The organism is Vibrio tubiashii, from assembly GCF_028551255.1.
Classification (GTDB): Bacteria; Pseudomonadota; Gammaproteobacteria; order Enterobacterales; family Vibrionaceae; genus Vibrio; species Vibrio tubiashii_B.
In genome coordinates, this window is the sequence record NZ_CP117030.1 from 226,971 (window position 1) to 342,313 (window position 115,343).

General features: G+C 45.1%; 105 protein-coding genes and 1 riboswitch (1 of these 106 only partly in view). Of the genes, 48 read left to right on the forward strand and 57 right to left on the reverse strand.

What is annotated here, in order from left to right:
- The first annotated feature begins 74 nt into the window (after positions 1 to 74).
- Positions 75 to 626 carry an AAA family ATPase gene (locus tag LYZ37_RS16370; protein ID WP_272787947.1) on the forward strand — a complete coding sequence of 184 codons (552 nt, stop codon included), beginning with the start codon at positions 75 to 77 and terminating at the stop codon, positions 624 to 626.
- A gap of 4 nt (positions 627 to 630) precedes the next feature.
- On the opposite strand, the gene LYZ37_RS16375 is transcribed toward LYZ37_RS16370, so the two are convergent.
- Together LYZ37_RS16375 and LYZ37_RS16380 are read right to left on the reverse strand one after the other, a co-directional pair.
- Entirely contained in the window at positions 631 to 1,536 is a 906-nt protein-coding gene (locus tag LYZ37_RS16375; RefSeq protein WP_272787948.1) for a sterol desaturase family protein, read from the reverse strand.
- 22 nt (positions 1,537 to 1,558) lie between these two features.
- Positions 1,559 to 2,572 (reverse strand): DUF2804 domain-containing protein, encoded by a 1,014-nt coding sequence (locus LYZ37_RS16380; protein ID WP_272787949.1) that lies wholly within the window; start codon positions 2,570 to 2,572, stop codon positions 1,559 to 1,561.
- Positions 2,573 to 2,744: 172 nt separating this feature from the next.
- On the opposite strand from LYZ37_RS16380, the gene LYZ37_RS16385 reads away from it, so the two are divergent.
- Positions 2,745 to 3,776, forward strand: coding sequence for an AraC family transcriptional regulator (locus LYZ37_RS16385; protein ID WP_272787950.1), 1,032 nt, complete (start codon positions 2,745 to 2,747; stop codon positions 3,774 to 3,776).
- 56 nt (positions 3,777 to 3,832) lie between these two features.
- Here the strand turns inward: LYZ37_RS16385 and speB are convergent, their stop codons facing one another.
- Positions 3,833 to 4,759 carry an agmatinase gene (speB, locus tag LYZ37_RS16390; RefSeq protein WP_272787951.1) on the reverse strand — a complete coding sequence of 309 codons (927 nt, stop codon included), beginning with the start codon at positions 4,757 to 4,759 and terminating at the stop codon, positions 3,833 to 3,835.
- Positions 4,760 to 6,670, reverse strand: coding sequence for an arginine decarboxylase (gene speA / locus LYZ37_RS16395; protein ID WP_272787952.1), 1,911 nt, complete (start codon positions 6,668 to 6,670; stop codon positions 4,760 to 4,762). It abuts the gene before it with no gap.
- Between the two features lie 292 nt (positions 6,671 to 6,962).
- Here speA and LYZ37_RS16400 point away from each other — a divergent pair, with 292 nt between their 5' ends.
- Positions 6,963 to 7,484 carry a DUF2058 domain-containing protein gene (locus LYZ37_RS16400; RefSeq protein ID WP_272787953.1) on the forward strand — a complete coding sequence of 174 codons (522 nt, stop codon included), beginning with the start codon at positions 6,963 to 6,965 and terminating at the stop codon, positions 7,482 to 7,484.
- 125 nt (positions 7,485 to 7,609) lie between these two features.
- Here LYZ37_RS16400 and cspE read toward each other — a convergent pair whose 3' ends face one another.
- The 20 genes from cspE to LYZ37_RS16500 all read right to left on the reverse strand — a co-directional run bounded on the left by cspE (position 7,610) and on the right by LYZ37_RS16500 (position 26,991).
- Positions 7,610 to 7,822 (reverse strand): transcription antiterminator/RNA stability regulator CspE, encoded by a 213-nt coding sequence (gene cspE, locus LYZ37_RS16405; protein WP_004744614.1) that lies wholly within the window; start codon positions 7,820 to 7,822, stop codon positions 7,610 to 7,612.
- Between the two features lie 285 nt (positions 7,823 to 8,107).
- Entirely contained in the window at positions 8,108 to 8,575 is a 468-nt protein-coding gene (locus LYZ37_RS16410; protein ID WP_171320549.1) for an Sbal_3080 family lipoprotein, read from the reverse strand.
- A gap of 235 nt (positions 8,576 to 8,810) precedes the next feature.
- On the reverse strand, positions 8,811 to 11,441 hold the full coding sequence (locus tag LYZ37_RS16415; protein WP_272787954.1) for a cellulose-binding domain-containing protein: 2,631 nt from the start codon (positions 11,439 to 11,441) through the stop codon (positions 8,811 to 8,813).
- Between the two features lie 365 nt (positions 11,442 to 11,806).
- Entirely contained in the window at positions 11,807 to 13,030 is a 1,224-nt protein-coding gene (locus tag LYZ37_RS16420; RefSeq protein ID WP_272787955.1) for a beta-ketoacyl-ACP synthase, read from the reverse strand.
- Positions 13,027 to 13,752 (reverse strand): 3-ketoacyl-ACP reductase FabG2, encoded by a 726-nt coding sequence (locus tag LYZ37_RS16425; RefSeq protein ID WP_272787956.1) that lies wholly within the window; start codon positions 13,750 to 13,752, stop codon positions 13,027 to 13,029. Before LYZ37_RS16425 ends, LYZ37_RS16420 begins: the two co-directional genes overlap by 4 nt.
- Positions 13,749 to 14,213: a hotdog family protein gene (locus LYZ37_RS16430; RefSeq protein WP_272787957.1), complete on the reverse strand. Its 465-nt coding sequence runs from the start codon at positions 14,211 to 14,213 to the stop codon at positions 13,749 to 13,751. The genes LYZ37_RS16425 and LYZ37_RS16430 overlap by 4 nt, the downstream gene beginning before the upstream one ends.
- Positions 14,206 to 15,393, reverse strand: coding sequence for a beta-ketoacyl-[acyl-carrier-protein] synthase family protein (locus LYZ37_RS16435; RefSeq protein WP_272787958.1), 1,188 nt, complete (start codon positions 15,391 to 15,393; stop codon positions 14,206 to 14,208). Before LYZ37_RS16435 ends, LYZ37_RS16430 begins: the two co-directional genes overlap by 8 nt.
- Positions 15,394 to 15,398: 5 nt before the next feature.
- Positions 15,399 to 16,019, reverse strand: coding sequence for a DUF3261 domain-containing protein (locus LYZ37_RS16440; protein ID WP_272787959.1), 621 nt, complete (start codon positions 16,017 to 16,019; stop codon positions 15,399 to 15,401).
- A complete protein-coding gene (locus tag LYZ37_RS16445) occupies positions 16,016 to 18,367 on the reverse strand; it encodes an MMPL family transporter (RefSeq protein ID WP_272787960.1) in 2,352 nt (783 codons plus the stop codon). The genes LYZ37_RS16440 and LYZ37_RS16445 overlap by 4 nt, the downstream gene beginning before the upstream one ends.
- Positions 18,339 to 18,947 carry a LolA family protein gene (locus LYZ37_RS16450; RefSeq protein ID WP_272787961.1) on the reverse strand — a complete coding sequence of 203 codons (609 nt, stop codon included), beginning with the start codon at positions 18,945 to 18,947 and terminating at the stop codon, positions 18,339 to 18,341. Before LYZ37_RS16450 ends, LYZ37_RS16445 begins: the two co-directional genes overlap by 29 nt.
- Positions 18,944 to 19,393 carry an acyl-CoA thioesterase gene (locus LYZ37_RS16455; protein WP_004744624.1) on the reverse strand — a complete coding sequence of 150 codons (450 nt, stop codon included), beginning with the start codon at positions 19,391 to 19,393 and terminating at the stop codon, positions 18,944 to 18,946. Before LYZ37_RS16455 ends, LYZ37_RS16450 begins: the two co-directional genes overlap by 4 nt.
- Positions 19,393 to 20,946 (reverse strand): HAL/PAL/TAL family ammonia-lyase, encoded by a 1,554-nt coding sequence (locus tag LYZ37_RS16460; RefSeq protein WP_272787962.1) that lies wholly within the window; start codon positions 20,944 to 20,946, stop codon positions 19,393 to 19,395. Before LYZ37_RS16460 ends, LYZ37_RS16455 begins: the two co-directional genes overlap by 1 nt.
- The gene (locus LYZ37_RS16465) at positions 20,927 to 22,639 is read right to left on the reverse strand and encodes a glycosyltransferase family 2 protein (protein ID WP_272787963.1); all 1,713 of its coding nucleotides are present in this window, start codon (positions 22,637 to 22,639) and stop codon (positions 20,927 to 20,929) included. The genes LYZ37_RS16460 and LYZ37_RS16465 overlap by 20 nt, the downstream gene beginning before the upstream one ends.
- A gap of 1 nt (position 22,640) precedes the next feature.
- Positions 22,641 to 23,000 carry an ApeI family dehydratase gene (locus tag LYZ37_RS16470; RefSeq protein WP_272787964.1) on the reverse strand — a complete coding sequence of 120 codons (360 nt, stop codon included), beginning with the start codon at positions 22,998 to 23,000 and terminating at the stop codon, positions 22,641 to 22,643.
- Positions 23,001 to 23,006: 6 nt separating this feature from the next.
- Positions 23,007 to 24,383: an AMP-binding protein gene (locus tag LYZ37_RS16475; RefSeq protein WP_272787965.1), complete on the reverse strand. Its 1,377-nt coding sequence runs from the start codon at positions 24,381 to 24,383 to the stop codon at positions 23,007 to 23,009.
- Positions 24,380 to 24,949: a hypothetical protein gene (locus LYZ37_RS16480; RefSeq protein WP_272787966.1), complete on the reverse strand. Its 570-nt coding sequence runs from the start codon at positions 24,947 to 24,949 to the stop codon at positions 24,380 to 24,382. The genes LYZ37_RS16475 and LYZ37_RS16480 overlap by 4 nt, the downstream gene beginning before the upstream one ends.
- The gene (locus LYZ37_RS16485; protein ID WP_171320567.1) at positions 24,949 to 25,206 is read right to left on the reverse strand and encodes an acyl carrier protein; all 258 of its coding nucleotides are present in this window, start codon (positions 25,204 to 25,206) and stop codon (positions 24,949 to 24,951) included. The genes LYZ37_RS16480 and LYZ37_RS16485 overlap by 1 nt, the downstream gene beginning before the upstream one ends.
- A 15-nt stretch (positions 25,207 to 25,221) precedes the next feature.
- Positions 25,222 to 25,482 carry a phosphopantetheine-binding protein gene (locus tag LYZ37_RS16490; protein WP_004744631.1) on the reverse strand — a complete coding sequence of 87 codons (261 nt, stop codon included), beginning with the start codon at positions 25,480 to 25,482 and terminating at the stop codon, positions 25,222 to 25,224.
- A gap of 16 nt (positions 25,483 to 25,498) precedes the next feature.
- Positions 25,499 to 26,263 (reverse strand): lysophospholipid acyltransferase family protein, encoded by a 765-nt coding sequence (locus LYZ37_RS16495; RefSeq protein ID WP_272787967.1) that lies wholly within the window; start codon positions 26,261 to 26,263, stop codon positions 25,499 to 25,501.
- Complete coding sequence (locus tag LYZ37_RS16500; protein WP_272787968.1) at positions 26,263 to 26,991, reverse strand: beta-ketoacyl synthase chain length factor; 729 nt, start codon at positions 26,989 to 26,991, stop codon at positions 26,263 to 26,265. The genes LYZ37_RS16495 and LYZ37_RS16500 overlap by 1 nt, the downstream gene beginning before the upstream one ends.
- A 70-nt stretch (positions 26,992 to 27,061) precedes the next feature.
- Between LYZ37_RS16500 and LYZ37_RS16505 the strand changes: the two genes are divergently transcribed.
- From LYZ37_RS16505 to LYZ37_RS16520, 4 genes are all read left to right on the forward strand, one after another.
- Complete coding sequence (locus LYZ37_RS16505) at positions 27,062 to 27,454, forward strand: hypothetical protein (RefSeq protein ID WP_171320570.1); 393 nt, start codon at positions 27,062 to 27,064, stop codon at positions 27,452 to 27,454.
- A gap of 30 nt (positions 27,455 to 27,484) precedes the next feature.
- The gene (locus tag LYZ37_RS16510; RefSeq protein ID WP_272787969.1) at positions 27,485 to 28,552 is read left to right on the forward strand and encodes a class I SAM-dependent methyltransferase; all 1,068 of its coding nucleotides are present in this window, start codon (positions 27,485 to 27,487) and stop codon (positions 28,550 to 28,552) included.
- Positions 28,553 to 28,557: 5 nt separating this feature from the next.
- A complete protein-coding gene (locus LYZ37_RS16515; RefSeq protein ID WP_272787970.1) occupies positions 28,558 to 29,805 on the forward strand; it encodes an NAD(P)/FAD-dependent oxidoreductase in 1,248 nt (415 codons plus the stop codon).
- Between the two features lie 115 nt (positions 29,806 to 29,920).
- Complete coding sequence (locus LYZ37_RS16520) at positions 29,921 to 30,172, forward strand: DUF3081 domain-containing protein (RefSeq protein ID WP_272787971.1); 252 nt, start codon at positions 29,921 to 29,923, stop codon at positions 30,170 to 30,172.
- Between the two features lie 361 nt (positions 30,173 to 30,533).
- Here LYZ37_RS16520 and LYZ37_RS16525 read toward each other — a convergent pair whose 3' ends face one another.
- The 3 genes from LYZ37_RS16525 to LYZ37_RS16535 form a co-directional block, all read right to left on the reverse strand.
- A complete protein-coding gene (locus tag LYZ37_RS16525; protein ID WP_272787972.1) occupies positions 30,534 to 31,865 on the reverse strand; it encodes a hypothetical protein in 1,332 nt (443 codons plus the stop codon).
- 183 nt (positions 31,866 to 32,048) lie between these two features.
- A complete protein-coding gene (locus tag LYZ37_RS16530) occupies positions 32,049 to 33,353 on the reverse strand; it encodes a dicarboxylate/amino acid:cation symporter (RefSeq protein WP_239851530.1) in 1,305 nt (434 codons plus the stop codon).
- A 329-nt stretch (positions 33,354 to 33,682) separates the two neighbouring features.
- A complete protein-coding gene (locus tag LYZ37_RS16535; protein ID WP_272788413.1) occupies positions 33,683 to 35,179 on the reverse strand; it encodes a phospholipase D family protein in 1,497 nt (498 codons plus the stop codon).
- A 177-nt stretch (positions 35,180 to 35,356) separates the two neighbouring features.
- Here LYZ37_RS16535 and LYZ37_RS16540 point away from each other — a divergent pair, with 177 nt between their 5' ends.
- Both LYZ37_RS16540 and LYZ37_RS16545 read left to right on the forward strand, forming a co-directional pair.
- Complete coding sequence (locus tag LYZ37_RS16540) at positions 35,357 to 35,977, forward strand: LysE family translocator (protein WP_004749102.1); 621 nt, start codon at positions 35,357 to 35,359, stop codon at positions 35,975 to 35,977.
- Between the two features lie 2 nt (positions 35,978 to 35,979).
- Positions 35,980 to 36,243, forward strand: a complete 264-nt coding sequence (locus LYZ37_RS16545; RefSeq protein ID WP_272787973.1) for a hypothetical protein — start codon at positions 35,980 to 35,982, stop codon at positions 36,241 to 36,243.
- A 38-nt stretch (positions 36,244 to 36,281) separates the two neighbouring features.
- Here LYZ37_RS16545 and LYZ37_RS16550 read toward each other — a convergent pair whose 3' ends face one another.
- Positions 36,282 to 37,460: an MFS transporter gene (locus LYZ37_RS16550; RefSeq protein WP_272787974.1), complete on the reverse strand. Its 1,179-nt coding sequence runs from the start codon at positions 37,458 to 37,460 to the stop codon at positions 36,282 to 36,284.
- Positions 37,461 to 37,586: 126 nt separating this feature from the next.
- Here LYZ37_RS16550 and LYZ37_RS16555 point away from each other — a divergent pair, with 126 nt between their 5' ends.
- The 5 genes from LYZ37_RS16555 to LYZ37_RS16575 all read left to right on the forward strand — a co-directional run bounded on the left by LYZ37_RS16555 (position 37,587) and on the right by LYZ37_RS16575 (position 41,494).
- Entirely contained in the window at positions 37,587 to 38,468 is an 882-nt protein-coding gene (locus tag LYZ37_RS16555) for a LysR family transcriptional regulator (RefSeq protein WP_272787975.1), read from the forward strand.
- Between the two features lie 35 nt (positions 38,469 to 38,503).
- Positions 38,504 to 38,824: a heavy metal-binding domain-containing protein gene (locus tag LYZ37_RS16560; protein WP_004744645.1), complete on the forward strand. Its 321-nt coding sequence runs from the start codon at positions 38,504 to 38,506 to the stop codon at positions 38,822 to 38,824.
- Between the two features lie 66 nt (positions 38,825 to 38,890).
- Positions 38,891 to 39,349, forward strand: coding sequence for a YaiI/YqxD family protein (locus LYZ37_RS16565; RefSeq protein ID WP_049844698.1), 459 nt, complete (start codon positions 38,891 to 38,893; stop codon positions 39,347 to 39,349).
- Between the two features lie 9 nt (positions 39,350 to 39,358).
- Entirely contained in the window at positions 39,359 to 40,315 is a 957-nt protein-coding gene (locus LYZ37_RS16570) for a LysR family transcriptional regulator (RefSeq protein ID WP_239851524.1), read from the forward strand.
- A 270-nt stretch (positions 40,316 to 40,585) separates the two neighbouring features.
- On the forward strand, positions 40,586 to 41,494 hold the full coding sequence (locus LYZ37_RS16575; RefSeq protein ID WP_272787976.1) for a DMT family transporter: 909 nt from the start codon (positions 40,586 to 40,588) through the stop codon (positions 41,492 to 41,494).
- A gap of 180 nt (positions 41,495 to 41,674) precedes the next feature.
- On the opposite strand, the gene LYZ37_RS16580 is transcribed toward LYZ37_RS16575, so the two are convergent.
- Positions 41,675 to 42,460: an SDR family NAD(P)-dependent oxidoreductase gene (locus LYZ37_RS16580; RefSeq protein ID WP_272787977.1), complete on the reverse strand. Its 786-nt coding sequence runs from the start codon at positions 42,458 to 42,460 to the stop codon at positions 41,675 to 41,677.
- Between the two features lie 220 nt (positions 42,461 to 42,680).
- Between LYZ37_RS16580 and LYZ37_RS16585 the strand changes: the two genes are divergently transcribed.
- The 6 genes from LYZ37_RS16585 (at position 42,681) to LYZ37_RS16610 (ending at position 52,308) form a co-directional block, all read left to right on the forward strand.
- The gene (locus LYZ37_RS16585) at positions 42,681 to 42,920 is read left to right on the forward strand and encodes a YdcH family protein (RefSeq protein WP_004744651.1); all 240 of its coding nucleotides are present in this window, start codon (positions 42,681 to 42,683) and stop codon (positions 42,918 to 42,920) included.
- Between the two features lie 365 nt (positions 42,921 to 43,285).
- Positions 43,286 to 45,745, forward strand: a complete 2,460-nt coding sequence (locus LYZ37_RS16590; protein WP_272787978.1) for a collagenase — start codon at positions 43,286 to 43,288, stop codon at positions 45,743 to 45,745.
- A gap of 249 nt (positions 45,746 to 45,994) precedes the next feature.
- Positions 45,995 to 47,320, forward strand: a complete 1,326-nt coding sequence (locus LYZ37_RS16595; RefSeq protein ID WP_272787979.1) for a sphingomyelin phosphodiesterase — start codon at positions 45,995 to 45,997, stop codon at positions 47,318 to 47,320.
- Positions 47,320 to 48,288 carry a chromosome partitioning protein ParA gene (locus LYZ37_RS16600; RefSeq protein ID WP_272787980.1) on the forward strand — a complete coding sequence of 323 codons (969 nt, stop codon included), beginning with the start codon at positions 47,320 to 47,322 and terminating at the stop codon, positions 48,286 to 48,288. The genes LYZ37_RS16595 and LYZ37_RS16600 overlap by 1 nt, the downstream gene beginning before the upstream one ends.
- A 155-nt stretch (positions 48,289 to 48,443) precedes the next feature.
- Positions 48,444 to 50,861: a M9 family metallopeptidase gene (locus tag LYZ37_RS16605; protein ID WP_272787981.1), complete on the forward strand. Its 2,418-nt coding sequence runs from the start codon at positions 48,444 to 48,446 to the stop codon at positions 50,859 to 50,861.
- A 253-nt stretch (positions 50,862 to 51,114) separates the two neighbouring features.
- Complete coding sequence (locus LYZ37_RS16610; RefSeq protein WP_272787982.1) at positions 51,115 to 52,308, forward strand: DUF3103 domain-containing protein; 1,194 nt, start codon at positions 51,115 to 51,117, stop codon at positions 52,306 to 52,308.
- An 82-nt stretch (positions 52,309 to 52,390) separates the two neighbouring features.
- Here LYZ37_RS16610 and LYZ37_RS16615 read toward each other — a convergent pair whose 3' ends face one another.
- The 3 genes from LYZ37_RS16615 to LYZ37_RS16625 all read right to left on the reverse strand — a co-directional run bounded on the left by LYZ37_RS16615 (position 52,391) and on the right by LYZ37_RS16625 (position 53,766).
- Positions 52,391 to 52,687, reverse strand: coding sequence for a hypothetical protein (locus LYZ37_RS16615; RefSeq protein WP_272787983.1), 297 nt, complete (start codon positions 52,685 to 52,687; stop codon positions 52,391 to 52,393).
- A gap of 131 nt (positions 52,688 to 52,818) precedes the next feature.
- Positions 52,819 to 53,331, reverse strand: a complete 513-nt coding sequence (locus LYZ37_RS16620; RefSeq protein ID WP_272787984.1) for a DUF6653 family protein — start codon at positions 53,329 to 53,331, stop codon at positions 52,819 to 52,821.
- Positions 53,332 to 53,340: 9 nt separating this feature from the next.
- Entirely contained in the window at positions 53,341 to 53,766 is a 426-nt protein-coding gene (locus LYZ37_RS16625; RefSeq protein WP_272787985.1) for a gamma-glutamylcyclotransferase family protein, read from the reverse strand.
- Positions 53,767 to 54,054: 288 nt separating this feature from the next.
- Here LYZ37_RS16625 and LYZ37_RS16630 point away from each other — a divergent pair, with 288 nt between their 5' ends.
- Together LYZ37_RS16630 and LYZ37_RS16635 are read left to right on the forward strand one after the other, a co-directional pair.
- Positions 54,055 to 55,362 carry a hypothetical protein gene (locus LYZ37_RS16630; RefSeq protein WP_272787986.1) on the forward strand — a complete coding sequence of 436 codons (1,308 nt, stop codon included), beginning with the start codon at positions 54,055 to 54,057 and terminating at the stop codon, positions 55,360 to 55,362.
- A gap of 30 nt (positions 55,363 to 55,392) precedes the next feature.
- The gene (locus LYZ37_RS16635) at positions 55,393 to 56,448 is read left to right on the forward strand and encodes a hypothetical protein (RefSeq protein ID WP_272787987.1); all 1,056 of its coding nucleotides are present in this window, start codon (positions 55,393 to 55,395) and stop codon (positions 56,446 to 56,448) included.
- 158 nt (positions 56,449 to 56,606) lie between these two features.
- Here the strand turns inward: LYZ37_RS16635 and trpS are convergent, their stop codons facing one another.
- Positions 56,607 to 57,629, reverse strand: a complete 1,023-nt coding sequence (gene trpS / locus LYZ37_RS16640) for a tryptophan--tRNA ligase (protein WP_272787988.1) — start codon at positions 57,627 to 57,629, stop codon at positions 56,607 to 56,609.
- Positions 57,630 to 57,949: 320 nt separating this feature from the next.
- On the opposite strand from trpS, the gene LYZ37_RS16645 reads away from it, so the two are divergent.
- From LYZ37_RS16645 to LYZ37_RS16655, 3 genes are all read left to right on the forward strand, one after another.
- Positions 57,950 to 58,177 carry a ParD-like family protein gene (locus LYZ37_RS16645; RefSeq protein ID WP_004743666.1) on the forward strand — a complete coding sequence of 76 codons (228 nt, stop codon included), beginning with the start codon at positions 57,950 to 57,952 and terminating at the stop codon, positions 58,175 to 58,177.
- Positions 58,167 to 58,949 carry a type I methionyl aminopeptidase gene (map, locus tag LYZ37_RS16650; protein ID WP_272787989.1) on the forward strand — a complete coding sequence of 261 codons (783 nt, stop codon included), beginning with the start codon at positions 58,167 to 58,169 and terminating at the stop codon, positions 58,947 to 58,949. Before LYZ37_RS16645 ends, map begins: the two co-directional genes overlap by 11 nt.
- 148 nt (positions 58,950 to 59,097) lie before the next feature.
- Positions 59,098 to 59,511 (forward strand): VF530 family DNA-binding protein, encoded by a 414-nt coding sequence (locus tag LYZ37_RS16655; protein WP_004743668.1) that lies wholly within the window; start codon positions 59,098 to 59,100, stop codon positions 59,509 to 59,511.
- Between the two features lie 68 nt (positions 59,512 to 59,579).
- Here the strand turns inward: LYZ37_RS16655 and LYZ37_RS16660 are convergent, their stop codons facing one another.
- The 8 genes from LYZ37_RS16660 to LYZ37_RS16695 form a co-directional block, all read right to left on the reverse strand.
- Positions 59,580 to 61,367 (reverse strand): aminopeptidase P family protein, encoded by a 1,788-nt coding sequence (locus tag LYZ37_RS16660; protein WP_272787990.1) that lies wholly within the window; start codon positions 61,365 to 61,367, stop codon positions 59,580 to 59,582.
- A complete protein-coding gene (locus tag LYZ37_RS16665; protein ID WP_272787991.1) occupies positions 61,364 to 62,362 on the reverse strand; it encodes an ABC transporter ATP-binding protein in 999 nt (332 codons plus the stop codon). Before LYZ37_RS16665 ends, LYZ37_RS16660 begins: the two co-directional genes overlap by 4 nt.
- 8 nt (positions 62,363 to 62,370) lie before the next feature.
- Complete coding sequence (locus LYZ37_RS16670) at positions 62,371 to 63,360, reverse strand: ABC transporter ATP-binding protein (protein ID WP_272787992.1); 990 nt, start codon at positions 63,358 to 63,360, stop codon at positions 62,371 to 62,373.
- A gap of 9 nt (positions 63,361 to 63,369) precedes the next feature.
- A complete protein-coding gene (locus tag LYZ37_RS16675; RefSeq protein ID WP_272787993.1) occupies positions 63,370 to 64,299 on the reverse strand; it encodes an ABC transporter permease subunit in 930 nt (309 codons plus the stop codon).
- A gap of 10 nt (positions 64,300 to 64,309) precedes the next feature.
- Positions 64,310 to 65,230, reverse strand: a complete 921-nt coding sequence (gene oppB / locus LYZ37_RS16680; RefSeq protein ID WP_272787994.1) for an oligopeptide ABC transporter permease OppB — start codon at positions 65,228 to 65,230, stop codon at positions 64,310 to 64,312.
- 59 nt (positions 65,231 to 65,289) lie between these two features.
- Entirely contained in the window at positions 65,290 to 66,900 is a 1,611-nt protein-coding gene (locus LYZ37_RS16685) for a peptide ABC transporter substrate-binding protein (protein WP_272787995.1), read from the reverse strand.
- 271 nt (positions 66,901 to 67,171) lie between these two features.
- Positions 67,172 to 67,936, reverse strand: a complete 765-nt coding sequence (locus LYZ37_RS16690; RefSeq protein ID WP_272787996.1) for a transcriptional regulator — start codon at positions 67,934 to 67,936, stop codon at positions 67,172 to 67,174.
- Positions 67,937 to 67,950: 14 nt separating this feature from the next.
- Positions 67,951 to 68,622 (reverse strand): GntR family transcriptional regulator, encoded by a 672-nt coding sequence (locus tag LYZ37_RS16695; RefSeq protein WP_004746148.1) that lies wholly within the window; start codon positions 68,620 to 68,622, stop codon positions 67,951 to 67,953.
- A gap of 354 nt (positions 68,623 to 68,976) precedes the next feature.
- On the opposite strand from LYZ37_RS16695, the gene LYZ37_RS16700 reads away from it, so the two are divergent.
- The 3 genes from LYZ37_RS16700 (at position 68,977) to LYZ37_RS16710 (ending at position 72,538) form a co-directional block, all read left to right on the forward strand.
- Positions 68,977 to 69,510, forward strand: a complete 534-nt coding sequence (locus LYZ37_RS16700; protein ID WP_272787997.1) for a hypothetical protein — start codon at positions 68,977 to 68,979, stop codon at positions 69,508 to 69,510.
- Between the two features lie 5 nt (positions 69,511 to 69,515).
- Positions 69,516 to 70,988 carry a diguanylate cyclase domain-containing protein gene (locus LYZ37_RS16705; protein ID WP_272787998.1) on the forward strand — a complete coding sequence of 491 codons (1,473 nt, stop codon included), beginning with the start codon at positions 69,516 to 69,518 and terminating at the stop codon, positions 70,986 to 70,988.
- A 62-nt stretch (positions 70,989 to 71,050) separates the two neighbouring features.
- Positions 71,051 to 72,538 carry a nucleoside hydrolase gene (locus LYZ37_RS16710; RefSeq protein WP_272787999.1) on the forward strand — a complete coding sequence of 496 codons (1,488 nt, stop codon included), beginning with the start codon at positions 71,051 to 71,053 and terminating at the stop codon, positions 72,536 to 72,538.
- A 54-nt stretch (positions 72,539 to 72,592) separates the two neighbouring features.
- Here LYZ37_RS16710 and LYZ37_RS16715 read toward each other — a convergent pair whose 3' ends face one another.
- The 3 genes from LYZ37_RS16715 to LYZ37_RS16725 are packed head-to-tail and all read right to left on the reverse strand — an operon-like array spanning position 72,593 to position 75,955.
- A complete protein-coding gene (locus LYZ37_RS16715; protein WP_272788000.1) occupies positions 72,593 to 73,825 on the reverse strand; it encodes an ABC transporter substrate-binding protein in 1,233 nt (410 codons plus the stop codon).
- A complete protein-coding gene (locus LYZ37_RS16720; protein WP_272788001.1) occupies positions 73,822 to 75,258 on the reverse strand; it encodes an ATP-binding protein in 1,437 nt (478 codons plus the stop codon). Before LYZ37_RS16720 ends, LYZ37_RS16715 begins: the two co-directional genes overlap by 4 nt.
- On the reverse strand, positions 75,248 to 75,955 hold the full coding sequence (locus LYZ37_RS16725) for a response regulator transcription factor (RefSeq protein ID WP_239824086.1): 708 nt from the start codon (positions 75,953 to 75,955) through the stop codon (positions 75,248 to 75,250). The genes LYZ37_RS16720 and LYZ37_RS16725 overlap by 11 nt, the downstream gene beginning before the upstream one ends.
- 241 nt (positions 75,956 to 76,196) lie before the next feature.
- Here LYZ37_RS16725 and ptsG point away from each other — a divergent pair, with 241 nt between their 5' ends.
- Positions 76,197 to 77,639, forward strand: coding sequence for a glucose-specific PTS transporter subunit IIBC (gene ptsG, locus LYZ37_RS16730; RefSeq protein WP_272788002.1), 1,443 nt, complete (start codon positions 76,197 to 76,199; stop codon positions 77,637 to 77,639).
- Between the two features lie 86 nt (positions 77,640 to 77,725).
- Here ptsG and LYZ37_RS16735 read toward each other — a convergent pair whose 3' ends face one another.
- Entirely contained in the window at positions 77,726 to 79,240 is a 1,515-nt protein-coding gene (locus LYZ37_RS16735; protein ID WP_272788003.1) for an aldehyde dehydrogenase (NADP(+)), read from the reverse strand.
- Positions 79,241 to 79,273: 33 nt separating this feature from the next.
- The gene (locus LYZ37_RS16740) at positions 79,274 to 80,275 is read right to left on the reverse strand and encodes a 4-hydroxyproline epimerase (protein WP_272788004.1); all 1,002 of its coding nucleotides are present in this window, start codon (positions 80,273 to 80,275) and stop codon (positions 79,274 to 79,276) included.
- A 111-nt stretch (positions 80,276 to 80,386) separates the two neighbouring features.
- Between LYZ37_RS16740 and LYZ37_RS16745 the strand changes: the two genes are divergently transcribed.
- From LYZ37_RS16745 to LYZ37_RS16755, 3 genes are all read left to right on the forward strand, one after another.
- Positions 80,387 to 81,652 carry an NAD(P)/FAD-dependent oxidoreductase gene (locus LYZ37_RS16745; protein WP_272788005.1) on the forward strand — a complete coding sequence of 422 codons (1,266 nt, stop codon included), beginning with the start codon at positions 80,387 to 80,389 and terminating at the stop codon, positions 81,650 to 81,652.
- Positions 81,653 to 81,739: 87 nt separating this feature from the next.
- On the forward strand, positions 81,740 to 82,705 hold the full coding sequence (locus LYZ37_RS16750; protein WP_272788006.1) for an ornithine cyclodeaminase family protein: 966 nt from the start codon (positions 81,740 to 81,742) through the stop codon (positions 82,703 to 82,705).
- A gap of 76 nt (positions 82,706 to 82,781) precedes the next feature.
- Positions 82,782 to 83,696: a dihydrodipicolinate synthase family protein gene (locus LYZ37_RS16755; protein WP_272788007.1), complete on the forward strand. Its 915-nt coding sequence runs from the start codon at positions 82,782 to 82,784 to the stop codon at positions 83,694 to 83,696.
- A gap of 67 nt (positions 83,697 to 83,763) precedes the next feature.
- Here the strand turns inward: LYZ37_RS16755 and LYZ37_RS16760 are convergent, their stop codons facing one another.
- From LYZ37_RS16760 to LYZ37_RS16770, 3 genes are read right to left on the reverse strand one after another with little or no spacing between them, the layout of a single operon-like run.
- On the reverse strand, positions 83,764 to 84,234 hold the full coding sequence (locus LYZ37_RS16760) for a hypothetical protein (RefSeq protein ID WP_272788008.1): 471 nt from the start codon (positions 84,232 to 84,234) through the stop codon (positions 83,764 to 83,766).
- Entirely contained in the window at positions 84,224 to 84,898 is a 675-nt protein-coding gene (locus LYZ37_RS16765; RefSeq protein ID WP_272788009.1) for a winged helix-turn-helix domain-containing protein, read from the reverse strand. Before LYZ37_RS16765 ends, LYZ37_RS16760 begins: the two co-directional genes overlap by 11 nt.
- 33 nt (positions 84,899 to 84,931) lie before the next feature.
- On the reverse strand, positions 84,932 to 85,960 hold the full coding sequence (locus LYZ37_RS16770) for an Lcl domain-containing protein (protein ID WP_272788010.1): 1,029 nt from the start codon (positions 85,958 to 85,960) through the stop codon (positions 84,932 to 84,934).
- A 438-nt stretch (positions 85,961 to 86,398) separates the two neighbouring features.
- Here LYZ37_RS16770 and LYZ37_RS16775 point away from each other — a divergent pair, with 438 nt between their 5' ends.
- From LYZ37_RS16775 to LYZ37_RS16785, 3 genes are read left to right on the forward strand one after another with little or no spacing between them, the layout of a single operon-like run.
- Positions 86,399 to 88,207: an FG-GAP repeat protein gene (locus tag LYZ37_RS16775; RefSeq protein ID WP_272788011.1), complete on the forward strand. Its 1,809-nt coding sequence runs from the start codon at positions 86,399 to 86,401 to the stop codon at positions 88,205 to 88,207.
- A gap of 19 nt (positions 88,208 to 88,226) precedes the next feature.
- Positions 88,227 to 89,282: a response regulator gene (locus LYZ37_RS16780; protein WP_272788414.1), complete on the forward strand. Its 1,056-nt coding sequence runs from the start codon at positions 88,227 to 88,229 to the stop codon at positions 89,280 to 89,282.
- On the forward strand, positions 89,279 to 92,848 hold the full coding sequence (locus LYZ37_RS16785; protein ID WP_272788012.1) for a hybrid sensor histidine kinase/response regulator: 3,570 nt from the start codon (positions 89,279 to 89,281) through the stop codon (positions 92,846 to 92,848). Before LYZ37_RS16780 ends, LYZ37_RS16785 begins: the two co-directional genes overlap by 4 nt.
- On the opposite strand, the gene LYZ37_RS16790 is transcribed toward LYZ37_RS16785, so the two are convergent.
- On the reverse strand, positions 92,845 to 93,729 hold the full coding sequence (locus LYZ37_RS16790; protein ID WP_272788013.1) for an AraC family transcriptional regulator: 885 nt from the start codon (positions 93,727 to 93,729) through the stop codon (positions 92,845 to 92,847). The genes LYZ37_RS16785 and LYZ37_RS16790 overlap by 4 nt on opposite strands.
- A 174-nt stretch (positions 93,730 to 93,903) precedes the next feature.
- On the opposite strand from LYZ37_RS16790, the gene LYZ37_RS16795 reads away from it, so the two are divergent.
- Complete coding sequence (locus LYZ37_RS16795) at positions 93,904 to 95,103, forward strand: sugar efflux transporter (RefSeq protein WP_272788014.1); 1,200 nt, start codon at positions 93,904 to 93,906, stop codon at positions 95,101 to 95,103.
- A gap of 207 nt (positions 95,104 to 95,310) precedes the next feature.
- Positions 95,311 to 97,797, forward strand: coding sequence for a bifunctional diguanylate cyclase/phosphodiesterase (locus LYZ37_RS16800; protein ID WP_272788015.1), 2,487 nt, complete (start codon positions 95,311 to 95,313; stop codon positions 97,795 to 97,797).
- A 34-nt stretch (positions 97,798 to 97,831) separates the two neighbouring features.
- Here the strand turns inward: LYZ37_RS16800 and ribB are convergent, their stop codons facing one another.
- Together ribB and LYZ37_RS16810 are read right to left on the reverse strand one after the other, a co-directional pair.
- Complete coding sequence (ribB, locus tag LYZ37_RS16805) at positions 97,832 to 98,488, reverse strand: 3,4-dihydroxy-2-butanone-4-phosphate synthase (protein ID WP_272788016.1); 657 nt, start codon at positions 98,486 to 98,488, stop codon at positions 97,832 to 97,834.
- A 119-nt stretch (positions 98,489 to 98,607) separates the two neighbouring features.
- Positions 98,608 to 98,755: riboswitch (FMN riboswitch) on the reverse strand.
- 75 nt (positions 98,756 to 98,830) lie between these two features.
- Positions 98,831 to 101,326, reverse strand: a complete 2,496-nt coding sequence (locus LYZ37_RS16810; protein ID WP_272788017.1) for a response regulator — start codon at positions 101,324 to 101,326, stop codon at positions 98,831 to 98,833.
- A gap of 191 nt (positions 101,327 to 101,517) precedes the next feature.
- Here LYZ37_RS16810 and LYZ37_RS16815 point away from each other — a divergent pair, with 191 nt between their 5' ends.
- Positions 101,518 to 101,907, forward strand: a complete 390-nt coding sequence (locus LYZ37_RS16815; protein WP_272788018.1) for a VOC family protein — start codon at positions 101,518 to 101,520, stop codon at positions 101,905 to 101,907.
- A 2-nt stretch (positions 101,908 to 101,909) separates the two neighbouring features.
- Positions 101,910 to 102,338: a hypothetical protein gene (locus LYZ37_RS16820; RefSeq protein ID WP_272788019.1), complete on the forward strand. Its 429-nt coding sequence runs from the start codon at positions 101,910 to 101,912 to the stop codon at positions 102,336 to 102,338.
- A gap of 110 nt (positions 102,339 to 102,448) precedes the next feature.
- Here LYZ37_RS16820 and LYZ37_RS16825 read toward each other — a convergent pair whose 3' ends face one another.
- From LYZ37_RS16825 to LYZ37_RS16835, 3 genes are all read right to left on the reverse strand, one after another.
- A complete protein-coding gene (locus LYZ37_RS16825) occupies positions 102,449 to 103,834 on the reverse strand; it encodes a TRAP transporter large permease (protein ID WP_272788020.1) in 1,386 nt (461 codons plus the stop codon).
- A complete protein-coding gene (locus LYZ37_RS16830; RefSeq protein ID WP_054961033.1) occupies positions 103,821 to 104,378 on the reverse strand; it encodes a TRAP transporter small permease subunit in 558 nt (185 codons plus the stop codon). The genes LYZ37_RS16825 and LYZ37_RS16830 overlap by 14 nt, the downstream gene beginning before the upstream one ends.
- Before the next feature lie 64 nt (positions 104,379 to 104,442).
- On the reverse strand, positions 104,443 to 105,516 hold the full coding sequence (locus tag LYZ37_RS16835; protein ID WP_272788021.1) for a TRAP transporter substrate-binding protein: 1,074 nt from the start codon (positions 105,514 to 105,516) through the stop codon (positions 104,443 to 104,445).
- A gap of 214 nt (positions 105,517 to 105,730) precedes the next feature.
- Between LYZ37_RS16835 and LYZ37_RS16840 the strand changes: the two genes are divergently transcribed.
- From LYZ37_RS16840 to LYZ37_RS16865, 6 genes are all read left to right on the forward strand, one after another.
- Positions 105,731 to 107,116, forward strand: a complete 1,386-nt coding sequence (locus tag LYZ37_RS16840; RefSeq protein ID WP_171320643.1) for a cache domain-containing protein — start codon at positions 105,731 to 105,733, stop codon at positions 107,114 to 107,116.
- Positions 107,113 to 107,745: a response regulator gene (locus LYZ37_RS16845; protein WP_171320644.1), complete on the forward strand. Its 633-nt coding sequence runs from the start codon at positions 107,113 to 107,115 to the stop codon at positions 107,743 to 107,745. The genes LYZ37_RS16840 and LYZ37_RS16845 overlap by 4 nt, the downstream gene beginning before the upstream one ends.
- Positions 107,742 to 108,689, forward strand: coding sequence for a LysR family transcriptional regulator (locus tag LYZ37_RS16850; protein WP_272788022.1), 948 nt, complete (start codon positions 107,742 to 107,744; stop codon positions 108,687 to 108,689). Before LYZ37_RS16845 ends, LYZ37_RS16850 begins: the two co-directional genes overlap by 4 nt.
- A 117-nt stretch (positions 108,690 to 108,806) precedes the next feature.
- Positions 108,807 to 110,381: an acyl CoA:acetate/3-ketoacid CoA transferase gene (locus tag LYZ37_RS16855; RefSeq protein ID WP_272788023.1), complete on the forward strand. Its 1,575-nt coding sequence runs from the start codon at positions 108,807 to 108,809 to the stop codon at positions 110,379 to 110,381.
- Between the two features lie 119 nt (positions 110,382 to 110,500).
- Entirely contained in the window at positions 110,501 to 111,235 is a 735-nt protein-coding gene (locus LYZ37_RS16860; RefSeq protein ID WP_272788024.1) for a beta-ketoacyl-ACP reductase, read from the forward strand.
- A 1-nt stretch (position 111,236) separates the two neighbouring features.
- Complete coding sequence (locus LYZ37_RS16865) at positions 111,237 to 112,454, forward strand: acetyl-CoA C-acetyltransferase (protein WP_272788025.1); 1,218 nt, start codon at positions 111,237 to 111,239, stop codon at positions 112,452 to 112,454.
- A 5-nt stretch (positions 112,455 to 112,459) separates the two neighbouring features.
- Here the strand turns inward: LYZ37_RS16865 and LYZ37_RS16870 are convergent, their stop codons facing one another.
- The gene (locus tag LYZ37_RS16870; protein WP_272788026.1) at positions 112,460 to 112,942 is read right to left on the reverse strand and encodes a DUF2938 domain-containing protein; all 483 of its coding nucleotides are present in this window, start codon (positions 112,940 to 112,942) and stop codon (positions 112,460 to 112,462) included.
- Positions 112,943 to 113,015: 73 nt separating this feature from the next.
- Here LYZ37_RS16870 and LYZ37_RS16875 point away from each other — a divergent pair, with 73 nt between their 5' ends.
- The 3 genes from LYZ37_RS16875 (at position 113,016) to LYZ37_RS16885 (ending at position 114,674) form a co-directional block, all read left to right on the forward strand.
- Positions 113,016 to 113,405 (forward strand): helix-turn-helix domain-containing protein, encoded by a 390-nt coding sequence (locus LYZ37_RS16875; RefSeq protein ID WP_272788027.1) that lies wholly within the window; start codon positions 113,016 to 113,018, stop codon positions 113,403 to 113,405.
- A gap of 232 nt (positions 113,406 to 113,637) precedes the next feature.
- A complete protein-coding gene (locus LYZ37_RS16880) occupies positions 113,638 to 114,138 on the forward strand; it encodes a hypothetical protein (RefSeq protein WP_272788028.1) in 501 nt (166 codons plus the stop codon).
- Complete coding sequence (locus tag LYZ37_RS16885; protein WP_272788029.1) at positions 114,135 to 114,674, forward strand: hypothetical protein; 540 nt, start codon at positions 114,135 to 114,137, stop codon at positions 114,672 to 114,674. The genes LYZ37_RS16880 and LYZ37_RS16885 overlap by 4 nt, the downstream gene beginning before the upstream one ends.
- Positions 114,675 to 114,780: 106 nt before the next feature.
- Here LYZ37_RS16885 and fdhF read toward each other — a convergent pair whose 3' ends face one another.
- Positions 114,781 to 115,343: the 3' portion of a formate dehydrogenase subunit alpha gene (gene fdhF, locus LYZ37_RS16890; protein ID WP_272788030.1), read on the reverse strand. It continues 3,649 nt past the right edge of the window; only the last 563 of its 4,212 coding nucleotides appear in the window; its start codon lies beyond the right edge, outside the window; its stop codon occupies positions 114,781 to 114,783.

The following is a 115,343-nucleotide window of genomic DNA, read 5'->3' on the forward strand; positions in this document are numbered from 1 at the left end:
ATATTTCTCTTGATTGACTGTGCAACTTGTGGTCTACTCTCGCCCCTTTTTTGACTTGCATACAAGGAGTTACGATGCATAAGGTGAATGTTGTAGGGACAAGTGGAAGTGGAAAATCGACTTTTAGTGCTCAGCTAGCAAGTGCTCTTGATTGCGAGCATATCGAGATGGATCGCTTGTTCTGGAAACCAGATTGGCAGGAGTCACCAGACCCAGAGTTTTTCGCCAAGATCCGCAATGCATTGCAAGGCTCCAGTTGGGTGCTCGATGGCAATTACAACCGTACACGCAAAGTGAAATGGGAGAACGTCGATACTGTTATTTGGGTAGATTACTCTCTCCCACGAACTTTGTATCAGGCGGTAAGTCGAGCGATACAGCGATGTATCACAGGCAAAGAGCTTTGGCCGGGAACAGGCAATCGCGAAACTTTTGCCAAGTCTTTCTTTAGCCGTGATTCAATAATCCTCTGGACAGTGAAAACCTATCACAAGAACCAGCAGCGTTATCTAGCAGATATGAATCACCCAGATTACCAGCATATTCGGTTTGTTCGCTTGCGTAGCCCTAAGCAAGCACAGCAGTTACTTAAAGGCTTGCGTAAAGAGCACAGTGTCGACCGTTAGTCTGTTATTGATTGGCTTCTTCTATAGGCTGTTTTGAATCCTTTGTTTCAATAGCCACGGGTTTATCACTGGGAGGTGCAATCAAGATCCTCAGCCTCTGTCTTAGTGACATATGCTTACTCTGCACATCATGGAGCATATCTCGCCATTCGGAGAAGGTGACCGTCAGCGGATTATAACTGTCGATAGGCTTGGTAATCCCATAGCGAACGGTTTCCACTTCAGGTTCAAACGTACCGAACAGTTTGTCCCAAATAATCAAAACCCCCGCGTAGTTCTTATCTATGTATTGTGGATTACGTCCATGATGGACTCGATGATGCGATGGCGTGTTAAAAATGAGCTCGAACTTACCCAGTGAGCGAATCCACTGAGTGTGGACGAAAAACTGCAAGCCTAAGTTGAGCAGCACGGCAAAGATGACCCATTTAGGTTCAAAACCTATGATGACCAAGGGAACCCAAAACAGCCACATTCCGGCTATCGGGTACATTAAGCTTTGACGAAATGCGGTGCTAAAATTCATTCTTTCCGAGCTATGATGCGCGACATGGGCTGCCCACATCCAACGTATCCTATGGCTCGCACGGTGAAACCAGTAATAGCAAAAATCCTGCAAAACAAGTAAAACAATGAAAGAGGTCGCGTTCATTTCAATGTCGAGCAACTTCCAACCAAACAGCCAAAAATAGAGTTTTACGATGACGAGACCTGTCAGCAGATCCGCTAGTTGATGCATGCCTGCTAACGAAAAATTGCACAGCACCTCTGGCAGTTTATAGCCGGAGTTTTCTGGCAGCTTTCCTCGTTTCTGACCGATGAAATACTCTGCGGCCATCAAGCCAATAAACAGTGGAGCGAGCAACATCAGCAGCCACTCTGGGTGATCAATAATCGTTTGAAATTCCATTTCTGCTCTCCGTTAAACAGGATTACCACTTGGCATAGTGATCTTCAGTGAGCCCAAGAACACTTCTTAGCTGATGCTTTTGCCCATCATTGTCGATGACAAAGCCGTCAAAGAGACCGATGAACTGGCGAAAGTTACTTTTGAGTAGCAGTAAGTTGAGCTTTTCACTGCGTTTATTGAGCGGCTTGAACCTAAGCGAAACTCGTCCATCGTCGGAATATATGTGCCAATCTTGCTCAACATAGTCGCGATCAAACGTAAAATGGACTGGGTTGATCAGGTCTCGTTGGCCGTTGACCCAAAGTGCATTCTCGCAGCTGCCAGTTTCATTAACCCCTGCGGCTAGGTTCAACCCAAGCAAGGTGCTTTCATCGCGGGTATTGATGCTCGCCCAGCGCCAACTCGTTTCACGGCGCATATACCCTGCTGAAAAGTCATAACTGGCGAGTGCACTGTTTAGATCTACGCTATTGCCATCGATTTCTAACTTGCCAGTCACGGTAAGTGCGTTGTGCTTTTGAGTGTAAGTCCAGCCAGAATAGGCCGTAGGCGTGCATACGGAAAGCGGTAAACTATTGGCTGGAGCATGTAAAATAATATCGAGCTTCAGATCGTTGCTTATCGCTTTAGCACGCCACTGACCTTTGGTTATTTCAAACTGCAGTTTTGCCCCAGCAATATGTGTCAAACCAGCGTAAGGCGACTCGGTCATTTGTTTATCAAACGACAGTGGTCTTAACCAGCTTTGTTCGCTTAGCGAGTCGCTTTCGGTGTCGTAGATATAGCAAAAAGACGAACCAAGGTAGCGTATATCTGCGATGGCGAATCCTATGATGTATCTTGCCGTTTTCAGACTGACAAACTGAAACTGCTTATAGTGGAAATGCTTGGCAAGCTTGCTTGCAGGTTTGTCCATACTATTTCGATAGTCAAAACAGGTCGCATTGAGCTGCTTAGGCGTACCATCAAAATGACCATAGGTGGGTTTGCCTTCTGACGACACAAGATTCTGAGGGGCAGATTGAGTAGAGATCATAGCTTTGATTTACAAATGATTAACACTTGACTTAGCTTGAGCCATTTTGAAGCGATTCATCAGGTCACTTTCGGACATAAAGTAATCTAGGATCACGAAAGTAAACTCATAATGTCAGTATGCTAGAAGCACCAATTAGCCAACAAACCCAAATAACCAATAAAAACGAGTTATGGAAATTGTCGCTGAGTATCTACCTACAGATCATCGTCACCAGTTAGGCGTAATGGACATTGCCTTATTGCTAAAGGCGGTGGAGAGCTTTGGAGTTAAGACGACACCCATATTACAGAATCTAGGCTTAGCTCACTTAGATTGGCAAAGTGAAAAGACGCAGTTGACCTATGCGGACAAGTTGATTCTGTTTCGCCATGTGTCTCAGCAGTTTCACGATGTAGGGTTGGGTTTACTGATTGGAGAAAGGGCCAAACTGAGCCATTTTGGTCTTTTAGGTTATGCCATCTTAAGAAGCCGAACTTTAGAAGAAGCGATTAAAACGGGGTTTAAATATCTCAACCTAAATGGTCCGGTGTTTTCCGTAAAAGTGACAATAGATGACGGTATTGCTTCTATCGTATTGGAAAATACGCTCGAAATTGGTGAACTTCTGCCTTTCTGTAGCGAGTATTTCTTTAGTGCGCTAGTGGCTATGTTCGAAGAGCTAACAGGGGAGAAGCTCGCGATTACTCGACTCTGTTTTCCTTATCGAGCACCTGCTTATGGTTCGAAGTATAGCGAGCGATTTAACTGCGCAGCCGAGTTTGAAGCGCCTAGTCTAAGCTTGAGCTTTTGTTCCTCGTTATTGTCTCTGCCGCTAAAAAACCATAACGCGGATATGTTGAGCACTTGCCTTCAATCCTGCGATTCAGTCATAGCAGCACTACAATCGCCATATCTGCTGACCAACCAGATCAAAACAATTCTATATCAGAGTGCGGGTGTGTTCCCATCTATTGAAGCGATTGCAATGCAGTTTGGCTGCTCTTCACGTACGTTAAGAAGAAAGCTTGAACAGGATGGGACAAGCTACCAGAAACTGCTCGGCGAAGTACGTAGCGACATTGCCAAAGAGTTTCTGCTTCGGACCGAATTGACCATTGAAGAGATTGCTTTTCGATTGGGGTACAGCGATACCGCCAATTTCAGAAGGGGGTTCAAACGTTGGACAGGAATAACGCCTCAACGATTTCGTGGTACTCAGTGAAAGCCTGCCAGTCTTGATTTGGCAGGCTCTATTTATCCCGATTGATATTAGATAGGTTATTCGCTATCGCGGTTCGATGCCCAAGCGTACATCAGTTCAAGTGCGACGGTCGCGCCTGCTAAGGCAGTCAGGTCGCTATGATCGTATGGAGGAGATACCTCCACCACATCCATTCCGACGATATTAACGCCAGCTAAACCACGCAAGATCTTAAGTACTTTGTCAGAGTTCAAACCACCACAAACTGGAGTGCCTGTACCCGGTGCAAAAGCAGGATCTAAGCAGTCTATATCAAAGGTCACATAGACTGGCTTATCGCCAATGATGTCACGAATACGCGCTACAATCGCTTCGGCACTCAAGTCATTCGCTTCCATGGCATTGATAACATTGAATCCATGATGGTTTTGGTCATACTCAGTACGAATACCAACTTGGACAGAGTGCTTCGCTGAAATTAGTCCTTCATTTGGCGCATGGTAGAACATGGTGCCATGATCGTAAGCACTGCCGTTGTCATAAGTATCTGTGTGCGCGTCAAAATGAATCAGTGCCATTTCTCCGTGGTGCTTTGCATATGCACGTAGAATCGGCAGAGTGATGAAATGGTCACCACCTAGCGCCAACATCGTTTTTCCACTTTTAAGGATCTCACTGGTTGCTGCTTCTAGGCGGTAAGTGAAATCTTCCGCGTCGCCACAATCGAATACCAAGTCACCTGCATCAATGACTTTAGCGCGGTCAAAGACATTAAAATCCCAAGGGAACTTGTTTCCTTCCCACGCAAGATTTACTGATGCACGACGTATGGCATCTGGCCCCATTCGAGCGCCTGGTCTGCCTGATGTTGCCATATCTAAGGGTACGCCAAGTACGACGAGATCGGCATCTGCAGTGACAGGGTTGCGCAGGTAAGGTCTGCGCATAAAACTCATTGAATTCGAGTAAAGCGAATAATCAGTTTTTGTAAACAAATCATTCATTTAGAAATCCTCTAAATAGGTGTAGCCTGTTAGACCACCTTCTAATTCTTCTAAGACGGTTTGCTGCTCGTTTACATTGACACGCTCAGCAACTAACTCACGGTAGTTTTGACGAATCTTATCTACATCGATGTGTACATAGCGCATCATATCTTCAACGCTGTCACCTTCATCAATGCGCTCTATAATCGCCTCACCGTTTTCATCAACGGTCACCACAGCGCTGTGGGTGTCGCCAAACAGATTGTGCATATCGCCCAAAATCTCTTGGTACGCACCGACAAGGAAGAAGCCCATCAGGTATGGCTTATCCTTATCCCAAGCTGGCACTGGCAGCGTGGTTTCAATACCCTGACCTTCAACGTATTGCTCAATAGCTCCGTCAGAATCACAAGTAATATCGAGCATGACTGCACGGCGATCTTCAACGTTTTCCAATCCTGATAGCGGCAGAACAGGGAACACCTGATCAATCCCCCAAGCATCTGGTAGAGATTGAAATAGCGAGAAGTTAACGAAGAATTTATCCGCTAGTCGCTCATTCAACTCATCCAAGATCGGACGGTGGAAACGGTTTTTATTGCTCATCTGGCGGCTCAGCTCGAAGTAAATTCGTAGCGAAAGCTGCTCTGCCCAAGCGCGTTGCTGTAGGTTCAGTACGCCAGTTGCAAACTGTGAGTGAACTTCGGCTAAGTCACTTTGGGTATCGTTATAAATCTCAATCAAGGCACGCGCATCGCTACCATCTTGCAGGTTTTCCCAATTACGCCACATATTCTGTAACAGAGTTGGATCTTCTGCACTTGGCTCTACCACGCTTTCTGGATGATACGCCTCTGTACCAATTACGTTTGTGATCAACACTGCGTGGTGTGCTGTCAGCGATCGGCCAGACTCAGAGATGATTACTGGAACCGGTTGCTCGTACTGCTGGCAGACATCGCCCACTGTACTTACGATGTTACGTGCATACTCAATCAGCCCGTAGTTCATCGAGTTAGAAGACTGACTGCGTGTGCCATCATAATCTACGGCTAAGCCACCACCGATATCGAAGTATTTGATATCTGCACCCATGCCACGTAATTCGCAGTAGAAGCGAGCTGACTCATTAACCCCATTGCGAATATCACGAATGTTGGCCATTTGCGAACCTAGGTGGAAGTGCACCAGTTGCATCGCATCCAGTTGGTCTTCTTGTTTTAGACGCTCAATGACGGTTAACACTTGAGACGCGGCTAGGCCGAATTTAGACTTTTCACCGCCACTCGATTGCCATTTGCCTGCACCTTGAGATGCCAAGCGAATACGGATACCTAAGCGAGGTTTCACTCCAAGGCTTTTCGCCTCTTTCAGAACCAGATCGAGCTCAGATAATTTCTCTAATACGATGAAGACTTTATGACCTAGCTTTTCACCAATTAGCGCTAAGCGAACGTATTCACGATCTTTGTAGCCGTTGCAGACAATCACAGAGCTCGCTTTCTGAGCTAGTGCTAGTACCGCGAGTAGCTCAGGTTTACTGCCTGCTTCAAGGCCAAGTTGTTTCGTTTCTAGCTGAGCTTGGCTTTCAAGAATCTCGTCGACGACCTCTTTTTGTTGGTTTACCTTGATCGGGTACACCAGTAGGTAGTTGTTGTCGTATTGATACTCTTCAATCGCTTGGTTGAAAGCATGACAGATACCATGCACACGTTGGTGCAGGATCTGAGGGAAGCGAACCAATACCGGTAAATTCAGTTGTTTCTGTTCTAGCTTAGAGACGATATTACTCAGTGGTACCTGATGGGCATTATCATTGCGTGGTGATACATACACTTCACCTTGGTTATCGATACCGTAGAAGCCTTGGCTCCAGTAATGAACATTGTAATCAGCGCGAACACGATCAAGTTTAGAATTGTTTTCCACTACAAATCTCACAAAGGTAGGGGGAAAAAACTTATAGCTCACAGAAGGTGAACCATACCTGACACGGGACTGAATTTGGCTTCTCTAAGCTTCCGCGTCGAGCGCATTAACGGATAAAAAGCCATCAGAGTCTAACAAAACAATTTTGTCGTCACGATTGATGAAATCGCAATGGCGAGGCGATGATTTTCTATTCATTTCTACTGCGGATTTTATGTTGGATGAAGCCTTTCTTTGACTGCATTGAGCCGTTAAAATAGACGCAAATTGATGACTTACTTGTGGAAGAACAATGGCAAAACTGACACTTCAAGAGCAAATGCTTAAAGCAGGCTTAGTGAACGAGAAGAAACTGAAAAAAGCAAAAAAAGGCTCGAAGAAATCTCGTGTACAAGCACGTGAAGTTAAAGCAGCAGTGGAAGAGAACAAGCGCCAACAGCAAGAGCGCGATAAAGCACTGAGTGAAGAGCAGAAAGAGCAACGTTTATCCAAAGAGATCAAAGCGCAAATCAAGCAACTGATTGAGATGAACACCATCGATCAGAAAGATGGCGAAATCAAATACAACTTTACTGATGGCACACTGGTTAAAGCTATCTATGTTGAACAGTTGATTCGTGACCAATTGGCAAAAGGCATTCTATCTATTGCCCGCACAAATGAGACTTATGTGGTCATTCCAAGTAGCGTAGCGAAGAAAATTGCAATGCGTGATGAGAGCGTCATCATCGAACAAAATGCACCAGCGGAAGATATCCCTGCTGAAGATGATCCATACGCAGATTTCGTCGTGCCAGACGATTTAATGTGGTAATCGCTATTAAAGAAATGAAAGCTCTACTTCGGTAGGGCTTTTTTGGTTCTTATAGGCAATAAAAAACCAGCCACTTGGGCTGGTTTTTCGAATCTTAGATAATTGACGCTTAGGTCAATTTAAAATTAAGCTGGTACTACGTTAGCAGCTTGTGGGCCTTTTTGACCTTGTTCTACTTCAAAAGAAACCTGTTGGCCTTCTTTTAGAGTTTTGAAACCTTCAGAAGCGATAGCACGGAAGTGAACGAATACGTCAGCACCGCCGTTTTCTGGAGTGATGAAACCGAAGCCTTTCTCTTCGTTAAACCATTTTACGATACCAGTAGTTTTGTTAGACATGATGTCTTCCTTATATAAGTTAAGTTAATCTTCTATATGCACTGAAAATTTGAACTATTTAATGTAACGATGAAGCTAAGGGAAACACTAAGGATAACAACGGTAACGCGTTTTACTAAGAATTTACTTTCGACTTGCAGTTTCACTAATAACTCTGAATTGCAGAGCACGTAGATAGTACCTGAACTTAGCGCATTGTAAAGGTTTATTGTGAAGGTTGAGTAGGTTTCGAAGAGATTCGTTTAAAATATTTAGAAAAGCCCTCAAGAAGAGGGCTCTATATTGTTAAATTTCACCATTACCAGCTTTACGAGTTGCTTCTTTTGCAGAGGTGATTTTGAAAAGAACGTCCATCATAGCTTTAATGCGCTCTTCATCACTTCCATATTTGTCAAAAGTCAGCTGATTTGGTGCTTTGAATGTCACGTAGCCAACGCGTTGCCCTTCCTGGTATGCAGTGATACGAGCATCTGCGATAAAGGTTTTAAAGTCCCAGCTCCAGCGAGATACATAGTCGAGAGTGAGTTCATCTTCCTTAGGGGTTGTGCCATCTACGACAACTTTACATGTGTAACCATTGATATCGCACCAATTTAGCATTGAAGCCAGAAAAATATCTCGTGTCGCATCATCTTCGACAATGGTGAGTTGCTTTGATTGGTTTGTCTCTTCAAGGGGCTTACCGTCAAATTTAGGTGAGCTACACCCTGCCATTACAAGTACAGCAGCAACGCAAAGTAGGCGTTTAAACATCATTAATCCTTAGTTTTTATGATCTAATTATTGATAACCTGACAAGCAACCCTGTCGCCTGTGGGAGCGTAAGATTATCATACTTTTCATAGGTATGATTTATAGTTTGCGAGTTATACATTAGCGCGGGAGCGTGCATTATATGTTGTTATCTTTGTTTTCGCTGTTTGTTTTTGAAAAAATAAAAAGGCTCCTGAACATCAGGAGCCTTGGTTGTAGCTAAGGTACTACTTCATTACTGAGGGTTTAGACCCAGAGTTTGTAACACAAGTTTGAAGTTGTCTTGACGCTCTTTAACTGCGTGAACTTCACCACTCACTGGACAATGACTATCAGGACAGCCACGGTTTACAATGCCTGAAACTGCGTCAATAAACTCAGTGCCTTGTAGGCCACCGTCAACGTATCTCTTCAGCTCAGTATGGTAGTTCCAGCTTGCGTATGGACCACCTTCATCGTTGTAAGCCTGTACGGAGGTTACCCAGTAGAATAGACCTGCAATCCATTTGATCTCTCTGTTCTCTTCTGAGCTACAGATTAAGCCAGGGTTAGAACAGAAGTCGAGATCGGCATAGAGTGGGTTCGCAGGTGGTGCTTGAACAACAACACCATTCACAGTGGTTCCAATCGTATCTGGGTCAACGTGAGAACGACCCATGAAGTGGTTTAGCGTACCGAAGTTTTGGCGACCTGTGGTTTGAATAACGCCACGGCCCCACCAACCACAGCCTTCGACAGTGCCGTTAGTGTCACTACCATCCCAGATGAACTTACCCGCTTTTTGACCTTCGTAAACTTTACACTCACCACGCTCCCAAACCTGCTTAGAGGTATCTACGCTGGTTGGAACTTCCATACAGTGACCGTCGTTTGTCCAGCGGCCAACATTACCGTTCACGAGTAAACCTTTCTCTGCAAGAACAGAGTCTGGTGCTGCGAAGACTGGCGCTGGTGCACCGTACCATTTCGCATTGGTTAGTGCTGTGACTTCCATCTTCGGATCGCGAGGGCACGAGTAAGGGTGGTCAATGCCGGTAACTGGGTCTTTACCGTAATCGGCGTATTTCTGACCTAGCTGACCACAACTTGCAGTCATCGGGTAGTTAACCGGTGCGCCGTATCGAACTTCAGACCAGTTGTTTTCATCACAAGCGTTGTAGCGAATGGTCTCTTGCATACTTTGCGCTAAGAAGGCAGCGATAGCGACTTTTGCGTAAACTGAGTTTGTCGCATCGTTAGCAGCGTCATCCAATAACCAGAAGGTGTTACCGGCAACGCCGACATTGTGCATCGAGTTAAGACCTGCTAAGAAGTCATTCCATTTGTATACCGTAGATGGTGCCCATTGTGCTTGAGCCACTTCATAAAGGAAGGCTTGGTTGTTCATTGCGTTCTCAGCGCTGGCCAACTCAGCATTCAGTGAGGTGATTCGAGTGAGTGGTCCATTCTTCACGCTTTCACCAACGTAATACAAAGGTACGGTCGCAGTTTGGTAACGAGCGATCTTAGTATTTAGGTCAGCACTGTCTGTATCGAACAAAATCGCAAAAATGTTGCTGTGCGCAGCTTTGCGAATATGGCGGTCACCAGAGTTATTACCTAAGAAGTAGGTGGAAGCCTGTGCCGTAGGAATTGAAGAGAGCAGTGCTGGTGTTTTGATATGGTCAGATACTTGTTTAACGTATTCTAGTGCATAGTGCCATTGCTCATCGGTAAGAGCGGCAGTTGTTGCTGATTTAGTAAAGGCAACAAAATCCGCCTTGTTGAGTGAGTCTGCTTTATAAAGCTCGAAGCTTGCCAACAGATCTGAAGACGCGCCGGAAGCGGCGTTCCATACTGCTCGTTTACCTGAATGAGTGTTGTAAGCAAAATCACCAATGCTCAATGTCCAACCGAATGTCGCCTGTGGCGCCAGCGCTGAAATGACAAGGTTATGAGCTTGCGCCCAACCTTTAACATCATCCGTAAGCGTATTGATCGCGTTAACGTCAATTTGGCTATGAGTACCAGTGGCGTCTACTGCTGCGGTTAGTGCTTGTTTGACCGCGACAGTACCAAGGGCTGCGCCTTTATCAGCTGTTGCAGCATCCAATACATCACTGTTGAGGATGATTGACGTTGAGCCAGCAAGATCTGCTGCTTGAATCAAGGCTACGAAGGCGTCAGTCAGTTTGGTTAGATTTGCAAGGTCTTGGCTATTAATGGCATTGATGGTCAAAGTGGATGGAGCGTCAAGACTTGCAGGGCTTGCGACAACAAAATTACTTGGCCAACCGCTGACTTCAAGCCTTACCGGATCTAATGGGTTTGGCAGTTTCAGTGCAGTAGTGCCACCGGAAGAGTTATTGTCACAATCTAAATGGTGCGCCCAACTGCTATCACTACCCGGAATGGAAGATGTCCACCAGTTTGCTTTGTAGGCAACATTGTCGTTGACCATGATGTCGCCACCAGTAGCATGATTTCCTTGCGTCCAATTTGGATAGACGTTGAATTCAGCACAGACTCCAGTACCAGGCGTTGGATCGGGTGTTGGGTCTGGCGTTGGGTCAGGTGTAGGATCTGGGGTCGGATCGGGAGTAGGGTCAGGTGTTGGATCCGGTGTTGGGTCTGGATCTGGATCAGGCGTTGGATCAGGAGTGGTGCCGCTGACCAACTTCCATGGAGAATCCCATTCATTGGCGTAGTTATCAGTAGGGCTTTGTCCTGCATTCACCCACCATTTTGCTTCATAGGTATTGCCACCAACGGTTACTTGGCTACCGCCAGAGTAGGTTTTCGTTGCATCGTAAGGTTCTGCAGCATAGAGGCTGCCACTTAAAACAATACACGCTAACGAAGCCGCTAACTTGCTCATTCTAAACATAATTAATCCTTTCCACTCGTTATCTTATTATTTCTGTTTCACGTTTTAACGCTTATAAACTGCGCATGATTAGATAAATAATTACCTAAAAATAAGTTAGCAAGTCTAGAAAAGGATATGTGGAATATTGGCTATATTAGGTGCGTTATGCGGCTGAAATCACGAGGTAATGAGTGATTTTTTGCATGTTACTTAATTGTTAAAAATAACTTGTGAGCTTGCTTCAGATTTGGATTTAAGCCAATCTCATTTCATAAAGATTGTGCGCAAGTGCTTAGAATTATTAGGGAAACGGGAAACGGGAAACGAGGAGAGAGAAGTCAGCCAAGTCACGGTTGGACTTGGCTGGGAAAGAGACCCTAGAGTTAGATCTTTTTAAAGATAATCGATGTGTTGATGCCACCAAACGCAAAGTTATTGCTCATAAGGTATTCGACATCAAGTTCACGACCGTTACCGGTAATGTAATCGAGATTACCACACTGCTCGTCTAATGAATCTAGGTTTAGCGTTGGGCTAAACCAACCAGTGTGCATCATTTCTAGGCTCAACCAGGCTTCAATGGCTCCACAAGCACCAAGAGTATGCCCGAAGTAACTCTTAAGCGAACTGATTGGCACTTTACCTAGTGCATTTTCGGTAGCGTTACTTTCCGCAATATCACCCCGATCTGTTGCAGTACCATGAGCCGAAACATAGCCGATTTTCTCTGGCTCGATACCCGCATCTTGCAGCGCCATTTCCATACAAATCTGCATGGTTTCCATCTGTGGTTGGGTCACATGAGCGGCATCGCAGTTGCTGGCAAAGCCAATAATTTCGGCATAGATTTTGGCACCGCGTGCTTTAGCATGCTCGTATTCTTCAAGTACTAGAGTACCAGCGCCTTCACCAATCACTAGCCCATCACGGTGAGTGTCGTACGGACGAGGCGTACTTTTCGGCGCATCGTTTTTTAAGCTGGTGGCAAATAGGGTATCAAAGACGGCAGATTCGGTTGGGCATAGCTCTTCACCACCCCCCGCAACCATGACCGTTTGGTAGCCATGTTTAATCGCTTCGTAGGCATAACCAATGGCTTGGCTACCCGAAGTACATGCACTGCTGGTTGGGATTACACGCCCTTTTAAGCCAAAGAAGAGGCCGACATTCACTGCGGCAGTGTGAGGCATCATCTGAACATATGTCGTGGCGGTAATAGCTCTGGTTGATTTCTCGTTGAGCATCACACCAAATGCACCAACAGCGTCGGTACTGCCTGTCGAAGAGCCGTAAGCAATACCGGTCTGACCGTTGGTAAGCACCTCAGCGCCGATTAATCCTGCTTGCTTTAATGCATTCTCGGTTGCCACTGTCGCCAAGCGAGACACGCGTCCCATACCGCGAACTTGCTTGCGTTTGTAATGCTTAGGCAGTTCAAAGTCATCAACAGGCGCTGCGAGCTTAGTGTTAAGACCATCGTATTGCTCGTAAGACGGCATGTATTGAGTGGCGTTTTCGCAGGCTCTTAGCTTAGGCTCTACAGATTGCCAGTCGTTACCAAAGGCAGTAACGCCGGACATACCAGTGACTACGACGCGGCGACTCATACTAAACCTCCGTTAACCGAAATGACTTGGCGAGTTACATAGCCCGCGATGTCAGACATTAAGTAGCTGACTAAGCCTGCCACTTCTTCTGGCTCTCCCATTCGGCGTAATGGAATTTGAGGCATTGCGTGCTCTTTGACATGGTCATCAACCATACCGGTATCAATTAGTCCAGGCGCGACACAGTTAACGGTGATTTTGCGTTTAGCCAGTTCAAGCGCAAGAGATTTTGTTGCGCCAATAACGCCTGCTTTTGCCGCGCTGTAGTTGGTTTGCCCACGGTTACCCATCAGGCCAGATACAGACGCTAGTGTGACGATTCGGCCACCTTTACGTTTTTGTACCATTGGCATCACGCATGGGTGGAGCACATTGTAGAAGCTATCCAAGTTTGTGTGGATAACACCATCCCACTCTTCTTCTGTCATTGCAGGGAAGGCGGTATCACGGGTAATGCCTGCGTTGTTAACCACACCATAATAAGCACCATGTTGTTCGATGTCGGCTTCTAGCTTAGAGCGGCACTCTTCGCGATTGCTGATATCGAACTGGATCAGACGGCCGCTGCCACCGTTCTCCTCAATGAGGTTCAATGTGTCCTGAGCACCTTGCTGATCGCCCATATAATGGACGGCAATGGTAAAGCCATCTTTCGCTAATTGAACGGCAATCGCTTTACCGATTCCTTTACTTGCGCCTGTCACTAAAATTTGTCGGGTCATTGTTGACTCCTGATTTTCATTTCTTTTAATTTTTCTTCAGATGGTACGTAAACATTCAATTGGCAGCTCGCCACGGTTTGTTGCTCGAATTCGATACGCGCAGTGAACACCGCCATTCCGTTATCTTCCATCATTTTCTCGGCGTATACATCGAGTATTTGACCTTGATTGAAATGGTCACCATGAGATGTGTAACGGCGACTGCCAAGAAGAAATCCTATTGGCGGTTCTTGGCCTTGTTGCATGGCATGGTAACCGGACCAAGCAGCGACTGATTGAGCCATAAACTCAATACCGACGTATGCAGGAATGGTTTGTGACTCGGCGTTGAAGAACGGATTCTTATCACCAATATCCACTTGGCAGTGAATGGTGTCTTGTTGAATGTCTAGCGCACGATCAATAAGTATCATGGGCTCATCATGAGGCAATAGTTGCCCTACTGAAGGGTAGTTAGTCATGGGTGTAACCAAAAATTAGACTAATGTTGTTACCACCAAACGCAAAAGAGTTACTTAAAATGGCTTTGCCTTGCAGCTTGGTTTGAGTTTCAACCAGTGAAACTTCAATGTCTTCTGCTTTGTTTTGGCAATGCTGAATCGGTAGTGGTAAATCGTGTTTTAAAATGTGCCAAGCAATCGCGGCTTCGGTAGCACTAGCAGCGCCCAAGGTATGGCCTGTTAAAGGTTTGGTTGAGCTAACAGGCACGTTGTTTGGGAACAGTCTATGGATGGCTTTGCTTTCCATGCTGTCGTTGAGTGGGGTCGCTGTACCGTGTGCATTGACGTAGCCAATGTCAGCGGTAGTTAGCCCAGCATCATCTAGTGCTTTTTGCATCGCTTGTTCAGCACCAACACCTTCAGGGTGAGGCGCAGAGATATGGTGAGCATCAGAGCTATCCCCAGCACCAAGCAAGGCAACCTTTGATGGTGTTTGACCCAGCAGCATTATCGCCGCTGATTCACCGATATTGATGCCATCACGATTCTCTGAAAATGGCTGACAAAGATTTTGGGATAAAGCTTCTAAACCGTTAAAGCCATTTAATGTTAGGCGGCAGATCGTATCAACGCCCCCGACAATGACGGCATCAACCAACCCACTGCGCATTAAGCGCTGAGCAGTAATAAATACGCGCCCACTAGAAGAACAAGCGGTTGAGATGGCATAACAAGGTCCAGTAATTCCAAAGTAGGACGCGACAAAGTCACTGGTATTTCCTAATTCTTGTTTACGGTAGTGGTATGAATCGGGAAAGTCGCCACTATCTAACTTCTGCTTATAGGAAATTTCGCCATCGGCAATGCCAGATGTGCTAGTGCCGATAATCACAGCAATACGCGATGCACCATACTCAGCAATGGCGTTTTGGACCGAACCCTCAATTTGCTTAAGTGCAGAGAGAGCTAATTGGTTATTGCGAGTATCAAATGCGCTTAAGTGCTCAGGCAGTTCGGGCAGCGCAGCTTGCACGCGACCGACTATGGTTGAGGTTTTTGTATTGAGTATACGATCATCTCGCACCATGTTTGATGCGCGTTGACCGGACAGGCACTGATGAATTTGAGAGTCTTCAGATCCCATCGCAGAATGAAAGCCACAGTCTTGAATAAAAATGGGTCTTGAAACGTGTGTCAGCATGATGGCTATCTATGGTGTTGTCTATTAAATTGCAGTGTTTTAATTGTAATAGTGTAGTTGTCGATTAAGTGATGGAAAATGATATCTCCGCTTAGCCTGTCCTTGTTGCTATATTGGATATCAATGACCTTTTTACCACTATTATCGAAAATTGCTCGGGTATTATAGTTATCAATTATTTGCCACCTTACCTTATTTAATGGGGCTTCCCAAGCAGAAACAGGCCAGAGCGTGATCATCAGGTTAAATAGTACCTGCTCTGGAGGAGGTAAGACGCCTCCTAGACCACTTAGTACCTCGGTTGTGATCTCATCATCTTGATAGTTAAGCGATAATATTCGAGTCCCCCAAGATGAAAAGCCAGCTAAAACCAGTTTGTCGCCACTCACTTGTAGCTGAACAGGCAGCTGCTCTGTACGTTTTTGCTTATTGCTGTTCCATGTCGCTTCAATTAGTTGGCTTGCCGTTAGGGAATAACCTAGGTCGCTGGGTGTTGGTAAGTTAACTTGCTCCTGCTGAGTAATCTGAACAACGGGTGTGGTTGATTGTGGTGTTGAGCTACAGGCACTTACAGTCACACCAAGCAATGTGGCTAATAGCGTTTGGGATAGAAAACGTGACTTCATGATGGTTTCCTTTCTTCGATAGCCATAGGGGACAGCAACCAAGCAACGAAAATACCGCTCAACACTGTGATACCAAAGCTATGAATGGCGTGCGTCTGGCTTAGTGACAGCAAGCCAAACGAGAGCAATGTGGTCATCGCCGAAAGCGTAATTGCCAGTAATGTACTTTGGCTACGCGCTTTTTCAGCAAAAAACAGAGTGTAGTCGATGCCAATCCCAATAATGAGAATAAGTGCGAGTAAATTGAACAGATTCAGTGTAGATCCTACGGCTGAAGCGGTCGCTAAACCGGCAACACAGGCAATCAAAGAAGGCATCAAAATCTTGATTGAATGCTTGAAACCATAACGTTTCACCAGTAGCAGTGCGATAACGGTAAGAGCTGCAATAAGCAACTCCATGACTTTAACTCGATAGTCGGCAAACAAAGCCGAGATCTCTTCGGCTTTATTGAGGTAGCTAATATCACTATGAATATTGGCAAATGCCTTAATCTCTTCTGGTTGCGAGAGCTCATTGAGAACAACGACCCCGGCGGCTTTACCTGCGATTTTGCCGATATAGAGAAAGCGCACTGGCTCTGAAACAGTATGCTCAAGATACTCTTGCAGTGTCACTTTCGATAACGGAGCAGACAAACTAGGTACTTCGGAGAGCTTTAATGTATCGCGGAGAAGAGTACCTTGCTGCTGATACAAATCTTGAATCAGTTGATAGTTTTGCTCTTGGCGAGTGGTTGAACTCAGGTACTGGCTTAGGCTCTGATAGCCTTGGATTTTACCTTCACGTTGCCATTCTTTTAGCTGTGTGTCTAAAGCTTCAAGCCTTTGCAGTAACGCTTCATCATTGGTAGCGGTCACGACTAACATCTGTTGAGACGATTGTAGGCCACTTAGTTGGGTAATGAACTCTTCCTGCTGTTTTAAACTCTCAGGCATGGCTTGAAGTTGCCTGATATCGTCATCGTAGTGCAAGCTTGATAAAGGCAAAATCGCTGCGATTAAGCAAATAAAAGGTAGCCCGTACTTAACCGCAGGTTTAGTCCACACAGTGAGCCACTGTTGCCAGAACCATTGCCCTGGAAGTTTTCTGTCAGCACTTGGGTTAACCGCGAGCACAGGATACCAAGCAGCGACAGTAGCGTAGGCGGCAATTAAACCAATTGAGGAGAACAGAGCCAGTTGTTGCAGCCCTGGGAAAGGCGCAATCAGCATTCCTAGGTAGCCGATTAAGCTAGTGATGAGCCCCATAGTGATTGCGGTAAAGATATGCTTAAGCCCTTTACGGCTGTCCCATTTTTGACCCGCGGCCAGACGTTCGGTTAAGTAGTGGAATGCGTAATCGATGGAGACGCCAATTAAGCTCGCTCCAAATACCAAGCTAAACAAATGTACGCTACCAAATATCCAGGTTGTTAGAGCTAACGCAGATAAAAGACCAACACCAATAGAAAGAAGTGCAAGTGATAACGGTGCTGCACTGCGGAAAACTCCAACAATTAAAATGATAACGCCTAATAGTGAGAACAAACCTATGGTGCTGATCTCAGATTTGGCGCTTTCAGTACCAAACTGGGCGTAAAACAGTACTCCTGTATGGAAGGTATTGGCACCAAATTGTTCGGCTAGCGAGTGCTCAATCGAAAGGATATCTGTGACACCTTGCTGTGCCGTTAAGCTATAAGGAGAGTCATTAAGCGTCGCACTGACAAGTATATATTTTTGCCCTTCAAACTCTGTAGTGAGGAAACCTTGGTCAAGGACAAAAGCCGAGCTCAACTGAGTTAGTTGAGAAAGGTAATCTCGAAAGAGGAGGAATGGATCGCTCGCGAGCTCTTGACCTGTCACACCAGAAAACGGGTTATACAGTGACTGAAGTACATGTTGGACCTGAGCTTGTGGTTGATTAGCTAACCTATCACGTTGCTCGGCAGTCAGCTGCTGGTAACGATGATCAAAATAGTAGGCCGCCCACTGACTTTGTTGCGCTGCGCTCACTTTGCCGACGACTTCGGCAAACAGCCCTGTTTGGATCAAATCTTGTTCTAATTGGCTGGCCGCCGCGAAGGCGCTCTCATCCTTGTTGGCGGTGACAACAAATACGACTTTGTCACTTAAATTGCCAGAGACAGATTCAAAGGCTTGTTCTGCAACAGGATCTTGCTGATTGATAGGCAGCAGCTTGAGGATATTGGTTTCAATCGGAGATTGGGCTGACCAGAGCCACTGCTTCGCAAGCATAGCAATAAACAACATAACTAAACCTAGCCATGCGAGTGCGATCTTTTTTGTTGTTTTTGCTTCTGCCAAGTTAGGGAGTTTAGAAGCTGAATTGCGCTTGTTCAGCATCCGTTAGGCTCTCTGGTTGATGAGTTTGATTGGAGAAAAGAATCTCGGTTTTATCACCACGAATTTCTTTTAAGGTCAGTTGATCAATGTTCTGATTTCCAACTAGGGTGATCGTTTCGAATACTGCATTTAATGGCGCTTGTTTCGGCGTCAGCTTAATCGTCCAGTCGCCGGAGGTCACCTTGAATGCAATGTCGAACTGTTCCTGCAGTGCTTGCGTATCACCATGGAAAACCGCCAAAAACACATGGCTGAAATAAAACGCCATTGGGTTGTCTTTTGCAGTGACGGTTTGTGGTTTTTGACCTGCAAAAGTTTGGCGCAGCTTATCTTCAGTCAGAACGAGATTAACTGGAAAAGGGATCGTTTGCTGCCAAAGTAGCCCTTGCTGTTTGCTTAATGTGAAATTGCCCTGTGAGCTAAGAGGTTGCTCGAACATTTCGATGTGTCGCAGTTGGGTGAAGTCACCGCGAACAATTTCATGCTGTGCAAGTTGAACTTGCAGCGACTCAAGATCAGTGACTGTAGCCGATGAAAATGGAGAGACAGCAAGCAGGGCGATTAACAGCCATTTTTTCATTCGGCAATTCTCCCGTGTTGGTGCCAGTATTCTATTTTATCAGTTAGCGCCTTAGGTGAGGCAAAACACATCTCTTCCGTTTCCATTGCCACTGCGACTTGCATTGTGTGACCCTTACACATTCTTTGTCCTGACTTGCTATCATAAATGACGTAATCGACGCGCAGTCGGTTTTCCCACTCGGTGAGTTTCGCGGTTACGCGGATCTCGTGGTTAAATGGAATCGCTTTTACGTACTTAACTTGAGTCCCTATGATAGGCCACATGTAGCCAGAGGCATTCATTGCTAGGTAGCCGTACTCAATCTTATCCATCATCACACGACGAGCTTCTTCAAAGTAGCGGAAGTAGTTACCGTGATAGATGACGCCCATTGGGTCAGCATCCTGAAAAGAGGTGACTAATGTCACCTCAGATTCGAGCGGAAATAGGATCTCTTGCTCCATTATGACTCCGAGTACAAAGACCAGTGACGCTGTTGAATACGTGTAATAAAGTGGCGCAGATCTTTCTCCAATGGACGATCTTCTGCGACAAATTCAAACTCTCCAAGTACGGCATCACGAATCATCTTTAGATTGTCGCTCATGTGGTGCTCATCGAGCTCATTATGACGGCGACGAATCTCTACCGCTTGAACACTTGCCAAAAGCGAAGCGGCAGCAACTTGTTCAGTCAGCTCTAATACGCGAATACAATCACGCGCTGCAATGGTGCCCATGCTGACTTTATCTTGGTTATGACATTCCGTTGAGCGAGAGAAAACACTGGCTGGCATGGTGTGTTTTAGTGCCTCTGCTGTCCAAGCCGAGATGCCAATTTGTACCGCTTTGAAGCCATGGTTAATTGGTTTACGTTCGCCTTCAGCACCCGTTAAGTTGAATGGTAAGCCGTTATTGAATTTGTAATCCATTAGCTGCGCCATTTGGCGGTCGAGCAAGTCAGCTAAGTTAGCGATACCTGTTTTTAGCGTATCCATTGCCATCGCAATATGGCCGCCATAGAAGTGACCACCATGTAGAACGCGTTCGTTGTCGCCATCGATTATTGGGTTGTCGTTGGCACTGTTTAGCTCGTTCTCAATCATTGAACGTAGCCAAGGTAGTGAGTCTTGTACTACTCCGATAACATGGGGCGCACAGCGCAGTGAGTATCGGTCTTGTAGTCGGTCACTGTTGCGCGGTGGACGATCCGCTTTTAGATCATCACGTAACCAAGCTGCGACCTGCTGTTGACCCGGGTGAGGTTTAACCGCAAACAGAGCTTCATCGAAGTGGAAGTCGTTACCATGCATGCCGACAGAAACCATGGCAGTAATCTTGGTGCAAAGCTGCGCTAAGTACTCGGCGCGTTTATAGGCAAGACAAGCCAAAGCGGTCATGACGGATGTACCGTTCATCAAGGCTAGACCTTCTTTTGGCTTAAGGTGAATAGGATCAATGCCAAGTTCGGCATACACTTCAGCGGTAGGGCGAACTTCACCTTTGTAAAGGACATCACGTTCGCCAATTAATGCTGCAGCCAAATAAGAAAGTGGAGTAAGGTCGCCACTGGCACCAACAGATCCTTCTTGAGGAATACGCGGCGCAATATCCTGATTGATCAGAGTAACGATTTGGTTAAGCAGATCATGGGTAACGCCAGACACACCTTGCGCTAATGAGCAAAGTCGCGTTGCGAGTACTGCTCTTGCTTGTTCATGAGAGAGCACCTCACCTAATCCACAGCCGTGGAAGCGAGTTAAATGCAGTGGCAGTTCGTCGACAAGGTTAGGTGGAATCGCAACGGTACAAGAATCGCCGTAGCCAGTTGTAACACCGTAGATGACGCCTTCTTCTTTCAGCAGGCGCTCTAAAAACGCAACACCGCGATCGATCTTTGCAGTGAATTCTGGTGAATTATTGAGGCTAGCATTGGCACCTTGGGCAATGGCAACCACGTCTTCTATGGTTAGCGCCTGTGCGCCAAACTTAATGGCGTTAGTGTTTTGCTTTGTCATCGTTCTGATTACTTAATGTCCAAAAATTGAAAAAATTATACCACTGCAAGGGTGCTTGCAGGGTGTAGTGTTGCAGTCGATTAGCATAATCCTGCACCACTTTCTCTAGCGCTTGCTGACGTTCTTTACGTGGAAGAACGATCTTGTCGCTAAACGGTTCGAAATAGACGTCAAAGTGAGGTTTCTCACATGAATCATCTCTTAAGCCAAATAACAGGTAAACAGGCGCTTTGAGCACTGAAGCCAGCATAAATGGGCCTTGCGGGAAGGGAGCAGGTTTACCTAAAAATTCTGCCCACACAGAGCGACTTTCTTTGCTGGTGGAAGTGCGGTCACCGACAATAACCACCCACTCACCTTGCTCGATTTTTTGCTGGAGTAAAATCGCGGTATCAGGCCCCATCGAGCTCACCTGTATCAGATTTAACTCAGAACTTGGGTTGACGGCCTTCATCACGGTGTTGAATCGCTCAGCATGTTCAGTAAAGACGAGAGCGTTAATCTTGACGTGTGAATGTCGTCGGCCAAGCGCACGGCAAAGCTCGATATTACCTAAGTGCGAACCAAGAATAAGTACCCCTTGGTTATTGTCGACCATCTCTTGGAAATGTTCTTGACCGTGAATGGTTAGATTATCGACATTGAAGTCACCTTTCCAAGCGGCCAGTTTATCCAGCATGGTATGACCAAACGAGAGTAAATGCTGATAGCTATCTAATCCATTGGGCAGAGTGAGCGAGTGTTGCTGAGCGTAACTTTTCAGCTGCTTGAGATAAATCTCAGAGGCTTGTTTCGCCTCTTTGCCAGTTAGGTGATAGTAACGCATGACAACTTTGAGGATCAGGTTGAACACTTTACGCCCCAGCAAGCTGTAGATCGCGAGCATCAGTTTGATACCAAAGATGGTGCCTTGCTCTTGTCGTTTAGACCAGTGTGCATCTTTATTGGCAGCGTTCTTGCGACGGTTACGCGCCAGTAGACGAGGGATTCTTGGCAACATGGCGAAGAAAAGTCGCGTGTGCATCCAACTGATTTTAACGTTGTCCCACAGAGCATCAAAGTGGGAGATGCCGTCTTCAGGGTAGATAACGCGAGTTTCAACAAAATCAATCTCGACTCCTTCCCAATACATACGCACAAGAATTTCGATATCGAAATCCATTCGTGTGCCGATGTCGTACTTATCGAGCACGTCTACGGTTTTGGCAACTGGATAGGCTCGAAAGCCGCACATACTGTCTTTGATGGCAAACGACAGTGTCTCTATCCAGACCCAAACGTGAGTCGCGTATCGACCATATAAGCGCGATTTAGGCACGCTATCATCGTAGACGGGCTGACCAGAAATGAGGTGATAGGGGTTTTGCTGTGAAGACGCTAGCAGATTAGGCAGCGCTTCTACATCGTGCTGCCCATCGGCATCAATCTGTACCACATGACTGTAGCCAAGCTCTTTCGCTTTGCGAATACCGGCCATGACTGCGCCACCTTTGCCCGAATTCTCAGACAGAGTGACCAGAGTAATATTGTCTTGCTCGGCTATCTGTTGAAGTGCGTGTTTAGTTTCATTATTGCTGCCGTCATCCACCACAATAAAAGGTAATGAAAAAGGTTCGAGCGATGACACCACAGCAGCGATTGTGCTGCCATGGTTATAGCAAGGGATAAGGAAACAAGGTTGGTAATTTTCCACGTTACTGACCTAACTTCATTTTACCTGAAGAGTGAACAACCAACCTCTCACCTTGTTGTGAACTGTACTTGAAGGCGAGCTTTTGCTTTGTTTCATCCCAGTTCAGTGCGAGGTTTACTGTCATATCTGGCAAGATGGGCTCTTGGAATTTAATCACTTCCATGCCTTTAAAGGTCGGTGGAGTGTTTAACTGTTCAACGGCGTAATACAGCGCCCAATCGATTTGGCTGACGCCCGGTAGCAACGGGAAATCAGTAAAGTGACCACGAAAATCCAATATGTCAGCATCCACTTTAAAAGTTAAAGTCGTTTCTGAGTCTATTGTCTTTACATCTATTATCGTTGGTTTTCTTTTATCCATGTTCTTTTATTCTTGGAATAGCTTTTCAATTTCAGCGACTTGTCGCTTACCTTGACTGTTGAGCGGAATTTCAGCTAGCACGCGATACTTTCTTGGAATCGCGATAGGCTCTAGCCAGTCGCGCAGACTTTTACGTAAAGAGAGCCAGAACTTTCCTTTACCAAGTCGCTCCACCTCTTGCTGGCCTGCGTTGGTTAATACTATGACTGCGCAAAGTGTTAAACGGTTCCCATCTTGCATTGGAATGACCGCGCTTTCTTCAATGCAATCTAATTGTTCCAAACGTTTTTCCACCTCAACCAAAGAAATACGTTTTTCCTCAATTTTCACGACTCGGTCAGTACGCCCTTTTAGATCAAAGGTCACCTTATCATGGAAATGGCATTCATCCGCTGTTTGATACCACTCATCACCTGCAATGTGCGGAGCACGCAGTCTTAGACAATTTTCGCTATTTAGCTCTGCTTCTACACTCGGAAACAGCTGCCAAGGTGTCGTTGCGTCTTGCTGTTGTCTAAATGCAATCCCTCCGGTTTCTGTACTACCGAAGACTTCAATAGGAAGATGAGTAAACAACTCATTGCTGTGTTTGGCTGCACTTAGGGGTAAGGGACCGCCCGAGGAGAACACACAGCGTAGTGGCGAGCTAGAATGCTCTTCTGTCAAACGCTTAAGTAAGGCAGGACTACTAACCAAGACAGTATTGTCATCCGCGTGGTGGACAATTTGCTCAGGAAACTCAAGGTTGAACTGCGCAAACGGCCTGCCTGCACACAAGGGCCATAACAGGCGAAACAGTAAGCCATAGATGTGTTGGTGAGACACGGTACTTTCGATACGTGTATCTACCAAGGTTTGTCCCCACAGTGACTCTAATATTTCAATTTCAGTTGCAAGCTGTAAAAGCGTTTTGTTGATCGCTTTCGCTTTACCGCTAGAGCCGGAAGTGAACAAGGTTATCGAGATCTGTTCGAGTGATAACGCATCAAAGGAAACTTCTTTGCTCGTCCAATGTGTGTAGGGATTGAGCTGTAGTGCTTTCAGTTCGTGCGCTACCACGACTTGCTCATCATGGATAACGAGATCGAAATGTTCATTAAGCTCCGCTACGGCTTGAGTTTGGTAATTACCCGGTAGGATGATTGCTTTACTAGCATAACAACTGGCAAAGAAACTGACCGCAAATAGATAGCTGTTACCAAAGCACAGAGCGACGCGCTCTGCCGAATGTTGCGATAGCTGCTGAGAAAACTCAGCCACATCTTGTTGAAACTGACCCCATGTAATGGTTTCGTTTGGCTCGAATACCACTGGCTTTGTGCTTAAGCGCGATGCGTTCATAAGCGAAGCAAGTGAAGTAAATTCGGGGTTAACTAGGTTCATTTTGATGAGTGATCCTTACGAATAAACTGACGCACAACCCACTCAATTGCAAACAAGCTACCAGCAAGAATGTAGCTGATCAGTCCGTTGTATAGTGTCCAAACTTCGATAGGTTGGAAACAGGTATACAGGGCAGTCAAACCATTGAGAACAAAGAATAGACACCAAACTATGGTGACTTTACGCGTGTAATCAACACCGCTTTGAGGTAGGTCGGGTTCTTGAAGGCGTGCCAAACGTTCTATGATGGTCTGGGGCTGCTTCAAGCTAGAAGCAAACACAACCAGCATACATAAGTTGACAACAACAGGGTAGAACATCAACCAGCCATGTTGTTTGAACAGGATACCTAATCCAACGAGTGAGATACCCGTAACAGCGGTAACTTGCGCGACGTATTTGAGTTCTTTTAGTTTGGTACGATGTACGGACAGGAGGCGTGCTCCCAAGGCGGCGATCAATAGAATCCCCACCATGGAAAGGCCGTATTTATCTATGCCGAAGTAAACGGCGAATGGATAAGCGAGCAGGACAAGTGCAGACAGAACTGTCAGCAGTTGGCGCATTAGGCTTCCTTAAGAAGCTCAGTCACTGCGTTAACCACGTCTTCAACAGTACGCACAGTACTGAACTCAGCGGGTTTGATTTTTTTGCCTGTCACGTTCTGCAGGTGAACTACTAGGTCAACAGCGTCAATGCTGTCTAAATCAAGATCTTGATACAAGTGCGCTTCAGGCACGATATCCGCAGCATCAATCTCAAATAACTCTTCAAGCGCGTCCTTTACTTGAGCAAATACCTGTTCTTTATTTACATCTGTCATGGGTGTACCTACGGATTATTCACTGATCTGTGAAGAAATATACTTCGCTAAATTACTCACTGAAGCAAAGTGTTCGCGAGTATTTGAATCATCCGCATCGATGACAATGTTGTATTTCTTCTTAATCGCTAAACCTAGCTCTAACGCATCGATTGAGTCTAGGCCAAGACCATCACCAAACAGTGGAGCGTCTGTCTCAATATCGTCAATGGTTAAATCTTCTAGATTTAGTGCATCAATTATAAGTTGTTTTATTTCGTTGTGTAGTTTTTCCACTTGGGCCTACTTGTCACTAGTAATTTTCTGGAAAGATCGTCTCTGATAAATGCTGCTGCAAACGGCGAGCGGCAATTGTTGGGGACGTAGTTTGCTCTATAAATGGTTTAACCTCAACTTTATCCTTAACTTCAACAAGGAAAAAAGGCTTGGTAGGGGGAACTTGATACCATTTTGTCTCTTTTGTGAGAAAGCTCGGAGAAACGCTAATATGGATAACGCGCAAATCTCGTTCAGTTCGCACTGCGATTTGTGCTGAACCTCGTTGGAGTTTCGATTCAACTCCTGGTGTGGTTCGGGTGCCTTCTGGGAAAACGAGTAATACGTTGCCTTGTTCAAAACGCTCTTCGCATATTGCCAGCAAGTCATCAGGCGTTTCATTTGGAATGTAACCTGCTGCTTTAACAATATGCTTCATAAACGGATTGGCCCAAATGGCAGATTTAACTAAGCAGTCACATCGTTTCAATTGTGATGCAATTAAAACATAGTCAATAAGGCTTGGATGGTTGGCAACGATTAAGCAGTTTCTGTCTTGTTGTAGAAGTTCAGCGCCGACAATTTTGTAATCAATCGCACCAGTGAACTTCATCAGTTTACAAAACAGATTGAATGAACGCTGAATGGCACCTTGAACACGGTACTCTCGAACCGTTTGATCTTTGGTCAATAGGTGAATTGCGGGGATTACGACGAAACTCAGGGTTAAGCCGCCAAGGCCAAAAACAGAGAAGCAGAATCCCGTCGCGAAAACACGCCAATGTTGATCGAATGTTTTCATTAATTTCTCTGCCAAGTCCATGTCTGTTGTGGGGATTCAATTTTCCATTGGCTTTGATTAGACAAGAAATGACGGATGAATTCTAATCCTTGTGGCAGTGTTTGGGCTGATGTCTCGCTAGTTTGATGCTGCGATAGCGAGAAGCCGTTGCCATTTGAAACAACAAGTCCTAAGCCGTAACCGCGATAGCTCTGGTTTTCGTACTTCTCGTAAGCGTCAGGTAGTGGCTCATCGAAATCGACAACCAATACTTTGCTGTCTGGATGATCGTTTAAGTACAACCAGGCTTCGATAATCGCACTTTGGAACGTATTTTCTGAAGCAGCAATAGAAGTAAGAGGAATAGGTTTTTTGGTCGCGATGGTGGCAAGACCTGCTGCAGTATTGTGTACCGACTGAGAAAACGCCATCGGAGAAGCTTCTTCACCATTTAAGATATCGTCGACAAGTTTGACACTGCGGTGCAGCTCTCCATGACGACTGGCGAAGACCAGGTAGTCGACCTCGTGCTCGTTTAGGAGTTCAATGGTCGTTTGAACGGCAAGCTTGCTCAGATTACTCATTCTGCGGCGCATCATGGGTGGAATCGCAGAGGTAATTAATTTGTCCTCTTCAGGCCACTGTAAGCTATTTGCCCAACTTTCCCAGTTTTGAGACACTGAGAATCCGTTAGAATGCGCGAGCCACGCGTCGATGTTAAATGAGATGTTGATATCTGAATTTAGCATAAGATATTGAATTGTCGTTTTTACAGCGAAATACTATTAAAGACTAAACACCTAATAAGGAATTATTAATATGTCACCACTAAAGTTACTCAGCTCAGTATTGCTAGCATTGCTACTTGTCGGTTGTGGTCGCGTTCAGCCAGTAATGAACGTTGAGGATACTCCAGTTGCTTATAATCTTCAAAGTAAACAAGTTAAGATGGCGATTATGCAAGCTGCCATGAACCGCGGTTGGATCGTAGATGAAGTTTCTGAAAATGAGCTAAATGCGAAATTACACGTTCGCTCGCATTATGCGGAAGTAAAAATTCCATATAACGACAAGTTTTACTCAATTATTTATCTCAACTCAGAAAACTTAAAAGCAGGTGATGGCAAAATTCACCGTAACTACAATCGTTGGATTAACAACTTAAACGTAGATATTAAGAAGCAGCTTGCACTAACAGCGTCTGCACAATAATCATTTAATCAACTAATAGTTAGGTTTTTCGTGGTACAAGAAAACAAAGACCCGTTTAATGCTCTAGAAGCAAAAACAGAAGCTCAAAAGCTATCATTTGCTCCAATCGTGTTCCAAACAGCGCGCACTTTACGTGATTTAGGTATTTTGTCTGCACTAGATAAAGCTGGTGAAAAAGGTCTAAATGCGGCTGAGATTGCTCAGCAAACTCAGGTTTCTGAGTATGGCGTTAAAGTGTTGCTTGATATGGCGATCAGCGCCAATATCGTGTTGTGGGAAAAACCTAACTATTGCCTAGCAAACTTAGGCTTCTTTATCCTCCATGATGGCATGACCAATGCCAACATGGATTTTACGGCTGATGTTTGTTACGCGGCGATGATGCACCTCACTGAAGCGATTGTCGAAGGCAAACCTGCTGGCTTGAAGGAGTTAGGAGACTGGGAGACCATCTATCAAGGTCTGTCGACTCTGCCGGAACAAGCAAAAGAGAGTTGGTTTAAATTTGACCACTTCTATTCTGACCGTTCATTCCCGGTTCTACTTGAAGAAGTATTTAAAAGCCAACCGAAAACCCTTGTTGATATTGGTGGCAACACGGGTAAGTGGGCAATGCAATGCTGTAACTACAACCAAGATGTTGAGATTACCATTGTGGATTTACCTCAACAGCTTGAGATGGCAATGAAAAATGCCAAGGAGCAGGGCTTTGCAAATCGAGTTCATCCGCATCCTGCCAATATGCTCGATAAGCAGCAAGTATTGCCAGAAAGCGCCGATGTTTGGTGGATGAGCCAGTTCTTAGATTGCTTCTCGCCAATGGAAATTCTTAATATCCTCAAGAAAGTCAAAGGTCAGCTTCGCGACGGCGATTCGATTTACATTCTTGAGTTGTTCTGGGACGCGCAAAAATACGACGCCGCTTCTTTTAGTTTGAATGCCACTTCTCTCTACTTTACCTGCCTAGCCAATGGCAATAGCCGTTTTTATCGTAGCGACGATTTCTTAGAGATCATTGAAGCAGCAGGTTTAGTCGTTGAAGAAAGAACAGATAATATTGGTCTTGGGCATACGCTGCTCAAGCTAAAATCACAATAAAAATTATGAAAAAAGAAATTACCCAAGTCGTTGTAGTTGGTGCAGGGCCTTCAGGTTCTACCGTTTCTGCGTTGTTAAACGCGCAAGACATAAACGTAATTGTTATCGAAAAGGCGCAGTTTCCACGCTTTTCTATAGGAGAAAGTCTACTTCCCGCGTGTATGGAAGTGGTAGAGCAAGCTGGCATGCTTGATGCGGTTAATAAATACGGCTTTCAGTACAAAGATGGCGCAGCGTTTAGACGCAATGGCGTATACACCCAGTTTGATTTCACAGATAAATTCACTTCAGGTCCAGGGACGACGTTCCAAGTTCTGCGAGGTAATTTCGATAAAGTCCTCGCTGATAGCGCAGAGACTCAAGGGGTAGAAATTCGATATCAACATGAATTAACTGAACTTGAGTTTGTTGGTGATCGCTCTTTGCTGACAGTTAAAGATGAGCAGGGTGAGAGCTACCAAATAGAAGCAGACTATGTGCTGGATGCGAGTGGCTTTGGGCGAGTGTTACCAAGAATGCTCGACCTTGAAGAACCTTCTTGTCTTCCGCCACGCAAAGCTATCTTCACCCATATCGTTGATAACATTGACCCACAAGCGTTAGAGTACGACCGCAACAAGATTCTAATTTCAGTGCACCCTGAAAATCACGATGTCTGGTACTGGTTGATTCCGTTTTCCAATGGAGTATGTTCTTTTGGTGTGGTGGGGGAACCTGAGTTCTTTGACCGCTACCCGGAAGATAAAATTGCCGCTATTAAGCAATTGGCGAATGAAGAGTCTGGCTTAGCTCGTTTGCTTGCCAATGCAGAATATCCAAACCCTGCGGGAGAGCTAGGCGGATACTCAGCGAACGTAAAACAGCTCGCGACCAAACACTACGCTCTGCTAGGCAATGCAGGAGAGTTTCTTGATCCGGTATTTTCTTCCGGTGTGACCATTGCGATGAAGTCGGCCCAGTATGCTGCCGAGTGCGTGGTGAAACAGCTAAATGGGCAAGAGGTGGATTGGAATCAAGAGTATGCTAAGCCGCTGATGGTTGGTGTAAATACTTTCCGAACTTATGTCGAAGGCTGGTATAGCGGTATTCTGCAAGATGTTATCTTCTACCAGAACCCCAATCCTAGAATTAAGCAAATGATCAGCGCTATCTTAGCGGGGTATGCATGGGATCTAGATAACCCATACGTTAAGAATAGCGATCAACGATTAAAAACATTGTCAGAGCTAGTTCGCGAAAACAATAACGCTTAGAGTTTTGATTTGGCTCAAGCTTGGAGATGGCGAAAACCTCAATCACCGCTCATACTTTTTAGTAATCGCTATTCGAACCATTTACGTAGGTTTGGATAGGGAAAGGAGGTGATCTATGAAGAACGAACTTGATCCAACCAAGGTTCTACAAGCTTACGAAACGGTGATGGCGAACGGCTCACCAACTGAGCATGGCAAGATCTATGAAGGTGTTGAAGCCTTCTCTGATTACGATGGGTACAATGTATATATGCGAGGTAATGGTGTCGAGCTAAAAATTGGCTTTCACAATACCTATCATCTTGATTATGACCAAGAGCATCTTAGAGATAGCTTCCTGAAAAAGATCGCCATGTTAGTGAAATAGAAAACACCATAAATAAGATAATGAATCTGCCCCAATGGTTGAGTAATCAATTATTGGGGCATTTTTTATGCGACAAGTGCTTGTAAGAGGGCGCGCTACTTGTTGTGTGTATTAATACGCTCCGTTTCAATAATCTTGATTTCTACACCTTGAACGCTTTTGGGGATCTTGTGCTCAATGACTAATTTAGGGAGGGCGCTATATATAACTAAGTAAGCCGCTCCACTGGACTCAGCAATGGCGACACCCACTACCCCTTCCGATTTTCATCCACTCGCCTTGCCATTGCTCTTGCAGCTTTATTACATCGGACAATTTCATTGGAGATATTAAAGCCCAGAGCGCACTGTGCTTTGTATTGCTAGAAGTTCGTAACAACCGTGTTGGAACATGAACTGGTGCCGGCTTCACAGAGCTTATGGCTATAGCTTGCTCCGCCTTTGTTATTAATGTGATCAGTATAAAAGCCAGAGTTACTCACGGTATCCACGACTGAACCATCTCGGTAAACATCGACATTTGAAGCTTCGCTACCAGACCATTCTAAGTTTACTTTATGGAAGCCTTTGACTTTATAGCCTGAAGCCGTCAAAGAGAAATCTCCGCTTGGAGGTGGAGGAGGTGGCGGTGCATCAGAGTCGATACTCACTCCAAAGCGCACCAATACAGGTTCAATCGGTGAGGCTATAGTATGCGAGGATGAACCCGCAAACAGCAATCCAACTGGATTGTTGCCATTGCTACTCACAATAAGTGAACCCGAATCTCCTCCGGCGCTAAATGTTCCCGGTGTGACAACGATTTGTCCGACAAAGAGCGCCAATTTCGTACAAGTTGAAGATCCCTCGTAGCAGACATTGACAGAAGCGTTAATGGCGTCAACAGTACCTTGAGTGAAACCAGTTGTTCGGCCATATTTCTTGACCGACATACCTATAACAGCCTCATTGACTGTGCTGTCGGGTGTTCCGTAACCATCGGCAGGAGTTGAAGTTGTTAGTTCACCTGTACTAGTGAGTGCGACAGCCGCATCCATAATGTTTGCGGAGCCATCAAATAGAATAGGCTCGTAATCGGTCAGTGAAGCGAAGGTGTCGTTTTGTTCAGTACCGCCGTCGAAAGGCCCTGGTTGTAGCATATTTTCCGGCACATTAGTGTCATTGGAATTGGCAAATACATGATTGTTACTGAGAGCAAAAACGTTAGTGCCATTTGTTACACGAGCGCCAATTGTACCTGCTGTGATCGCTGGGTGACCTGTTGAAACTCCGATTGGTACGGGGCGCTCAAACCGAGCTGTTGGGTCGACAGGGTCAGGTTCGGGATCAGGATCGGAAAAACACTCAGGGGGACGTTGCGATGGTGGCCCTCCACATTTTGGAGGAGCGAGGGAATAAAACTGGCCCGTATAAACTTCTTTAACCGCAACGCCATCCAACCATTTTGGTGTGCCTTTAGGCTTGGGATCGTGAGTAAAGACAACAATGATACCTTGGCCATTTTCATCAACCGCAAGGCCGTGACCTACAACACCGGTTGTCTGAAGTAGTTCTTGGCTGTGTTTCGCTTGAGCTGCGGCTGCAACGGCAAGACCGGGTGGTACGTCAAATGGAGGGGACGCTAAGGTGGTGATCGACCACAGTGCACTAGTTAACAAGCTAACTAATGATATCAACCAATGTTTGAATAGCATAAAGCAACGCTCCCCTAAAAGTTTAATTAACAATTATGTCAATTATGGTTTGGAAATACCTGCTTTGCGTATGGTCAAAGGGAAGAAATTGACCACAATTGAGGGATTGGAAAGAAACTGTTTGACTAGAAAGAGAAAACCCGAGAAATAAAATTTCTCGGGTTGGTATCATTGAATTTGAAATTACACTTCAGAGTGTTTGAGATGAACTTCTTCTTCTTTTACACCCGCCATTGGGTCATTGAAGCGATTTTCATCTAGCGCACCTTCGGATTTAGCAACAATGATGGTCACTGCACTATCACCTGTGATGTTTACCGCGGTACGGATCATATCAAGTAGACGGTCTACACCCATAATAAGAGCGATACCTTCTAGTGGTAGACCAACTTGGTTTAGCACCATGGCTAACATGACAAGACCAACACCTGGAACACCCGCAGTACCAATTGACGCTAGAGTTGCCGTCATGATCACCATAAGGTAATCACCCATAGTGAGATCAATGTTGAATGCTTGAGCAATAAACGCGGTCGCGACACCTTGCATGATCGCCGTACCGTCCATGTTCACTGTTGCGCCCAATGGCACAGTGAATGAAGAGACACGGTTTTCAACACCCATACGGTTCTTCGCTGTTTCCATTGTGACTGGAATCGTCGCATTTGAAGAAGCCGTAGAGAAAGCAAACATGATCGCATCTTCCATCTTCTTCAAGAAGGTAATTGGGCTAAGACCCGTAAAGCCTTTTAGCATCACGCTGTAAGTCACTAGGCCGTGCAGCAATAGCGTTCCTGCTAGTACAAGGAAGTACTCCGCTAGATTGACGATAGCGCCAAGACCTAAGCCAGTGAATAGCTTGGCCATCAAGAAGAACACACCGTATGGCGCAAGGTTCATTAGGATAGCAACAAGCTTCATGATCACTTCATTGAGATCTGAGAAGAAAGAGGCAATACGCTCGCCCGGTTTACCCGCAGCGCTGATTGCAATACCAAAAAGCACAGCAAAGACGATAACTTGAAGGGTTTTACCTTCTGCCATTGCGCTAATTGGGTTGGTCGGGAACATATCAATGATCACCTGACCAAGAGAGGGTGCTTCCGCCGATTTAAACGAGCTTGCGGCAGTTAAGTCTGCACCTGCGCCCGGCTGGAAAAGGTTACCCATGGTAAGGGCAAGAGTGATGGCAACGGCTGTGGTTGCAACATAGAACGCGAGTGTTTTACCACCCATACGACCCAGTGTAGAAAGGTCTTTTAGAGAGCTTGTACCGCAAACTAGTGAAACGAAGACTAGTGGGACAACAAGCATTTTCAAGCTAGCGACAAAGATCTGGCCGCCGACTTCAAATAATCCATTTACAATATATGCATCGACAAATCCGTTGTCAGCAAAGAGACTGCGAATCGCAAATCCTGTCAAGATACCCGCAACCATACCTAGAATTACGCGGCTGGTTAGCGACATCGGTTTCTTGGTATTCATAGTGAACACTCCTTATAGTTATGCACCTTGAGTTCACTTCAAGGCGAGCAGGAGGTTAGCAGGCAGATCGAAAAATCAAAAAGCAAAATAACTGACTAGATTTATAGATGTGACATTCATCACTAGAATTTTATGTCATTTAACAGGTTTTTAACCAGTATGATTAACGGAATTATCTATAAAACCCATTTTGTAACACGGAAAAGACTGCTTGTTAATATATACGGGTTTCTCATTACTTGAGAATCTAAATGCATATACTGGTATGAGGTGTTAAAAACTGCATATATAGTCGAGGCTTATGCAGTTTTTAACATGAAATCATAGGGCTAGAGTTGTTCTTCAATTGGCAGTAATCCCGAAACCCAAGCGCCCATTTTTCGCCAAATACTGGCGTCTGGTTCAGAGGTTAACAATTCCCCAGAAGAGAGATCTTTCCACGCAATGTCACCGTCTTGAATGACTATTTGATAGGCATTTTTCTCTAAGCTTTTTGGTAGCTCTTCGAGAGATTCTTCTACAAAGCGCTTTTGTTCTATGACCACTGCCATTTCTGTGTTGAGGTATGCAGAGCGAGGGTCCCAGTTCATAGAGCCGACAAATAGAGTGTTTCCATCGATGAAAATCATTTTGGCGTGCAAACTTGAACGACTGCTACCTGTTACACTCCATTTACTTTCAAGATCGGCACTGGCTTTGGTTTCCCATAGTTCTACCCCACCTTTGACGAGCGCTTCACGGTATTTCGCATACCAGCCATGAACGGCAAACACATCGTTTGAGGCGAGACTGTTAGTCACAACGGTAACGTCTATTCCTCGTTGAGCCGCTTCTACCAAAGCGGTTGTTCCAGATTCGGTAGGAACGAAATAAGGAGAAATCAGTACAATTGAGGAATCAATATCTGCTAGTAGTTCACTTAAATTATCAACCAGTTGGCTCTGCTGTGTGGCGACTTTGTCAGGTAAGTCATACCAAACAACACCTTCTCCCCAATACATATCCAAATCACCTGCGACGAGCTGCTCGTATAGATCTAACTCAGTGAAGTCGTATTGTCCTTCGGAGAACTTTTCGCCGAGCTTTCTTTTCGCGACTTCTTGTTCAATAGCGCTGTCATTTGGGCGTTCTGCATTTTCAACGATCCACTCCATTGGAATGGCGTAAAGGCTGTTCCAATAGAGGTCAAACTGCTCGGCGGTTTGTTCAACGGCTTTACCATATAAAAGCACATCAAAGTCACCAAACTCGACATTAGACTCAAATGAAAAGTACTCATTGCCTATGTTGCGTCCACCTACGATAGAAGCAACGCTATCGGCAGTGAAAGACTTGTTGTGCATACGTCGATTGAGTCTTTGGAAGTCGCTTGCCATCGCTATTATTCGGGCACTTCGATAGTGGTGAGGGTTAAACAGGCGAATCTCAATGTTCGGGTGGGTATTGAGTGCAGCCAGTTTATCATCACCTCTATCCTGCATATCATCGAGCAGCAAGCGAACCCTAACCCCTCGCTCCGCTGCCTCGTAGAGTCGCCAAGTCAGGAGTTGGCTTGTCTCGTCATTACGATAGATGTAGTACTGTAAATCAAGCGAACTTTGTGCCGATTCAATCAAGGCTAGGCGGGCTAGAAGAGCGTCTTCGCCTTGATCTAAGGGTAAAAATCCAGTCAGGGAAGGATCGGGGTGCTTATCAAACTCAAAGTATTTGGCGAGTGGGCTACTCTGTTGATAACCCAAATGAGTGGAGGTGGCTTTTTCAGGCAGCGTGCTTGGATCCACCGACGCACAGCCAACCAACCAAGTGAAACACAATAGTGTAAGCATGCGCCAAATGAGAGTGAACAAGCCTAGCCCCTTATGAGTGAGAAACAGTTAATAGACTGATTATAATATCATTTAGCGTTGTCACCACTAATCCAACCAATTACGTGTATTGGTTTTAAGAGTTCATTGCTTTATGTTAGACGCATAACACAACAAATAACGATAAAAATCTCAACTATGAATACCGCTTTGCTGGGAATGTTTATTCCGACTTTTTTCTTCGTTTCAATTACTCCTGGGATGTGCATGACGTTAGCGCTGACCTTAGGCATGAGTATTGGCTATCGCCGAGCGCTGTGGATGATGGCAGGGGAGTTAGTTGGTGTCGGTCTAGTGGCTGTCGCTGCTGTCCTCGGTATTGCTGCTGTGATGCTCAATTATCCGTGGTTATTTGTAGCACTGAAGCTCATTGGGGGCAGTTACCTGTTTTATCTAGGCATTCAGATGTGGCGCTCAAAAGGTAAGCTTGCTATTAACCTAGATGAACAAGCTCCGCAACCTTCAAGTGATTGGGATTTGGTGGTGCAAGGCTTTGTCACTGCGATCGCTAACCCTAAAGGCTGGGCGTTTATGATCTCTTTGCTTCCTCCGTTTATCGACCAGAGTGCTGACTTAGCCCCTCAGCTGATTGTATTGGTCTCGATAATCTTGGTATTCGAGTTTATCTGTATGACTTTGTACGCAACTGGCGGGAAAGGGCTGAAACGCCTACTTGGGCAATCGCAAAACGTTCGACTTCTTAATCGTATTGCTGGCACGCTAATGATGGGTGTTGGTGTTTGGTTGTTTATGAGTTAGCTATGAATTTGTTGAAACGAGTGAAGTCACAACTACTTGAAGTATTAGATTTTCAATCTCGCGTCTGGGTTGTCAGTGTGTATGAAGGAGTGCATAAAGGCGAGTCTTACGTGGTGAACGAAGATAGCTTTTCTGAGCCAATGCAGTGGATGAAACGCAAAGGTTATTCCACAGTAATGATAGAGCAAGTAGATCAGATGCGACGCTCGCAAGTCGAAGAGTTTGAGCTAGAGGATGTTAAGCATCGCCTTATGCGTGTGAAATGACACTCAGCCCATATGATAAGGGCTGAGTATTGGTTTCATTATACTCGTTGCAATCTCAGTGAGCGCTTATCCAGTGCGCCGCTTACGCGAGTAAGGACGAGAGCAGCCAACACGATCATTGCGCCAACCCAAGGGGTGTTCATTAATCCCGCTTGCTCAACAATAACGCCACCTCCCCAAGATCCCAACGCAATACCTACGTTAAATGCGGCGATGTTTAAACCAGAGGCAACATCGACTGCATCAGGTGCGTATTTCTCCGCTAGCTTGACCACATAAACCTGTAAGCCGGGAACATTACCAAAAGCAAAGGCACCCCAAACGAGAATTGTCATTACTGCGGCGATTGAGTTGTATGCAGTGAAGTTAAACACCAATAGAACCAGAGCGAGGCCGACAAAGATAACCGTTAAGGCTTTAATTGGTCCCATAGTGTCGGCCATTTTTCCGCCCCAAATATTGCCAATGGCAACTGATACACCATACACCAACATGATTAGGCCGATTGCGCTTGAGTTAAACCCAGACACCTCTTCTAGAATTGGCGCTAAGAAAGTAAACGCGGTAAACGTCCCCCCGTACCCCAGTGCTGTGATCGCATAGACGAGTAGCAGTCTCGGTTGAGTAAGCACTTTAAGTTGAGCAGACAACTTGGTTGCTGGTGGCTGTTTCAGATTACTTGGTATCAATGCCGCACTGCCAATAAGAGCAATCAACCCTAGCAAGGCTACGATGAGAAATGTCGCCTGCCAGCCAAAGGTTTGCCCAATGTATGTACCAAGCGGCACACCTGTAACCAAAGCAACAGTTAGACCAGTGAACATTATCGCGATCGCGCTGGCTGCCTTTTCTTTCGACACTAAGCCTGTCGCAATGGTGGAGCCAATTGAGAAAAATACGCCATGGGCAAGGCCGGTCAGTATACGTGCCATAACAAGGGTGTTATAGCCGGGGGCTTGCCAAGCTAACAGGTTACCCAAGACAAACAAACTCATCACGGTCAGGAGCACTTTTTTACGTGGCCAATTGCCAGTTAAAGCGGTTAATACAGGCGCGCCGACCGCAACGCCCAAAGCATATAAACTCACTAGGAGCCCGGCGGAAGGGAGCGAAACGGATAAATCGGCAGCCATGGTTGGAATTAATCCAACGATGACAAATTCAGTCGTGCCGATAGCAAAGGCACTGAGTGTTAATGCGAATAGAGCGATTGGCATTGTTGTTCTCATTAGTTGTGTAGTAGATAGCGAGCATTATTAAAGAAAGGTTATTTGCGAAAAATAGTGATTTTATCAAATTACTTTTGCTATAAATGAAGGTAATAACATTGTTGGAGAGATTGGATGCTGACCCGTTCAGATGATTTGGATATTTTGCTTACAGTCGTGGATAGCGGTGGGTTCTCTGCGGCTGCGGATGTGCTTGATATTCAGGTCGCTAGGGTATCGCGAGCAGTAAGCAAAGTAGAAAAGCAGCTTGGTGTTTCTATTTTGAACCGGACGACTCGACGTATTGAGCTCACTTTTGAAGGGAAGCAGTTTATCGAATCGGTTCGACGCGGGCTTGATATTATCAAACAAGCTGAAGAAGAAATCGTAACGCGAGGTGAACTACCCAAGGGTCATCTTCGTGTAGATGCTGCAAGCCCGTTCGTTTTCCATCAGTTGGTGCCACTTATTCAAGAGTTCAAACAAGCCTTTCCAGATATTGAGCTGGAGCTGACTTCTAATGAAGGCTTTGTTGATCTGTTAGAAAAAAGAACGGATGTGGCAATTCGAATCGGACAGCTAAAAGATTCCACATTACATGCAAGACTGCTTGGTAAAAGCCCACTCTACATTGTGGCGTCACCAGAATATCTCGTCCAACATGGTGTACCTAAAACAGCGTTGGAATTGTCTCAGCATCAAGTGATTGGTTTTACGGCACCAAAAGTATTGAACCAATGGCCTCTAAAAGGGTTCCAACCTTTGAAACCACTGATTACTTCGGGAAATGGTGAAACCATACGTCAGTTAGCCCTCAACGCAAATGGTGTGGCTTGCTTGTCTGGTTTTATGGTTCAAAAAGATATTGAAGAAGGTCGACTCGTCTCTTTGCTAGAGGATCAAAAACTCCACAACACAGAGCGAGAGTTGGTCAATGCTGTTTATTACAAGTCATCGACGGTGGCTCGTCGTATCTCGGCATTCGTTGACTTTATACAGCCGAGGCTAACCTTGTAAGGCCTTCTATATCACACACTATTAAGGAAAGAATGATGATCAAAACTACCACTTCAGTTGTTGAAGGTCGCCCGGTTCAAGACTATTTGGGTGTTGTTGTTGGCGAGGCAATATTAGGAGCCAACATTTTCAAAGACATGTTTGGCGCGATTCGCGATGTGGTTGGCGGTCGTTCAGGTGCCTATGAGCGAGAGATGGGACGCGCGCGTGAGATCGCTTTCCAAGAGATGGAGTCCAGAGCTCGTGAGTTGGGTGCAGATGGTATTGTCGGTATTGATATCGACTACGAAGTGATAGGTAGTGGCGGTAGCATGATGATGGTGAGTGTTAGCGGAACGGCGGTTAAGTTTAAATAACGCTATTAAGTCCCTAGTAATTACGGTCTAATAGCGTCAGTAGACCGTTTTTAGGAATAATGAAGAATGAAAATTTGGGTAGATGCGGACGCTTGTCCTGTCGTAGTACGAGACATCTTGTTTCGTGCTTCTGAGCGTACTGGAGTTGAAGTGACCTTGGTAGCTAACCAGTTTATTCGCACTCCAGCCTCACCAAAGGTAACCATGCTACAAGTTCAAGCCGGATTTGATGTGGCTGATAATGAGATAGTAAAACGCTGCCAAACGGGTGACTTGGTGATCACCAGTGATATTCCGCTTGCGGACGAAATCATCACCAAAGGCGGCCATGCACTGAGCTCGCGCGGTGAGTTGTTTACCAAAGAGAACATCAAATCACGTTTGAATATTCGTGATTTTATGGAGACCATGCGTAGCAGCGGTATCCAAACAGGAGGGCCTGCGCCATTAAGTCAGGCTGATCGCCAGCAGTTTGCGAACCATCTTGATAAATGGTTGGTGCAATGGCAGCGAGCTCAAAAGTAAGGTTGTAATATGGCGTTAGTGAATCAACTCTCTCTGTTTATCGATGTCGTCCAGCAAGGCTCTTTTACTAAGGCTGCCGCTCTGCATGATATGGACAACTCTTCTCTATCAAAGCAGATAAAAAAACTAGAGTCTGATTTAGGCGTTCAGCTTCTTAACCGTTCGACGCGCTCATTTTCACTAACGCCAGCAGGAGAAGAGATTCTCGAACAAGCTCATAACCTTGTGGGGACTTTGACTCACGTTCAATCAATCGCTGACTCTTATCATGCTCAGCCTAAAGGGCGAATTAGAGTGACTGCCCCGTACCATGTGGGTCAAAACTACCTTCGCCCGGTGATCAGTCAGTTTATGCAGGCATATCCAGATGTTGAGATTGAACTGCTACTGGATGATAAACGTTCAGATATTATCTCTGACCATTTTGACGTGGCGTTTCGTTTAGGGCGCTTAGATGATTCGAGCTTAATTGCGAAAAAGATTGCCGATATTAGGGCGGTGATCCTTGCTTCACACAGTTTTATCGAAAAGTATGGAGAGCCGTTAACCCCTGAAGAGCTAGTGAAGCTTCCTTCTGTGGTGTACAGCAACCGCTCTTTGACCGTGGATACGATGAGGCTTAGCGAGCAACCCAACTCCAGTAATATCATTAACTACAAGATGAGAGGCAAGCTCAAAGTAAATGATGTCCCGACCTTGATTGCTTCGGTTCAAGATGGGCTTGGTTATGTGACGCTTTCTTCTTCCAATCTAAACTGCTCTATTGATGAGCTAGGGCTGAAGCCGCTTCTTACGGACTATACCTTGTGTAACAAAGGACTGGCTCTTTACGCTTTATACCCTCACCGTAAGCAGACGGCACTGGTAAGAGAGTTTATTACGGCTGTTCAACAGTATATTGGGACTCCGCCTATTTGGGAGCAGCATATTCCCAACTTTGAACATTACTATCCTGCTAAATCATAGTGGCTCACTCTTGAAGTACTATCTTGTATAGCGACCATAAATGCTTTAATTCTATTCATAACCTTTTTTTAACTAAGGTTATCGTTTGCATTATTTGCCGGGTATAAAAATTTTCTAAGATATCTCGGTTAATTAGAAATATTTTACCTTTAACGGATAAGGTTTGATGTAAAAGGAAAACATTTTCTCTTAGTGATTCATTAGACTACATGCCAAATTTTTTGTGCTTCAGTGCACAGTTTTCATTTGCGTAGTTGATGAGTTATCACCATGAATTCAAAGTCATTTACCTTTTTGTTGTTCCTATCGGTTTGTTTAATATGGGGGACAACTTGGTTTGCGATGGAAGTCGCGCTGCACTCCATTCCACCCATGTTTGCTACTGCTCTACGCTTTTTGCTTGCAGCTCCACTGCTTATTGTCTTAACCAAAGCATTTAACCAACCGCTGCTTTTTCCTAAGGGTAAGCGTCGTTGGATGCTGATTGTATCGATTATGTATTTTGCTATCCCGTTTACGCTGATGATTTACGGCGAGCAGTACATTTCGTCGGGTCTCGCTTCGATTATCTTTGCCAATATGCCGATTGCAGTGATGTTAACCTCTTCGCTATTTTTAGGTTTACGTTTGGAAAAGCACCAAATGTTCGGTTTAGTGTTAGCGGTGATCAGCCTATGCATCATCCTATCTAATGAAATGGAGCTTGGAGGTGAAGATTATCTCATTGGTACCTTGTCGCTAGGTATGGCTGTTGCGATCCACGCGTTTATGTATGTCTTTGCTCAAAAGCAGTGTCGTGATGTTCAGGTTCTGACCTATAACGCGATACCTTGTTCTATCGCTTCTCTATTTCTATTTGCGGTTTCGGCGGTCGGTGAAAACGTAGAGATTGACGCGTTCACATGCGACTCGATCTGGGCGGTTATCTATCTTGGTTTGATCGCCAGTGTTGGCGGTATCGTGGCTTACTTTAAACTGGGGCAGGTGTCGTCCCCATTTCATGCTTCAATCTGCTTTTTGATCTTCCCGATTGTCGCATTGTTTATTTCTTCTTATGTGAATGATGAAATGATCTCAGATCAGTCAGTTGTTCTGATGTTACCTCTCCTTTTTGGTATCTTGTTGACTAAAGTTCCTAAGAAGTTTTTCAAGCGCGGCCAAGAAGCGACAACCGCTTAGTTTGTTTTGGGTCGGAATAGATCAAAGCGGGCAGTAATGTTTTGTTCTTACATACCGGGGGCAGCCAAGGCTTGTTTGCCTACCGAGAGACATTTGCTTATTAGGCACTCGCTTAAACAGAAAACAATCGGTGTTTGGTTAAGCCAAACACCGATTTTTGTTTTTAGTGAGTACTCTCGATCAAGCTAAGCGTTCAATTGCCTCTATGACTTGTTGAACTTTTATGTCATCAAGCGCATCGACATGCGGCTCAGAGAAACGTTCGAGGTCGTTATCGAAATAGAGTCCATGCGCATTGGCAAACTCGGCTGAAAGGCTTGCTCTTACGAGTATATCGGCACCTAAGCTGAGGTCGCCGCCAGCAATACCAAACGCGTCTTTTACCATCTTGCTCCCAAGCAGCGATTTCGGATTGACGGACACAATCATAGGGCCAGTATCTTTATGAGCTAAACCTAAGTGACGAGACCACATAGTGAGCGCGAGCTTACTCTGTGCGTAGGCGTCACCATCAGCAAGCGCTTTATTGCCAATAAGAGCCTCAATGCTGACACTTCCTTGCGCGGCTGAAGATAAGTTTACTACTCGACCATCACTTGGTAGCAAAGGCAAAAGCGCTTTAGTGAGTTTATAAGGCGCAAGTGTATTGACCACAAAGCGGACATCTAAACCCTCTTCGGTACGTGGTTGTTGGGTAGAAAATACGCCCGCATTGTTAATCACCACATCGATGGTTTCAAAGTCGCTAATAAGTTGCTGGGAGAGCTTGTCTACGTCACATAAGTCAGACAGGTCCGCCACATAACTAGAGACGTTGCCAAGTTGACTTAGTGTTTCTTCTACGTGTTGCAGTTTGCTTGGATTACGGCCATGAATAAGTACGTGATGCCCTTGGCTAGTGAGCATTTTTGCAGTTTCAAAACCGATGCCATCTGTTGCGCCTGTTACGAGAATAACCTTTTGCATTTTACTGAACCTGTCTGATGTCGATGTAGCCATTATGGGACAAATGACTCAAGACTACATTAATCGAATCTTCCGAAGATTATGGGTTAAAGCTTCCATAATCAAAGTACACTTGAACGGGAAGTTTATTGCCAGTAAGTGCGAGAGCGCACATTTCAAGGCAGTATTCGTTGCTATGGTTAAAAAATGAACAGCTAATTTCTACCATGGAGGAGTACATATGCTCGGTGAAGATCATTCTCTACTAAAAGAATTTCCTGAATATAAAGATGCGATTCTTGCGCTTGTCGAAACCAATGAGGACTTTGCGCAGATGATGAGAAACTACAACTCATTAGATAAAGAGATTCGAACCCTTGAGTTGCGAGACTCTCCAATTAGTGATGGAGAAATGCATCAAATGAAACATGACCGAGCCGAGATGAAAGATGCTCTCCATAGTTGGGCGAAATCCTTTTAGCCCCAATTGCAGCGAAAAAACAAGTTTGATAGGAGCGCCAGTATGGCGCTTTTTCATTGATATTCATTAGGTTAAATCTCAACCTTATCCCACACTTTAGCCAGTATGATGCTTTTCCTATACACGTAACGTCTACCACTTTTAAAGCTTAGAAAGTCACTGCTACTAAATTAATGAATGAATAAGTATCCAAGCTTAAATAGTGATTCTGTGCGTCTTATAAACTGAGACTCAAAAATTGAGTATCAGTAATTTGTTTCATAGTTAAGATTTTCCCGTCTAGATTAATCAGTGATTTCGCAGTAAGTGAGATCCGGTGACGGCAATGCCGTTTGTATAAAATATACATAGGTAGAAGAGCTAAGATGGAACTTAAAAAACTAACAATAGCAGTGGCAGGTGCTTTATTTTCTTTGAACGTGTACGCGGCGAGCGAGCCAGTGCCGCAATATGTAGACCGAAGTGTTCTGCATGACCATGAACATCATGGTGTCGAAGATCATCAACCAGACAACGCGCCAAAGAAAACACTCACTCAAAAACCAGAGCCAACTTTTAAGATGTTTGCCGCTGCTGCAGACGAAGCAGCGGTAACCTGTGATGTAGAGACATTTGCTACCTCAAATAGTACAACGCTTATTTCCGCGATTACGACGCAGGGAGCGAGTTGTGTGAACAAACTTTTCTCAGCAGAAAGCCGCGTTCAAGAAACAGCATTTGAGTCTAGCAATATGTTCAATGTCGCCAAGCACACGGTGAATGTTGCAAAAGCATATCAGGGTGGTGGAAGTGATGAGTTAGAGGCGTTGTTCCTCTTCCTGCGAGCAGGCTACTACGCTGAATTTTATAACAACAACGTGAGCTTTTTATCTTGGGTGACACCTGCGGTAAAAGAAGCGGTCGATGCTTTTGTCGCCAACGCTAACTTTTATGAAAGCAGCGATGCTCACGGTAAGGTGTTGCGCGAAGTGATCATCACAATGGATAGCGCAAGTCTTGAGCATGCCTACCTTGATGTTATTACTCAATGGCTAAATCGCTGGAACTCAGATTACGCTCAGCATTGGTATATGCGTGATGCAGTCAATGGCGTTTTCACCGTGCTGTTCGGGGGGCAATGGAATGACCAATACGTTCAGTCGATAGGTTCGCAGACCGCTTTGGTCGACGCACTCGCTAAGGTGGCACTCAATCGAGATTCTATTACGCGAGCGGATGAGTTTATGACCGCTAACGCGGGTCGTGAAATGGCCAGATTACTAAAGTACAGTGGCACTGCGATTGAAGCGAAAGTAAAAGCTAAGGTCACCGAGGTGTTCAGCCAATACGAGATGTATGGCTATGGTGATACGGTTTGGCTCGCGACTGCTGATACTGCCTCCTATCATTCCGATTGTTCTCAATTTGGGATCTGTAATTTTGAACAACAACTGAAATCCCTTGTGTTGGCACAAAGCTACACGTGTAGCCCAACTATTCGTATTCTGTCTCAGAATATGACCCAAACTCAGCATCAGGCTGCGTGTGAAAAAATGGGTTTTGAGGAAGGTTACTTCCATACCCGACTGGAAACTGGCAACCAGCCTGTCGCAGACGATCACAATACTCAGCTGCAGGTAAATATCTTCGATAGCAGTGACGATTACGGCAAATACGCAGGTCCTATTTTTGATATCAGCACTAACAATGGTGGCATGTATCTAGAAGGTGACCCTTCTAAGCCGGGTAATATTCCTAACTTCATTGCTTATGAAGCGTCTTACGCTAACCCGGATCACTTCGTTTGGAACCTTGAACATGAGTATGTCCACTACTTAGATGGGCGATTCGACATGTATGGCGACTTCAGTCATCCAACTGAAAAAGTCGTGTGGTGGAGTGAGGGTGTCGCTGAGTATGTCGCAAATGAAGACAACAATCCTAAAGCGATAGAGACAATTAAAGATGGCTCTACTTACACATTAAGCGAAATATTCGAAACCACTTATGATGGCTTCGATGTCGATCGCATTTATCGTTGGGGTTATTTAGCCGTGAGATTTATGTTTGAACGCCACATGGATGACGTCAACCGCATGTTAGTTGAAACACGAAGCGGAAAATGGTCACAGTATAAAGTCATTATCAATCAATGGGCAGTTCAGTATCAGGCTGAGTTTGAACAGTGGCAACAACAACTGGTCAGTGGCGGTGCAGAGTCACCGACCGCGGTAATCAATGTAAGCAGTGAGGGTAAAGTCGGTGAATCCATTTCATTCAGCAGTGCAGGTAGTACAGACAAAGACGGCCAAATCACAAAATACCTCTGGGACTTCGGTGATAGCTCGACAAGTTCCGAGGCCAATCCGTCGCACCAGTTCAACAGCGAGGGTAACTACACGGTCCGCTTAACGGTCACGGATAACGATGGAAATACCGGCACGACGACCGCTTCGATTGTGATTTCACAGCAAGGAGGTGATTCTTCGCTACCTACTGATTGTGCAGTACAAAGCAAAATCTCAGGCGGACGATTGGTGGTAGGAGAGCCTGCATGTCTTGCGAGCCAGTCAACCATCTGGCTCAGTATCGAAGGGGTCAATGAGCATCAGTCGATGGCAATAACTTCTGCCAATGGGACAGGTGATCTTAAATTGGAATACAGCAATTTTGGATGGCCGAATGAAGCAGGATCGAACCTTCATGGATGGTCAGACAATGAAGGCAACAGTGAGTGTATCACTATCGCTGGGCAAGCCAACTACTGGGGATATTTGAAAGTTTCCGGCAATTTTGAAAATGCAGCAATAGTCGTTGATTTCGATACCTCAAGCTGTCGCCCGTAATCATCTAACCAAAGAAAAAGCTCAGCAATCGCTGAGCTTTTTCAGTAGAAGTTATGAACCACAGTTTATGAAAGTTTGATCTTTTGCCAGATACTTATTTATAGATTTGCTTCTTGTTGCACTTAAACAATGTCTGATTCACGAATTTGTATCGCGATTACTGCGAAATAACCATGTCATACATTCATAACATTTATGTAAAGCATATGCTCTAGATTCAAGCCTCCAAAACACAACAAGGATAACGTAATGAATTTTAAGCAGTGTTCCATCGCCTTAGTCGCTCTGATGGCAAGCTCAGCTTTTGCTGACACAGATGTGTATCTCACTAACAACTCCGGCCAAGCGTTGACCATTCAAGTCAGCCATGACGGCACAGACATTCTCAAACATGGTGAAGAGTGGAAGCAGCATGTTGAAACCCTCGGACCTTGGGAAACCAAACAGGTGATGAGCTTCAACCGTTGGGAAGGGGTTAAATCCGGCAAAACCTACCGTTTTAGTACTGTTGTTTCAAACCCGGTGGGTGAAAGTGTAACGCTAAATCAGGTGATGAAAGGGCATTGGTACAACTCTTCTATTGAGTATGGTGTATCTGCGTCAGATGTTTCGCTAAGTTTGAAAGATGATCGAGATATTCACCGTTACAACAGCCAATCATTTGGAGAGCGCAGCGCTGAGCTTGCTTTTAAATCGGCTAAAACAGCTCGTTATGATGACCTTTACTACACTATCACGCCACAAAAGGTCGAAGAGCAAGTAGATAGCGATGAAAACACCCTCAAAATGATGACCTACAATATTTGGGCGCTACCTGTTATCGCTTCTCATATTGGTGATCGTTATGATCTGATCCCTGAATATGTGAAAGGTTATGACGTGTTGGCACTGCAAGAAGTATTTGCAAGTGGACGTGATGCTTTTCTGCGTGAACTGGCGAAAGAATACCCCTACCAAACCAAGATGCTCGATAAGGAGGGGATCAACATCTACGATGGTGGCGTGATGATCGTGAGTCGCTATCCTATTGTGAATCAGGCGCAATTTGTTTTCCCTGACTGTACCGGCACGGATTGCTTTGCAGATAAAGGTGTCAACTATGCTGAGGTGATCAAAGGTGGAAAGGCTTACCACGTATTCGCCACTCATACTGCGTCGTTTGATACCGATACAGCGAGGGATTACCGTCAGCGTCAGTTCAAACAGATTCGCCAGTTAGCGACGTCACTCAATATTCCCAAAACAGATACTGTTGTGTACAGCGGTGATTTCAACGTCAATAAGCTGAAGTTCCCGGGTGATTACCAACAGATGATTGCCAACTTGAGCGCTATCGAGCCAACCTACTCAGGCTATACGGCGTCGACGTTTGATCCTCGAATCAACGACTTTGCTGGTGAAGCTATGTCTGGGGGGGAAAATGTCGAGTATCTAGACTATGTGATGGTCAGTAATGAGTATCAGGTGAAGTCCTATAACGACAACCGTGTTGATGTCCCTCGCTCAACCGACGAACGATTATGGAAACACTATAATCTGTCGGATCATTTCCCAGTGACTGCGGTAGTGAAATAATGCTGCGTTTATTGTCATTGGTTATGCTCGTCGCTTCGGCGAGCATTATTGGTTGGTTCGTCATTGAGGGCCCGTCTTCTTCAACAATGAATCATAACGTTAGCCCTGTAGAGTCGGCGATTGACAAAGAGAACGCGTCTCTTCCTATTGATAATCTGGCTCAACAAGACAAAGCTCCAACTCAGGCGCCATCTGCTCAGCCTAATCAGCCGAATGTGAATGAATGGGTAGCACGCTTATCAGCTTTGGAAGGGACAGCGCTAAGTCAGGAGCTCGAAGCATTCTGGCAACATTGCCTAGAATTGAACAACTGTGAAATGCAACTGGTCTCGCTGAAATCTTTAATGACTGATTCAGGTTACTTCTTGCTGGCAAATTATCCTCAATTGAAGCAGCAATGGCATGACAGATTAGGGAATCTAGAGTTAAACCAACTAGCAACGTTAGCCGACAAAATTACTGAGTTTAAACGTGAGGCAGAAGCGATTTGGGGTCAGCAAGCTGAAACAATATTCGCAGATCAATTTGCGGCCTATGATTTTGCTCTCGACTCCCAAGCACTCGCTGATATCTCGCCAGACGATTACCTCGCCGAGTTCCAATCCCTTACGCAGCGTTGGCAACAGAATTCGGCATCGGTGGGATTGGACGGTGATGTTGCCACTTTTGAAACGGCGGTTTCTCTCATTCCGGCTAGTTACAGCCAGCAGCAAAGAGATGCGGTCGTCAATCAACTAGCTGCGACTTACCTAAGCAGTGAACAAATCAATGAAATCAGCACTCGGCAGCAGCAGGTAAAGGAGCAACAACAAGAAGTAAAAGACTATCAAAGCCAGCTTTCTGCATTGAAGTCCTCACTGAGTCAACAGCGAACTTCCACTTACAGCGCGATGACTGATTCAGATTGGATGGCCTATTACAATGAGCAGATTAGCCAGTTTCGCATCGACTTTTTTAATTCTAAGTAATTGTTAAATAAGTGTTTAATGAAAACGATTGCTATTTGAACAGAGAGCGAAATTTTTGAATGGGAGTCTAAAAGGCTTCTGATATGTTTTTAGTTAATATATTGATTGTTGTTATAACGCGCCTGCCATTTATCAATAAAAACAGGGTGTTGCAAATGAAACAACGTCAATGGGCTCTCGGTAAATTAGCGGGAGCATGTCTAGTAGCGAGCTTGGGAAGCTACGCTCAAGCGTCTACACAATGCGAATTTAACGAATTATCTCAAGGTCATTTATGGGTAGAGGATATCGCATCTGCTCAATTATCTTGCTATCAATCTTGGTTCAATGCGCCAGCTGAAGCGGCTGTTTCACTTTATAGTGAAGCATCACTAAACCAAGTAGCACGCGCGTTAAGTGCTGAAGTGAACCAGTACAAGGGGGAAGACGCGCAGGCAGTTCGTATTGCTAATCTAAGTGAGTTTATTAAAGCGGGGTATTTTGCTCGTTATTCGACACAGGAGCAGTACGGCTACTTTTCAGATGATTTGAGTCGCTCGATTGCACAAATTTCAGATCGCTTTATTCGTTCTCAACATGCAACAGATCTAGGTCGCGAGCAAGTTAGGGCTATGTCGTCTATGACCTTGTTAGTCGATAGTGTTAAACAGCTTCACGTAACGATGGAGTCTATGCTGACTTTACTAGAGTCGTTTGATCGTGAAAACAGCAACAATCTTCAGTACGTTGATGGCTTAAATAACCTCTTTCGAGCAATGAGCGGTCACATTGTTCGCGATGCTTTCTATGAGGAGTTGGTACAACATCCCCAGTACTTGCAAAGATTAAAACAATTTGTCGATAGCAACTTATGGGCTCTAGGGACGGACTCTGAGTTTCTTATTTACAACGCGGTGCGTGAAACAGGTCGTCTTCTAGCGGGCAGAAACGAATCGCTGAACCAGCAAGTCATGCCTTTCTTAGAAAGCATTATGGCTCAGCATAAAATCGGAACTCAAGGTGAAAAACTTTGGCTGGCATCCGCTGAAATGCTGATGTTCTACGCGCCCGAAAAGGCGGAAAAGCTCAATGTTGAGGGTAAAAAGCAGCAACTAGAGCACCGCTTGTTAGTGAATAGGTATGAGTGTAATGGTCCGGCAGTCATTCGCTCTCAGAACCTTACTCAGCAGCAGTCACAGCAGGCATGCGAGATACTGGGTTCGACTGAGGCTGATTTCCATCTAGTTGCCAATACTGGTCAGATTCCAGTCAAAGACGACCATAACAACAAGGTAGAGGTTGTGGTTTGGCAAGACAATAATTCGTACACCACATATTCGAACTTTCTGTTTGGTAATAGTACTGATAACGGTGGTCAGTATTTGGAAGGAGACCCTTCGGATGAGAACAACATGGCGAGATTTCTCGCGTATCGATATTCGTCAGATGAACTCTCAATCCTCAATTTAGAACATGAATACGTTCACTATCTTGATGGTCGATTCAACTTGTATGGTGGTTTTGGTAAGACACTAAGTGAAGGAAACATTGTTTGGTGGCTCGAAGGTTTTGCTGAGTACATGCATTACAAAAAAGGCTATCAGGCTGCGGTGGATCTCATTGGTGATGAAAACTATTCATTGGCAGAAATACTGACAACAACATATGAGCATGACCTTAATCGAGTTTACCGATGGGGCTACTTAGCGGTTCGTTTCCTGTTCGAGCAACATCCAAGCGAAGTTGACCGTCTGCTTCAGTTTGCTCGTTCGGGCGATTATGTGACATGGTCCCGCGAAGTAGATCTGCTTGGTGTTAACTTGAATGCTGAGTTTGCTACTTGGCTGAAAGTGGTGTCAAAACAGCCGGATGCAGAAGAGGGTGGCGGCAATGGTGAATCGGGCACAACTGACAAACCTCAACCACAAGATCTATTAAACATCGGCTTAAATCAAACAATGAGTTTTAAGGCTGATGATTATCAGGAGCAGCTGTTTTATGTTGATGTTCCTAACGGTATTTCGGAGTTCAGTATTTCGATAACAGGCGACGGAGACGCTGATCTTTACGCTAGTTACGAGAAAGTCGCTCACTATTATGACTACCAGGTTTCAGAGTTCCAGCGTGGAAGTGAAGAAACGATTCAGTTCATTGCACAATCAAACGGATTGGTTGCCCCTGGGCGTTACTACTTTAGCTTGGCAGCACGCGAGGCATTTCAAAATATCGAAGTTGTTACGTTTGCTAAACAGCAAAATCAAACTCATAAACCGAAAGATGACCTATCGCCACTATTGATTGAAAATAACAGGGCTAAATCACTCACTGTGAATGAGCGTCGTTATATCGGATTGTACGTTGAACAGCCGGGTACTGTCCGTGTTTGGTTGACACCTAAACAGCAAGCGCAAGGAGAAGTCGATATGTACGTTGGTCTAGAGGCTTGGGCATCTGAAAATCAGTATGACTTTTCCACGGTTTCACAGGGCAAACACCAGTATCTTGAGTTCAATGTCGAAAAAACGAGCTATGTCCACTTCACTCTCAAGTCTTCTCACTTAGGCAGTGAAATAGAGCTATTTGCAAGTTACTAAAAGTAAACATAAAAGAGCGCCAACGGCGCTCTTTTAGTAAATGATATTACAAAAGCATCAATAGGTAGAGGTTAAATTCGTTGTTGCTAATTTAGGCAATATTAAATATTGATATTTTATGTGATAGAGTGATCTTGAGCAGAAAAATTGGCCAAAATCTAATCATTTTGCTTCCTCTTATCCATCAAGCTGATAGGTTGTAGTTGTAGATTAATTACTCTACTACTGATAATTATTACAATGAGGATCATTTATGAGACCGAATATTTCTATCAGCTTAATGCTTGCAACGGCAGTGGTTGGATTCCAATCCAACGCAAAACCTCTTATTGCACAAGACATGACTCCGGTGTCGAAAGCAGAAGAAATCTCCAAACAGAAACAAGAACTCGCACTTCAGTTCAGTGAAAGGTACCAATCGCTAGAAGCTAACCTGAAAGCGCAAATCACCGAGAAGAATTTGTCGGCATCCGTCAGTCAGATTCAGTCGGCCCAACCGTACTCGGCCTTTAGTCGTCAGTTACAACAAGCAGACCAAGACTACCGGACGATCAAAGGAGTCGAAGATTTTACGGACTCTTTAATCGAGCTACGCATTGCTGATGCTTCGATGGTAGAGAAGTGGAAGCAGGGGGAAAGCCCACTTTTCGCATTTGAACCTGCTGGTGATGACTCCAATTGGCAGTACATAGAGGCCTACGACATATATGGTCAGCTTCACCAGTTAGATGTGTATGAAATGCCAGACGTACCTGTTCTGGTTGTTGATAGTAATGGCGCCGAGGAGCTAAGAGCGGGTCTACAAGCGATGCAGGCAGAGATGCATCGTTTAGGCCAACCAACCAAGCTAACAACGGATGAACCCGTTGCTAAGCCAAAAACGCAGCGGTTTAAACGCTCAGCGATGGCAGCAGATGTGCAACCCCTGAGTACGACTCAGCTTACCAAAATTCGCCTCAATGATGACCAAGAACCTTGGATTTCTGGCAAGGCAGAGATCTACGCTATCATCACTGGTGTTGATCCAAGCAGAGACGCGCCTCAGATAGATTTAGTTGAAATGCCTTACCTTGATTACGACGGCCAAGACTACTATCCAGGGCAAACAATCATAATCTGGCCTCGTTACCGCTGGGGAGCCGTTGATATGGTTCTGATGGAGCAGGACGACGGCACTGACTACAAGGAGCTTGCCAAGCTTCTAGTGAAAGCCGCTGAAGAGATCTTAAAAATGATTCCAGATCCGGAAGTGCAAGGCTATGCCATTATCGCTCAGATCACCGGAAAAATTATTGACGTGATTCCTGATGGATTGCTGACCAACGATGACGATTATGTCGATGTTTATTACACCTTGATGCAAAACACGCCATATGTGGATCGCCCTGGAGCTGGTGGTAATGCTACGGCGACCTTCAAGCCAGTGACGATCAATCCAACTGAGTAAAGATAACGAAAGAAGATCTAAAATAATGGGACTAAAAATTAGTCCCATTTTTCGTGGTTCAAGATTATCGACGCAAGAAAGTTTAGATGAATAAGTACCGCATTACTTCAATGGAAACGGAACTGATTAATTTGGAGATGAATGCGATCCATATACAACCTTCGAGAGGTGTTTCGGTCACGTAGTAAAGAAGAGCAACAAACACAATTAAGCTGATCAGCCACCCTAGTGAAGGAATCAAGGAAAAAAGAGACACAACAACAACGATTGCTGCGAGAGAAGCGAAATGTACTTTCTCAAGTGCAATTTGTGCAGCGACATAAACACAACACGCTGAAATGAAAACTTCAAAGGCAAACTCAATTGCACCAGATTCCATTGACTAATCCTTACTACACACAATACCAAACAGGTTGCTTAAGCATTTGTTTAAACTGCTGTTAATTTGTCATGGTTTCAGTTTAGCCGAATATCTGAAGCCTGCCTGAGGGTAGTCGCTAGTAGTGTCGCCTAGTCTTTATGCCAAGACTGATAAATTGGGTTTAAATCCTTCACATCCTGATAAATCCAAACCATACGATCAACAAACCATGCCTTGGTGGCCATAAGCCACAATGTACTGAATAGCATCGATTCGACATGGAGTGTACAAACCCCATAGAGCCAAACGGGTAAACCGAGAAGCTGTAGCAGCATCAATATTTTGCACATAATAAGGTGATGCTTGGGGATTAAGTCTTCTTTATTTCGATTGAGGTAAATGCGTTCGCCAAATGTCCCCATTGAAGCCCAATTATTGGTTGAAGTGGGAGCAGGAAACACTCGCGGATTTAACCAAATCCAGGCTAATGCCAAAAGTGTTGGAACCAAAGCATACCAGCCTAACCACTCTCTTGATGCTAGGGCAGAGGTGAGCAGCGGCAGAGTGGAAAAGCGAGTATAGACACTCCAAGGGCTAGAGTGTTTCGCCCATGCGTTGTCGTCCATAGACATGGCTTTTTCTGCAAACTTCAGAATGTCCATTTCAAACCTTTAGGAAGTGGCATAGCGGCTACGATAAAGCTTCGCGTGTGACAAACAATATTCATCCGTTAACTGAGCACGAATATCAGCGTCTTTGAGCATTTCTGGTGGTTTACCATAAGCAAACACGGTCAGTGATTCCCCAGTTTCCACGCACTCAACTTCAAGTGAGATTCTCCGATAACCGTCCTTCGCACCAATACGTTCAAGCTTGTCCATTGCCGACAACGCTTGGTCAGTAACGCTAAAAATTTGCCCTTTAACTGGATGACCTTGTCCGTGTTGTAACACTAACCAAGGGGAGTGGCGTTCACCAATCAGGTAAAGAGGGAATCGCTGTTTGGTTTGGAATGTATTGCCATAGCGAGTCCCTTTATTAGTTTTAAAATTAGGAAAACCTTCCTTTAGCGTCCCAAAAACAAATACCTTATGCACTTAACTCTCCCTAGTTTGATGGCAAACAGTATCACATCAATATGCCACTAATAGGGTATGGGTGCAATTTCTAACCAAACATTCTGAGTAGAAGGGAACTCGGTTACTGTCTTTTTAGTCTTGGTATGTCGGATTGCATATTTCGAGTGAATTGTTTTGGACCTAGCTGATATCCAAAAGTGTGACACGACTGGGCGTACCGTTTGAGCACTCCCTATTTTTGTAGACTATAGTTTTTTGGTTTAACGGCACTTTATAAAATTTTGACGTCAGAATCAGGAGCAAAAAATGGCACTAATTCTTCATACGGGGCCAAAGGGAGGGTTTAACCCATCTGGCGACCACCATACGACATATCAACAACTTGAGCAGGCAATTGGTGAAGTGTCTGGTTCTTCAGTTACTCTGTACTTTCATGGTGGTTTGGTAGCTGAGAGTCGCGGGATGGACTCCGCCAATAAGTTCATTCGATATTTTGGCACCGATCAGAGTACGCCGATCTGTATTGTTTGGGAATCTGGTCTAGGTGAAACATTGACTCAACGTTTTGGTGATATCGCCAAACAAACCATCTTTGGTTGGATAATTAAGCTTGCGACCAAGGTTTTCAATCAACGTACTAATGTGCATGGAATGATGAAGCAAAATGATGCTGATATATGCCGAAGCTTAAGTGATCACACTCGACAGCTAGTCGATGAACAAGCTGTTTATGATTCTTTTTTAGTTAGTGCGCAGAAAGTGCTTGAAGAAGAGCAAGACCTTCGGTTTCAGATCTCAGCTTCAGAAGCCGAAGTTCTTGATCAAGATAAGGCATTGTTTGGTAGCGCTCGCACACTGGTGAAAGCGACTCAGGTAGTGGCTAGCTCGGCAGTACGCTTTTATAAAGGTAGCAATCATGAGGTGATTCCGACACTTATTGAAGAGACCCTTCGAGCCTACTATTTAGATAAACTTGGCGAGTCTGTTTGGAGTGCGATGAAACTAAAAACTGACCAGATGTTTGAACAGGGAAAGAAGACGGAGAAGCTAGGAACAGCCCTTATTGATTTACTTAGCCGTAGGCAGATTTCAACGGGGCAGCCTATAGAGATTAATCTTGTTGGTCATTCCGCTGGGTCTGTAGCAATCTGTCACCTGTTAGATATGGTCGCCATTGATTACCCTGATCTCACAATTAATAAAGTCGTGTTTGTAGCTCCTGCAGTTACGGCTGAACAAGCAGTTTCATCAGTAGTTAATCGAAGCGCTTTATTTAGAGACTTCCGTATGTTCACTATGTCTGATGAGTATGAAAAAAAAGATGATGTCGCCTTTGTTTATAGCGCGTCGCTACTTTATTTTATCAGTGGTGTTCTTGAAGGTGAAACTGATAAAGCCCTAGCGGGCATGATGCGATTTTATCAAGATAATCAGTTTTTTGACCGTAAAGGCGTACAACAATGGAAAAGTTTTATTGAGCAGCCTGATCATCTAGTGCAATCTCCCACACCGCAAGATGCCCAGGATGGTTTTAAAACAACTTACACCACACATGGTGGCTTTGGCACTGATAAGACAACTATTGAGAGTATTAAACACTTTATCGCTAGTTAGTTTTCAGGGTTAGGAATATAGGGAAATAATATGAAGTATCTGATGAAATATTGGTTAGCCGTGTTGGTGGTGTTAGTACAAAATGTGCATGCCTATGAACTTGATATGAAGAGCAAACTCGATGCTGACAAGTTCGAGTACAAAAATACTAAAACCATTAAAGGTATGGGCAAGCCGGTACATGAGAATTTGATTGTTCAATCCGTTTTAGCTGCTCACCTGCCGCATTATAGCGAGGAAGATAAGCGGGAGTTGATTGAAGGTTTGGTGTTGGGGGTACGGTGGAATGATGATCCTCTTCATATGTTTCGTCTACATTCGGTGACAGCTAGTGCTTTGTTCGCACACTCTTGTAAAAGAAAAACGGCGGAGAAAATCAATGTCCAGTGGGATCTGTTTTACCGAAGTCATTGTGGTGACATGCAGTTCTTGCACGCTATGGCTTCAAAGAAACAAGAATCGGCACAAGAGACATATCAGAAGTTAGAAGCTTGGCTTGAATTTACTTATAAAACATCAACAGGTTCATTACCGACCGATTTACGATTTAGAAGTGTGCATTTCAGAATGTCACCGCAAGCTGCTGCTACCTTTAAAGCGGTTATGATTCATCCAAATGGAGGTAGAAGCCTTTGGCGAGCGGAAGGAATGTTTAGCTTTGATTGCACAAGATCCTGGTTTGGTGGCGAGATCGAGTGTGAATACATCAAGTTCTCAAAAGAGAATATTCGCAATATCGCTTTAGGTTCTTTACTACATGTTATACAAGACTCATACTCCGAATCACATACACAACGTGATACTTCAGGGAAAATCGTCAGGTTTGGGGCTTATACAATGCAAGATAAAGGTGAGCATGCCAAAAAAGATGAGTCGGTTACTACACCACACAAGGTCAGCTTAGTAGATGTTTCAGCCAAAATTATTGAAGCAGCGTTGGCTGATCGCCAGAAGTCATATCCATTTGATACGGTAGTTCGAACTGAACTCGATAGTTGGGCTAGAGTCAAATCAGAATACTTATTGCCAGTTATACTTCCGAACGTACCTACGTCAACTCCTAGCAACTTAGGATTAGGTAAGTAAACATCTGCTTCATTTTTGTCACACCCTCCGCCAGATACGTAATCGTATCTGGTTGTTTTTTTAGCCACTTTAGGAGCTTTACTCACTTCACATTTTTTTACTCGTATATAATGAAAAAGGCCGCTTACTCAAGGCACGTAGCTGCCCTATGAAAGCTTTCAAAACAGATTCAATCCAAACACTTCTTTTACCTTGGACAACATCAGTTGTGTTCTTTGATGAGACTTGATGCTGCCTTGTTTTAGCACCTCAATAAGCTGCGCTTTGTCAGCGAGATATTCGGCACGTTTCTCTCGTATTGGGCGAAGCATTTCTTGCAGGCACTCCTCAAGGATTTTCTTCGTTGTACCATCACCGAGACCGCCTCTGCGATAGTGGGCTTTAAGCTGCTCGACATAGCCTTTGTCGGTATGAAAGGCATCAAGATAGGTGAAGACGATATTACCTTCCACTTGCCCTGGGTCTTCTACTCTTAAATGGTTTGGATCGGTAAACATTGACTTTACCGCAGCGCGAATCTCTTTTTCATTTGCACCTAGATTGATGGCATTACCCAAACTCTTAGACATCTTGTTTTTGCCGTCAGTACTGGGTAAACGAGGCGCGTCACTCAGTAACGGGCGGCATTCATTGATGATTGGTTCACCCGCTAGATTGTTAATTTTTCGAACGATTTCATTGGTCTGTTCGAGCATAGGGAGCTGGTCATCGCCAACCGGAACCAGCGTCGCGTTAAATGCGGTGATATCGGCTGCCTGAGAAATCGGGTAAGTAAGAAAACCAGCCGGAATAGAGCGCTCAAAACCTTTACTCTGGATTTCATTTTTAACGGTAGGATTGCGTTCTAAGCGCGCTATAGAAACCAAATTGCTATAGAACATAGTGAGTTCGGCAAGAGCAGGCAGTTGAGATTGCAAACAGATGGTTGTTTGCGATGGGTCTATGCCCACGGCTAAGTAGTCTGCCACCACATTCAAAATGTTTGATGAGACTTTTGCTGGGTTGTGCGCATTGTCGGTGAGGCCCTGCATGTCTGCGACCAAGATGGTTTGATCATGTTGTGCTTGCAGGGAAACGCGCTGTTGCAGCGAGCCGACATAATGACCTAAATGCAAAGGGCCTGTTGCTCTATCCCCTGTAAGGATGACTTCGCGCTGTGAAGGGGTTGGATGATTGTTCATGGTTTATCTCCGAGTTAAATAGATCGCTACTGGAGATAAAAAAGCACCACACTCTTAGCTACCATCCAGCAGCGTAAGAATGTGACTATTCCGCGCCGCTCTAGTTAGAGCGCCACCAGAAAAGATTGATGTGAGAGGTTTTAAATTCTTTCATCCTCACAACGTAACAGTATTTGTGTAGTGAGGCAATATGCGCATTTCTATTAACTCATTGATCAATATTGCGATTAGAGGCCCATGATTGATCTGATCATTCTTTACTTGACCCATTAAGCACGACATATACAATAAATATACGATTTATATATAGAGTGTATTTGATGGGTATTGTTAAGATTTCAGATGAGTTGCATGAAGAGCTCAGAAAAGCGAGCTCTGTGATGGCGCGTTCGATCAACTCGCAGGCAGAATTCTGGATCAAGATTGGTATGCTTGCTGAGCTGCATCCTCAGCTCTCTTTCAATGACTTGGTGGCAGATTTAATGAAATCGGCAGAAGTGTCAGTGACCAATGTTTCTGCGACAGAAGGCGTTGCTAATGAACAGTAATGTAGCGATTAAGTCAAAAAGCGAGATTGAGTTGATGCGTACCTCCGGCAAGTTATTGGCTAAGGTGTTTCAAATGCTGGATGACTACGTGAAGCCGGGTATTTCAACTATGGACATTAATAACCGAGTTGAAGATTTTATTGTCAATGATCTACAGGCGAGACCTGCTAGCAAAGGGCAGTATGATTACCAGTACGTGCTCAATACTTCGTTAAATGAAGTGGTTTGTCATGGTGTGCCTAAAGCGAGCCAAATCCTAAAAAGTACCGATATTATCAATCTGGATATTACGCTAGAGAAAGGTGGCTTTATCACTGACTCAAGCAAAATGTATGTGATGCCTGACGCAAATCCACTGGCGCGAAAGTTAGTTAAAGTCACTTATGAAGCAATGTGGCAGGGGATCAAGCAAGTGAAACCAGGAGCGCGTCTTGGTGATATTGGCCATGCCATTCAAAGCTATGCAGAGACTTACGGCTACAGCATAGTAAGAGAGTATTGTGGTCACGGCATTGGTCGAGAAATGCATGAAGAGCCGCAAGTGCTTCATTATGGTATTCGCGATACCGGTTTGCTGCTAAAAGAAGGCATGGTGTTCACCATCGAGCCTATGGTTAACCAAGGTACCGAGAAAACCAAGACTAAGAAAGATGGCTGGACGGTGATAACCCGAGATAAAAAGTTGTCTGCTCAATCAGAGCATACTGTGTTGGTCACTAGTAGTGGATATGAAGTGCTGACGTTACGAGAAGAAGAAAGCTTACCTAGTTGATAATAAGGATAGGGAAGCTAGATTAACTCTGCTAGAATCCGCGCCACCAAGTGTTGTTGCCCTTACTATTTGGACATCTACCCATCAGGGTATGCGTAACACTGGCTATTTAACTCGCTGCAATTAGTAAGACACCTAGGATCTCAATATGATGACCGATGAAGAAAGAATTGAACTACAACAAAATAACCCTTTACACGGCCTGAAACTAGAGACTTTACTACAAGAGTTAGTAGACTTTTATGGTTGGGATATTCTTGATACCGCAATGCGCTTCAACTGCTTCCACACCAACCCTTCGATTGCTAGTAGTGTTAAATACTTAAAGAAAACCGACTGGGCGCGAGAGAAAGTAGAAAACTTTTATTTGTACCGTTTTAAGCGAATGCCTAGAGCGTCTAGTGAAGAGTATGATTTACCTCCGCGCGCTCGTACTTTCCCACATGGCTTAAAACCAAAAGAGCCGATGGAACTGACCGTTGAATCAATATTGAATTCACAAGCAAAGGCGGCCTCGGCGCATAAAGCGCGTTCTTCGCGCGGTGGTCGTTCACGAAAATAACGCTTCAACCAAACCTATTGATTCTGCCAGATACATCATGGCGTATCTGGCAGAGTGACTCTATGAGGTTAGATCGCCTGCGTGGCTTTCTCTAACCAAACTTTTCCTTGCTCATCGAGGCCTGGTGAGAGCTTGCACCAACACTGCTGATGGTAGCCATTGAGCCATTCAATCTCACTGCTATCCAGCATCGATTTATCGATCATCTTGGTCGCGATTGGCGCGAGGGTTATGGTCTCAAAGCCATAGAAAGTGCCAAATTCGTTCTCTTCTAACTCGACCACTTTCATGATGTTTTCAATCCGAACTCCATGCACACCTTCGCGGTAAACACCGGGCTCATTAGTTATCACCATACCCGGTCTAAGGGTGACTTCGGCAGGATTTTGCGAAAAGTTTTGCGGCCCTTCATGAACATTCAAACATACGCCGACACCATGACCCGTGCCACATTTATAGTCGATGCCATGTTGCCACAACACCCCGCGCGCCATGATATCGAGATTGGCTCCAGTCGAGCCTTTCATAAAGCGAGTTTGTGTTAGGCGTATGACAGCCTTTAGCACTAAGGTGTAGTCTTTTCTTTCTTGTGTTGAAGGGTTGCCAAAGTGGAAGGTGCGAGTGATGTCTGTGGTACCACCTGGATATTGCCCACCCGAATCGACAAGGAAGAAACGGCTCTCATCGATTTGGTAGCAGCTTGATGCATCTGCCGCGTAGTGCATCTTAGCGCCATGCTCAGCAAACCCTGCGATGGTTCTGAAGCTTTCACCTAAATAGCCATCAATCTGTTTGCGGTAACCCATTAATTGTTGTTCGGCATTTAACTCGGTGACTTTGCCACTAGGTACTTGCTCATCTAGCCATTGCATGAATTTCACGACCGCCACGCCATCTTGGCGCAAGGTCTCTTCCATACTTGCAAGTTCGGTTGAATTCTTTTGGGCTTTCATCAGTGTGACAGGGCATGGGCGGTCAAGCAGACAGAGCTCAGATTTAATCTGGCTTGCTAACAGGCTGTCACAGTTTTTGGCGGTATAAATGACCCTAGCGCCTTTTTCGATAAGGTTTAATGCTGTGCTAAGGTGTTCGTAATCATGGATATGAACCTGAGATTCTTCAAGTGCAGCGACAACTTGCTGAGTGAGCTTTTGATTATCAATAAACAAACGACAACTTTGCATATCGACAAGTAGGTAGCCTTCAGATATCGGACAATAAGCGGTATCACCTCCGCGAATGTTGAGCGCCCACATCACGTCGTCTAGCGTTGAAATCAATAGTGCATCGGCCTTCTGAGCATTGAGGTATTGACGAATCTGAGCGACTTTTTCGCCACATGTTAGCCCTGCAACCTCTATTGGATGGTTAAAAACAGGCGCTGTTGGTCGTGACGGTCGATCATGCCAAATGGGGGAAATCAGATCGTGCTCTAGTGCCACTCGAATCGATTTGTCTGCGAATGCGCTATTAAGCTCATCGAAAAACTGCTTGCTGATACTGCGACCATCGACACCTACCGTCGCGTTTTCCGGCAAGGTTTGAGCTAACCATTGCGCAATTGTTGGCGTCTCGGCTAGGCGTGCTTTAAACAGCGATAAACCAGAGCCTTCGATTTGCTCGGCTCCTTGAATGTAGTAGCGTCCATCTGTCCAAAGCCCACCGCAATCTTTGGTCACCACCACATCGCCAGCAGAGCCAGTAAAGCCGGATATCCACTGCCTTGCCAGCCAATAATCGGCCGAGTATTCACTGGCATGTGGGTCATTATTGGTGACGATATAAGCATCAAAACTATGTTTTTGCATGCCGTCACGTAAAGCGTTAAGTCGTTGTGGAACAGTGGTTAAAGTCATAATGTTTGGCTTCCTAGCAAAGTATGAGTACAGAAAATGTGGTGGTCTGGCAGACCACTTCGAGTCGGTTTTTGTTGGCCACATAAATCGGTGGCACTTGGGCAACGAGTGCGAAATACACATCCACTTGGTGGATTGAGCGGTGATGGAAGATCGCCAGGCAATAGTTGAATTTCACGATTGCGAGCGAGTGTTGGGTGAGCGATAGGAACAGCAGATAGTAAGGCCTTGGTGTAAGGGTGCTGGGCGTCATCGAAAACCTTATCGTAGCGGCCAACTTCCATCGGTTTACCTAAATACATCACCATGACACGATCGCTTATGTGTCTTACTACACTTAGGTCGTGGGCGATCATGACCAGTGTTAACCCCATCTCTTGTTTTAAATCATCAAGAAGATTAATCACCTGCGCTTGTATCGATACATCAAGGGCGCTGACAGGTTCATCACACACCACTAAGTCGGGTTTGAGGATCAGAGCACGCGCGATGCCCACGCGTTGACATTGACCGCCCGAGAATTCATGCGGATAGCGATTTCGCTGGCTCGCAAGTAAACCCACTTTGTCCATCATCGCGATAACGCGGCTTTCTACCTCTTGGCGACTTAAATGGGGTTCATGAGTCAGCAAGGGTTCAGCGATACATTCGGAGATCGTCAGACGAGGATTCAAACAGGCAGAAGGATCTTGAAACACCATTTGAAACTCACGACGTTTTTTCGCTAGCTCTTGTTTACTAAACCCACGCATATCTTGCCCCTTCCATGAGAGCTCGCCACCTGTCGGTTCTATCAGGCGAAGCAGTGCTCGTGCTAGGGTTGATTTTCCACACCCAGACTCACCGACAATGCCTAAAGTTTCTCCGCGGAATACTTCTAAGTCGATACCATCGACGGCTTTCACCACTTTGCGTTTACTTGGCAATATGTGCTTATTGATTGCGAAGTGAACTTTTAAATCACGCGCTGAAAGTAAAACTTCTGGTTGGTTCATGTTACCTCCTAAGCTGAACGTGCAATGGATGTGATGGAAGCGGGGGCTTTGACATGGCAAGCTAACCCTTGGCTCGTAGAGAGCGCTCTAAATGGCGGCATTTGCGCACTGCACTCCGCCCGGTACTCGTTACAACGTTCTTTAAAAGGGCAGCCTTTGTTGTGAATCAGTGCACTAGGGGGATTGCCGGGAATGGTAGGCAGGCGATCCATATCTTCACTGATTGAAGGTATCGCTTTGAGAAGACCTTGTGTGTACGGGTGAGAAGGAGTCGAAAAAATTGACTCCGTATCTGCTTCTTCCATTTTGCGCCCGCCATACATGACTAAGACTCGATCACACATTTCCGCGACCACGCCCATATCATGGGTAATAAGCAGAATGGCGGTGTTGAACTCGGCTTGCAGCTCACGCAATAGAGTCAAAATTTGCGCTTGTACCGTCACATCCAATGCGGTGGTCGGTTCATCCGCGATCAATAGCTCAGGCATACACAGTAGTGCCATTGCAATCATCACTCGTTGGCGCATGCCGCCTGACATTTCATGCGGATATTGCGCCATCCTTGTGGCCGCTGATGGAATCCTTACCGCATCAAGCATCGCAATGGCTTCTTTATCGGCTTCTTTACGTGACATGCCTTTGTGAATCATCAAAACTTCGGCAAGTTGCTTACCAACTTTCATAAACGGGTTGAGTGAGGTCATCGGATCTTGGAAGATCATGCCAATCTTTTCTGCACGAATATGATTGAGTTGGCTTTTTGACATCGAAAGTAGGTTTTCGCCATGGAAATTGGCCTCTCCGCTGACCAAACCATTGTCAGCAGTTAAGCCCATCAGCGCAAAAACCGATTGGCTTTTGCCCGAGCCAGACTCGCCGACAATGCCCAAGGTTTCGCCTTTGTTTATGCTATAGGACAAATCACTGACCGCTTGCACTAAGCCATCAGGGGTTTGGAAGCGCACATTCATCTGGTTAATCGAGAGAATACTCATCACTACTCCTTAGCGATCTTTTGGATCGAGTGCGTCACGCAGACCATCACCGATAAAGTTAAAACAGAACAAGGTGGCAACAAGGAAAACTGAAGGGAATACCAATTGCCAAAGGGCGACATCAATTGTTTTCGCGCCCTCAGCGATTAAGATGCCCCAACTGGTATCGGGTGGTTGAACACCCAGCCCCAAAAAGCTTAGGAAGGATTCAAACATAATGAACCCGGGCACCATGAGTGAGGAGTAAACCATCACAATGCCCAGTACATTGGGTAACACGTGACGGCGCACTATGGTCAATCGAGACACCCCGATAGAATGGGCTGCTTCGATAAACTCCCTTTTCTTGATACTGAATGTGACACCGCGTACGACCCTAGCAATGCCGAGCCAAGAGACCATGCCGATCACAACAAAGATCAGGTAGATATTATTGCCAAATAGGGTAACGAACAGAATGACCAGAAACATAAATGGGACGGAGTCGAGCACCTCGATAATGCGCATCATAGTGCTATCAACGATCCCCCCGAGGTAACCAGATAAGGCTCCCCAAGCGGTTCCAATCACCACCGCGACCAGTGCGCCCATAAAGCCAACCATGATCGAAAGCCTGCCTCCCTGCATGGTGCGGGCGAAGATATCTTGGCCTAAGTCATCGGTACCAAAGTAGTGCCCTGAACTTAGCGAAGGTTTACCTAATTCATAAGGGTCAGCAACCACGTTCCAATCAATTTCATCGTGACCGAAGGCAGCAAGCTGTGGGCCGAACGTGATACACAAGACAATAAACATCAGCACATAAATGGATGTCATTGCGGCACGGTTTTTACGAAAGCGAGTCCAGGCGTCTTGCCATAAGCTACGCCCTTCTACCGCTTCAACTTGAGAGCTTACTTGATCTGCTAGCTCCTGGGCGTCAATACGTTTGGTTAACATTGGTTACCTCCTAAACACGAATACGCGGGTCGATGACGGTATAGAGAATGTCGACCACCAAGTTAAACAAGATGGTAAGAGAGGCGACAATCAGGGTTATGCCCATGACTAAGCCGTAATCTCGATTAAGAGCTCCAGAGACGAAGTGTTGCCCCATACCTCCGGTACTAAAGAAGATATCGATGATCACTGAGCCAGTGACAACGGCTACAAAGCTCGGACCGAGCATCGCCACAATCGGTATGAGTGAAGGGCGAAGTGCGTGATGAAACAGGATGTAGCTGGTGGACAGTCCTTTTGCTTTTGCTGTACGTATATAAGGTTGATTGAGCGTCTCAATCATTGCGCCGCGCATGACCCTAGCGATACTTGCTACAGAGCCAATCGCCAAACTAAGTACAGGTAAAATCAAAAACGAAGCTTGTCCGCCTTCCCATCCGCCTGCGGGTAGCCAGCCTAAATGGATAGAGAAAATAGTCACAAGCACCGGCGCCAAGACGAACGCTGGAATCACAACTCCTGTCATTGAAAGCGACATAAGTAAGTAGTCTAGTTTTCCATTGCGATTGAGCGCGGCTATGGTGCCTAGAACCATCCCTAGTGGGACGGAAATACAAAAAGAAATTACGCCCAACACTGCTGATACTGGCCATGATTGCGCGACAAGTTCGGTGACACTAAAGTCTTGGTAAACGAAGCTAGGGCCAAGGTCGCCCTGTACAAAGTTACCAATGTAGATAAAAAACTGAACAATAAAAGGTTCATTAAGGTGAAACTTAGCTTCAATATTAGCGCGTACCACTTCTGGCATCGGCCTTTCCATATCAAATGGCCCGCCCGGGGCAATATGCATTAGCCAAAAAGAAACCAAGGCGATGAACAGTAATGTGGGCACTGCGATAAGCAAGCGACGGAGAATATACAGCAACATGACGCATCCTTTCGTTCAAAAAAGCCCGCTACCGATGAGTAGCAGGCAAACCGTCCCAATTAGTGGGCCTTTACGTAAACATTTTTGCGGTAGTATGACGACTCGGGATTGGTGCGCTCGAATCCACCGACATACTCTTTGATCAGGTATTGGTCATTGCCATTGCGGTACATTGGAATGATCGCCATGTCCTCGATAAGAAGCTTCTCTGCGGCAATATATTCAGCGGAAGGGTCACTTAGGCTCTTAGACTCAGCCATCAAGCGATCATACTCTGGGTTGTTGTATTTTGAGTCGTTGTACTCGCCAGTTGAGACAAAGATATCTAACCAAGTGGATGCTTCATTGTAGTCGGCAGTCCAACCACCACGGCTGATGTTGCCCGGATCTTTCAGTGCGTAAAAGACTTTAGGCTCTAGCTGTTTGATTTCGATTTGAGCACCCAGTTTGCTCTTCCACATACCAGCCATTGCGGTGGCCATCTTCACATCTTTAGAGAAGGTAGGGACAGTGAAGGTCAGCTTAAGTGGGTTGATCTTGTTGTACCCCGCGTCTGCAAGCAGCGCTTTAGCTTGAGAATCTCGCTTAGCTTGATCCCAAGTTGCGAAGGTTGGCGTATGAGTTTTAAAACCATCGGTTTGCGGTGGTACCAAAGTGTACATTGGGATGCCGCCATTCTTAGCAATCGCTTTGGTAATGATGTTACGGTCAATCGCAAATGATAAAGCCTGACGAACGCGTAAATCTTTGGTTGGCCCTTTTTGTGTGTTCAAGTAGTAGAAAGTCGATCCTAAAGAGGCACTGGTATCAGCGACTTGTTCTGGGTATTTCTTAAGGAGTTTGTTTTTCTGCGCCGCTGGAATCGAGAGTGCTTGATCAATTTCTCCTGCAAGGTAGCGATTTAATGCGACGTTAGCATCACCAATCGGTAACCAAGTAATTTTCTCTAGTACGACATTATCTGCATCCCAGTAGTGGGCGTTTTTCGCCATTACCATCTTCTCATTGACCTTCCAACTTGAAACGGTGAATGCGCCGTTGGTCACGATGTTTTCGGGTTGTGTCCAAGCGTTGCCATGCTTTTCTACCGTTGCCTGATGAACAGGTGCGAGTACAGGGTGGCTAAGCAGTTTGATGAAAAAAGGAACAGGCTTTTCTAGCGTTACCTCAAAGGTATAGTCGTCAACGGCACGCACACCTAAGGTATCTGCCGATGCTTCACCCTTCATAATCTTGTTTGAGTTTTTAATGCCCGGAATCGCAGCGAACCATGCGTATGGAGAAGCGGTCTCCGGATCGATTAAGCGCTTCCAGCTATAAACGAAATCGTGTGCAGTCAAAGGCTCGCCATTGGACCATTTAGACTCACGCAGCTTAAAGGTATAGACAGTATTGTTATCATTAGCCTGCCAACTCTCTGCGATACCTGGAATAGTTTTTCCTTGTTTATCTTGGATTGTAAGGCCTTCAAACAGGTCACGCCCTAGGTTAAATGCAGGCTCTGCCGCTTGTTTTGCAGGGTCAATAGAGGTGACTTCTGCCCCGTTGTTTAACACTATCTCTTGTTTATCTGCGAGCTGTGTCCCAGCAGGAAAGGGTTTAGCTATCGCGTTGCTAGTCAATAGCGCAGCAGCGATGGTACTCAGTGCGATCAATTTTTTGGCTTTCATAGCTTCCTCGTTATGTCCTTATCGGAGTGGTCCTTTGGGTTCACCGTGTGGGGGAGCTACTCCAAAACGGCACTAGAGTAAGCTTGATGTTTCACCAAAGGGTAAGAGGAATGTATATTGTATAAAATAATCCAACAAACATTAATTAACATGTCTGTAACAAGGTGGCGAAAAGAGAGACCATCGGTCTTAGAAATTGAGACCGAACAAAAAATGCGCAGTTAATCTGACGGTTACTAGGCTTTGATCACAGTAAGCTTTAGGAAGGGAATTACTGGCGCCGGAATCGGGAAGAGACCTCTTTAAGCAGCTTTCCATCTATCTCAGGAATGCCGTCAGAGAAGAAAATCTGTTGCCCGGGAATGTTTCGCAGTAAAACATTGGTTAGCTCACCTGTTCCATTGGCGCTGTTGGCGGCATGCATCTCACTTATTTTCTGATCGACTTCTTTTTCGAGCTGTAGACGCTGCTCTGCGGTTAATCGCACGCGAGCATGGCACACTTGTGAGAGGGTTTCATCCGCCATAGATACTTGTTCAAAGCGTCTTTTGAACATGGTATCAAGCGCAGTGCCTTCTTCCATGATAAAGCGGCGTCCAGAACGATAAAAAATCTTATCTCCGAGATTTTCTATATAGCCCAACACTTCTGCAATACTAAGGTAAAAACGTACGCTGGTGTCAGACAACTGGTACTCCTCAGCGATTTCCTCTGGGGTTTTATTGCAAGAAGTCACTAGATAGATGAAGTCGAGCAGGTAAGGATGCTCAACAAATAAGGCGTTTTGTTCGTCGGATAAAAACTGTTCGTTATCGCGTTGAATTTGAATCGCGATATCCGATAAGCCTTGTAAATCAGTATTGAGGTGAGTGGTATAGAGCAAGATTTTATCTAAGCCCAACGATGGATTGTGTAGCTGGCGTTTTATTGTCGATAGCGGTATCCCCGTCTTCTCGGACAATTCGCTGTAACACAAACCTTCGTCTTTAATTTTCTGGCGAATCGCCGCCAGCAAGAACTCTGGGCCTAGATGCATGGCTTCTACTCACTCTATTGATGGTTATTACGCTCAAGCAGTAAGTCGCGTATGGCAGCGCCAGCCTCAAGGATATGCTTTTTAAGCATGTACTTAGCGCCGTCAATATCGCGGTTTTGGCACATTTCCAGTAGCGCCTGATGTTCTTTATCTGCCTTTGCCGTTCCTTCGGTGAAAAGGAGCTGCATGCGAATATAGCGGTCACACTTGGTGTTGAGGTTGTAAATTACATCCATGGTCTCTGGCATGTTCGCCGGAGCGTAAAGCGCCTTGTGAAGCTCATAGTTGTAATTGCTCCACTCTTCGACTTCGTCCCCGCGGCTGACAACATCATCGAAACGTTCGCGAATCTCATTGGCACGCGCGAGATCTTCATCTGTCATGTTTTGAATCGCACGTTCTAAGATGTGGCATTCAACCACAGCGCGCAGCTCAAACAGCTCATCAATCTTATCTGGTGACAGCTCGGTTACCGTCGCGCCTTTATGGGCTTCGAAGCTCACTAGCCCTTGCGCCTCAAGCTGCATCAAGGCTTCACGTACGGGAATTCGACTGACATTAAACTCTTTTGCCAACGCATCTTGACGTAATGGCTGACCAGTTTTTAACTCGCCTTTTAGAATTTTGCTGCGGATTGCTTCTTCCACTAATTGGGTTCGAGTCTTAAAAACAGGTTGTTGCGACATCCAAGTCTCCGGTGTTTCTCAATTACTATTTTGTATTCAATATACCATTTGATTGGCGTAATGCGACTTTACAACTCAAAAACAGCTGCTTTTTGGGGGATTGGTCAATAGTTGGTGAGTACATGCAAACGAGCTAAAACGAACCATTGCTCTAAGTTGTGCTGTTATTGTTTCATTTAAGTTCTAAATACGCAGAATTCAATTTGCACTTAATATCTATATCATTACTATATTCAACTGATGTATAAACTTTAGTTTCATAACATGCGTATAGGCCTTGATTGCTCAAGGCTTGAGCAGTGTTTCTTAAAGTGCAGAAACAGAAAATAATAAGTATAAATTCAAAGGAATGATATGGAAGTTTCCAAACGCCTAAAAGTGGCTTTGTTGTGTGCAGTGTCTTCAATCGCATCTATTGGTTTTGCCTACGCGGATTCAGATGCAAGTTACCCAGAAGGGTGGGAAGATTGGCCGGTTGTGAAAGAGTCGATGAACCTTCCTGCTGATACCGTTTTACCACCAGATACCTCTCTGTTTATTCAAGAGTCAGTTCGTGCGTACGCTTGGATCAATGAAGGAAGAGGCTCACCTCTGACTATTCGAGTTAACCCAAGCAAATTAGAGCAATATAAGACTCATGGGCCTTATACCGATGGTCCAACGGTTGTCGCGGTCTCAGAAGTAGACGGGATTATATGGGTGACGGAACATATAGAAGGGTTGGCAATTTATGGAAGCTACAATCGTAAAGGCGAGGACATTAGTTCGATGCATCCTTCCCTAGATCCTAGCTTTTGCGCTAGCTGCCACACCACTTACAAAGATATCTGTATCAACGGTACCTGTACGGAGCCTGTGCTCGCGACTTATACGGATAGCAAAGAGTAACGCCGTTGAGTGACCGTTTATTTGGCTGGATGACAATAAACCAGATGCTGTTTGTTTCGCATCTGGTTCTTGTTTTGTCCATCATTTTTGGTATGTCTTACAGCCGCTATCAAAATGACTGGTCAACAAAAGTTGAGTACCTAGCGGATATGTCTGCCAGTCATCTTGCGGCATATAACACCTTCTTTTCTGGCTCTGTAGCCGGAAGAAACTATGCCAACCTGCTTATGCAGTCGACGTTAGATAACCTCAAAGCAATACCGAACCTAAAGTTTGCTGAAGTTTCAGGTACCAGTGACTACCTAAAGCAAACCGTTAAGGTGAGATACTCGATAGCGAAAAGCAAAGGGTGGCGGCTAGATGTCACTGCAGAAGAGGCTCAAATGTTGGCTAATAAGTTAGTCAAGCTTGAGAACAAATTAGCCGCAACACCAGCCACCAACGCAGTACATATTAAGAAACTTAATCGACTGATTAATAAGCTAAAGGTCGATCTTTCGGTTATCAATGAGAATCTTAAGCTACGCTCACTGCCAATTCCGACCATACCTGAGAATCTATACGACTCGGGTTATTACCTCGATGAGGAAGCGGGACTACTCTATGTTCAGGTTAAGTTACGCAATAACAATGGCGGTTACTTTAGAGCAGTTGTTGATGCCACCTCGCTCAAGCAGATCCAAAGGGAATTGTTAGTTCGAGTATTGTACGAGGCATTGGTTGCGCTAGTTATCTCATTCCTACTGATTTATTTGGTGACTTTTTGGTTGGTCAGCCCGGTCAAAGCTTTAGCGCTGTCAATGAAGCAAGATATTGAAAAGATTGATCAATCAAAAATTCCAGAGATAAAAAGAGCGGATGAAATTGGTGATTTGGCACGCTCTTATTCAAGTTTGATCACCAAGATTAAAAACCAACTGCGGATTTTACATAATCAGACAGAAACCGATCCGCTCACCGGTATTGGATCTCGTTTTAAATATCAGAAACATGCTGCGAAAACAGTACAGCAAGCTTTGCGTCAGGGTGAGTCTGTCTATTTTATTATGTGTGATATCGACAACTTTAAGTTGTTTAACGACTCTTACGGTCACACTGAAGGGGATAACGCCCTCACTGATGTGGCAAATGCGATGAACAGCCTACTTGAGCCACAAGAGTTGGGTTGTCGTTTAGGTGGAGAGGAATTCGTATTCATTCTTTCATGCAAAGCGGAAGAGAAGCTAAAAGACAGAGTCGATGCACTTAGAACCGCCGTTCAAGAGCTCAATATTGAACACAGCGAAAACTCGCCGCATAACGTTGTCACTGTGTCTATCGGAGCTGTTCCGATTTCTACAGCATTGCACGATGTCACTATTGAACAATCAGACCAATGTATCCAACGCGCTATCGTTAAAGCGGATGAGCAACTCTACATGGGTAAAGAAGTGGGTCGCAATGTAGTGATGTATAGCAAGCCATTGATCATTGAATAAGCCTTCCTCTTTATCCTACTTAAAAATAATCCCACTAATAAACAGAAAGCAAAGGAGAGTCTATGCAAGGTCTTGATTCTAAAGACTTCTTAATGCAGCCTCAAAAACGTACATGGATAGATACGGATATCACCATCGACCACTACAATGGGTTAATCCCTTGTGATGTTGATGACGGGTACGCGTTAGGTGTTTTATTCCGCAGTCAAGAAGTCGATATTGTTGGTTTGAGCTCAACGCTTGGTAATACTGATGATATTGAGGTGACGACGGAGATCGCGACTCAATTTACCGCCAAATTTGGGCCAACCAGTTTGAGGGTATCGAAAGGAAGTTCTGTTTTCTATTCTGAAGCGCAAGATAAAGAGTTACCAGAAGCGGTTACAAATCTCGCTCAAGAGTTAAAGCAAGGCCCATTGACCATTCTTGCTATCGGCGCGCTGACCAACATAGCCTTACTTATTCAACACTTTCCTGAGTTGGTTGAGAACATTGAAGAAGTTGTCTGTGTTGCTGGGCGTCGAAATACAGACCAACATTTCGTAGCGAGTAAGAGGCAGTTACGACCTTTCAGAGATCTAAACTTTGAAGTCGACGAGGCGGCGTTTAACGTGCTGCTAAACAGTGACGTACAACTCACGCTTATTCCGTTTGAAGTCTGTGATGATATTTGGATTGATTTCCATGAGTTGAGAGAGATGCGTAACGGCAGTTCATTGGCGGAGTACCTAGAAAAAGAGTCGCGTATTTGGGCTCTTGAATGGGCGGCGCTATTTGGTTCAAGCCAAGGCTTCATTCCTTTCGATATGGTTGCTGCGGCTTATGTGATTAACCCTGAGTGGTTTGCTTTAAAGCAATGGCATACTCAAGTTCAAGTTGCTCCTAGCGACACCGATAGAGGTGAAACCAAGGAGTACCTAGTCTGCAATGAACAGCTAACAGCGGGCAAATTGGTGAACTACGCGGTGGAGTTGTCGCCTAGTGCTGAGCCCGAGCTATTTAAACGCCTGACGGAGCAGGATATCAGTAGTTTTATACTCGGTTTATCTCACGTTAACATCATTGTTGAAGATGTCGACAGTGCAGCAGAGTACTACCACAGAGTGCTTGGTTTTGAGCGTGCGATAGATGAACAAGGCCAGAAGATGGACTATCGCAATGTTTCAATGGCAGAGTTCAATCAAGATGCTGGACTATCAGACCAAGATGTCGAGCTGGATGTGCTTTTCCTCAAACACCCTTATGCTTCGATCTATTTGGAGCTGATGCGTTACCACAAGCCGATAGGTCAATCAGAAATCCCGCCTCAACCAAGAACCTATGACCTAGGTGGCCCGCGACATATTGCTCTTGAAGTCTCGAACTGTACAGCGGTGTTTAGATACCTTAAGCAGCAAGAAGGTGTGGCGATGATTGATCCGTCTGATGATTACCATCCTGAGAAGCTAGATGGTTTCCCGATTTCGTTTTTCTACTGGATTGATAAGTATGGAGTGCAGTGGGAAATGGAAGAAGGGCGCCGCGTCGGTGTCGCTAGAGGAATCATGTAACCCTTGTTAGCAATGTGAAGCAGTCATTCTCGACTGCTTCACTTACTCCATCATCTAATTGCTTTCTGCGATAGCAATAATGCGTTTTATCACCGTATCGGGCTTAAGATCTTTGTTGCGATAGAAACGGAAAATGGCTGAGTTTATTGCTTGCTGTGCCACTGGGTTAACCGCCATCGAATCAATCATACTCGGCACGACTTTGTTATTGGTTATTCCGGCTTGGAAATCCTGATATGACTGTATCTGACAAGGATTGAAGTCACTAATATCAATATCTTCTCTAACGGGGATAGAGCCCTTTAACTGGTTGAAGTCACGTTGAAAGTCTTTGTCCGCCAGAATATCAGCAGCACGATTGGCTTGAGAGAAGCTAAAGGATTTGCTCGCCATAAAGATAAGGCTGTCCATGTTAAACAGGAATACGCCGTCACTTTCTGGTGTGGCGTAACAACCGACATCATTGGGTACATTAATGTTGTTCGCCATTAACTCACCTAATATCCAGTCACCGCCAAGTTGGAACAAAGCTTGGTCTGAAGCCAGCGCACGGGTAGCAGTGTCCCATTTGGTGTCCGGTAGCGAGTTTTCTACCAGTAAACTTATTCGTCTTAGTTGTTGCAGCGCAAGCCTCAAAGGCTCACTGTCGATACTCTCTTTTTGTAGCTCAACCATGGCTTTGGTATAGAACTCTACGCCTTGCATTGAGATAACTAAATTCTCAAACAACATGGCGATTTGCCACGGCTGCTCACCGACCGCAAGTGGGCTAATACCATTTCGTTTGGCGAGCTCCATAGTGGTGAACATTTGCTGCCATGTTTTGGGAACAGGCTGACCAAGAGAGTTAAGAAGCTTATGGTTAACCCACATCCAATTAAGTCGATGCAAGGTCAATGGTAAGGCTACGTAACCATTTTGCGTTTTATTAATCTCTCTCGCGAGTGGGTACAAAGTCTCATCCCAGTGATGCTTCTGAGCGACGGAATTGACCTCATGAAGAATGCCTATCGCATCCCAAGATTTAATACTCGGCCCTTCAGTTTGGGCAAAACTTGGTGGATTTCCCGCTAGGGCGCGTGCTTGCAGAACCGTCATTGCGCTGTCACCACCGCCACCTAATACTGGGCTTGGGGAGAGGGTTAAGCCGTGGCTAGTGAGTTGTTTTTCAAGTACGCTGAGTGCCTGCTGTTCACCGTCCGATGTCCACCAATGAAGAAATTCGACGTTAGCGTGAACGGGTAACGAGAGAAGAGGGAGGGATAATAGTGATACAAGTTTGTTCATAGCGAATCTCTTGGGAAAGATAACGTAGCGCATAAACCACCAAACTGAGACCGAGATAAGTTGAGAGAGCCGCCATGCGCTTTGGCAATGCTTTGGGAAATGGTCAAGCCAAGCCCAGAGCCTTCATGCTCAGTGTTGGCTCGGAAATAGGGTTGGTAGAGTTTTTCGAATAGCTCTGGCTCTATGCCCTGACCATGATCTTCAATCCGAATATCGACATGCTCGGTCTCTTCAATCAAAGTGATTTCAGCTTTATCACCATATTTAAGCGCGTTGTCGACTAGGTTCTGAACACAGCGTTTGATAGCTAAAGGCTTGCCTGCTAAGGGTTTATCAACATGCCCTAAGACCGTTAGGTTATCGGCTTGATGGGGAAATGAAGTAGTAATATGTTGGATCAACTCATTAAGGTTGATAGGTTCAATTTCCTCGTGGATATCTGTGTCTTTTATGCATTGAAGGGCACCTTTGACCATAAGATCAAGGTCGTTGGCGATGCGAGTAAAGCGCTCTCGTTCTATTTCATCCTCAAGCATTTCAGCCCTTAGCTTCAGACAAGCAATCGGGGTTTTGAGATCATGAGAAATCGCGCCAAATAGCATTTCACGATCATTAATATGGCTATCTATTCTACGATTCATTTTATTAAACGCTCTCACCGCCGCTTTTAACTCTTTGCTCCCTCTTTCTTTCACCTTTGGCACATCGAGCCTGCTCGACATTAAGGTTGCAGCTTTGGCGAGCTCGCGAATCGGTAGAATCTCGCGGCGTACGATAAACCAAGTACAGAGCAAAAGTAGCAAGGCAGATAAACAGAGCGTTAACCATTCTCTAAGCTCGAAATAACTGGTTTCAAGGTTCACATAGGGAGCAGGTAGGACGGCAGCAAGGTAAAACCATTCATTCTCGGCTACTTCAACTTGCATCACTAAAATCGGCGGATCTAAATCCCCAAACGAGAGTGAGTAATGTGCCCAGAGTAGTGGTAGCTCATCAATGGGTAACTCGTTATTAAACACACGCAGGTTTTCTCTTTCAGTAAACTCAACGTCGATATTCGGAACGCCTTGTAACTCGCTTTTGAGTACTTGCTCGACTTGATTGACGACCAGTGTTTTAGTTTCGCTTTGAGCAATCGGTGGGACATCAATACGGTGATTGTTGAGAGAGACAAAAAAGCGCGTGCCGCCCATGTTTCTCAGTTGATTGAGGACTAAGTGGCGATATTCAGCAGGAAGCGTCTGGAAAAATGAAATCGTTGATGAGGCGCTTAACGCTAAGCTTTTAACGGTATTGGAGAGTCCTTGCTTGTCCCGCTCACTGGCATGCTGATACCAAATCAGTCCAGATAATAGCTGCGCGGCAAGAATCACCACTAACAAGAATGCGCTAGCACGAAAGGCTAAAGACTGGCTGAGTGCTCTAATTTTCATAGTGGACATCCGTTGTCAGCATGTAGCCTTTGTTGCGAACTGTTAAGATCAAAGAGCGATCTTTATCTTCGAGATGGTGTCGTAGACGACTGATTTGAACATCAATTCCTCGTTCAAACGGGTCGGCGTCTCTGCCCCATATTTCGCGGGCGATATCGTCGCGAGACAAAATAGCTTGAGCATTATTGATGAACAGACCAAGCAAGGAGAGATCTGCGCCACTGAGTTGTTTGATACTATGATTGTCTAAATGAGTCAGTTGACGTGTGACGGTATCGAGTAGCCACCCATCGAATCTCACTTTGCGGGTAAGTTTCGCCTCAGTGGTGTGTTGGCTGCGCCTTAGAATAGTCTTTATTCGTGCTAACAGTTCACGAGGGCTGAATGATTTGGTGATGTAGTCATCCGCCCCCATTTCTAGCCCGGCAACGCGATCGGCCTCCTCGGTTACCGCAGTGAGCATGATTATTGGAATTTGCGAGTCACGACGAAGTTTTTGGCACAAGGTAAAGCCATCTTCACCGGGCATCATGATATCGAGAATGATCAAGTCTGGTTGATTGGATTGCAATAAGTGCCACATCGCTTGACCATTCTCAGCGCCAATGACCTCAAAGCCTGCCCGGCCAAGGTAGTCTGATAGGGCTTCTCTTAGCTCTAAGTTATCATCTACCACCAGTATCTGTTTGTTTTCCATTGTCATGCATCCTAGATTGTGCGCACAAATATGATGCATTTTTGCTTACTCTTTCTCAATCGAGGACGAGGCAATTTTCAGATTTTGAAGCAACACTTTTGTAAGTCATCACTTACAAACTGGCAGTGTTTTGTAACCTTCAACATTTCTAGACTCGATAAAATTTCCCTGACTTTACGTGAAACACAAAACCCGAGGATTCCTCGGATACTAAATGACTGACATAAGTCAGGAGGGAACCATGTTTGGAAGTTTATTTGGACAACTACAAAAAATAGGGCGGTCATTGATGCTGCCAGTGGCGGTGTTACCTGTCGCAGGCCTTATGCTCGGGATAGGTAATGCCGGATTTGCCTTTATCCCAGAATCCTTAAGTAAGATTATGCTGGCGGCGGGCGATGGCGTATTTGGCAATATGCAGCTGATGTTTGCGGTCGGCGTAGCGCTTGGGTTATCTAAAGGTAATGATGGCGCTGCGGCACTCGCTGGCTTAGTCGGGTTAATCATTATGAACGCCTCGCTCGGCATTGTTACTGGGCTTAGAGGTTTTGAAACGGATGCGACCATTATGGGCGTCAGCACTCTGCAAACTGGGGTGTTTGGCGGGGTGATCATTGGTGCCGTTGCCGCTCTGATGTATAACCGTTTCTACAATATTCGTTTACCCGAGTATCTTGGCTTTTTTGCCGGAAAGCGCTTTGTACCGATTGTTACTGGTTTAACTGCCATTGTCGTTGGTGCTATTTTGGCGTTTGCTTGGCCTCCTGTAGGGCAAATGTTAGATGCATTCTCCCATTGGGCCGCTTATCAAAATCCGGTTTTAGCTTGGGCTGTTTATGGAGCAGGTGAGCGCTCACTACTTCCAGTTGGCTTGCACCACATATGGAATGCACCTTTCTTCTTCGAAGTTGGTAGCTACATTGATCCTGAGACAGGCAAAGAGATCACTGGTGAGTTAACTCGCTTCTTCGCTGGAGATAAAACCGCAGGTTATCTCTCAGGTGGCTTTATGTATTCAATGTGGGCGCTACCTGCAGCGGCTTTAGCTATCTACCACTGTGCAACACCAGAGCGTAAGAAAATCGTCGGTGGTTTAATGATGTCAGCGGCGCTAACCTCGTGGCTAACAGGTATTACAGAACCTATCGAATTCACTTTCTTATTTGTTGCGCCAGTGCTGTACATCATTCATATCTTTTTGACCGGTATCGCCTTTGCTATTACTGCGTTCTTGGAGATCAAGCACAGTACTGATTTTGCTCACGGTGCGATTCAGTTCTTCTTGTACTACCCAATGTCGACCAACGCGTGGATGTTTATCATCATAGGTCCGATTTGGGCGTGCCTATACTATGGCTTGTTCCGCTTCTTAATCGTAAAACTGGATCTTAAGACACCGGGGCGTGAGACTGAAATTGTAGAAGTCAAAATTGCGGGTCAACCAGATGAGATTGCGGTTGATGTGATTACCGCTCTCGGTGGTAAAGCGAATATCAAGTCTGTTGATGCGTGTATTACCCGTTTGAGAGTGTCAGTAAAAGATATTGCCAATGTCGATGTGGAAAAGCTCAAGCAGCTGGGTGCTCACGATGTGCTAGTGATAGGTGACAGCCTGCAAGCCATCTTTGGTACTCAGTCAGATACCATTAAGTCTGAAATTCACGGAGTGCTCGCTACCTCCTGATCTTACCTTTCATCCCCACCTATATCACCTGATAGGTAAGATTTTGCCAACCTCAAATGAGGTTGGCTTTTTCGTTTTACACTGATTTACTTCCCATCAACGCTCTTACGTACATTTAGTGGATTAGCCGACTTCAAGGCTTGAGGCAATAACTCTTCAGGCACAGCTTGATATGCGACCGGCCTCAACCAGCGTTTAATCGCTTCTGCGCCGACAGAAGTACTCGCGGGCATAGTCGAGGCAGGGTAAGGGCCGCCGTGTACCATGGCGTAACTGACTTCGACACCTGTTGGCCAACCATTAAACACGATGCGACCTGCGACTTCTTCTAACTCAGATAGTAGCTGAGCAGCGATCGGGTGATCGTTAGGTTCTGCTTGTAGGGTCGCGGTAAGGCTACCTGCTAAGTTTTGGCTAAGTTCAAGCATATCTTGGTCGTCTTCACACAAGACGACAATGGATTGGGGACCAAAGATCTCTTCTTGCCACTGAGGATTCGAGCGCCACTTCTCGCTGGTGGTTTCAAACAGCATTGACGGTACGCCTTGTTCCGCTGCCGATAGTGTGCGAGTAAGACCTATTTGCTGTGCTCTTAGCTCACTTTGCTCTAGATAATTGTGCCTAATGCCAGCAGTGAGCATGGTTTGCCCTTGTTGTGCGGTAATACCTTTGCGTACGGCAGCTAGGAACTCGTCGGTTGCAGTGCTTTTCGCGACAAATACGACCGCAGGCTTGGTGCAGAACTGACCGCAGCCCATATTCATCGACATTACATACTCTTCAGCCAAAGACTTTGCGCCACTCTTCATTCGATTCGAAAGAATGAAAACAGGGTTTGAAGCGCCTAGTTCACCGTAGAAAGGAATCGGTTCTGGTCTTCGCTGAGCGAGATCAAACAGTACTCGACCGCCATGAATGGATCCAGTAAATCCGACCGCTTTAATTGCAGGGTGCGTTACCACAGCCTGCCCAAGCTCGTGTGTAGTTCCTTGAAGCAGAGCAAAAACGGCTTGCGGCAAGTTTACGATGTTGAGTGCTTTTGCTATGCACTTAGCGACGATGTCACTGGTTCCAGGATGGGCTGGGTGACCTTTTACAATCACAGGGCAACCTGCCGCAAGTGCAGACGCGGTATCGCCACCAGCGGTTGAGAAGGCAAGAGGGAAGTTCGAAGCACCAAATACGGCAACAGGACCTAAGGCGATGTTTTGACGGCGAATATCGGGTTTAGGTAAAGGCTCGCGAGATGGATTCGCAGTATCAAATATCGCCTCTTGCCAAAGACCTCCTTCCACTACATCGGCAAAGAGACGGAGTTGAGCTGTAGTGCGGCTTAGCTCACCATTAAGCCTTGCGAGCGGGAGGGCTGACTCAAGATTTGCTCTTTCTACAATCGCTTGGCGATCCTCTTCTAAGCAGTCGGCGATGGTCTGTAACAGTTGGCTACGTATATTGGGAGAGGTTTGCCTATATGCTTTTGCTACTTCATGAGCAGCAGTAATCGCGAGATCAACGTCTTGGTCAGAATGCTCGGCGAATACGCCTTGCAAGGGCTGCTGTGTTTGAGGGTTTATGGCAGAAAAAGTAGTCGTGGTACTCATAACGGGTTCCTAGGTGTTCTTATTAATTTGAGGTTATTTCAGTTCAAAGCCGTAGGCGTAAGGGTCTTGATCATCTACCCATATGGTGTTGTGTCCTGTGACTTGAGCCCACCCTTCAATGCTTGGCAGTATGGCCGCGCGCCCGTTGACCTCGGTGATACCTTCAATACGGCCAGTGAACAAGCTGCCAATAATGCTTTCGTGGATAAAATCTTCGCCCTGTTTGAGTTTTCCTTTGGCATGCCACTGCGCCATTCGTGCGCTGGTTCCTGTACCACATGGTGAGCGGTCGAGCGCTTTTTCACCGTAGAAGACGGCATTTCGTGCGGTAGATTCTGGCTGAGTCGGTGTGCCTGTCCACAAAACATGAGATACACCACATACGGTTGGATCTTCAGGGTGGATGCATTCGACGGCCTGTGAAACCGCCTGTCGAACTTTAGGGCTAAGCATTAGAATTTCATCTGATGAGTAGTGCTCAAGCCCTTTATAGTTTTCTTGTGGATCAACAATGACGTAGTAGTTGCCACCATAAGAAACATCAACTGTTATCTCGCCCAATCCTTCCACGTTAACGGTGACATCTTGATGGGCTAGGTAGGCGGGAACATTGTAGATCTTCACTGAGGTGACTTTCTCGCCATCGCGTTGGTAATGCACTTCAATTTGACCGGCCGGAACATCGAGGATCAATTTGCCTTCGACGCGCGGAGTAATCAAACGATGTTCTAGGGCTGATGTCACGGTGCCGATCGTACCGTGCCCACACATCGGCAGGCAGCCGCTAGTTTCGATAAACAGAATCGACGCATCAGCATTCTCACTGCAAGGAGGAAGAACGACCGAACCAGACATCATTACATGACCACGAGGCTCAAACATCAGCGATTGACGGATCCAATCATGGTGCTCCAAGAAAAACTGACGCTTATCACTCATCGTCTTGCCTTCTAAATGGGGAACGCCGCCTGCTACTAGCCGAACAGGATTGCCACAGGTGTGTGCATCGATACAAAAGAAGGTTCCTTGTCTCATTTCTTGCTCCTTGAATAAGAAATTGGTTGAAGTGGTGAATTTGGATGTTATCGTGATGTTAAGTATATTTTATACAATTTTGTTTTTGAAACGTGATAAGGAGCAAAATAAATGGTGAGCAACAATTCAGCAGATTCGCAAAATATTGCAGTGATTGGTGGTGGGATAATTGGCTTGTGCATTGCTCTGAAGTTACAACTTGAAGGTGAAAACGTGACGGTTTTCGATAAGCGTGGAGCAGGGCAAGGATGCTCAAAAGGTAACGCAGGGCATTTCGCAACCGAGCAAGTTTTTCCGCTTGCTACACCAGCACTTTTGCCTCAACTGCCAAAGATGCTTCTGTCTCGTCAAAGCCCGGTCTCAATACGCATTCAAGACATTCACAAAACCACGCCTTGGATGATTCGTTTCTTACTAAATGCGAGAGATAAAACAACCAAGCAATCCACTCAAGCCTTGACTCAACTCAATCAGAACGCGATGCAAAGTTGGTTCGCGCTGCTTGAAGAAGTCGGGTTGCAACACTTAATCGAGATGGACGGCTCATTGCTGACATTTGAAAGTGAGCGGCTGTTTGATTCGTACCGTGCGACGCTAAACAGCTTACGAGAACATGGGGTTGAATGCCAAGTTTGGCAACAAGAGAAACTGCGCGAACGAGTTCCTCAACTTTCTGAATCAGTAAAGTTTGGTGTGTTTTTTCCAGATACTGGCCACAGTCTAAACCCTTATAGGATATGCGTTGAGCTTGAATCTTCTTTTAAGTTTCGACAAGGGAAGTGGGTAGAAGAACAAGTGGAAGAGGCATTTTTTGACGGTGAGTTAGGTGTTGTCGCAACGGAAAATGAAAGTTACTCGTTTGACAAAATCGTCATTGCCACTGGCGCAGAGTCTGTAGACTTGGTTAAAAAAATTACCGGCATTAAGGTACCACTTCAAGCAGAAAGAGGTTATCACTTAATGGTGCCAGAACTTAAAAATGCTATCCCGTTTCCTGTCAGTTCTGCGGATAGAAAATTCATCATGACGCCTATGGAAGAGGGACTGAGGTTAGCGGGTACGGTTGAGTATGCAGGGCTGAACTCACCCCCGAATATGAAACGCGCGACCATGCTTAAAGAGTTGGCAAAAGGGCTTCTAAAGTCGGAGTTATCCTATCAGTCCGATGGTGAAAAGTGGATGGGAAACCGCCCCTCATTGCCTGATTCTTTGCCCGTCATAGACAGCGTAGAAGATGGAAAAATACTGTTTGCTTTTGGCCATCAACACCTTGGTCTTACGCAAGCGGCTATCACTGCAGACTTAGTCAGTGAGCTAAGCCGACAGCGTGAACCGTCGCTTGATATTTCACCATTTGCGCTAAGTCGCTTTTGCTAAAAAAATTTAAAATTAAATATTGTATAAAATATACCAACGTATTATGTTAACGAAAGGTTGCAGATTGGATGCAAAAAGGAACGAGAGATGATTAACCTAGACGCACATCAAATAGTCAACTGCCTTTCGATGGCAGGGTTGATTGAGTCAATGCGACTCACCTACCAAGAGCAAGCAACTATTCCACAGCGTAACGTGATGCCTTTAGAGGAAGACAAATATGATGCGTTTGCCCTGTTACCTGCTTGGAGTGAATCGCTGATCACCGTAAAAGCGTTTACTTATTTTCCAGATAACTACATCGAAGGCAAAGACAGCTTAGCATCGAAAATTCTCGCCTTTGATCGATCTAATGGTGAACCACTGGCTTTGCTCGATGGAAAAGTTCTTACCTATTGGCGCACAGCCGCAGCATCAGCCCTTGCTGCCGATTATTTAGCGAGGCGTGAAGCTGAAACCTTGCTCATTTGTGGCACGGGCAACCTTGCTCCCTACATCGCTTACGCCTATTCAGCCATTCGTCCGATACGCAAAGTGCTGATTTGGGGACGCGATAAGCAAAAAGCACGTCAAACTCTCGATACTATTTTGACGAGCAATGAGTATCAGTCGCTGCCCAACTCTCATCAGTTCACGTTAGAAGTCATTGAAAATGTCGATTCAGTTCTCAGTCAAGTGGATATCATTTCATGTGTCACTGGGTCAGATGAGCCTCTGTTTAATGGCGCTCTGGTTCAACCAGGAACTCATATCGATCTGATTGGTAATCACGACTCTGACAAGCGCGAGTGTGACAGCACTATAGTTCAAAGGGCCAATGTGTTTGTTGATAGCAAAATTAATGTGTTGGCAGAAGCGGGTGATTTGCTTATTCCTATCGAAGAAGGGGTTTTTGCAGCCGAGAATATACGAGCAGAGCTATCTGAACTGTGTAAACAAATTCATCAAGGTCGCAGTAATGAAGAGGTAATAACCTTATATAAATCAGTAGGTAGTGCTCTTGCTGATCTTGCGGCAGTAAAGTTTGTGCTACAGGAAAAAGAGATTTTTTAACTAGGGGAAATCCCCGTTTAATTGCAGTTTCGACTGCAAACTTAAATTGCATACAATATACAAATGGAAGGTAAAGATGAACGTAGATTGGAAAGGTGTCTACCCTGCAGTAAGTACTCAGTTTCGTAAAGATCAGAGCATTGATCTCGACGCCACTCAAACTGTAATCGATAACCAAATTAACGATGGCGTTAATGGCATTATTTGCTTGGGGACGGTCGGCGAAAACTGCGCGCTGTACCCTGAAGAGAAGCGTCAGGTTCTCGCGGCAGCGAGAGAAGTGGTTGCAGATAGAGTGCCATTGATTGCGGGGACAGCAGAGTCGATAACCACTGCGGCGATTGATTACATGCAAGATGCGCAAAAAATTGGTATCGATGGCTGCATGGTGATGCCTGCAATGGTCTACCGCACATCGGATAGCGAAACAGTGGACTACTACCGTACTCTTGCGCAAGCAACGCCTGAAATGCCAATTATGATTTACAACAACCCCGTTTCCTATGGCGTAGATGTGAATCTTGATCTAATGGAACAACTTGCAGTGTGTGAAAGTATCGTTGCGGTTAAAGAGTCTACCACTGACACGCGTCGTATTACTGAACTGTACAATCGTTTCGACGACCGTTTTACCGTCTTTAGTGGCGTTGATGATATCGCTCTGGAATCTCTCATGCTTGGTGCGACGGGGTGGATCTCTGGTTTAACCAACGCATTTCCTGCTGAGTCTGTTGCTATCTATAAACTGGCAAGCCAAGGACGCTATGTTGAAGCGTTAGAAATCTACCGTTGGTTCTTACCACTGCTTCGTTTAGATACAATTCCTACCTTGGTTCAATGTATCAAACTGGCGGAACAAGTGTGTGGCCGAGGAAGCGAGCAAGTACGTGCTCCTCGTCAGAACCTTAAAGGTGAAGAACGCGCGCAAGTGATTGCGTTAGTCGAACAAGCGATTGCGACGCGTCCGGATTTGTCTAAGTACAATCTGTAATAATCGCTTAAATGAATAGAGGGTAGGTTGTCTACCCTCTACTTTCGCAGCACAAGAACGATTCCTGTTAATTGAATCGAGCCATTTGCCACAAATCCATAAAGCCTTCGATTTGCCCTTCTACTACATTGTTTTCTGGGAAGTTTTCGAATACAAATACTTTGTCTCCTTTTACTTCAACATGATAGAACAAGATTTTGTATCCAGAGAAAATCTCATTGTACCTATCGTTCTCATTGTTTGTCGTTGAGCCTTCGATTCGCTGTCTATCGTATATGAGATAGATCATTTGTTTGCCGAGTTTCAGTTGTCTGGCACTGACTTGCCATTTCGACGCGAGTTGATTTTGCTCATCAAACAGTGAATGGAGAACCATCACTTTTCCTCGATAACAGGTAACAAAGGTATCTCGGTTCTCCATGCTTTGGACACGAATATCGTAGCGGCATGCGGAGCCATTGATGAAGCTATATAAGAGAACTACAAGCGTTACGAACGACATTAGATAGACAAAGTACTCAATATATTTAGTTATCATTGGTCACCTCATATCGTTTACCGTTTGAAGAGACAAATAAGGTAGAACCTTTCGGTGCGTTAAATGCGGAATGTCCTTGTAGGTCTCCATCAATGGCGCAAACCTTAGTTCCATTTTCAATTGAACAAGAGACCGAAACCCAAGAGAATGCACTGTAAAAGAGGACGAGCAGTGTGGTAGCTGCTGAAAAGAAGGCGAATAGCTTACGTGTGATAGACATTTTGGTCAGTTCTTCTTCATCATGGCTTCGTGGTACAGAATTCATTGATGGAGCATCGCTGCTTTTTGGATGACCGTTGATTCCTTGGTCACTTTTGGGTGCTTCAGAGAAAGAAAGTTTGTAGCCTTTTTTGGGTACATTAATGATTTTAATACTCTCCGGTTCTAGCACCTTTCTTAGGTTTGAAATGGCAACAGGCAAGGAGTTAGACCCAATAGCTTCTGGGTTTCCCCAAGCTGCGCTAATTAGCTCATCCTTTGTGCTAACCTCTCCGTCGGACAGGAGAAGGTTTTTAAGCACTTCTCCTTCCTTAATCGTAATCGAGTAACTGTTACCATTGCCGTGAATAATTTCACTACTATGCTCACGTATTTTTAAGGTACAGGAGCCGACACTGAAGCTTTGTTCCTCAAATGTATGAAGTTCAGGTTTATGAATGAGCATCCTTTCCCCCTTAAATGAGCAAGTTAGACGACGTTAGCCAGTCTCTGAAACACAAGAGGCTGCTACTGCTAGGTCGGGGCTTGTACCGTACTCTCCTCCATTTAAGAAACCAAAACGGATAAAGTTTCCTGAAGCGGCTGCTGGTGTCGAAGTCCAATATACATAAGTACTTGGAAAGCCGTAGTTATCCCATAATCGACCATGGTCAGCATAAAGAGCGACAAACTCTTTTGCTGTTGGGCGCCTCCAGTCTGATCTGCCATTAAACTTAATATTGGCTAAGTCTTTACAGTAGCGTTCAAATTGTCCTCTTTCTCCAAAGGACTCTGAATTAGGGTCATCGTCCCAATTAAGTCCATCTTGACGAAACAAAGCAAAAGGCGCGCCACTTGGACTAAGCTCAATTGTTTCTCCTGCGAGTTCCCCATGTCCAATTTGGTAGGTACGGGCATAACTACGTCCTTGATTGTCTTCACTGTTGTCTTGCTGATACCCCAAAAGATCAAGGAAGTTAACGCTAGGAGTAGAAGTAAACAATTTATCTTTGGCTTCCCCGGAGACTCCACGCAAAACCTTTAGGCACTGGTCAAGTGTGTTTTGTTGGTCTGAGTCATTTTCATTAGCGCCACACATTGACTCTATGACCTCCAATGAGACGGAAGTTGTAATTCCATCCAAGCTAGCAGAAACAGTGCTTGTACCAACTTGGTTTCCCCTTATTTTCTTGTCAGGAGTTACCGACATTATCGTACTATCAGTCACCTCCAAGTGTACGGACTGAGTGATATCTCCAGTACTTCCGTCATCATACTCGCCCATCGCGGATAGCGAGATTTCGCTTCCCGTCAGTACAGAGGCTTCTTTATGGGAAAGCTGGATTGAATATAGACCCGAGTTAACAGTTGCTTCCCCTATAGTTCCAACTTCCGAAATAGTTTCCCCTGTTGTGCTTTCTGATAAAGAGTCATCATTACATGCAACTAATAACCCCATTAAGGAAAAAAACGACAAAGGTTTAATAAAGCCAAAACCTGTATCGTTATCGTTGAAATACTTGACCATGGAATCCCCTTATATAAGTTCCAGTTTTGTTCGAGGGGATTAATTCATAGGTTTTAATTTTTAATAATTAAATTAAAGGTAATTTAAATTAAAAGCAGATTTCTGGCTGACATACGACTTCGTCGAGAGGGGGCATTCTCAAATTGAAAGTCAAAATACATCTTAAATTGGAAAGTTCATAGAAATCAGGGCTGGGTTATATTCCAGCAGCAGTTTTATGGGTGCTAGAAAACTTAAATGAAGTGTAAATTAATCTTAATTTTGGGGCGGAATAATTAAACTTATATTAATTATCAAAAGGATATGGAGTCCGTTTTTTTAATCTCTGTGGATTTGGTGTGCCTTATGCATAGTAGGGAATATATGTGCCTGTAAAGAGCAGACTATAAGTGTCAAAAGGACTTTTTACTGCAACCCTCTATTTAAGAAGGAACAGTTATGCAACGATTAAAAGCCTTGTTAACAGTGACAGTTCTATCTATCTTTGGCTGTAAAAGTGGCGATGAAACTTCCTCCACTATCCCTCTTCAAAGCCCTGAACCATTTGAAATGAGCTCACCCACTGCATTGATGGGAAAAACCAAAACATTTCAATTTAGCTGGCAGCAAAGTGATTACGCAGACTCTTATACCCTATGCCAGAAAGACATCTCCCAACCTAATGAATGTCGACAACTCGCAATGACTTATGGAGAAACTCAGTATCAAGCCCAGGTAGAGCAGTTGCTACAAGTAAGTGATGAGTTTTTCGTAATAGCGCATAACCAACAGGGTTTAAGGAAAAGTAATGAGGTAACACTGGGTGATAGCGAAAGTCTTTCGGCAATAGGTTTTTTAAAGGCTTCTAATGCTGAATTAGGAGATAACTTTGGTCATGCACTGGCGTTGAGTGACGATGGTTTAACTTTAGCGGTAAGTGCAATAAAGGAAGGTTCTTCTGGTACAGGGTTGAACGCGGATGAAAAAGATAATAGCTCAGCACAAGCTGGAGCGGTTTATGTGTATAGCTTCAAAGACGGACAATGGGATAGATCCGCTTACCTCAAAGCATCTAATACAGACAAAGGTGACCAGTTTGGCTACGCTGTGGCCCTGAGCGGCGATGGACGGACGCTTGCTGTCAGTGCTATACAGGAGGCGTCTAACGCGGTTGGTGTGGGGAGTGATCAACTAGATAATAGTGCACCGATGTCTGGTGCTGTGTATGTTTTCTCACGACAAGGTGAGGTCTGGCAGCAACAAGCTTACTTAAAGTCGTCGAACAATGAAGCCTTGGACTCATTTGGCTTTTCACTCTCTATGAGTTTCGATGGGAAGCGTTTATTAGTCGGCGCTCCAGCAGAAGCTTCTTCTTCACAAGGAATCGACGGCAATCAGGCCGACAACTCAGCTCTGTTATCTGGTGCGGCCTTTCTGTTTGAGCTTCAGAATAACAGTTGGAGACAAACCGCTTACATAAAAGCCTCGAATACTGATAGAAAAGACTCATTTGGCTACGACGTTGCGCTGAGTGCCGATGGTGACAGTTTTGCAATCGGCGCTCCCGGAGAGTCTTCAAATGCCAAAGGTATAAATGATAATCAGAGTAACAATAGCGCCATCGACTCGGGCGCAGTCTATCTATTCTCTAATAGCGGCGGAGCTTGGGTTCAGGAGGCATATGTTAAACCTTCTACCCCAGACGCTGGCGATCAATTTGGTTTTTCTGTTTCTCTTAACGGAGATGGAGACGTTTTAAGTGTTGGTGCTTATAAGGAGTCATCCAATGCAGATAGCTATGGAGATGAATCTAACAACTCGGCTCCTTCCTCCGGAGCAGCCTATCTGTTTGTAAAAGAGCAAAATGTATGGAGCCAACAAGCTTATTTAAAACCTTCAAATTCTGATGCTCATGACCGATTTGGGTACAAGACGCAGCTCAATCGTGATGGAGATACTTTGGTTGTAGGCTCCCCACAAGAAAGTTCTTCCAGTGTTGGTCTTTTCGGTGATCTTCAGGACAACGCTGCGCTTTCCTCAGGTGCTGCCTATGTATTCACCGAAGACCGGGGAGTCTGGCGACAAACCGCCTATTTAAAAGCCACCAATACCAACTCAAATGACCAGTTTGGATCAGCGCTCGCGATGAGCGGTAAAGGGGAAGCCTTAGTTGTTGGTGCATTTAATGAGGCTTCTAGCTTACCTATTTCTGGAAACGCGCCAAAAGACAATGGGGCCTCAGGCTCTGGGGCTGTCTATGTCTACTAATCAACGAGGAGACTTTGATATGTATAGTGATAAACCCGTGGTGTTGGTCATTGATGACTCCCCCGAGCATATAGAGCTTATTTCAAATGTACTGCGCGATGAGTATGTCGTGAAAGCCGCGACAAATGGAGAGCGGGGGCTGCAGATAGCGAGCCAAGACCCAAAGCCAGAACTTGTTTTGCTGGACATCATTATGCCAGACATAGATGGTTTCGAGGTCTGTAAACAACTGAAGAAAAACCCAATTACAGCATCGATACCAGTGATATTTCTTACCGCACAATGTGATGTTGATAAGGAGCAATCAGGATTTGATCTTGGTGCAGTGGACTATATTACCAAGCCAATCAGTCCGCCAATCATGCGAGTAAGAGTTCGTTCGCAGATCGACGCTTACAGCAATAGCCGTCTGTTGACGCGACAAGTCAAAGATAAAACCGTTGAGATCGCTAGAAACCAATTGGAGATTACTAAGTGCCTAGCTCGTGCTGCTGAATACAAGGATAACGAGACGGGTATGCACGTGATTCGGATGAGTCATTATAGTCGCTTGCTAGCTAAGCAGATAGGTGCTGAGGAAAGCTGGTGTGATTTACTTTTCGAAGCTGCTCCAATGCACGACATAGGAAAGATCGGGACACCTGATGCTGTGCTCCTCAAACCAGGTCGACTTGATGCTCTCGAATGGCAAGAGATGAAAAGACATGTGGAGTATGGATACGAGATCTTGGGTGGGCATGATTCTCCCTTATTAAATTTAGCGAGAGAAGTTGTCATTGGGCATCACGAAAAATGGGATGGTTCTGGTTATCCAAACGGACTTTCAGGTTCCAGTATCCCTCTATCAGCGAGAATCGTTGCTATTGCGGATGTGTTTGATGCGCTCACAAGTTCAAGACCATATAAGCGAGCTTGGTCCGTCGAAGAAGCTTGCCAACTACTTGTCAATGAGTCGGGTAGCCATTTTGATCCGGAACTCGTGCCTCATTTCTTATCGTTAATGCCCGAAATCGCGCAAATTATGGAACTGTACGCGGATGTCGATAGTGGCGAATACAGTGTGCAAATCGTATGACAAGAGACAATGAGATAAGAATTTCGCAACAGGCGAAATACATTAGCCTCGGTTTTTTATTGGTGATTGCACTTTTCTGTTTTGTAGGTCTTCTAGCAGGTGTCAGTATCAATAAAACCTATGCCTCTCTAGAGCGTTATAGCTTAGCAGGGCAGTTATTGCTGTCTCTCGACAATGCGAGACTGTCTGAGCTGACCTATACGCGCGATAGACAAACAGAGGTAGCAGTACAAGCAGAAGAGTACATTGATATCACTCTGGGTCTGGCCGACGATTTTGAAGGAAGTGCTGCGACAAAAGATTTTGTAGACTCTTCGCTACTCCATTCTATTTCTGATTACCAAAGCTTATTTGCAGAGTATAAACGCTTAACTCAACTTCAGGAGCAACGCTTGGTTGTTATGGAGTTAGATGCGATGCAGGCCACGAGCAAAACCAATGAACTGCAAAAACGTTTGGCCTCTAAGGTGCTTTATAAGAAAGCGGCAGAGCTAACGAACAGAGAGAAAATGATACGTGTCGCAAATCATGATGCTCTTTGCTACGAAATAACCATAGTGGCGCAAGCAATACACGCCTCTAGTGTGGAGTTTTTATGGTTAGGCAGAGAGAATGATCTTCAACGAGCTAAAGAGAACTTAAACAAACTTACGCAGCTGATTACCAAGTTATCTGTAGCCCTTCAAGACAGCTATGAGTTGCGATTACTGGAAGATCTCGGCAAAGCAAAAGATAGCTTCTCGGAAACACTCAAGACGCTAGGTGAGCAAAGAACTGGCCAAGAAGCTTCTAGAGTATTGAAGGAAGCTTCCAACCAACTTGCTAGTAGTGTTGAAGCACTAAGATATCGTATACGACAAGAGCTTAAGTTAGCTCAGGCTAATGTGACTGACTTGGAGCAAGATATGCGTCAGAGCCTTGAGGTCGGTATACAGGCTACCGCGCTGAAACAAGCGATTAGCTTAGCACGTCAAGCCGATAAGGACTTCATGCTAGCAAGGCAGAGTGTCACTAGAGAAAAAAGTAAAGAGGATGTGTTGAATGCTTTGGATCTCGCTCTCTATCATACCGACCTCGTGCAGTCTTACTTGATCGAAGAAAATGACAATGCCACCTTTAAGGGAGTGGCCCCCGCGATAAGAGCTTACAAACGTCATTTCCTGGATGTGGCTCAAGTCTCTGAATTGCAAGCCTCAATTGCAAGCCAAATGGTTTCTGCTGCAACAAAAGCCGACGACAAATTAGATCACCTGCGTGAGTTAAGGTTTGCGGAAGTCGCACAGTTCAAACAACTCTCTCAGTATCTAATTTACGCGGCGATAATCTTCACTCTTGCTATTCTGCTACTCGGTTATGTCATTCGCCGTTCTCAAACCGAGCTCCGCTCCCTAACTCGTAGCCTTAAATCTGCCCGAGATGAGGCCGAGTCAGCTAACCAAGCTAAATCGAGCTTTTTAGCGAATATGAGTCATGAGATTCGAACACCAATGAATGCCATTATTGGTATGACGTATTTAGTTCTCGATTCTAAATTAGATACTTACCAACGAAACTATGTGAACAAGGTTTATCTCTCTGCAAAATCGTTATTGCACTTGCTTAATGACTTGTTGGACTTCTCGAAAGTCGAAGCGGGCAAAATGGAGCTTGAAAAGATTCCGTTTATTCTCGACGAGGTACTAGATGAAGCGCTAGACACGCTGCGAATGAAGGTTAACGGGAGTGATGTTGATCTGCTTCTATATGTTGACCCTGATGTACCCCAAGAACTGCATGGTGACCCGTTTAGGTTAAAGCAAGTTCTGCTTAATCTAGGCTTCAACGCAATAAAGTTTACCCACCAAGGGAAGGTAAGAATTCGGGTTGAAGTTGAAAAGGTGCAACCTGACAAAAAAATCGTGCTTAAGTATTCGATACAGGATGATGGAATTGGCATGACTCCCGAGCAAGTCAGCAATTTGTTCCAGTCTTTTTCTCAAGCAGATACTTCGACAACTCGTGAATATGGAGGCACGGGGCTCGGGCTTGCGATTACAAAAAACATAGTCGACCTCATGGGGGGAGATATTGAGGTTGAAAGTGAGTCAGGAAAAGGGTCGCTGTTTACCTTCTACATAGAGCATCAATATCTTGAATCGGCCTTATCTCAGGCTAAAAACCGTTGCTCTCTGCATAGTGCCGTCGTCCTAGACAAATGCAGTGAGTCGAGAAAATCGCTCATCGCACAGGTGGAAGCGTTGGAAATCACATGTTTTGGATATGAAGATTCTTGTGCGATGACTCGTAGTGGTTGTCAGGATCCTGAATTGATTATCATCTCCTTACATAGCGATTGCGCTGAACTGGAACATTTTATAGATGATCTTGAAAGTTATCTTAATGCAGGAAGTAAGGTGATTGTTGCGGCGAATTGCCCGAGTAATATTGCGTCGTGTGAAAGGGAGGCATTGAATAGCAATGTTGGTCAAATACTCGCTAAGCCTTTCACTAGTACTGCTTTGGCTAATGCCATATCTAGCTTTGTTGAGAATGAGTGGGTTGATGAACATCATGCTTACATCCAAACTTCTACGGTTCTTGGTCGCGGTAAGGTGCTTGTAGTTGAAGATAATGTACTTAATCAAGAGTTAGTGGAAGAGCTCTTAAAACGCATGGGGTTAAATGTTCATTTGGCGTGCAATGGGAGAGAAGCGATTGAGGTTCTGCAAAAAGAAGACTTCGATATCGTTTTAATGGACTGTCAAATGCCAGTCATGGATGGATACCAAGCAACACTTTCAATTAGAAAGGAGCTCGATTTACATGACCTCCCCATAATTGCATTGACAGCCAATACCCTATCGAGTGATGAGGATAAAGCGCTGGAATCAGGGATGAATGCTGTGCTTCATAAGCCGATAGATCATGAACAACTGAAATTAGTATTGCAGGACTGGATTGGAAACAATCAATCTTTCGCTTCAGCGAAAGAGTCTCCGATTAGTGTCAGCGAAATTGCTTTGCTTGAGTCACTAAGTCATGTTCATGGTTTAGATGTTGCACGGGGGCTTAGTGTTGCTGCAGACAACGAGCGTTTATACATATCACTTCTTAAGAAATTTGTCGCAAACCATATTGAGTTCAACTTAGAGAGCTGTGATAGGGCGTCTTTGCCAAGTGAAACCCACACATTGAAAGGTATCGCTGCCAGTTTGGGTTTAGTTGAAATTCAGCGGTTGTGTATAGAACTAGAAAATAATTCGTTTAAGAGCTTGGTGATATCTACACTCTCGCAAGTTGTTCGCGATGTTTGTCATGAGATTGAGGCGATTTTCTCGACGACAAAACAGGCAAGCTCCTTAGTAGGTTGCGGTCGGATCAGCGAGAGCCAATATTTAGAATTGGTCTCAATGTTGAAAAACGACGACACGTTAGCAATGAACAAAGTGAAAAGCATTCAATCAGCGGCTCAGCTGGGGTTAACAGACTCTCTGTTTGAGCAACTTCAAATGGCATGCGAGGCCTATGATTTCTCTACGGCTTTAGAGATCTTATCGAACAATAGCTCTTTGAGAGTGGGAATCTAATTAAACCGAGCCCTAAACTGGGTGGGTGTCATCTGCTTAACGCTGCGGAACTGGCGGTTGAAATTAGAAAGGTTAGAAAAGCCCGCTTTTTCCGCGACCAACGCAATTGGAGACTGAGTACTGGCAAGCAGTTCACACGCTTTACCAATTCGAAATAGCTTTAAGTGATCGGAGAAACTGACTCCAAAGTGCTTTTCAAATAACCGATATGCCGAGCTTTCACTGATGTGGAGGGCGTGGCACACATCAGAGATTTTGATCGGTTCGTGGAAGTGCTTTTCGATGTATTGCGTGGCTCTTTCCACTTTTTGATGGGCATCCTTATCAGAGATTTGGCTAATTCGATAAGGCGTCGTAGAAAGTTTCTGGGATTCTAGATCATCCGCTAAGTGAATAAGAACTTCCATGACTTTTAAAGCTTGGTAGTGGCGTTCAAGCGATTCCGTTCCAATCAACAACTGCGCCACTTTTTGCGCAGTATCGTCACTGAACTTGATACCAAACGCCGCTTTTTCTAGTAGCGCTTTGATATTTCGTGCTTCGGGGATGGTTGACTGAAGCCTTTCAATCCAATGATGCTTAAGCCAAACGATGATAGAGCTGTGCGGTTTTTCTACACTGCTTGCAAGCTTGCCTGTAATCATATGCGGTAACCCTGGCCCATAAAGTAGAAGCGTGTTGTTATGGACTTGGCCTATTGCATCGCCTGCAAGATAATTGCCGTTAAAGACATTCTCCGGATCAAGGTAAAGAACCAACTCGTACTCAGAGTGATAGTGCCATGAACAAGCAAATTCTTCTTTCTTCACACGACAATGAAATTCTCGCACCAGCCAGTCGTAATTTGGTGCGCTGAGTACATTTTCTATAAATGGTTTCATCAATAATCCCCTTTGTCAGCGCCTAGGCTAAGCCAGATGACTTTAACCGTCAAAAACAAAAGAGATATTGAAGGAATAGTATTAGAGGTGGCTCGAATACTATCAATTGATAGGCATCGGTTTGATTAAACTAGCGATAAGTTAAAGACATTACATCGCACGAGTTGGCTCATCATGTACAAAGATAAAATTGCTCTATTATTTATTTTCACCGCATTTGTAACAGGCTTATGTGGTGCGTTTTTTTACCCACTTTCGAGCTTATTTATCGTCGAACAGCTTGGTGCCTCGCCAATGATGCTGAGCTTATATATGGTTCTCGCAGTCGTTAGTTCCGTTGTCGTCTCACAGCTGTTGGCTGCTCAATCTGACAAGAACTGGCAACGAAAAACGATTTTAGTTGTATCGTTGACCTGTTACTTGGTTACCGTAGTGAGCTTTATCTTTATCCGAGACTATTGGATGGGGGTCACAATAGCCACACTGTTTGGCAGCTTTGGTGGGGCGGCGTTTGGACAGCTATTCGCCATGGGGCGCGAGTACGCGGATGATAACGTTGAAGATAGCACAATATTCCTGTCGACCATGCGTGCAGGTATTGCCATTGCGTGGGTGTTCGGGCCGCCTATCGCTTTTATGCTTAAAGCGAGCTTTGGATTTGGCGCGGCATTTAGTACATCTGCTGTCATTGTTGCTGTTGGTATCTTAGTGATCATGTTTTTCTTACCTTCATGTAAAACGGCTGCCGAAGAGTTAGAAGAAGACCTGACTAAACCGAGTTCGAAAGGCAAAGGTGGCTTGATTTCGTTATATTGCCTAGTGCTCGTTGTCGCTTTTGGCGCCAACAATCTCTATATCACCAGTATGCCTCTTTATCTCTCGCAAGAGTTACAAGTTGACCCTAACTGGTTGGGCTTTTTATTTGGTGCTGGCGCACTATGTGAGATCCCTGTGATGCTTTGGGCTGGGCGCTTGTCGGAGAAAGTAGGGACAGTAAAACTGCTGCTTATGGGAATTGCCAGTGGTACGCTTTTTTATGCGGTGATGCTGACCAACACAAGCTTTGAGGCCATGTTAGCCGCTCAACTATTGAATGGGTTCTTTATCGGTATTTGCGCCACATTGGGAATGGTGGTTCTGCAAGACATGATGCGAGATAGATTAGGAACAGCATCAACTTTGTTCTCTAATATGCTAAATATCAGCATGCTAGTAGCGAGCCTTTCTGTCGGCGTTGTCGGTGAACTATACAATTATTACAGTACCTTATATGTCTCCTTAGGTGGTACCTTGGCTGCGCTCATCCTATTAATGTTGTTCAATATAAAGTTGAATAGCCGTGGCGATGAACTGAAGCAGGCAAAGGTGTCTTAATTTGGCAGAAAATGATTTGTAGGAAGAGTTGATGGTTGGCAACATTCCTTACAATACAAGATGTTATTTTCAATCTCGAGTTTGATGGAGTTCTCTTTTCTAGTTCAAAAGTTAACCAAACACTCAACTTTAGTACTGTTTTATATTGTGGGAGATAGTTTGAAGTATAGTTATTAAATATATCTATAGTATTTATGGTTGTTGGAATTGGCGTCTCTTAACGATAAAAAACTGGTGTTGTTAATTCGATATGTACCCACCTTGATTGTTGCTTTGTTTGCGACTGTCATCATGTTGGTGTTTATCAGTGACAGTAAGGAAAAAGCACGTCTTAGTGTTGAATCGTTACGAAGCAATATGTTGGATCACCAAAAGCAAGTGATCTTTGAGCAAGTTGAGCAGGTTTACAACCGAGTTGTCTATCGTCAGGCACAAACGGTATCAGAGTTAAAAAATCAGGCAAAGCAAAGAGTTGATGAAGCTCATCAAATCGCCGTAAGTATCTTCCAAAATAACCCGAATAAAAGTAAATCAGAGATCAAGAAAATGATCTCTGATGCCCTCAAACCTATTCGTTTCTACAATAATCGCGGTTACTTCTTCATCTTTCAGATGGACGGTATCAACGTAATGCACGCCCTTAAGCCGCAAATAGAAGGTAATTCGGCGTGGAATGCTGTCGATATTAAAGGCACCTACATCTTAAGAGAACATATCAAGCTGATTCAGCAGAATGACGGTGAAGCTTTTTATCGCTGGTGGTATCAAAAGCCGGGTTTCCCTGTCACACAAGAATTTGAAAAGATAGGTTTTGGTAAAGCCTTTGAGCCGTATGACTGGTTTATAGGAACGGGCGAATACGTAGCTGATGTGGAGGGTGACGTTAAATCCGCATTGATTGCAAGTATCGCTGACTACCAAGCTAACCAAGAAGAAAAGGTGTTTATCTTTGATGCCGATGGCGTCATTTTGGTGCATGAAAACTCTGATTTGATTGGAAAAAACGTTTATCAACTCGACGGTCAATTGGCTAAGGCTTGGCAAAAACTCTCTCGTCGTGACTTCGAGCAAGGCGATTTCATTGAGCCCCCGAGTGAACAAGTCAGTGCAACTTCCAAAATTGCCTATCTGAGACAGTTTAATCCTTGGGGTTGGTACGTTGGTGCCTCATTTCCTATCAACGAAGTTAATCGTTACATAGATAAGCAGCAAGAGATACTAGAAGACAACCACAACCAGCAGTTAATTAACCTCGTTCTTATTAGCTTAGCCTCAACGTTGCTCATGGTTGGCCTAAGCTTTATTGCAAGCCATATTATTGTGAAGCGTTTTGGTAAGTTCCAACAACGGATTACCGATGATTTTGAGCGTCTGGAAGAGTCCAAAAACCAAATGCAATATATGGCGTTGCATGACCCACTAACAGGGTTATCCAACCGTACTGCTTTAATCGAACAGATTGAAGCGGGAATCAAGCATTCGAAACAGAATCAGAAAAAGCTTGCTGTCATTTTCTTGGATTTAGACGATTTTAAAAAGGTTAACGATCTATATGGACACTCTGTCGGTGACAAACTTCTAGAGTGTTTAAGTCGCAAGTTTGAATCCTTGCTTGAATCTCAAGACTCCGTGGCTCGTTTTGGTGGTGATGAGTTTATTTTCTGTTTTCCAGCGATAGACGACAAGCAGCATGCAATTGCGAAAACATCGGCAGTCAAAAGCGTGTTTGATGAGCCCTTGATCATTGATGGGCGCTTACTGACAACCGATTGTAGTATTGGTGTCAGCATGTACCCATGCGACAGTGATAGTGCAGAAACCTTAATTACCAACGCAGACATGGTCCTTTACCGCTCTAAGCAAAATAAGAAAGGCAGTATCCTATTCTTTGATCATGAGATTAATCAACAGATCAAAGATGAGTATCAAATTGAACAACAGTTAAAACATGCGCTGCGCCGTCAGGAACTTAGCGTGGTGTATCAGCCCCAAATATGTACTGCGCGCGGAGAAACGGTGGGTGTTGAAGCCTTAGTTCGATGGAATTCGAAAAAACACGGATTTGTCCCACCGGATGTCTTCATTCCTCTTGCAGAAGAGAATGGAATGATCAACGAAATAGGGCTGTTTGTGTTCAAGAAAGCCTGTGAAGATATTTGCCATTTACCGGGTAATGGCGGTGAGGGGTTAAATGTTTCTATCAATGTTTCTCCTAAACAGCTGCTGCTCGACGGATTTGTTGAAAGTCTACTTGCGATCACGGAAGAGGTGGGAATAACCACCAAGCGAATAATGCTTGAAGTAACGGAAAGTATTTTTATTCATGATTTGGAGAGAGTGACACCTATCATTGCTCGATTGCAGTCACATGGATTCAGCATTTCACTGGATGACTTTGGTACTGGCTACTCATGCTTGAGCCATCTTAACCAGTTCACTATTGACGAGTTAAAGATTGATAAGAGCTTTATCGCTAATTTAACGGACAACGCGCAAAGCAATGCATTGATCAAAGCGATCTTGGCAATCGGAGAGACTTACCAAATTAAAGTGGTGGCAGAAGGGGTCGAAACGAAAGAGCAACACATGATGCTAAGCTCATACGGTTGCAACTGTGTCCAAGGTTATTACTTCTCTAAACCCATTCCTGTTGAAGCGCTAAATATGTGGTTGCAAGAGCGGGAGCAAGCTTAGAAAGCCAAGTGCTAGAGCACTTGGCTTTATCTTTTTAAGCGAGTTTTTGTTCAAACTGCTGGCGGTACATCACCATATCTTCAATGGTCAGTACTGGCATATTGTGTAGCTTACCAAAGGCAACGATTTCTGGCGCTTTCGCCATGCTACCGTCTGGGTTGGTCACTTCGCAAAGTACGCCTGCTGGCTGAAGACCAGCCATCTGCATGAGATCGATTGTGCCTTCAGTATGACCACGGCGAGTAAGTACACCACCTTTGCGCGCACGCAGTGGGAAGACGTGACCAGGTCTTGCTAAGTCTGAAGGTTGCGCTGTTGGGTTTGCAGCAGCCTTAATCGTAGTAACGCGGTCTTGAGCGGAAACACCTGTCGTCACACCCACTTTCGCTTCAATTGAAACCGTAAACGCAGTTTGGTTTGCGCTGTTGTTGTTTTCAACCATTGGGGTCAGTTCAAGGCGGTCTGCTTGCTCTTCTGGTAGGCATAAACATACGATACCGCTGCATTCGCGAATCATTAATGCCATTTGCTGCGTTGTGAGTGATTCAACTGAATAGATAATGTCGCCTTCATTTTCACGATCTTCATCGTCAAGCAAAAGTACGCCACGACCCTCTTTAAGGGCAATAAGTGCGTTTTCAACGCGAGTAATTGGTTCGCCGAACTCGGCAAGTAGAGATGACTGATTCATGGTTAACTCCTAAATATCACCAGAATCAGGGCATACATGAGCACTGAGGTATAAAACCCAGCCAAAACGAAATGCACCATGACACGCTTAGATCAACCGATCGTTGCATGATGGTGTGTTTTCATTCTCTCTCATCCGGACTTTAACCGTCGGCTCTGGGTTTTCACCAGATCTGCTGACCTCGACGTATCGAGCGCTCGCGGGCTCACCCTAAACTTTGAAGGGAATACCGCCGGTGGGGAATTTCGCCCCGCCCTGAGAATAAAGAAACGTTTGCTTAAATAGCGCAGAGATTGTATCGATTTTGACAGGGAAATCAATATCGTAATAGCTCAAGAGCCTCTACGCATAGCTTTCTGAGTTGGAGGCAGATTGACACAGATGCACCAACCATTTATCGAGTGTTAATTCTAGTGCCTTGGCATTGATTGGCTTTGTTACATAGTCATCCATACCGGAATCAATACACTTGTCACGATCGCCTTGGATTGCGTTAGCTGTCATCGCAACGATGGGGATTGCAGCATTGATCTTTGAATTGTTACCTCTACGAATAACCCGAGTTGCCTCATAACCATCCATTTCAGGCATCTGGCAATCCATAAACACGAGATCATAATTTTTATGGCAGTTCTCTAAACTGGCCAATGCTTCTATCCCGTTTCTTGCCTTGTCGACCTTGATGCCATATTTGTTCAGCATTAACTGCAATACCGCTTGGTTTGTCGCTACATCATCGACAACAAGAATGCGCGCCTTATACTGTGTTTTTTCTTTGGGCGTGTGACGCTGTTTTAGTGCACCAGCAAGTGTGCAGTTGTTGGAGTTTGAGATACTTTCTATCAGTTCAATAAAATCGGACTGAGTGATAGGTTTGGTCAGGTATCCGTTTATATGATCGTTTTGTAGTAACCCAGCCTCTCTACGTTGGGTGACGGTGGAGCTAACAATAATATGAGGTTGTTTGATATTGCTGTGCTGTGCGAGCCTCTCAACGAACTCAATGGCGCTTATATCGGGCGTGTCATAGTCGAGGATAACTGTCGAAAAGGCATGTGGGGTCAAATTAGTAGAGATGAGTTGTGAGAAGGCCGCTTCACCGTTGTTAGTGAGATGATAGGAAATGCCTAGATGATCGAGTAGCTGTGAGAGCAGTTCAGCTCGCGAGTTTAAGTGGTCAACAATTAGAATACGCTGAGTATTCGATTTATTGCTGAGTGATGGGGTATTAATCTGTTGGGTCGATTTGTGCAGTGGAATTTCTACCCAAAATGTTGAGCCAATATCAACAACACTTTCGACACCTATTGTTCCTCCCATCATTTCAGTTAGCCGTTTACAGATAGATAGCCCAAGCCCAGTCCCTCCATATTTTCTGGTTGTCGAACTGTCTACTTGTGAAAAACGCGAAAATAGTTTTTTCTGTTGCTCTTGGCTAATACCTGCCCCCTTATCCTTAACTTCGAAGCGAATAAGGTCGATGTCATTTGGGTTAGCCGTGATTGAAACTCGTACCGCAACCTCTCCACTTTCAGTAAACTTGACCGCATTACTGACTAGGTTTGAGAGTATTTGGCGGATACGCCCTGGGTCACCACGATAGCCTCTATTTATAATTGCAGAGGCTGGACAGGTGAGATCTATGCCCTTTTTCTCTGCAGATACATGTAGCATCGCCCCAACGCTCTCGACTAATTCACTCAAATCAAAATCGATCATTTCAAATTCAATTTTGTCCGCTTCAATTTTTGAGAAGTCGAGGATGTCATCAATGATTGTAAGCAATGATTCTGAGCTCATTCGAGCCGACAACGCCATTTTTTGTTGTTCTCTATCGAGCGGACTTTCGAGAAGTAGGTTGGTCATGCCTAAGACACCATTGATGGGGGTTCTAATTTCATGACTCATGGTTGATAAAAAGTCACTTTTAGCTTTCGCAGCCTGCTCCGCTCTTTTGCCTTCTGCCTGAAGTTGGGTGTTGTAGTCGCGCATTTTAACATCGTTAGCCACTAGGCTGAGTGTCATATCCTTAAGTCCTTCTGAGAGCTTTGCTAGTTCATCTTTACCCTCGTGATGTTTAATGTTCTTAAGGATGGAGTGCCCTCCGGCTAAGTCACCAAGAGTAACTTTCTTTGTTGCAGTAAGCAGCGAAGTAATCTGCCTTTTGACCCGATTTGAAGACCAAACAGCGACACCAACAGAAACTATGACTGAAAACAGCGTGCCAAATAGTAGGGTGAGGCTTGTTCGTTGCGCTGATTGGGCAGATTTTTCAGTTCTTATTTCTATTAGCTTATCTTCGATTGCGATGAATTCTGCAACTTGTTCTCGAATACTATCGACGATCCTTTTTCCCGTCTTTTGCTGGACAAGCTCGACGATACTCTGCATATCGGCACGGCCAGTCGAGACAAGATGCCGTTGATTGAGTGCTTGGTCGACCGAGGTGATGAGCCAATGGTTCAGCGTATTGTCTATCACTTGGAGTCGTTCAACCTGGCTTGGGTTATCACTTACCTGACTTGAGATAATCTCAATTTTTTCCCGCCATAAAGCGATAGATTGGTCGTAGGGCTCTAAAAACACGTCATTGCCAGAAATGAGGAAGCCCCGAACACCTGTCTCCATATCTACGATGAGCGTGAGTAGCTCTTGAGCTCTCGCGACGGCAATGTGGGTGTGAGCGACCCAGCGATTGTCTTCAACCATAGAGCGGGTATTGTGATGCACTGTCAGTGATACTGCCAGCATTAGTACGACAGGTGTTAGAAAGCACAAGAGAAGCTTGCTCTTTATGGGTAAATTATCGAACCAATGGCTGATGTCAGGCATACTCATTTTGTTGCGTTATTAGTGGTTAATTCTCAGTCTAGTACATGCGATTGAGAATAAAAGTTAACGTATATAAGACAGTAAAAAGTGGTGTGCTCGGTCAAACAAATAGGAAAACTGACTGCTTAATCCCATCTCTTTTTTGCAACCTCGTTCGTCTTTAATCTGATGTTTATCGAGACTAAAGAGGCAAAGTGATGAAAATCGAACATATCGCAATTTGGACAAAACAACTTGAAGTACTTAAAGAGTTTTACATTAAGTATTTTGATGCGACGGCCAACGAAAAGTACCATAACCCAAGCAAGAAGTTCTCTTCGTACTTTCTTTCCTTTGATAGCGGCTGCCGACTAGAGCTTATGGAGATGGTAGGCGTTCCAGAATCAAAAGATGATTTGTATGAACAGTTTACTGGCTTGATTCATTTTGCGATTTCATTGGGTAGTGAACAGGCTGTCGATGAGTTAACGGCTCGCTTAGTCGCGGATGGATATGAGAGAGTTGACGGCCCAAGGCATACTGGCGATGGCTACTACGAAAGCTGTGTGTTTGACCCAGATGGTAATCGACTAGAACTAACGGTATAGAAATGGATAAAGATAAGGTTTTATTGCAACTCTTTAATCGGGAAGCTGAGCAGCAAGCCTTGATGAACAAAGAAGCCTCAACCCCAACGCAAATGCAGAGTAGAGAGTATCGACACTGGCTTGAAGGTAAGCGTGAACTTACATTTGATGATGTTGTGGGCAATCATTGGATTAAGACCTGTACTGGCGGCTACATTACCGAAGTCATTTTTCACTGTGATGGTACTTTAGACGAGTATCGATTGTTTGACCGTTTTCACACCACAGGGAAATGGACACTGAAAGAGGGGCTTGTCTCGGTAGAGATTTACAAAGGGGATAACACCTACAGTTTTAGCATTGTCGGTAACGCAGAGATCAATATTCATTCTGCGGTGGAACACAAGAATGGCGAGCTTCACTCCTATCTTAAGTTGTCGCAGATTAAATAGGGAAGTGTATTACGACCAAGTGTTCCGATTATTCTCAGCTCACGCCTTAGATAAAAAGCCAACTCAAACAAATGAGTTGGCTTTTGGAACACTATACTTTGCGATCAAGATTAACCGTAGGCAATACTCGGGAACCAAAGTACTAACTGCGGCCAAACAACCAAACAGATAAGTGCGACCAACTGAATAGCGATAAACGGAATAACGCCGCGGTAGATATCTTTTAGTGCGACACCCTCTGGGCAAACCCCTTTTAAGTAGAACAACGCAAAGCCAACCGGCGGGGTTAGGAAGCTCGTTTGCAGTGCCATAGCAACCAGCATCACGAACCAAACCAAGCTTGGGTTATCCACCACACCGTGACCATCCAGTTCAATTCCTAGGCTTGCGATGACGGGCGCGAGTAGCGGCAGCGCAATCAAGGTGATTTCAATCCAATCAAGGAAGAAGCCAAGCAGGAAGACGATCATCAAGATGAAAGCGATAATTCCATAAGGACCAAACGGTAAGCCGCTTAAGAATGATTCAATGAGTTCATCCCCACCTAGCTCTCGCAGCACTAAAGCAAAACAAGAAGCGCCTAAGAAGATCATAAAAATGTAGGCCGTGGTGCCGTAAGATGACAGTAGTACCTCTTTCAGTACTTTGAGGTTAAGCTTCTTATTGTAAGCCGCGAGCATAGTCGCGCCCATTGCTCCAATGCCAGACGCTTCAGTTGGCGTAGCCACTCCAGCGAATATAGAGCCCAGTACACAGAAAATCAGCATGACGGTTGGCGTGATGTCTTTGAATACTTGCAGAATCAAGCTCCAATCGACGGGTTCAACATCTTCTGGCACAGGCGCTTTGTCCGGATTCATCTTACCTACAACCAGAATGTAGATGATGTACAAACTACCCAGTAGTAAGCCCGGCATGATGGCTCCCATAAACAAGTCACCGACCGAGAGACCAAGCTGATCCGCCATGATCACGAGCATAATGGATGGGGGAAGTAAAATACCCAGTGTCCCTGCTGATGCGACGGTGCCAAGAGCAAGAGGTAGGTGATAGCCCTGACGCATCATGCTTGGCAGTGACATCACGGTTAACAACACCACAGAAGCACCGATGATCCCAGTAGAAGCCGCTAAGATGATACCAATTGCCATTACAGTAATGGCTAAGCCACCGTGTACCTTACCAAACAGAGCCTGCATTGAAGCCATGAGCTTTTCCGCGATGCCTGATTTATCGAGCATGTTACCCATGAAGATAAACATAGGCAGGGCAACCAAGATCCAGTTGTCCATGATCTTGTAGATACGGTTAACCACCAAACCCAAACTGGTGTAATCGAGGCCAGTAAAAGTATCGAGATAGATATCCGCGAAATACCCTACTGCCGCAAACACAACGCCAATACCACCAAGTACGTACGCAACTGGAATGCCGGTAAACAGTAACAGGATAAACGAGCCAAACATGGCGATCACAATCCATTCATTCGCTTCCATGATTTGCTCCTTTTGATTGTTCGCCGCCAAACAAAGTTTCTAAATTGCGCAGAATTCTCGCCAGCATCGACAGCAGTAACATCGTAAAACTTAGTGGGATAACGCTTTTGATAAGCCAGCGATAAGGCAGTCCGGATGGGGATGCAGAACTTTCATTTACGCGCCAAGACTCATAAGCGAAATCATAAGAGTGAAGAATCACAATCACGACAAAAGGTATCGCTAGCAGGGTTAGTCCAAACAGATCGACGAGTGCTTTTTTACGCTCCGAGAACTTGTGATAAAACAGATCGACGCGTACATGTAGGTTGGATATTTGCGCGTAAGCGGTACCAAACATTACCGCCGTTGCGTACAGGTGCCATTGCAACTCTTCAAGCGCGATTTGGCCATTGGAGAAGACTTTTCTCAGCACTACCTGAATGATGATCACTGCAACTAGGGCTAGGTTCGTCCAAGCCAAGGCCTTACTTGCGGTGGTGATTAAGCGTTCAATGTGGCAGTACATAGGGACCGTCGGGGTTGAATACAACACTTTGCTCATTGGTTACTCCTTACAACCATGGCCGACGTTTTCACGTCGACCTTTAAGTCCAATTTACGCAAGCTTATTGGCTTTGGGTTTCACGAGGTAAGAAGCCGTTTGCTGCCCACAGCGCGTATCCTTCACGGAAGGTGCTTAGGTCACTCCAGACTTTATCGAAGAATGGGTCGGCGGCTTTTTTCTCATCAACCACTTCTAGCCAAGTATTCTTAAACAGGCTGAGCATTTCCTTGTTCCAGTAACGAATCTCTACGCCGTTTTCCTTAGCTTTTTCCATCGCAGCAAATTGCAGTGCTTCACCTTCTGCAATCGAGTAGGTCATGGTTGCCATACAAGTGGTTTCAACCGCGGCTTGTTGAGTGTCACTCATCTTGTTCCACGTATCTTTGTTGATCAGCAGCTCGAATACGGTCGATTGTTGGTGCCAGCCCGGGAAGTAGTTGTACTTAGCCACTTTGTGGAAGCCTAAACGTTGGTCGATGGCTGGCTGAGAGAATTCTGAAGCATCAATCGCCCCCTTCTCTAGAGCGCCGAAGATCTCACCACCGGGTAGTTGAACCGTACCAACGCCAAGTTTTTCCATCACCGATGCGCCAAGGCCGAAGAAGCGCATGTTAAGGCCTTTTAGATCCTCTGGCTTCTCGATAGGTTTACGGAACCAACCCGATGTTTCCGGGGAAATGATCGCACAAGGCATTACTTTTACGTTGTAGCCACCTTGGTCATACATCTCTTGATAGAGCTTTAGCCCGTTGCCGAAGAACAGCCACGCCATGTATTCACCCGCTTCTGGGCCAAATGGTACTGCTGAGAAAAGCGCAGACGCAGGAAGCTTACCTTGCCAGTAACCAGCGGTTGAATAGCCTGAGTTGACCTTACCTGTAGAGACCGCGTCTAAGATCTCAGCTGGATTGACCAATTTACCTGGCTCATAGATCTTCATTTTGATCGTACCGCCCGAGGTTTTGGTGATGTGATCGGCGTACCATTGAATCGGTGTACCGAGAGCAGGTAAGTGGCTACCAAAAGCGATTGGGGTTTTCAGTAGTACCTTTTTATCTGCGGCTTGAGCGCTGATAGAAAGACCTGAAGCTGCAAGAGTGAGTGCAGTAGCGATGGCAACTTTCTTAAGGTTCATGGGGGTGTCTCCTTGTTAAGCTGAGTTCCTTGTCAATATTGAGAAATGTGAACATCGCGTAGTAATTTGTGTTAATGCAATGTTACATTTGGGCTTAAGTTTAGAGAGGGGATTTATTGCTCTCTATTGGGAGAATTGCGCAAATTTAGTCGGTATTAAGTGCAATTTTCCGAATAAAGTTTCAGTAAAACTACGTACAAGCATGGATAGCGAAATGGGATTTGTAAGTAACAGAAGGCTCACACTCAACATCATTCTACTATCGATAGTTCCATTAATTATCGTGGTAGTGATTGTTGCTAGCATCCTATTTAGTCAAGCAAAACAATTAGTTGAAGAGCAGGTTGCCTTGACCCGAAATAATGTCCTTGCGGTCAAGAAGCAAGAATTAAAACAGTACGTAGAAATGGCAGTCAAAAGTATCGAGCCTTACTACCTAGATGACTCGTTAACTGAGGAGCTAGCCAAGCAAATTGTTGCCGAAAAGTTGAGCAGCCTCACATATGGCAGTGATGGTTATTTCTTTGCCTATACCTGGGAGGGTGATGCACTCGTGTTGCCATATCAAACAGATAGAATAGGTAAGAACTGGTGGAACGTCGAAGATGTTCAAGGCAAAAAACTGCTGCAAGAGCTCATCGAAGCGGGAAAAAACGGTGGCGGTTTTGTCGATTACTTATGGCACAAGCCATCGAAGAAAGAACCACTACCCAAGCTGAGCTATGCGGTCTCGCTTGATAAATGGCAGTGGATGGTGGGCACAGGGGTTTATCTCGACGATATTGAGCGACAAGTCGAGCATATGCAAAACGGCTTTGACCAGAATGTTGGCAAAACCAGTACCGCCTTGTTTGGTTTGGTGTTTGTTGCCGTGTCTGTAATTGCTGCTTTGGGCGCTTCACTCAATCTCAATGTTCGCCGATTAGCGAATCAACAGTTAAGCGTATTGAACCAACAGATTATCGATTCGCAAGAGAATGAACGTCGCCGCGTATCGCGAGAGTTGCATGATGGCGTCAACCAGTTGTTGGTCGCCGCTAAATACCGTTTAGACAATGTTTCCCAAGAAGCGAATGAAGAGAAAAAAGAACTCGAGCTCGATGCGAGTAAAAACGCGATGGAGCAGGCGATTGTCGAATTAAGAAGAATTTCGCGCGATTTACGCCCACCGCAACTGGATGACTTAGGGTTGGTGGCGGGGATTGAAGCCTATATAAACGAGCTAAGGGAGCGTACTCAGTTAGAGCTCGTGTTTGAACACGATATAGATGGAGAAGAGTTTTTACCAGAAGTAGAAACGACCTTGTATCGGGTTGTGCAAGAGGCACTGCATAACGTCGAAAAACACGCCAATGCACAAGGCGTTGATGTGATTATGCAAAGAGAAGGCAGAATGTTGATTTTAACCGTCAGTGACGACGGAGTCGGTATTCCGGCCAAGAAACTAAAATCAGGAAAGCGCAAACAACCTATATTTGAACATATGGGATTGCAGAATATGAAGGAAAGGATTCAGGCGATTGGTGGCACATTTGCAGTTACCAGTGAGCAGGGACAAGGTACAGAAGTACGAGTGAGCTTAAACATGGAGTTTGTATGATTAGACTTGTATTAGCCGACGATCATCGTTTGATGCAGGACGGGCTAAAGTCGCGACTTGAAAGGGAAGACAACCTAGATATTCTCGCTTGTGTGGGAACAGGTATTGATGCACTGGACACCACGCTGTCACTTAAGCCCGATGTGTTGTTGCTCGATATCAATATGCCGGGCCTCAATGGGATTGAAGTCTTAGAGAAGCTCGAAAAAAGCCAATCACGCACGGCAGTGATTATGTTGTCGATGCACGATAGCCGAGACTATGTCGTTCGCTCTGTCAAAGCAGGAGCGAAAGGGTACGTGCTCAAAGATGTGGGTTCTGAAGAGTTGGTCATGGCAATCAATCAAGTGGCGCAAGGGCGTTCTTATTTGTGTCCTCAGGCATCAGACCGTTTACTTGAGCAGATAAACGACAAGCCAGAGCCAAAAGACGATACGCTGACTAACCGCGAATCAGATGTGCTAAAAGCGATTGTTAATGGTGCGTGTAATAAGGATATTGCCGACTCACTTCATATCAGTGTTCGTACGGTAGAAACGCATCGACTCAGAATCAAAAAGAAGCTGGGCGCTACCTCAACAGCCGCGTTAGTCAAACTCGCTCTGCAAAAAGGGTTGGTGAGTGAATGACAACGAATCTGCTTTCAAGCCGACAGCCTATTCTGGATAAGATCGTCTTTTTTTGTGCCGTGATTCGATTCGGCTCTTTTCGTGAGGCGTCCATTCAACAAGGGATTTCTCCTGCGGCGGGCAGTCGGTGGGTTAAAGAGCTTGAAGAAGCGATGTCTGTCGAGCTAATTAAACGCAGTACACGGCAGTTGATCGCCACTCAAGCAGGTCAATTACTTTATGAGCGCTTTTCCCCGCTGTTACCCGATATTCATAGCTTGTGTGAAGAGGTACAAAATCTAGCTGAAGAGCAGCGTGGGGAGATAAAGCTCTCTTCCACCCCCTTATTTGCACGTCAATATTTGACCAAGATTGTCGCCGAGTATATTGAAATGCACCCTCAGGTGAACTTTAAGATCTTTATTGAGGCAGGAGAGTTTGATCCACTCAGTATCGACTTTGCGTTTCGTGCCAGTGCCAGTTACGACGGTGAGCCAGAACAAGATTTGTTACTTGTGCGTAAGCGGCTGCTGCGTGAGCCTTTATATTTATGCGCCTCTCCCCACTACCTTGCTCATCATGGCATACCAGAAAATCCCAATGAGCTTGGTCAGCATCGTTGCTTGTATGCGCGAACCTTGGTTGGTGGTAACCGATGGTGTTTTGAGCGTGATGGAGAAACGGAGATAGCCACCATTCAAGACACACTAGAGTGTGACAACAGCGAAATGCTGCTTGATCTTGCCCTAGAAAATGCTGGGATTGCTTATCTACCTCATTCCTTGGTGAGCAAGCAGATTCAAGACGGCGAGCTGCAACACATCATGCAAGATTACCAGTGCGCGAGTTTTGATATCGACCTGTTTTTCCGCCCAAGAACGCCAATGCCAGAACGTTGCCTCGGCTTTAAACAGTACCTCTATCAGAGGGTCGAAGAGATCTGTGCCGCTTACTCCCCTCGCTAAAAACTATTCCTAATATGAAATTCACAATCTCTATTTGTGCAATTAACAACAGCGCCGACAGGAACTAAGCTGATTTGGTAGAAACAAACTCGGGCAGAGACAACAAGGAAGGTTGAAGTGGTCGCAAAGCTTACGCCAGAACAGGCAGCGCAATGGATTAATGACGGTGATTCAGTATTACTCGGGGGCTTCATTGGCAGTGTGGTGCCTGAAGCCATTGAAAGAGCCATCGGTGAGCGTTTTACTCACACTCAGCAACCGAAAGACCTTACTCTGATTTTTGCCGCAGGGCAGGGCGATGGGCGAGGTCGCGCCGTTAATCATCTTGCGAAACAAGGTCTAGTGAAACAAGCCATTGGTGGGCACTGGGGTTTAGTCCCTAAGCTACAACAGTTAGCGGTCGACAACCTGATTCAAGGCTACAACCTTCCTCAAGGTATTATCTCTCACCTATTGCGTGACACCGCAGCAGGTAAGCCGGGCACGATGAGCAAAGTCGGGTTAGGTACGTTTGTTGATCCGAGAATCGAAGGGGGAAAGATCAACTCAGCAACCACACAAGAATGGGTAGAAGTGATTGATCTGCTCGGAGGAGAACACCTTTTCTATCACAAACTGCCCGTCAATGTTTCCATATTGCGAGGTACCACAGCCGATGAGAACGGCAACATCACGATGGAAGATGAGTGCCTAATTGTTGAAAGCTTAGCGGCGGCGCAAGCAGCAAAGAACAACGGGGGTAAAGTGATCGTTCAGGTGAAACGTGTCGTCGAAGCCGGAACGCTCGATCCACATGCGGTGAAAATCCCTGGGATTTTTGTTGACGCTGTGGTTGTGTGCCAAGACGAGGCTGAGCATATGCAAACCTTCGCCACCATGATGAACCCTGAGTTTGTGGGAATCCCAACTCCTCAAGAGTACGCAACACCTTCTGATTCTAACCAGCCTCCTAAGCTCGATGCGAAAACCATTATTGCCCGTCGCGCCGCGATGGAGTTAGAAGCTAACTCGATTTTAAACTTAGGGATTGGTGCTCCTGAATATATCGCACAAGTCGCGCAGCAAGCGGGGGTTTTGGAGCATTTCACCTTAACGGTTGAGCCGGGCGCTGTGGGGGGAACGCCGCAAAGCGGATTGGATTTTGGTGCCTCTCGTTTACCACAAGCCATTATCAGCCAAGATCAGATGTTCGATTTCTATGATGGTGGCGGTGTCGATCAAGCCTTTCTTGGCTTAGCTCAATGTGACCAAAGCGGCAATATTAATGTCTCTCGTTTTGGAAACAAAATTGCAGGTTGCGGTGGTTTCATCAATATCACGCAGAACGCGAAGAAGGTCTACTTTTGTGGCACTTTTACCGCACAAGGTTTACAAGTTGAGGTAAATCACCAAGCTTTGACTATTATTCAGGAAGGTCGACAGAAAAAGCTCATTAACCAAGTAGAACAAATCACGTTTAGTGCTAAGCAAGCCGTTATGAGCAACAAGCCTGTACTGTACATCACCGAAAGAGCGGTGTTTCGCTTAACGGAGAATGGATTAGAGCTAATAGAAATAGCTCCGGGTATGGATTTAGAGCGAGACATCTTGCAGCACATGGATTTCGCTCCTGTCGTCAGTTCGTCATTAAAATTTATGGATACTGCAATCTTTGACACGCAGTTTCGACTCAAAATTAGTAAAGATGAATAGCGGTTCAATCGTTCATCGACTTCCAATCGACGCAGACACCGATAAATTGGTAGGCTAAGTGCGTTTGCAATTGATTGGTTTTACTCGTCAGTTTTTCATTTGCCCATAAGGATTAAGACATGTTTGAGAACAAAATTTGTCTGGTAACAGGCGCAGCGCAAGGAATAGGTCGAGCAATCACTGAGAGATTCGCTCAAAACGGAGCAGAAAAGGTATATGCCTTAGATATGAATTCGGACGGATTATCCGCGGCATTTTCTGATATAGAGAATGTGGAAGCTGTTACGGTGAATATCTGTGACCGACAAGCGATTGCCGAGCTGGTGGAGTCAATTAAACAGCAATACGCGCGCGTAGATGTGTTAGTGAATAACGCAGGCGTGACCCGAGACGCACTGATCGACAAAATGACAGAGCAAGAGTGGGACTTTGTGTTGGACGTTAACCTAAAAGGCGTATTCAACCTGACTCAAGCCATCGCTCCGTTAATGATGGAAAACAACTATGGCTCGATTGTGACTATGTCTTCAGTAGTTGGGACCGACGGCAACATTGGACAAACCAACTATGCGGCCACAAAAGGTGGAGTTATAGCCATGACAAAAGGGTGGGCGAAAGAATTTGCTCGCAAAGGGGCTCAAGTTCGCGCCAACTGTGTAGCACCTGGCTTTATCGAAACGCCTATGACCGCTGATTTGCCAGAGAAAGTTCTCGATATGATGAAAGGCAAAACACCACTTGGCCGTATGGGGACAACCGAAGATATCACCAATGGCGTCGAGTTTTTAGCCAGTGACAAATCAAGCTTTATCACTGGGCAAGTGCTGAAAATAGATGGTGGGTTGGTACTCTAAGATGACCGAGAAAGTCTATATTGTTGCTGCCAAGCGAACTCCGATTGGCAGCTTCCTTGGTGGGCTGAGCTCCCAATCTGCCGTTGAATTGGCGAGCTTAACCATTAAGAGTGCGCTTGCCCAAGCCGAACTTGACCCGACCATGATTGATGAAGTAGTGGTGGGTAATGTGCTTGGTGCAGGTCTAGGGCAGGGTGTGGGTCGGCAAGCCGCTATTAACGCAGAGATACCGGTCTCAACCCCTGCGTATACCTTGAACATGATCTGCGGCAGTGGCATGAAATCGATACTCAACGCCATAAACTCGGTACGAAGCGGTGACGCAAACCTTGTGGTTGCTGCGGGCACCGAAAGTATGAGTAATGCTCCATTTGTGATGGATGGGAAATGTCGCCAAGGCAATAAAATGGGCGATATCTCCATGGTTGATACCATGCTCAAAGATGGCTTAACGGATGCTTTTGGCGGTTTTCATATGGGTATTACTGCTGAAAATATTGCCAAGCACTATGAGATAAACCGTGAGGAGCAAGACGCATTTGCCCTTCGTAGCCAATCAAGAGCCGAGCAAGCAATCAAGTCTGGTTACTTTGAAGAAGAGATCGTTCCTGTCGTGATTAAATCACGCAAAGGTGAAAGCGCTGTAAATCTCGATGAGCATCCGAGATTCGGTACTACCATAGAAAGCTTGTCTGGGCTTCGAGCGGCATTCGATAAGCAAGGGAGCGTAACTGCGGGAAATGCCTCTGGCTTAAATGATGGTGCGGTAGCCTTGATTGTTGTCAGTGAGCAAGCGGTTCAGCAGCATGGGCTGGTTCCTCTGGTTGAGGTAGTCGCAACAGGACAAGGTGGTGTTGAGCCTGATGTGATGGGACTAGGCCCAATCCCCGCGGTAAAACAGGCATTGCAACGAGCAGAACTTGAGCTGAGTGATATTCAAAGGTTAGAGCTCAACGAAGCCTTTGCTGCGCAAGCCATTGGAGTGATGAAAGGGCTGTCTGAGGAGCATCAAGTGCCTTACGATTGGTTTGAAGATAAAACCAACGTCAATGGCGGTGCGATAGCCCTTGGGCATCCAATCGGTGCATCAGGTGGTCGAATTGTCACTACGCTGATCTATGAAATGATCCGCTCTAAAACTCAACTCGGTCTCGCCTCTCTGTGTATCGGTGGTGGTATGGGTACTGCGTTGATTCTCAAGCGGGTTAGTCAAGCTTAACGTCCCTATAGCGTTAAAAGCGCTGTTAGATACAGGCCAAAACCATAGAAGCTATGCGCTAACAAACTTAACCCTCGTGCTTTCCACGGCGAGGGAGTTTTGGTTGCGGCAATACCAAATCCTAAGCAAGGTTGGATGATCAAGAATGGAAACGCTAGTGTCACTATGCCTGTCATAAGCGCAGGTACGATACTTGGATTCATCAGCCATGTTTCGCCTAAAATAAGTATGTGGACCAACGCAAAAACGATACCAGTCAAATAATGTAGAGCCCAACCCAACAGCTTTTCTCCCTTGACGGATGGAGTCGCCATAATCGGACGATGAACCCATTGTCCGTTGGGTATCAAACATACCCAACGTGCGACTAACGCGTAATCAAGAGGCGGAATGCCAAGCACTCGCTTCTGAATTAAAGCCCAAATATCCATGATCACTGTCGCGCCGATACCAACCCAAATCGCTTGTAGCCAAATTGATACTGCCATTTCGTTTTCCCTGTTGTAATTCGTTTTTAACCTGTTACAACTTGAAGTTAACTTTAAGTCAATGGGAATATTTATGGATATTGCAGTCGTTTCTAAAGAGTCAGGTTTGGCGCCGTCCACGCTCAGGTATTATGAAAAGATTGGGCTGATTCGTTCGATTGGAAGAAATGGCTTACGTCGACAATACTCACCTAATATTTTGAATAAATTAAATATTATTTCATTGGGTCGGGCTGCGGGGTTATCGCTAGAAGAGATCGCATCCATGTTCGATGTCGACGATGAATTGGCTATTAACCGAAATTTGCTTACTCAAAAAGTGGAAGAAATTGATGAGCAAATCAAGAGGCTGGCAATAGTACGCGACAACCTTAACCACGTTGCGAACTGCCCTCAACCGTCTCATCTAGAGTGTCCGTCTTTCCAAAAACTGATGGAGTCGGCTAAACGCTACCTAACTTAACCTACGATTTAATTCAGTGTTTATTTGCCAATGAAAACAGTGCAAAAGTAGTGATTTCCTTAAATACGAGAGATGTACATCTTGCAACTCAATACTTTATTTGACGCTAGCGCTGCGGAGAAATGAGCTGAATTACAAATACAAAGACAATTTTGTTAATATTGTGTTAACAATTGCCCTTTGGTAAAGTTATGGACTTGGAAGTGAACTTCACCTAGCCAAGGAATGCAAAATGAAAACATCAGCTATTGTCTTGAATATGTTGTTACCCACTTTTGCTTGTAATGTGAGTGCTTGCTTGAACGGCAATAATTTCGATTTGTCTCAAGGTAACAACGTTCGTGCTCATTATGGTGAACTAAGTGGTTATCAATCTTTTCGAGAGATAGCTCTTACTGAAATCTGCGACTGCACAGGTGATCCTACATGGATGCCTGTTAAAAGACTGCAGGTCGACGTTACTAAATCAGACAACATAATAGCTTTTATTTGGGATGATGATTGTGGATGTAATCCTAGTGACCCTACATGGATGCCTTCTTATCACCCATTCGGATTTTCTGTCTTAGGTAGACCAGAACATGCTTCACTATTTGATTATTCTAACAAAACTCAGCTAGAAGCTAGTATGGATTTCAGCCAACTTCGTTATGGGTACCATCCTTTTAACAGCAGCTTTCTCAAAGAGGAAAATTATCAAACTTATAGTGCATTTGAAAAGAGAGGGGAGTGATGACTGTTTTATACGGCTTTGAAACCTACGTATCTATGCTCAGAACAACACTAAATTTTAGTGTTATATCAATAGTATGCTCGACGATTATCTATTCGATATTCATTTTTTCGAGGAACGATAAAACGAAGTATAAGAACTTATATTTAACTATGCTCTGTGTCAGTTTACTTGGTGGTTTAACTGGCTTTTCTGGTGGTATAAGTAGATTGGGTGTTGTAGGAGATTTGATTCCAGCAGCTCTCACTTTTTTGGCTGGTACGGTCGCTTATATTTTTGGGATCAAAGAAAACAAAAATGCCGCAATCCCCATATTAGTGATCTCTTTTTCTTGTGCATTGTTCTTAAATTACTCTCTGGGTTCGAAGATTAGAAGTAATTATGAAGGCAAAAAGGAAATAAATGAACGTAGACTGGAGTTATGTTCGAAAGTTTTTACCTCTGATAAAATTCTCTCTCATGATAGAGGCTATCAAAGGGCGAGCGAACTATTTTATGACAAATGCAAGCCACTATTTAGTAGTAAAAACAAGTAAGTTTATGAAATAAGTATGAACATAGTTCTTAAACTACAACATTACTTCTTATTTTGGTAATAGCTAGCCATTTGGGCTAGCTATTAATTGTTAACAGTAGAACGAATTATGCACGAATACTTTGAGTGTTTAAGCACTCAACTCTTACAGCTGCGACCTTAAACTCTGGGATCTTAGCGTGTGGATCGGTGGCTGTGGTGGTGAGTCTGTTTACTGGCGACTCGACGAAGTGAAAAGGAATAAAAATGACCCCTTTCTGTATTCGTTTGGTCACAAACGCATCGATCTCGATCTCTCCTCTTCGGGTCGAGACTTTCAATCTCTGACCATTTGAAATCCCTAGTGCTTCTGCGTCTTGTACACTGATCATCGCTCTTGGCCCAGCGAGCTTGTCGAGCCCTTTGGTTTTACGAGTCATGGTTCCGGTGTGGAACTGTTCTAACACTCGGCCTGTGGTAAGCACGAGCGGGAACTCTTCATCAGGCAGTTCGGCTGCGTAGCGGAATGGAACTCCAACCATTTGTCCTTTACCGCGAGTGAATTGGGTTTGGTGCATGATGCGTGTGCCGTTCGGGTTGTTCTTGTTGCTCGGCCACTGGACACCTTCTGGCGTAATGTTATCCCACTTGAGGCCAGCATATTGTGGCGTGACGCGGGTAATTTCCGCTG

Bases quoted from the DNA above. Each gene is read 5' to 3' on its own strand.
- LYZ37_RS16795 (WP_272788014.1), top strand. From the start codon at position 93,904: ATGTACAAAGATAAAATTGCTCTATTATTTATTTTCACCGCATTTGTA.
- LYZ37_RS16530 (WP_239851530.1), bottom strand. From the start codon at position 33,353: ATGAATACCAAGAAACCGATGTCGCTAACCAGCCGCGTAATTCTAGGT.
- LYZ37_RS16495 (WP_272787967.1), bottom strand. From the start codon at position 26,263: ATGAAAACATTCGATCAACATTGGCGTGTTTTCGCGACGGGATTCTGC.
- LYZ37_RS16770 (WP_272788010.1), bottom strand. From the start codon at position 85,960: ATGGTCAAGTATTTCAACGATAACGATACAGGTTTTGGCTTTATTAAA.
- LYZ37_RS16435 (WP_272787958.1), bottom strand. From the start codon at position 15,393: ATGCTGACACACGTTTCAAGACCCATTTTTATTCAAGACTGTGGCTTT.
- LYZ37_RS16595 (WP_272787979.1), top strand. From the start codon at position 45,995: ATGAATTTTAAGCAGTGTTCCATCGCCTTAGTCGCTCTGATGGCAAGC.
- LYZ37_RS16385 (WP_272787950.1), top strand. From the start codon at position 2,745: ATGGAAATTGTCGCTGAGTATCTACCTACAGATCATCGTCACCAGTTA.
- LYZ37_RS16560 (WP_004744645.1), top strand. From the start codon at position 38,504: ATGATCAAAACTACCACTTCAGTTGTTGAAGGTCGCCCGGTTCAAGAC.
- LYZ37_RS16755 (WP_272788007.1), top strand. From the start codon at position 82,782: ATGAACGTAGATTGGAAAGGTGTCTACCCTGCAGTAAGTACTCAGTTT.
- LYZ37_RS16825 (WP_272788020.1), bottom strand. From the start codon at position 103,834: ATGGAAGCGAATGAATGGATTGTGATCGCCATGTTTGGCTCGTTTATC.
- LYZ37_RS16525 (WP_272787972.1), bottom strand. From the start codon at position 31,865: ATGCTATTCAAACATTGGTTGATATCATTAGTTAGCTTGTTAACTAGT.
- LYZ37_RS16850 (WP_272788022.1), top strand. From the start codon at position 107,742: ATGACAACGAATCTGCTTTCAAGCCGACAGCCTATTCTGGATAAGATC.
- LYZ37_RS16535 (WP_272788413.1), bottom strand. From the start codon at position 35,179: ATGCTTACACTATTGTGTTTCACTTGGTTGGTTGGCTGTGCGTCGGTG.
- oppB (WP_272787994.1), bottom strand. From the start codon at position 65,230: ATGTTGCTGTATATTCTCCGTCGCTTGCTTATCGCAGTGCCCACATTA.
- LYZ37_RS16410 (WP_171320549.1), bottom strand. From the start codon at position 8,575: ATGTTTAAACGCCTACTTTGCGTTGCTGCTGTACTTGTAATGGCAGGG.
- LYZ37_RS16615 (WP_272787983.1), bottom strand. From the start codon at position 52,687: ATGGAATCTGGTGCAATTGAGTTTGCCTTTGAAGTTTTCATTTCAGCG.
- LYZ37_RS16505 (WP_171320570.1), top strand. From the start codon at position 27,062: ATGTCACCACTAAAGTTACTCAGCTCAGTATTGCTAGCATTGCTACTT.
- LYZ37_RS16540 (WP_004749102.1), top strand. From the start codon at position 35,357: ATGAATACCGCTTTGCTGGGAATGTTTATTCCGACTTTTTTCTTCGTT.
- map (WP_272787989.1), top strand. From the start codon at position 58,167: ATGAACAGTAATGTAGCGATTAAGTCAAAAAGCGAGATTGAGTTGATG.
- LYZ37_RS16475 (WP_272787965.1), bottom strand. From the start codon at position 24,383: ATGAACCTAGTTAACCCCGAATTTACTTCACTTGCTTCGCTTATGAAC.
- LYZ37_RS16690 (WP_272787996.1), bottom strand. From the start codon at position 67,936: ATGCATCTAGGCCCAGAGTTCTTGCTGGCGGCGATTCGCCAGAAAATT.
- LYZ37_RS16765 (WP_272788009.1), bottom strand. From the start codon at position 84,898: ATGCTCATTCATAAACCTGAACTTCATACATTTGAGGAACAAAGCTTC.
- LYZ37_RS16445 (WP_272787960.1), bottom strand. From the start codon at position 18,367: ATGCTGAACAAGCGCAATTCAGCTTCTAAACTCCCTAACTTGGCAGAA.
- LYZ37_RS16645 (WP_004743666.1), top strand. From the start codon at position 57,950: ATGGGTATTGTTAAGATTTCAGATGAGTTGCATGAAGAGCTCAGAAAA.
- LYZ37_RS16580 (WP_272787977.1), bottom strand. From the start codon at position 42,460: ATGCAAAAGGTTATTCTCGTAACAGGCGCAACAGATGGCATCGGTTTT.
- LYZ37_RS16620 (WP_272787984.1), bottom strand. From the start codon at position 53,331: ATGGACATTCTGAAGTTTGCAGAAAAAGCCATGTCTATGGACGACAAC.
- LYZ37_RS16380 (WP_272787949.1), bottom strand. From the start codon at position 2,572: ATGATCTCTACTCAATCTGCCCCTCAGAATCTTGTGTCGTCAGAAGGC.
- LYZ37_RS16630 (WP_272787986.1), top strand. From the start codon at position 54,055: ATGGCACTAATTCTTCATACGGGGCCAAAGGGAGGGTTTAACCCATCT.
- LYZ37_RS16725 (WP_239824086.1), bottom strand. From the start codon at position 75,955: ATGGAAAACAAACAGATACTGGTGGTAGATGATAACTTAGAGCTAAGA.
- LYZ37_RS16845 (WP_171320644.1), top strand. From the start codon at position 107,113: ATGATTAGACTTGTATTAGCCGACGATCATCGTTTGATGCAGGACGGG.
- LYZ37_RS16575 (WP_272787976.1), top strand. From the start codon at position 40,586: ATGAATTCAAAGTCATTTACCTTTTTGTTGTTCCTATCGGTTTGTTTA.
- LYZ37_RS16555 (WP_272787975.1), top strand. From the start codon at position 37,587: ATGCTGACCCGTTCAGATGATTTGGATATTTTGCTTACAGTCGTGGAT.
- LYZ37_RS16450 (WP_272787961.1), bottom strand. From the start codon at position 18,947: ATGAAAAAATGGCTGTTAATCGCCCTGCTTGCTGTCTCTCCATTTTCA.
- LYZ37_RS16520 (WP_272787971.1), top strand. From the start codon at position 29,921: ATGAAGAACGAACTTGATCCAACCAAGGTTCTACAAGCTTACGAAACG.
- LYZ37_RS16370 (WP_272787947.1), top strand. From the start codon at position 75: ATGCATAAGGTGAATGTTGTAGGGACAAGTGGAAGTGGAAAATCGACT.
- LYZ37_RS16880 (WP_272788028.1), top strand. From the start codon at position 113,638: ATGAAAACATCAGCTATTGTCTTGAATATGTTGTTACCCACTTTTGCT.
- LYZ37_RS16780 (WP_272788414.1), top strand. From the start codon at position 88,227: ATGTATAGTGATAAACCCGTGGTGTTGGTCATTGATGACTCCCCCGAG.
- LYZ37_RS16545 (WP_272787973.1), top strand. From the start codon at position 35,980: ATGAATTTGTTGAAACGAGTGAAGTCACAACTACTTGAAGTATTAGAT.
- LYZ37_RS16655 (WP_004743668.1), top strand. From the start codon at position 59,098: ATGATGACCGATGAAGAAAGAATTGAACTACAACAAAATAACCCTTTA.
- LYZ37_RS16585 (WP_004744651.1), top strand. From the start codon at position 42,681: ATGCTCGGTGAAGATCATTCTCTACTAAAAGAATTTCCTGAATATAAA.
- LYZ37_RS16820 (WP_272788019.1), top strand. From the start codon at position 101,910: ATGGATAAAGATAAGGTTTTATTGCAACTCTTTAATCGGGAAGCTGAG.
- LYZ37_RS16480 (WP_272787966.1), bottom strand. From the start codon at position 24,949: ATGCGCCAACTGCTGACAGTTCTGTCTGCACTTGTCCTGCTCGCTTAT.
- LYZ37_RS16720 (WP_272788001.1), bottom strand. From the start codon at position 75,258: ATGAAAATTAGAGCACTCAGCCAGTCTTTAGCCTTTCGTGCTAGCGCA.
- LYZ37_RS16550 (WP_272787974.1), bottom strand. From the start codon at position 37,460: ATGCCAATCGCTCTATTCGCATTAACACTCAGTGCCTTTGCTATCGGC.
- LYZ37_RS16860 (WP_272788024.1), top strand. From the start codon at position 110,501: ATGTTTGAGAACAAAATTTGTCTGGTAACAGGCGCAGCGCAAGGAATA.
- LYZ37_RS16660 (WP_272787990.1), bottom strand. From the start codon at position 61,367: ATGACTTTAACCACTGTTCCACAACGACTTAACGCTTTACGTGACGGC.
- LYZ37_RS16700 (WP_272787997.1), top strand. From the start codon at position 68,977: ATGGAAGTTTCCAAACGCCTAAAAGTGGCTTTGTTGTGTGCAGTGTCT.
- LYZ37_RS16745 (WP_272788005.1), top strand. From the start codon at position 80,387: ATGGTGAGCAACAATTCAGCAGATTCGCAAAATATTGCAGTGATTGGT.
- ribB (WP_272788016.1), bottom strand. From the start codon at position 98,488: ATGAATCAGTCATCTCTACTTGCCGAGTTCGGCGAACCAATTACTCGC.
- LYZ37_RS16815 (WP_272788018.1), top strand. From the start codon at position 101,518: ATGAAAATCGAACATATCGCAATTTGGACAAAACAACTTGAAGTACTT.
- LYZ37_RS16790 (WP_272788013.1), bottom strand. From the start codon at position 93,729: ATGAAACCATTTATAGAAAATGTACTCAGCGCACCAAATTACGACTGG.
- LYZ37_RS16470 (WP_272787964.1), bottom strand. From the start codon at position 23,000: ATGGATAAAAGAAAACCAACGATAATAGATGTAAAGACAATAGACTCA.
- LYZ37_RS16740 (WP_272788004.1), bottom strand. From the start codon at position 80,275: ATGAGACAAGGAACCTTCTTTTGTATCGATGCACACACCTGTGGCAAT.
- trpS (WP_272787988.1), bottom strand. From the start codon at position 57,629: ATGAACAATCATCCAACCCCTTCACAGCGCGAAGTCATCCTTACAGGG.
- LYZ37_RS16460 (WP_272787962.1), bottom strand. From the start codon at position 20,946: ATGACAAAGCAAAACACTAACGCCATTAAGTTTGGCGCACAGGCGCTA.
- LYZ37_RS16610 (WP_272787982.1), top strand. From the start codon at position 51,115: ATGAGACCGAATATTTCTATCAGCTTAATGCTTGCAACGGCAGTGGTT.
- LYZ37_RS16835 (WP_272788021.1), bottom strand. From the start codon at position 105,516: ATGAACCTTAAGAAAGTTGCCATCGCTACTGCACTCACTCTTGCAGCT.
- LYZ37_RS16425 (WP_272787956.1), bottom strand. From the start codon at position 13,752: ATGACCCGACAAATTTTAGTGACAGGCGCAAGTAAAGGAATCGGTAAA.
- LYZ37_RS16415 (WP_272787954.1), bottom strand. From the start codon at position 11,441: ATGTTTAGAATGAGCAAGTTAGCGGCTTCGTTAGCGTGTATTGTTTTA.
- LYZ37_RS16485 (WP_171320567.1), bottom strand. From the start codon at position 25,206: ATGACAGATGTAAATAAAGAACAGGTATTTGCTCAAGTAAAGGACGCG.
- LYZ37_RS16735 (WP_272788003.1), bottom strand. From the start codon at position 79,240: ATGAGTACCACGACTACTTTTTCTGCCATAAACCCTCAAACACAGCAG.
- LYZ37_RS16420 (WP_272787955.1), bottom strand. From the start codon at position 13,030: ATGAGTCGCCGCGTCGTAGTCACTGGTATGTCCGGCGTTACTGCCTTT.
- LYZ37_RS16710 (WP_272787999.1), top strand. From the start codon at position 71,051: ATGCAAGGTCTTGATTCTAAAGACTTCTTAATGCAGCCTCAAAAACGT.
- LYZ37_RS16830 (WP_054961033.1), bottom strand. From the start codon at position 104,378: ATGAGCAAAGTGTTGTATTCAACCCCGACGGTCCCTATGTACTGCCAC.
- LYZ37_RS16665 (WP_272787991.1), bottom strand. From the start codon at position 62,362: ATGAACCAACCAGAAGTTTTACTTTCAGCGCGTGATTTAAAAGTTCAC.
- LYZ37_RS16840 (WP_171320643.1), top strand. From the start codon at position 105,731: ATGGGATTTGTAAGTAACAGAAGGCTCACACTCAACATCATTCTACTA.
- speB (WP_272787951.1), bottom strand. From the start codon at position 4,759: ATGAATGATTTGTTTACAAAAACTGATTATTCGCTTTACTCGAATTCA.
- LYZ37_RS16600 (WP_272787980.1), top strand. From the start codon at position 47,320: ATGCTGCGTTTATTGTCATTGGTTATGCTCGTCGCTTCGGCGAGCATT.
- LYZ37_RS16685 (WP_272787995.1), bottom strand. From the start codon at position 66,900: ATGAAAGCCAAAAAATTGATCGCACTGAGTACCATCGCTGCTGCGCTA.
- LYZ37_RS16785 (WP_272788012.1), top strand. From the start codon at position 89,279: ATGACAAGAGACAATGAGATAAGAATTTCGCAACAGGCGAAATACATT.
- LYZ37_RS16430 (WP_272787957.1), bottom strand. From the start codon at position 14,213: ATGACTAACTACCCTTCAGTAGGGCAACTATTGCCTCATGATGAGCCC.
- LYZ37_RS16500 (WP_272787968.1), bottom strand. From the start codon at position 26,991: ATGCTAAATTCAGATATCAACATCTCATTTAACATCGACGCGTGGCTC.
- LYZ37_RS16605 (WP_272787981.1), top strand. From the start codon at position 48,444: ATGAAACAACGTCAATGGGCTCTCGGTAAATTAGCGGGAGCATGTCTA.
- LYZ37_RS16760 (WP_272788008.1), bottom strand. From the start codon at position 84,234: ATGATAACTAAATATATTGAGTACTTTGTCTATCTAATGTCGTTCGTA.
- LYZ37_RS16870 (WP_272788026.1), bottom strand. From the start codon at position 112,942: ATGGCAGTATCAATTTGGCTACAAGCGATTTGGGTTGGTATCGGCGCG.
- LYZ37_RS16635 (WP_272787987.1), top strand. From the start codon at position 55,393: ATGAAGTATCTGATGAAATATTGGTTAGCCGTGTTGGTGGTGTTAGTA.
- LYZ37_RS16570 (WP_239851524.1), top strand. From the start codon at position 39,359: ATGGCGTTAGTGAATCAACTCTCTCTGTTTATCGATGTCGTCCAGCAA.
- LYZ37_RS16440 (WP_272787959.1), bottom strand. From the start codon at position 16,019: ATGAAGTCACGTTTTCTATCCCAAACGCTATTAGCCACATTGCTTGGT.
- LYZ37_RS16715 (WP_272788000.1), bottom strand. From the start codon at position 73,825: ATGAACAAACTTGTATCACTATTATCCCTCCCTCTTCTCTCGTTACCC.
- LYZ37_RS16750 (WP_272788006.1), top strand. From the start codon at position 81,740: ATGATTAACCTAGACGCACATCAAATAGTCAACTGCCTTTCGATGGCA.
- LYZ37_RS16695 (WP_004746148.1), bottom strand. From the start codon at position 68,622: ATGTCGCAACAACCTGTTTTTAAGACTCGAACCCAATTAGTGGAAGAA.
- LYZ37_RS16455 (WP_004744624.1), bottom strand. From the start codon at position 19,393: ATGGAGCAAGAGATCCTATTTCCGCTCGAATCTGAGGTGACATTAGTC.
- LYZ37_RS16590 (WP_272787978.1), top strand. From the start codon at position 43,286: ATGGAACTTAAAAAACTAACAATAGCAGTGGCAGGTGCTTTATTTTCT.
- LYZ37_RS16775 (WP_272788011.1), top strand. From the start codon at position 86,399: ATGCAACGATTAAAAGCCTTGTTAACAGTGACAGTTCTATCTATCTTT.
- LYZ37_RS16515 (WP_272787970.1), top strand. From the start codon at position 28,558: ATGAAAAAAGAAATTACCCAAGTCGTTGTAGTTGGTGCAGGGCCTTCA.
- ptsG (WP_272788002.1), top strand. From the start codon at position 76,197: ATGTTTGGAAGTTTATTTGGACAACTACAAAAAATAGGGCGGTCATTG.
- cspE (WP_004744614.1), bottom strand. From the start codon at position 7,822: ATGTCTAACAAAACTACTGGTATCGTAAAATGGTTTAACGAAGAGAAA.
- LYZ37_RS16675 (WP_272787993.1), bottom strand. From the start codon at position 64,299: ATGTTAACCAAACGTATTGACGCCCAGGAGCTAGCAGATCAAGTAAGC.
- LYZ37_RS16565 (WP_049844698.1), top strand. From the start codon at position 38,891: ATGAAAATTTGGGTAGATGCGGACGCTTGTCCTGTCGTAGTACGAGAC.
- LYZ37_RS16865 (WP_272788025.1), top strand. From the start codon at position 111,237: ATGACCGAGAAAGTCTATATTGTTGCTGCCAAGCGAACTCCGATTGGC.
- LYZ37_RS16670 (WP_272787992.1), bottom strand. From the start codon at position 63,360: ATGAGTATTCTCTCGATTAACCAGATGAATGTGCGCTTCCAAACCCCT.
- LYZ37_RS16400 (WP_272787953.1), top strand. From the start codon at position 6,963: ATGGCAAAACTGACACTTCAAGAGCAAATGCTTAAAGCAGGCTTAGTG.
- LYZ37_RS16810 (WP_272788017.1), bottom strand. From the start codon at position 101,326: ATGAGTATGCCTGACATCAGCCATTGGTTCGATAATTTACCCATAAAG.
- LYZ37_RS16375 (WP_272787948.1), bottom strand. From the start codon at position 1,536: ATGGAATTTCAAACGATTATTGATCACCCAGAGTGGCTGCTGATGTTG.
- LYZ37_RS16875 (WP_272788027.1), top strand. From the start codon at position 113,016: ATGGATATTGCAGTCGTTTCTAAAGAGTCAGGTTTGGCGCCGTCCACG.